This window comes from Rathayibacter festucae DSM 15932 (assembly GCF_004011135.1).
GTDB classification, from domain to species: domain Bacteria; phylum Actinomycetota; class Actinomycetes; order Actinomycetales; family Microbacteriaceae; genus Rathayibacter; species Rathayibacter festucae.
Genome location: NZ_CP028137.1, coordinates 2,312,686 through 2,428,028, shown reverse-complemented (window position 1 = coordinate 2,428,028; position 115,343 = coordinate 2,312,686). Strand labels below are relative to the sequence as shown.

The window sequence follows — 115,343 nt, the reverse complement described above, 5'->3', positions numbered from 1 at the left end:
GTCTCCTTCGAGAGCAGCAGCGCGATGAGCGTGAGCACCGCCGCGCCGCTGAGGTAGAGGCCCACCAGCAGCGTGCTGCCGCCGGCCGACTGCCAGAGCGCCACCGCGATGATCGGCGCGAGCGCCGCTCCGAGGATCGACGCCAGGTTGTACGACATCGCCGAGCCGGTGTAGCGGACGTTGGTCGGGAACAGCTCGGGCAGGACGGCGCCCATCGGGCCGAAGGTGAGACCCATCAGCGTGAAGCCGAGGATCAGCACCGCCATCACGCCGGCGAAGCCGCCGCTGAACAGCGGGACGAAGAGCAGGCCGAAGACGAGGATCGCCGAGGTGACGACGAGCAGCGTGCGGCGGCGGCCGAACTTCTCGGCCAGCGGGCCGGAGACGAGCGTGAAGATCCCGAAGAAGACGACGCCGACGATCAGCATGATCAGGAAGTCGTTGCGGCTGTAGCCGAGGCCCGGGGTCGCCGCATCGGAGGGCGTGGTGCCGTAGGTCAGCGTGAACGTGGTCATCAGGTAGAAGAGCACGTAGGTCGCCAGCATGATGAACGTGCCGAGGATGAGCGGGCGCCAGCTCGTCTTGAAGACGCGGGCGAGCGGCAGCTTGGCCACCTCGCCGTTGTCGACGACCTTCTGGAACGCGGGGGTCTCGACGAGCTTGAGGCGCACGTAGAGGCCGACGATCACCAGCACGGCGCTCGCGAGGAACGGCACCCGCCAGCCCCAGGCCGCGAAGGTCTCGTCGCTCATGGTGCTCGCCAGCACGAGGAAGAGCACGTTCGCGACGATGAAGCCGATCGGGGCGCCGAGCTGGGGGAACGTGCCGTAGATGGCGCGCTTGTTGGCGGGAGCGTTCTCGGTCGCGAGGAGCGCGGCGCCGGACCACTCGCCGCCGAGGCCGAGGCCCTGGCAGAAGCGCATCACGACGAGCAGGAACGGGGCGAGGAACTCCCAGCCGGGCGTGAGGGCGGTCGGCAGGCAGCCGATCAGGAAGGTCGCGATGCCCATCGTGAGCAGCGAGGCGACGAGGGTCCCCTTGCGGCCGACGCGGTCGCCGAAGTGGCCGAAGATGATCGACCCGATCGGGCGGGCGATGAAGGCGACGCCGAAGACCGCGAAGGAGGCGAGGAGGGCGACCGCCGGGTCCTCGTTGACGAAGAAGAGCGAGGGGAAGACCAGGACGGCGGCCGTCGCGTAGGCGTAGAAGTCGTAGAACTCGATCGAGGTGCCGATGAGGCTCGCCAGGATGACCCGGCCCCGCGAGTTCTGCGGGGCGGCGGCGGGAGCGTCGGCTGCGGTACGGGAAGAAGACATGGAAGAGGGCTGCTCCGGTGGAGGGGTCTCCCGGTGCCGGCGGGGGCGGCGTCGATCGGGCGCTGCGGGCCGCGGGGGCCGAGGGGGAGGGAGGATAGGGCCGCTCGTGACGACCCGTCCACTTTACTCCGGGTCTTCTCAGCAAGAGCGCCTCTCCGCGAAGTGCGCCGACGCCCCCGACAAGGGGGGCGTCGGCGCTCGGGGTCGCGGCTAGCCGCGCAGCTCGCGGAGGACGAGCGCGGTCGCGATCGCCGCCTCCGCCGCCTCGCGGCCCTTGTCCTCCTTCGAGCCGGGCAGGCCGGCGCGGTCGATGCCCTGCTGCTCAGTGTCGAGGGTGAGCACGCCGAAGCCGACCGGCTTGCCGGTCTGGATCGAGACGTTCGTCAGGCCCGAGGTCGCCGCGTCCGAGACGTACTCGAAGTGCGGGGTGCCGCCGCGGATGATGACGCCGAGGGCGACCACCGCGTCGGCGCCGGCCTCGAGGGCGGCCTTCGCGGCGACCGGCAGCTCGAACGAGCCGGGGACGCGCACGAGCGACCAGGAGGCGCCGGACTCGTCGAGCGCGGCCTTCGCGCCGGCGATCAGCCCGTCGCTGATCTGCTGGTGCCAGGTCCCCGCGACGACGACGACGCGGAGGCCGCTCCCGTCGACGGTGGAGGTGGTGGGGGCGCCGCTACCGGCCATGGCTTACTCCTTCGGTGTCGCGCCGGAGGGTCCGGCGTCGAGGGGGTCGAGTCCGACGAGGGGGTCGAGATCGCTGAAGTGGCCCATCCGGTCGCGCTTGGTCGCGAGGTAGCCCTGGTTGAAGGCGCCGACCCCGGCCACCAGCGGCACGCGCTCGGACACGGTGATGCCGCGGTCGGTGAGCTGGCGCACCTTCTCCGGGTTGTTGGTGAGCAGGCGGACGTCGGTGACGCCGAGGTCCTCGAGGATGCCGACGGCGGCGCCGTAGTCGCGGGCGTCGGCGGGCAGGCCGAGGGCGAGGTTGGCGTCGAGGGTGTCGAGCCCGTCCTCCTGGAGGCGGTAGGCGCGGAGCTTGTTGATCAGGCCGATGCCGCGGCCCTCGTGCCCGCGGAGGTAGATCACGACGCCGCCGTCGCGCTGGATCGTGTCGAGCGCGGCGTCGAGCTGCGGTCCGCACTCGCACTTCAGCGAGCCGAAGGCCTCGCCGGTGAGGCACTCGGAGTGCACCCGCACGAGCGTGCCGTGACCGTCGCCGATGTAGCCCGCCACGACGGCGACGTGGTCGGCGCCGGTCTGGCGGTCGCGGTAGGCGCGCAGCTGGAACGGCCCGTGCGTGGTCGGCACGGTCGTCTCGACCTCGAAGATCACCCGCGGGGTGTCCCGGGCGGGCTCCACGCTCGAGGCGTCCAGCTCGGCGTGGTGCTCCTCGAGGTAGGCGATCAGGGCGGCCACCGTGGTGACCGGCACGCCCTCGCGCTCGCCGAGCGCGATCAGGCCGGGGAGGCGCATCATCTCGCCGTCCTCCGCCACGATCTCCGAGATGGCGCCGACGGGCTCGAGCCCGGCGAGCTTCATCAGGTCGACCGCCGCCTCCGTGTGGCCGTCGCGCTCGCGCACGCCGCCCTCCACGGCGCGCAGCGGCAGGATGTGGCCGGGCCGGTGCAGTCGCGCCGGGGTCGCCTCCGGGTCGGCCAGCACGCGGAGCGTGTGCGCGCGGTCGGACGCGCTGATGCCGGTGGAGAGGCGGTCCGCGGCGTCGACCGAGATCGTGTACGCGGTGCCGCGCGGGTCCTCGTTGTCGACGACCATCAGCGGAAGCTCCAGGCGGTCGGCGATCTCGTTCGTCATCGGCGCGCAGATGAAGCCGGAGGAGTGGCGCACCATCCAGGCGATCGTCTCCTGGCTCGCGAGCTGGGCCGAGACGATGACGTCGCCCTCGTTCTCGCGGCCCTCGTCGTCGGCGACGATGATCGGGCGGCCGGCGCGGAGGGCAGCGACGGCCTCGGGGATCGTGGCGAGGCTCATGCCCGGCCTCCTTCGTCGGCGGCGGACCGCAGGGCGAGCATCCGCTCGACGTGGCGGGCGAGGATGTCGGTCTCGATGTTGACGCGGTCGCCGACGACGCGGGCGCCGAGGGTGGTGGCGGCCAGGGTCTCGGGGATGAGCGAGACCTCGAACCACTGCTCCGGCTCGGTGGCGGGACTGATCGCCGAGACGGTCAGCGAGACGCCGTCGACCGCGATCGAGCCCTTGTCGGTGACGAGCGGGGCGGCCTCGGCGGGGAGGGAGAAGCGCAGCACGCGCCAGGCGTCGCCGGGGGTGACCGCGAGCAGCGTCGCGGTTCCGTCGATGTGGCCCTGGACGATGTGGCCGCCGAGGCGGTCGCCGACCAGCGCCGCGCGCTCGAGGTTGACGGGGTCGCCGACCGCGACGCCGTCGAGCGTGGACATCCGCAGGGTCTGCGCCATCACGTCGGCGGTGAAGCCGTCCGCCGACTGGTCGACGACGGTGAGGCAGACGCCCGAGACCGCGATGGAGTCGCCGTGCCGGGCGCCCTCGACGGCCAGCGGGCCGCGCACGGTCAGGCGGATCGCGTCGCTCCCTGCCGAGACGGCCGTGACGACGCCGACCTCCTCGATGATTCCGGTGAACATCAGGACTCCTTCTGCGGGGCGAGCTGCCGGCGGGCGGGGGAGCCCGGCCGGGCGGTGACGAGGAGGTCGCCGCCGAGGACCTCCACGGAGCGGAGATCGAGGCGGTGCGCGCCGGCGATGCTCTCGACGCCCAGGTCGTCGAGCGCGAGCCGCGGGCCGCCGAGCAGCGCGGGGGCGAGGTAGACGAGGAACTCGTCGACGAGCCCGTCGGCGACGAGTGCGGAGGCCAGCGTCGGGCCGCCCTCGACGTAGACGTGGCGGATCTCGGCGTCGTAGAGGCGGTCGAGGACCGCGGCGAGGTCGTGGGTGCGCTCGAGGACCGGGGGGCGCGGGTGCTCGAGGACGCGGGCGCCGGCGGGGACGGCGCGGGTGCCGACGACGACGGGCAGCGGCTGCTCGGCGAGGAGCTCGCCGGCGTCGCCGCGGGCGGTGAGGCTCGGGTCGTCGGCGAGGACCGTGCCGGTGCCGACGAGGATCGCGTCCGCGGTGGCGCGCTGCTCGTGCACGCGCTGGCGGGCCGCGGCGCCGGTGATCCAGCGGCTGCTGCCGTCGGCGGCGGCGGTGCGGCCGTCGAGCGTGGATGCCCACTTGAGGGTCACCCAGGGGCGGCGGCGGCGGGTCGCGGCGAGCCAGACGTGCAGGAACTCCTCCGCCTCCTCGGCGAGGACGCCCTCGATCACGTCGACGCCGGCCGCGCGCAGGGTGTCGCCGCCGCCGGCCGAGCGGTCGCCGGGGTCACCGACGGCGTAGACCACGCGGGCGACGCCGGCGTCGATCAGGGCACGGCTGCAGGGGCCGGTGCGGCCGGTGTGGTTGCAGGGCTCGAGGGAGACGACGGCGGTGGCGCCGGTCGCGGCGCCGGGGGCGAGGGCGGAGAGGGCGTCGACCTCGGCGTGCGCGGTGCCGGCGCCGTGGTGCCAGCCCTCGGCGAGGACGGTGCCGTCGGGCGCGAGGAGGACGCAGCCGACACGCGGATTCACGCCGCGGGCGGGGCCGCGCTCGGCGAGGGACAGCGCCCTGCGCATCGCGTGCTCGAAGTCGATCGTCATTCCCGGTTCCGTTCGTCGCCGAACTCCGGGGTGCGAGCGGCGGTGCGCGGGCACCGCCGTTCAGCGCCGCGCTCGCGCGCGACGCTCGTGCTGCCTCCCATCCGGACTTTCACCGTCGGTCCCGGAATCCCACCAGGTCAACCGCCTCCCACCGAAGTGGTCAGCGGCTCGCGGACTGTCACCGCCGGTTCGGACTCTCACCGACCCCGGAGCACGTTGTATCCCCGCCAGCCTACTCACCGCGGCTGGGAGCGGGGTCTCGCGGCGTCATGCTCGCCGGCGGCGGGGTCTCGATACGCGCTTCGCGCTACTCGACCAGCATGGGGCGCTCATGCTGATCGAGTAGCCCTCGGAGAGGGCGTATCGAGATCGACCGTCGGTCGGTGGGCGGGTCTCGATACGCGCTTCGCGCTACTCGACCAGCATGCTGCCGCCGCGACCAGCATGCTGCCGCCGCGCGGGTCAGGACTGGTCGGCGGCGGCGACGTGCTCGGCGTGGGCGCCGTGCTCGTCGTAGTGGTCGCCGTGCAGGGCGTGGCGGTGGGTGCCGTGCGCGTAGTCGACGTGGTCGTCGTGCTGGACGGTGGTGTGGCCGCAGCCGTCGCCGTGCTGGTGGTCGGTGAGGTCGTGCTCGGCGTGGAGGTCGGTGCTGCTCATGGTGCTGCCTTTCGAGGAACGCGGCCACCGGTCGGCGGCCAGGACCAGTGGACCAGATCCATAAACACATCGCAATACATTCTGGTAATCGAGAGTGATGATCATCCGCAGCAGCGGGCTACCCTCGAGGCGATGGACGAGGACAGGTACGGGCAGGACGTGCTCGCCGGGAACTGGCGGGCGAAGAACACGGTCGAGGTCGCGGTGGTCGAGGCCGAGCGCGATCTCGTGGTCGAGGAGGTCGCCTCCGGCTTCGTCGGCGCGGTCGTCGGCGTCGAGCTGCGGATGGTGAAGCTCGAGGACCGCTTCGGCAAGGTGCGCGTCTTCCCGATCGGACCCGGCTTCCTCATCGACGGCAAGCCGGTGTCGCTCAAGGCTCCCGGCCTCAAGCGCGACGCGAACCTCGGCCGCGCGCGCTCCGCCTCCGGCTCCTTCCACGTCGCGGACGCGAAGGCGCGCGTCGCGCTGCCGAGCCGCATCTACGTCGAGGGCCGGCACGACGCGGAGCTGGTGGAGAAGGTCTGGGGCCACGATCTGCGGATCGAGGGTGTGGTCGTCGAGTACATCGAGGGCGTGGACAACCTCGACGAGCTGGTCCGAGCCTTCGCTCCCGGCCCGGGACGGCGGATCGGCGTGCTCGTCGATCACCTCGTCCGCGGGTCGAAGGAGTCGCGGATCGCCGACGCGGTCGCCGCCGGCCCGCACGGCGCGCACGTCCTCGTCGTCGGCCATCCCTTCGTCGACGTCTGGCAGGCGGTCAAGCCGGCCCGCGTCGGCCTCGAGCGCTGGCCCGACGTCCCGCGCTCGATCGAGTGGAAGAAGGGCATCTGCCAGGCGCTCGGCTGGCCGCACGACGAGCAGGCCGACATCGCGCGCGCCTGGCAGCGCATCCTCGGGCAGGTCCGGACCTTCAAGGACCTGGAGCCCGCGCTGCTGGGCCGGGTCGAGCAGCTGATCGACTTCGTGACGGAGCCGGCATGACCCGCCGCGCCGGGCTCGGCCTGGCGGTGGACGTCCTCCTCGTCGCGGTCTTCGTGCTGATCGGGCGGCGGACGCACGACGGCGACTCGGTGCTCGAGGGCTTCCTCGTGACGCTCTGGCCCTTCCTCGCGGCGCTGCTGCTCGGCTGGGTGCTCGCGCGCGCCTGGCGGACGCCGGATCGCATCCTCGTCTCCGGAATCGTGGTCTGGGTCGTGACGGTGGCCGGCGGGATGCTGCTGCGGGTGCTCTCGGGGCAGGGCGTGCAGCTGAGCTTCGTGGTCGTCACGACGATCGTGCTCGGGGTGTTCCTGCTGGGCCGCCGCGCGCTCAGCCGGCGGATCGGGCGACGGCGCGCGTAGAGCGGGCGGCGGGCTTCAGCCGAGGATCCGCACGCCGAAGTGCTCGGCGAACAGCGGCAGCATCAGGCTGAGCTGCAGCTCCGTGAGCGCGACGCCGCGGAGCCCGTCGAGACCGCCGAGCACGTGCAGCTCGGCGCCGCGCAGGTCGAGGTCCTGGATCCTCGCGCCGGGCAGCTCGAGCGAGCGGACGTCGCAGTCGGTGAAGGCCACCCGCGAACCGGTGGCCCCGCCGAGGTCGAGCTCGTCGATCGTGCAGCGCTCGAAGAGGACGTCGCGCAGGGTCGCTCCGCGCAGGTTGACGTAGCCGAGCTTGCAGTCCGTGATGCGGACCTGCTCGAAGGTGCTCTCGTAGAGCTCGGCCGAGCCCAGCCGGGAGGACGCGAGCTCGATCGAGCGCCAGCGGCTGCGGGGCGCGGACAGCCCCGGCACGTCCAGCCGCTCGAGCCGCGATTCCACGAGGGAGGCGGCGCGCAGCTGCGCCCGCTCGAGGACCACGCCGTCGAGCACGCACTCGCTGAAGGAGGCGGCCGTCAGGTCTGCTCCAGTGAGGTCGACGCCGTCGAAGCGGAGCCCCTCGGCGTGCTCGCGGGCGCCGGTGTCGCCGGCGTAGCCCTCCGCGAGGCCGTCGAGGAGGAGCGGATCGAAACGGGGAGCGGGGAGGGCGGCGCGCACCCGGCGAGCCTACGGGGCGAGCACCCGCGCATCGCCCACCGGCGAGCCTCTGCGCGCGAGCGGGGCTGTGCGGTGAGAGCATGACCGCATGCCCCGACTCCTCGCCGTCTGCCGCGTCGACCGCCTGCTCCCGGACCCGGGCCTGGTCGGCGTGACCGCCATCGACAAGCGCCCCGTCGAGGGGCCGGTCGTCATCCGCGATCTCGGCGTCTACGCCGACGTGCAGGCCGACCGCGCGCACCACGGCGGCGAGGCGAAGGCCCTCTACGCCTACGCCCGCGAGGACGCCGAGTGGTGGGCGGAGCGGCTCGGCTACGAGATGCCCCCCGGACGGTTCGGCGAGAACCTGCGCGTCGAGGGGCTCGATCTCACCGGCGCCGTGATCGGCGAGCGCTGGCGGATCGGCGAGAAGGTCGAGGTCGAGGTGACGATGCCGCGGACGCCGTGCGCGACCTTCCAGCGCGTGCTCGGCGAGCCGCACTGGGTCAAGCGCTTCGCCGACGAGGGGCGCACCGGCGCCTACCTGCGGGTCCTGCACCGCGGGAGCATCCAGGCCGGCGACGCGATCGAGCTGCTCTCGCGCCCGGAGCGCGCCGTGCCGCTGCGCCGCTGGTTCGTCGAGCGCCGCGCCGACGACGCGCAGACCCTCCTCGACGCCGAGGCCGCCGGCGAGCTGCACCTCGCCGCCGACCTGCGCCCGTACGTCGAGCGCGCGCTCGCCTGACCCGCGGTCTCGATACGCCGCTGCGCGGCTACTCGACCAGCATGGAGGGGCCGCTGCGCGGCTGCTCGACCAGCATGGAAGGGCCGCTGCGCGGCTGCTCGCGCGGCAGGGACGGCCGCTGCGCGTCCGCTCAGCGGCATCAGCATGCTGATCGAGTAGCCCTCGGAGAGGGCGTATCGAGATCCACCGTCGTCCGGTGGGTGGGTCTCGATACGCCGCTGCGCGGCTACTCGACCAGCATGGAAGGGCCGCTGCGCGGCTGCTCATCCGGCAGGGACGACCGCTGCGCGTCCGCTCAGCGGGATCAGCATGCTGATCGAGTCGCCCTCGGAGAGGGCGTATCGAGATCCACCGTCTTGCAGGACGTGGGTCTCGATACGCCGCTGCGCGGCTACTCGACCAGCGTGGAGGGGCCGCTGCGCGGCTGCTCGGCCGGCGTGGAGGGGCCGCTGCGCGGCTGCTCGACCAGCATGCAGGGGCGGCTGCGCGGCTACTCGACCGGCGTGGAAGGGCCGCTTCGCGGCTGCTCGACCAGCAGGGAGGGGACCCGGCGCAGGAAACTCCGGGAGGATGGGGGGATGAGTCTGACGCTGCTCGAACGGATGCCGACGCCCGACGCCGACGGGCGCGTCGACGACGACGCGGTGTACCTGGCGTTCACGGAGTGGGCCGAGGCGCGCGGGCTGCCGCTGTACCCGGCGCAGGACGAGTCGATGATCGAGATCTCGTCGGGGGCGAATCTGATCCTGTCGACGCCGACCGGCACCGGGAAGTCGCTGGTCGCGATCGGGGCGCACGCCGCCGCGCTGGCGAACGGCCGGCGCAGCTACTACACCGCGCCGATCAAGGCGCTCGTCTCGGAGAAGTTCTTCGCGCTGGTCGACGTCTTCGGCGCCGCGAACGTCGGCATGGTGACCGGCGACTCCTCGGTGAACCCGGACGCGCCGATCATCTGCTGCACCGCCGAGATCCTCGCCAACCTGGCGCTCCGGCACGGCGCCGAGACCGACGTCGACCAGGTCGTGATGGACGAGTTCCACTTCTACGCCGACCCGGCCCGCGGCTGGGCCTGGCAGGTGCCGCTGCTGACGCTGCCGCACGTGCAGTTCGTGCTGATGTCGGCGACGCTGGGCGACGTGACGGCGCTCGCCGCGGACCTCACCCGGCGGACGGGGCGCGAGACCGCGACGGTCACCGGGGTCGAGCGGCCGGTGCCGCTGCACTTCTTCTACGAGATCGCGCCGATCCACGACTCGATCGAGGAGCTGCTCTCGACGAACCAGGCGCCGGTCTACATCGTGCACTTCTCCCAGGCCGCCGCGCTCGAGCGCGCGCAGGCGCTGACCAGCGCGAACATCGCCACCCGCGAGCACCGCGATCGCATCGCCGAGGTGATCGGCGGCTTCCGCTTCACGACCGCGTTCGGCAAGACCCTCTCGCGCCTGCTCCGGCTCGGGATCGGCGTGCACCACGCGGGCATGCTGCCGAAGTACCGCCGCCTGGTCGAGCAGCTGGCCCAGCAGGGCATGCTGCGGGTGATCTGCGGGACGGACACCCTCGGCGTCGGCATCAACGTGCCGATCCGGACGGTGCTGCTCAGCGCACTGACCAAGTACGACGGCGTGAAGAGCCGCCAGCTCTCGGCCCGCGAGTTCCACCAGATCGCCGGGCGGGCCGGCCGCGCGGGCTACGACACCGCGGGCACCGTGGTGGTGCAGGCGCCCGAGCACGAGTCGGAGAACCGCAAGGCGCTCGACAAGATGGGCGACGACCCGAAGAAGCGGCGCAAGTGGGTGGGCAAGCGCGCGCCGCAGGGCTTCGTCAGCTGGGGCGAGCCGAGCTTCCGCAAGCTCGTCGATGCGGAGCCCGAGACGCTCACCTCGCACATGACGATCACCTCGGCGATGCTGCTCAACGTGATCGCGCGCGGAGGCGACGTCTTCGCGAACGTGCACGCGCTGATCTTCGACAACCACGAGCCGTGGAAGCGGCAGCTGCAGCTGGCCCGCCGGGCGCTGGGCATCTACCGCACGCTGCGGACCGCGGAGGTCGTCGAGCAGATCGTCGACGCCGACGGCGTGGTCCGCATCCGGCTGACCGTCGACCTGCAGCCGAACTTCGCGCTCAACCAGCCGCTCTCGCCGTTCGCGCTCGCCGTGTTCGACGTGCTCGACCCGGAGTCGCCGACCTTCGCGCTGGACGTGATCTCGGTGCTCGAGGCGACGCTCGACGACCCGCGGCAGATCCTCGGCGCCCAGCAGTTCCAGGCGCGGGGCGACGCGGTCGCCGCGATGAAGGCGGACGGCATCGAGTACGAGGAGCGGATGGAGCTGCTCGAGAGCGTCACCCACCCGAAGCCGCTCCAGGAGCTGCTCGAGGCGACCTTCGAGACCTACACCGCCGTGCAGCCGTGGGTGCGCGACTTCGAGCTCTCGCCCAAGTCGGTCGTGCGCGACATGTACGAGCGCGCGATGTCGTTCGGCGAGTACTGCGCGTTCTACAAGCTCTCCCGCTCGGAGGGCCTGGTGCTGCGCTACCTCTCCGACGCGTTCCGGGCCGCCCGGCAGACCATCCCGGACGAGATCAAGAACGAGGAGCTGCACGATCTGATCGAGTGGCTCGGCGAGCTGGTGCGCCAGGTCGACTCCTCGCTGGTCGACGAGTGGGAGGAGCTGGTCAACCCGGCGCTGCACGCCGCCGATCAGGCGATCGTGCCGCCCGCTCCGCGCCGGCTGACCGCGAACCAGCGCGCCTTCCGGGTGCTGGTGCGCAACGAGCTGTTCCGGCGGGTCACGCTCGCGGCGCTGGACGACCACGAGGCGCTCGGCGAGCTGGACGCGGCGGCCGGCTTCGACGCCGACGCCTGGGGCGAGGCGCTCGACGACTACTACGACGAGCACGACTCGATCGGGATCGGGCCGGACGCCCGCGGACCGAAGATGCTGCTCGTCACCGAGACGCCGACCGAGTGGCGGGTGCGGCAGATCCTGGACGATCCGGCCGGCGATCACGACTGGGGGATCTCCGCCACGGTCGATCTCGCGGAGTCGGACGAGGCGGGTGCGGCGGTCGTGCGGGTCACCGCGGTCGGGCGGCTCGACGGCGGGAGCTGACGGCGCGAACCGACGGCCGGCGCGCGGTCGAACGCCGCGCGCCGCCACCGCGAACCGACGCCGCGCGCCGCACGTCGCGTTTTCCGCGACGCATCGAGCCCTCATACTGGGTCGCGTGACAACGGGATCAGGGGACGCGCTCGTCGCGCGCGAGCGGCTCGCCTGGATCGACACGACCCGCGGCCTCGGCGTCCTCGCGGTCGTCCTCTTCCACGTCCTGATCTGGAGCTTCGCCACCGTCGCCGATCCGGGATCCTCTGTCGCCGCGCTCTGGGACCAGGTCGGCGGCTCGCTCGGACGCATCCGGATGCCGATCCTCTTCGCGCTGGCGGGGCTCCTCGCGCAGTCCGGTCTGCTGCGCGGCTGGCGTCGCGGCTCCGCGCGGGTGCGACTGGTGTCGAACTACTACCTCTACGCGGTGTGGGTGGTGCTCTACGCCGTGTTCTTCGCCCTGCTCGCGCGCCCCGACTTCCCGCACTCGATCGACTCGCTCGACCGCGTCCTCCTGCAGTTCGTCTTCCCGACGACCACGCTCTGGTTCCTCTTCGCGCTCGCGCTCTACCCGCTCGTGCTCGTGCTGCTGCGGGCGCTGCGGGTGCCGTGGTGGGGGATCCTGCTGCTCGGCACCGCGGCCTGGTTCCTCGCGACGAACCTGCGGGTGATCCTCTTCGGCGACGCGCTGCTGGCCAACTTCGTCTTCTTCGCGCTCGGCGTCCTCGGTGCCGAGCAGCTGCGCCGCTTCTCGCGGCCGGGCGTGCTGGTGCTGCTCGTGCCGCTCGGGGTGTTCCTGGTGGCGGTCGTGGGCGGGCGCGTCGTCGACGGGGCGGCCGGGCAGATCGCGGGCTTCGTGGTGAGTGCGAGCGCGATCCCGCTCGCCGTGGCCTGCGCGGCTCTGCTCTGCCGCTGGGCGCCGGCGGCGCGGGTCGGCTCGGCGATCGGGCGGCGGACGCTGCCGATCTACCTGCTGCAGGTGCCGCTGCTCGGGCTGTGGTCGCTCGTCGCGAACCCGGATGCCGCCTGGCTGACGGGGCTGCTCGAGAAGCCGGTGGCGGCGCTGCTCTACCCGCTGGTGCTCACGGCGGCGATCGTCGCGCTCTCGCTCGGGATCCGCCGGGCGCTGGCGCTGATCCCGGGGGATCCGCTCTTCACGGTGCCGGCGCCGCTCGTCGCGCTGACTCGTCCGGCGCGGGCCGGGCGGCACGCGGGCTGAGCGCCGGCAGCCGCGCGCTCAGGCGGCCTGTCGGTCAGGCGGCCGGGTGATCAGGCGGTCGGCTGCTCGGCCGGTCAGGCCCAGATCTGGGCCAGGTACTCGCTCGTCACCTGCGGGCTGCGCTCGTGCACGTCGTCGGCGCTCCACTCGAGGATCGACTCGTCGATGATCCACTCGCCCTCCTTCGGTGCCGCGCCGCTGGTCTCGTAGCCGGCGGTCGAGTTCGTCACCGACGCCCAGGTCGCGGCGCCCATCGGCCCGATGAAGGTGCTGTCGAGTGCCGAGCAGCCGAACTCGACGCCGGGGCCGTTGGAGGCGCCGAAGCTGCCGTCCTGGTCGGCCTCGTCCGGCACCGGGAAGACCCGCTTCACGACGTCCGCTCCGACGACCAGGCAGTGCTGGTAGCGCACGTTCTCGGCCGAGCCGATCTGGAACGCGGTGTTCGTCGAGGCGAAGTCGATGCAGTCGATGCTCGTGATGTCGCCGTAGTAGTTGCCGCCCTGGCCGGAGAACTGCACGGTGTCGGTGTGCGCGCCCGAGCCCTTCTCCTTGTACGCCGGGGCGGTGTAGCAGCCGATGCGGAAGATGTGGCGGAGGCCGCCCGCGCCGTCGGTGGGGGTGCGCATGCTCGAGACGTCCTCGTCGCGGAGCTGGGCGTCCGGGACGACCACCTCGACGAGCTCGACGTTCTCGGTGAAGTCGGTGCCGTCGACGCCGTAGACGTTGTAGGCGTTGGTGGTGATCCGCGCGAAGGCCGAGCTGCTGCAGCCGGAGGCGAGGAAGGCGCCGTTGGTGACGATGCCGACGAGCGCGACGTTGTAGACGCGGAGCAGGCGCCAGGAGTTGGCGGTGGTGACCGTGCCCCAGCCGTCGCGCGGGTAGACGAGGACGCGGGTGTCGCGATCGAGCGTGCCGATGTCCTGCATCATCGGGGACGAGCTCGAGCCGGCGCCGCCGCCGGGCAGCTCGCCGGGTGCGACGAGGATGCGGACGGTGTCGGCGGGGCCCGCGGTGTCGAGCGCCGTGGTGATGGCCTCGCTGATCGCCGACCAGGAGCACTCCACCTCGACCTCGAGGTCGACGTCGCCGGTGAACCACGGGGTCCGCGAGGGCCAGTGGGTGCCGTTCGGGCCGAAGGAGGGCGTCGGAGTCGGGACGCCGGCCAGCAGGTCGAGCTCGGCGGCCGGGGTGCCCGGCTCGCCGGAGACGCCGGGCTGGTCGGGCTGCAGGGCGCGGTAGGCGGCGTAGCCGCCGCCGCCGAGGGCGACGAGGCCGAGGCCGGCGCCGACCGCGCCGAGCACGACGGCTCGGCGGGAGGGCCGCTTCGGCGGGAGCTCGTGGAACTGCGACGCGTCGAAGGGAGGCTGCGCGGAGGAGGGCGGGGAGGAGTCGGCCAAGGGTGTCCAAACCGTCAGTGGGCGGTGCCGGAGGCGGCACGCCTCGGGTCCGGCGCGCCACGCTGTGCCGTGAGCGCAGCCGTCGGGACGTCGGCGCGCTCGACACGCACCCTAGCAGCCGGGGTCGACGGGACTCCTGGGAGGGGGGTGCCGGGTGGGGCCGGGCTGTCGGTGGGTGGGTCTCGATACGCCGCTGCGCGGCTACTCGACCAGCATGGTGCGGGCGTGAGGCCTGCGCGGAGGGGGTGGGTCTCGATAGGCCGCTGCGCGGCTGCTCGACCAGCATGGTGCGGGCGTGCGGCTGCTCGACCAGCATGCAGGCGGGCGTCTCCTCCGAGGCGACCGGCCCTCAGCGGCCGCGGAGCTCGCGCTTGCGCATCTGGGCGGCGATGTCCGCCTCGGTGATCTCCTTCTTCGCCGGGCCCCAGAGGGCGGCGGCCTGGCTGGCCACGCCGATGCCGATGCCGAGCATCGGCCAGATCGGCCAGAAGTAGCCGTCGGCGCCGGTCGCGAACCAGACGCCGGTGCTGATCGCGGAGACGGTCATCCAGCCGCCGACCGAGCCGGCGAAGTCGCGACGGCGCTTGAGGTCCTTGACGGCCTGCGCCCGCTCGATGTCCTCGGGGCGGGCGAGCTCGACCTCCGCCGGCTTCTCGGCGGCGTTCTCGGCCGGCGGCTGAGCCGCGGAGCTCCGCTCGACCCCGGTCACCGACGGCTGATCGCGCCGGGCCGACGGGTCCGGGGACCCCCAGACGTTGTCGCTCATGACACCCCTCCGCTCGTTCCGCCCAGCCTACGCAGGCGGGCGGTCGAGGGCACGGCCCGCCTCAGGGGAGCTCGGGCTGGCAGTGCGGGCACCACCAGGTGCGCCGCTGCTCCGGGTCGTCGCGGACCTCGGCCCGGACGAGGACCGTGGTGCCGCAGCGCAGGCACGGCCGGCCGGCGCGGCCCGCGACCCAGTGCCGCTCGCCGCGGCGGGTGTCGCCGGTGGTGGTCTGGAACATCCCGGGCACCGTGACGGACGCACGCAGGCCCCGGGCGGCGGTGGCGACCAGGGCGCGGACGTCGACGGTGCCGACGGGCCGCCAGGGGAAGAGCCCGCGGAGGAAGCAGACCTCGTTGGCCCAGAGGTTGCCGAGGCCCGCCATCAGTCGCTGATCGAGCAGGGCAGCGACGACCGGCCGCTCCGGCGATCGGGAGAGGCGGGCGACGGCCTCCTCCGCGCTCCAGTCGGCGCGGAGCGGATCCGGCCCGAGGTGGCCGACCGCGCGCGCCTCGTCGCGGGTCGGCAGCAGCTCGACGACGGGGAGGTCGACGCCCCAGAGGGTGACCCCGTCGTCGAGCCGGAGCCGGACGCGGACGTCCTTCTGCACGGCCCGCGGGACGGAGCGGCCGGGCGTCGTCACCGTCCAGGAGCCCTGCATCCGCAGGTGGGTGTGCAGGGTCAGTCCACCGGAGAAGCGGGTGAGCAGGTGCTTGCCGTGGGTCTCGTGCTCGAGGATCCGCAGGCCCTCGAGCGAGCTGCCGGCGGCGTCGCCCGAGCGCAGCTCGCCGTCCGCCACGGTCCGGCCGTCCGCCGCCCGCCTCAGACGGGCGGCGAGACGGTGGACGCTGTCTCCCTCGGGCATGCTCCGCACTCTAGGAGCCGGGACCGCGGGGCGTCAGGGGTGGCGCGACGAGGGCGGGCCCGCTTCTCAGCGGGCCCGCCCCGGCGGTCGGTCGTGCGCGGTGCTCTAGCGGGCGCTGTACGCCTGCTGGTAGGTGCGCTCCGTGCCGTCCTTCGCGGTGACCTCGATCGTCGCGGTGCCGGCCTTGATCGGGCGGAGCACCGTGAGGTAGGAGGTCGTGAACGACTGGCCCGGCTTCACCGAGCTCTTCGTCCGCGTGCCGTAGGGCGTCGAGATCTCGATCGCGACCGCCTCCGGGCCGTTGTTGACGGCCGTGACCGTCAGCGTACGGAGCACGGCGAGGCGCGTGGTCTTCGCGCTGGTCGCGACGTCGATCACGGTCGCCGGCGCGGTCTCGGGCAGGTCCAGGCCGACGACGACCGGGTCGTGGTCGCTCGAGCGGTAGGCCGAGGTGTCGTAGAAGATCGTCGCGTTGTAGTCGTAGCGGCTGTACTCGAGCGCCACCGACTCCCCGCTGTTGATGTTCCAGGTGTCGACACCGGTCACGGTCGCGTCGGCCGCCGGGGAGGCGAAGACGTGGTCGAGCGAGCCGACCGCGCCGTCGAAGGAGTAGGAGTACTTCCCGTCCTTCGCGCCCTGGTCGATGTAGCCCGCGTCGCGCAGGACCTGGATCGGGTCCTCCTGCGAGTAGGCGTTGAAGTCGCCGAGCAGGTAGACGAGGTCCGTCGCCTTCTCGGTCTTCAGGCGGTCGGCGAAGGCGACGAGCGCGGTGGCCTGGTTGACGCGGGAGGCGTTCGAGGCGCCCTGACCGTCGCCCTGATCCGCGTCGACTCCGGAGCCGGAGCCCTTCGACTTGAAGTGGTTCACGATCGCGACGAACTCGCTGGCGCTGTCGCCGATCAGGCGGAACTCCTGGGCGAGGGGCTTGCGGGCGTTGGAGAAGGCGACGCCGTCGTTCAGGATGACGGACTCGCCGACCGGCTCGATGACGGCCTTCTTGTAGATGAACGCGGTGCGGATGACGTCCTCGTCCGCGAGCGCGGGGAGGGCGGCGGGCGAGGGCACGTACGCCCACAGCTCCGAGCCGGCGGCGGTGTTCAGCGCGGCGGTCAGCGTGGCGAGGGCCTCGTCGCGCGGCTTGCCGAACTTGGCCGAGTTCTCGATCTCCTCGAGCGAGACGACGCCGGCGCCGAGGCTGTTGATCGCGGTGACGATCTTGGCCTGCTGGCGCTCGAGGTCGTCCGCGTTCGCGGCGCCGCGGGCGTCGCAGCCGCTGTTGACCGTGACGGGGTCGCCGTCGCGGTCGGTGTAGAAGGTGCAGCCGGCGATCGAGTCACCGGTGGTGGAGAAGTAGTTGAGCACGTTGAAGGACGCGATCGAGAGGTCGCCGCCGACGGCCTCGGGGGCCGCCTCGCGGGTGTTCGCGAAGGTCGCGGGCTGGACGGTCGCGGCGTTCTCGACGGTCAGCTGCGTCGTCGGCTGGAAGGACCAGCCGCCGTTGCGGTAGTCGAGGACGACCGGGGTCGTGAAGGTCGCCGGGGCGCCCACGCGGATCGGCTCGGTCGGGGTGAGGTAGGGCAGCGGGATCGCCTTGTTCGCGGCGGCGCCGAGGAAGTTGATCGAGGCGCCGTCGTCGAGGACGATCGCGCGGGCGGCGTTGTCGGCGACGACCGCGGCCAGCTCGGGCGTTCCGGGGCGGGCGACCTCGGTCGGGGTCAGCAGCGGCGAGTCGCCGGCGGCGAGGCCGACGGAGCCGAAGCTGTTGAGGTCGAAGGTGTCGGTCACGGTGAACGCGCCCTGCGGGGCGATCAGCATGCTCTCGAGCGTCTCGCGCTCCTCCGTGGAGCGCGGCAGGCCGACGGCGGCCGGGATCGGCGCGACGGCCGGGGTGCCGAGCTTCTCGACGGTCGCGGCCGAGGTCGGGGTGAGCTCGGTGAGGCCGTTGAACTCGCTGACGGCGCCGGTGATGCGCACGTTGTCGCCGATCGCGACCGCGCCGACCGAGGCGGAGGAGTAGACGAAGACGGCGTCGGAGGCGGTGCGGCCGCTGGTCTGCGCGCCGGTGCCGGCGGTCTGGATCACGTAGCCGCTGTAGCCGCCGGTGGCGTAGCGCGCGGTGACGACGCCGGTGGTGGTGACGGTCTGCCCGACGAGCGGGGACGCGGCTCCGGTGCCCTGGATCTCGGCGATCGAGACGGTCGGCGCGGTGGTGGGCGGCGTCGTCGGCGGAGTGGTCGGCGGGGCGGTCGGGGTCGCGGTGGGGGTCGGCGTCCCGGTCGGCGCGGGCGTCGGCTCCGGGGTGCTGCCGCCGGCGGCCTCGGGGGTCATCGCGCCGACGGTGAAGTCGGCGGCGTTGGAGTCGGTGTCGCCGGTCGCGGTGTCGGCGCGCGCGATCGACTCGGTCAGCGTCGGCGCCGTGGCGGCCGCCGACTCGAAGGTGTTGGAGGTGCCGTAGCCGAGCAGGTCGAGGACCGCGTCGGGCTGCTCGGCGGTGCCGGTCGGCGGGGCGACGAGGGTCGCGGTGCCCTCGACCAGGAAGAGCGTGCCGCCCGCGGCCGCGATGTTGAGGCCGTTCGCGGTCTGATCGGCGGCGGGGAGCGGCGCGCCGTTCGTGCCGTTGCTCGCGCCGGCGATCAGGAAGTGGCCCTCGGCGGGGACTGTGCCGGTGAGCGCGACGGTCGTCGTCGGGTTCGCCGTGCCGGTGGCCGAGCGGTACTGCAGCGAGAGGCCCGAGAGCGCGACGTCGGCGCCGGTCGGGTTGTAGAGCTCGACGAAGCGGTTGCTGTAGGTCGCGCCGGCCGAGCCGCCGCGGGCGAAGACCTCGCTGATGACCAGCTCGTCCCCGCTCGGAGCGGCGGTGGCCGGAGCGGCGACCAGCGGCGAGGCGACGAGGGCCAGTCCGGCGAGGGCCGCGAGTGCGAGGCCTCTCCGGGGGGCGCGGGCGCGGGGCCTCTGCGCGGGGAGTTCGGGGGAGTCGGGCATGGTGGTCCTCTCGATCGCCGCTCCGGGGAGCGGTGGTGCGTCACCGCACGTCGACGGCGACCCTCGCCCCTGAAAGGGGCACAGTGAGCCACGCTATGCAGTGCGGGTGCCCGGCCTGTGAACCGGACGTTTCATGAACGTAAACTCACCCACCGACATCGGGGCCGCGGTCCCGTCTTCGCGGCCTCCGTCCGGGAACGCGCGCCATGATCGGGGGATGATCTCCTTCGAACTGGCCAGGGCGCTGCGCACCGCGGGACTGCGCTGGGCACCGGTCACCGGCGACCGCTTCCGCATCGAGCGCGAGGGGTTCGACGGCGACGTCTTCACCGTGAGCGACATGACCATCGAGGCGCACGAGTACGAGACCGGCACCGTGCTCGGCTTCAACGGCACGACCGAGTGGGCGCTCGACTCCGTCGCGCTCGACGACTCGCTCTGGCTGCCGCGCGAGGACCAGCTGCGCGAGCTGCTGCGCGGCACGTTCCGCGCGCTGCGCCGCGTCGCGGACGGCGGGCCGGTGCGCTTCGCCGTGACCGTCGAGCTCGCCGGCGAGCAGCGCGACTTCGAGGACGAGATCGCCGAGAACGCCTATGCGGAGGCGCTGCTCGCGCTGGTCAGCTCGGTCGCGGTCGACCTCGACGACGTGGACGAGCTCGCCTGAGCCGGCGGGCACCTCTGCCCGTGGGGAGACGTCCCCATTCTTCGCGGCCCGCCCGCTCTCCACGATCGGTCTCGTCGGAACAGACGCTTCCGAGTCGAGGAGAACCCCATGCGAGACCTGCAGCAGCGACCGTCGTCCGGCACCACCGGGCGGACCACCGGACTGATCGCCTCGGGCGGCGTCCCCGTCCCCGGAGCCGAGGAGGCCTACCGCCGCTTCCTCGAGCTGCGGCGCGAGATCTACGTCGACGAGGCCGGCTTCCTCTCCGCCGAGCACGGGAGCGACGGCCGGGAGACCGACGAGGACGATGCTCGCTCGCTCGCCTTCGCGGTCGTCGAGGAGTGTGCGGGCGAGCTGCGGATCCGAGCCGCTCTCCGCCTGATCGTCAAGGGCCGCGCGACCCGCGCGGTGACCGACGACCGTCTCCCCGTCGAGCGGTACTGGCCGGAGGTCTTCGGCTCGAGCCCCGCGCCGGAGCCCTCCGTCGAGGTCTCGCGCCTCATCGCGCGGCACGAGGACCGGGCTGCGCAGCACGCGAGCGTGCTGGAGCTGTACGCCGCAGTGCTCGCCTTCCTCGACGAGGCCGGGATCCGCTCCGCCTACGGGCTGATCGACCCGGTGCTCGAGCGGTTGCTGCGCCTCTCGCTCACCGCCACGAGGATCGGCGAGCGGCGGTGGATCGGCGCGTACCGGAGCCACAACGTCGCGATCGTGATCGAGGTGCCGCCGATCAGGCGGCTCAGCCGCTGGCTGCCCGGCAGCTTCCTCACGGCGCGCGACATCCTGGTCGGGATCGACGACGAGCAGGAGCTGGCGGCGTGAGCACCGACGTGACGGCCCCCCGGTTCGCCAGGAACCTCGGCTTCTGGAGCGAGGCGGAGCAGAAGGCGCTGTGCTCGGCGCGGATCGCGCTCGCCGGCGTCGGCGGGGACGGGTTCCAGCTCGGGCTGAAGCTCGCGCAGATGGGCGTGCGCTCGTTCGCGGTCGCCGACCCGGAGGTCTTCGAGCCGGAGAACGCGAACCGGGTGCCCGGGGCGACGCTGGCGGCGGTGGGCCGGAACAAGGCCGAGGTGTTCCGCGAGTCGGTGCTCGCGCTCGACGCCGACGCGACGGTCGACGTCTTCCCCGCGGGAGTGCTCCCGGAGACGGCGCTCGGCTTCGCGCGCGGCGCGGACCTGGTCGTCGACGAGACGGAGGTGACGACCCCGGAGGTGGGCGTGCTGCTGGCGCGGACCGCCCGCGCGCTCGATCTGCCGGTGCTCTGGGTGATGAACGTCGGCTGGGCCGCGCAGGCGACGTCGTTCCACCCGAGGTCGCGGCACACCGTGGAGCGGATGCTCGGCTTCACGGAGGATCTGCCGCTCGAGGAGATCGCGCGGCGCCCGGCGGTGCTGGGCAGGACGCTGCCCGTGATCCCGCCCTACACCGACCTCCGGGTGCTGCGAGCCGTCACGGCGGCCGCTCCGGCGCCGCTGCCCTCGATCGCCCCGGGGGTCGACGCGGCCTCGGCGCTCGGCTCCGCGCAGGCGTTCCTGCACCTCACGGCCACCGTCGGCAACCGCCGGCCGAGCCCGACCTGGGCACCGGCGTTCGCGCACGTCGACGTCTACGGGCGCACCGCCGGCACGGTCCGCAGGCCCCGGCTGTCGGCGGTCCTCACCCTCGCGCGCGCGGCGGCCCGGGACGCGCTCGCGCTCAACCCGCGGGTGCAGTACTCGGACGAGGACCGCGAGCGGCGCGCCGTCTAGCGGACCTCGAGGTGCAGGCCCGGTTCGGTGTCGGCGACGACGGTCGCGACCGCGTCCCGGCCGGGCGGCAGCAGCCTCACGGTGACGCACCCGAAGCCGATCTGCTCGAAGGCGCGCGCGGCGGTCGCGGCCACGCGGTCGAGGGTGGGCTCGTCGAGGTCGCCGTCGGAGTCGTCGAGGAGCACCACCTGGACCCCGCGCAGCCGCGCGGCGCGGACGCTCGCGACCAGCGGGTCGCGCACGAGGCCGAAGGCGCGGAGCCCGTCGCGGATGCCGGCCTCGACGTTGGCCGCGTCTCGTGCAAGGGCGGGGGAGTAGGGCTCGCCGGCGGCCGCTCGCGCGAGGAGCGGCTCCGCGAGGTCCGCGACCAGCCGCACGCGCTTCTCCCGCTCGGCGAAGCGGCCGTCGGCCTCCGCCGTCTCGATGGCGAGGCGCTCGCGCTCGGCCCGCACCTCGCCCATCCGGCCGATGGCGTAGCGCAGGCCGAGGCGGAACAGGACGCCGCAGACGAGCAGGATCGCGTAGCGCGACATCGCCTCGAGGGCGAAGAGCGCGCTGTGGCCGCTGCCGAGGAGGCAGGCGAGCGTCACGGCTCCGACCGCGAGGTGACCCGCGACCGCCGCGAGGATCCGCCCGCGGAGGCAGAGGGCGAAGAGCGGGAACGCGGTGCCGCCGAGGAACCAGGTGGCGAAGCTCCCCTCCCAGCCGGTGGGCTCGAGGGCCCACCAGCCCAGGGCCGCGGCGACCGGCGCGCCGGCCGCGATCAGGAGGGTGCCGGGGAGCGGGAGCGGATCGCGGGGGCGCCGGACGACCAGCGCGACGAGGAGGGCGACGATCAGCACCGCCGCCGCCGTGAGCGCGGGGCGGCGGGACCAGTCGAGGTTCAGCGTCGCGAGGAGGACGTTGGCGCCGACGAAGAGGAGCCCGATCACCCGGACGTGGCCGCCGCCGAAGCCGAGCAGGTCGGAGACGTCGGCGCTCTGCTCGAGACGGCGCGGGCGGGTCACCGGCGCCACTCCAACCGCACCACGGTGCCCGCCTCGGAGGCGATCTGCGCGGTCGCCCCGGCGATCTGGGTCACCCGGCCGAGGATGCTCGTGGTCAGTCCCATCCGGTTCTGCGGCACGGCGGCGGCGACGAACCCGCCGCCGTCGTCGCCGACCTCGATCGAGAGCCCGCGCTCGTCGACGGCGAGGGACGCGCGGACGGCGGCGGGGGCGCCGTCCGTCGAGCGGGCGTGCTGAACGGCGTTCCGCGCGGCCTGCACGGTCGCGTCGATGAGCGCGTCGGCGACGGGGGAGGGGACGGCCACGGCGCCCGCCGCGATCCGGGTGCTGAGGACGGCGAGCGGCGCGGCCTCGGTGATCCGGACGGAGGCGGCGCGCACGAACTCGCCCGCGGTCAGCATCGCCCGGCTCGGGGTCGGGCCCGTCGGATCCGTCCGCCGGAGCTCCGCGAGGTGCGCGAGGGCGATCCGCGCCGCGGCCCGGGAGCGCTCGGCGGAGTGGCTGATCTGCTCCACGTTGAGCAGGAAGGAGAGGATCTCGTCGTGCACGAGCGCGCCGACCCGGATGCGCTCGCTGCGCCGCCCCGCTCGGCCGGCGGCACGGGCGGCCGCGAGCACCGACTCGCGCGTCGCGCGCTCGAGCGACCGGCCGGCGCCGAGGACCGCCTGGGCGAGCCCCGCGAAGACCGTGCCGATCATCGCCATGTCGACCGCCTCCTCGATCGCCACGACGGGCGATCCCGAGGTGGCGGCGCGGACGGCGAAGAGCAGGAGGCAGACGCCGGCCACGGCGAGCGGCACGAGGCGCGCGGGGAAGGCGACGGCCGCGGCGGTCATCGCCACGGGCACGGCGTCGATCAGCCAGGAGGTGGCGGCAGGGCCGCTCCCGGGCGGCACGGCCGGGATCAGCGCGAGAGCGAGGACGGCGAACAGGACGACGTGCGCGCGGAGCACGGTCCGCACCGCGTCGAGGCTGCCGCGCATCGCGACGAGCAGGGTGACCAGCGGGGCGGGCAGCACCAGGACGGATGCGGTGACGGCCCAGAGCGGGGAGACCCCGAGACCGGTGGCCGCGTAGCCGAGCGCCGCGACGGCGTGGAACGCGATGCCGCCGATGCTGAACGCGACCACGAAGATCCGCTCGAACCGGTCGCCGATGCCGAAGCTCGGCTCCTCCGCCGCCGCGGCTCCGGACCTCACATCGGGCCTTCGAGCAGGCCGTCCTCGATCGCGCGGATGTAGAGCTCGACCTTGGTCCCCGCATGGCGGCCGACCCGCGCGTACTTGGCGCGGATCCGCCCGACGTAGTGGGTGACGGTGTCGCGGGACAGACCGGTGAGGGAGGCGACGCGCTGCGCCTTCTCGCCCGCGGCGTAGAGTGCCAGCACCTCGCGCTCGCGGGCGCTGAGACCGGCGTCGGCGAGCTCGACGTCCGCGTCGAGGGCCGCGGCCCAGTCGGTCGAGGCGACCGCGACGCCGTGCGCCGCCGAGCGGATCGTCTCGAGGAGCACGGAGTCCTCCTCGGACTTGCGCACCATGCCGAGCGCGCCGGCCCTGGCCGCGGCACGGACGGAGTCGGGGTCGTCGCCGGCCGAGAAGATCAGGACGCGGGTGCCGCGGCGCATCAGCCGGGAGACGTTCTCGCCGGCGTCGCTGCCGTCGCCGAGTCGCAGATCGAGGATGACGAGGTCGAAGTCCGCGGCGTCCTCCTCGATCTCGGCGACGGTGGCGGCGACGGCGTCGGCGCGCAGGTCGTCGGTCCCGCGCAGCAGCTCGGCGATGCCGGACCGGACGATGGCGTGGTCGTCGATCACGCAGATCGAGCGCACGGGGTCGACGGCGAGGGGAGCGGCCGGCTCGAGGGGAGCGAGGGGCTCGGGAGAAGCGAGGGGCTCGAGGGGAGGCGCTGACTCGAGGGGTCGGGAAAGGGTGCTCACGGCGGCGGGCATCGGCGTCCTGGATCGTCAGGGGAGAGGCGAGCCGTCGGGTGGTCGGCATCGATGGCTGAAGTGTGCGATGCGCGCCGGGACGTCGCAAGGCGAAGCGACACCGCGTCCCAATCCGTGGCGCGGCGGGCCTGGAGTGCTAGGGATCGGCGCGATTCCGCGGGGCCGGGCCCGGCGGTGCCGTCGGCGGACGCTCCCCGCCGGTCTTCGGCGGGCACACGCCGTGACCCCCGGACGGGTGCCGCGACAACTGACGGCTGGTGGCCGGAGTGGCCGGCGGACACGATGAGCACGTTCCGCCGGACGGCCCGCCGCCGACCGGACGACCCCGCCCCCCCACTCCCGAGAGGAACGGTCCGAGCGTGTTCTCACGGCTGTCCCGCCGCACCCGTTCCGCCGCCTCCGTCGCGTCGGTGACCGCCGCCGCGCTCGTCGTCTCGACGATGGCCGTGCTCTACCAGGGGGTGACCACCCAGGACGTGGATCTCAACGACGCCGGGGTCTGGGTGACCAAGCCGACCGCGCTGCTCGCGGGCCGGCTCAACTACCCCTCCGAGGTCCTCGACGCGGCCCTGCGCACCCAGGGGACGAGCTTCGACGTCGCGCAGGAGGCGGGCACCGTCGTCGTCCACGACCAGAGCAACGCGACCGTCTCGCTCGTGGACACCTCGTCGGTCGCGCTCGGCGAGGCGGTCGCCGTGCCCGCCGACTCCTCGGTCGTGCTCGGCGGCGGCGTGCTGGCGATCCTCGACGCGGCCACGGGCGCGCTCTGGGTGCGGGCCGTCGACGCGCTCGCCTCGTTCAGCGTCGAGGCCGACGAGCCCACGGCCGAGCTCGGCGCGGATGCGGCGGCCACCGTCGCCGCCGACGGCACGGTCTTCGCCTACTCGCCCGGCGAGCAGGAGCTCGTCACGGTCCGCACCGGCGGCGCCCCCTCGACCTCCGCCGTCTCGGGCTTCGCCGAGGGAGCGACACCGGCGATCACCGCCGTCGGCTCCACCCCGGTCCTCCTCGACGCGGGGAGCGGCGCGGTGTCGATCGACGGGGACGACCCGGTGCAGCTCGGAGTCGCGGACGGGCTGACGCTGCAGCAGCCGAGCACGAGCGGCGAGGACGTCGCGATCTCGACCGGTGCCGCCCTGCTCCTGCAGCCGCTGGACGGCTCGGCCGCGCGGACGGTGGACTCCGGCGGGACCGGCGCCGCCGTCGCGCCGGTCCGGGTCAACGGCTGCACCTACGCCGCCTGGTCCGGCTCGGGGCGGTACCTGCGCGACTGCGGTGGAACCGCGGACGACGTCGCGAAGGAGGTGCCGGATCTGGGCGCCGACCGGCAGGCGGTCTTCCGCGTCAATCGCAGCGCGGTCGTGCTGAACGAGCTGACCGTGGGCTCCGTCTGGCTGGTGAACCAGGACATGAAGGAGGTCTCCGACTGGGAGGACGTCACGCCGCCGGAGGACGACGCCACCAAGGACGACGACAACACCAGCACCCAGCAGCAGGTGCAGGACACGATCCCGGAGCGGTCGGAGGAGAACACTCCGCCGGTCGCCGTGGACGACGAGTTCGGCGTGCGCGCCGGGCGCAGCGTCATCCTGCCGGTGCTCGACAACGACAGCGACCCGGACGGGGACGTGCTCACCGCGTCCGTGACCGGGGCGCAGCCCGGACTGGGCGCGGTGTCGCCGATCTACGGCGGCAGCGCCCTGCAGATCACCCTGCCCCCGGAGGCGAGCGGGTCTGCGACGTTCGCGTACACCGCCGACGACGGACGCGGGCAGACCGCGGACGCCGTCGTCACGCTGACCGTGACGCCGGCGGGCAGCAACGCGCCTCCCGAGCAGAAGCGCGAGGGGCGGATCCTCCTGGAGCAGGGCGCCTCGGTCTCCTACAACGTGCTGCCGGATTGGATCGACCCGGACGGCGACGAGCTCTTCCTCCGCGCTGCGATGTCGACCAGCGACGACCAGGTGCGCTCGACCGCCGACGGACTCGTCACCTTCGACGCGATCGGCGCCGAGCTCGGCCGGAAGGACGTCGACCTGCTCGTCTCGGACGGCACGGCGGAGATCCCGGGGGTGCTGCACGTGGACGTCCGCGCGCCCGGGTCGACCGTTCCCGTGACCAATCCGGACCACGTGACGACCCTCGCGGATCAGACCGCGACGGTCGCACCGCTCGGCAACGACCTCAGCCCGTCCGGCGCGCCCCTGCTGCTCGCCGAGGTCGAGCAGCCCGCCGGCGCGACCGTCACCCCCGACTACACGGCGGGGACCTTCACCTTCACATCGCCGACACCCGGCAGCTACTACCTGCAGTACCGCGCGAGCGACGGACCGGACTCGACCCCGGGACTCGTCCGTGTCGACGTCCTCCCGGCGACCAGCGAGGCGAAGAACCCGGTCGCCGTGCGCGACGTCGCGCTGCTGCCCTCGGGCGGCACCGCGCTCGTCGACGTGCTGCAGAACGACTCCGACCCCAACGGCGGGCTGCTCGTCGTCTCCTCGGTGACGGTCGACGCCGGCGTCGGTGTCGCGGTGGCGATCCTCGAGCACGAGGTGCTGCGCGTCACCGACCAGCCGGGCATCACCGAGCCGGTGACCTTCCGCTACACCGTCTCGAACGGCACCGGGACCACGACCGGCGAGGTGCTGGTGGTGCCGACACCCGCTCCGGCGACCCTCGAGCCGCCGATCGCGACCGACGACTCGGCAGCCGTGCGCGTCGGCGACACCGTCACGATCGACGTGCTCGCCAACGACGTCTCGCCCGGCGGCGGGCTGCTGACGGTGGTGCCCGACCTCGTGGCACCGCTGCCCGACGCCGCCGACGGCGTCGCGTTCGTCTCGGAGGACCGCGTGCGGTTCCGGGCGGGCGACACCGCGAAGACGGTCTACGTCACCTACGAGGCGATCGACGCCTCGGGCCAGAAGGACGCCGGTTACGTCAGCATCCAGATCCTGCCGATGAACCGCGAGGCGAACTCGCCGCCGCGGCCCGAGAACCTCGAGGCGCGCACGCTCTCGGGGACGACCGTCTCGATCCCGATCCCGCTGGACGGCATCGATCCGGACGGCGACAGCGTGACGCTGGTCGGTCAGGCCAGCGCTCCCGGCAAGGGGCGGATCGACGAGGTCGGGGCGGATCACCTCACCTACACGGCCTTCGACGACTCCGTCGGCACCGACTCCTTCCGCTACGAGGTGAGCGACGCTCTCGGCAAGCGGGGCACGGCGACGATCCAGGTCGGCATCGCGCCTGCGTCGACGGAGAACCAGGCGCCGGACGCGGTCAAGGACGTCGTGACCGCGCAGCCCACGCGCAGCATCGCCGTCGACGTGCTCGCGAACGACACCGACCCCGACGGCGACACGCTCTCGCTGGTCGCGGACGGCCTCACCGCTCCGGAGGGAGTGACGGCGCGGCTGTCGGCCGGCCGCGTGCTGGTGACGACTCCCGAGGCGGAGGGCGACTACGCCGTCCAGTACACGGTCGGCGATCCGCGCGGCGCGACCGCCGTCGGCAGCCTGCTCGTGACGGTGGCGGAGGAGGCGGCGCTGCTGCCGCCGATCGCCCGCGACGACACGGTCACGACCGCGCAGATCACGACGGCGCAGACCGTCGAGGTGCCCGTGCTGAAGAACGACGAGGATCCGGACGGCGTCGCGAGCGAGCTCCGGGTGGCGCTGCTCGGCGAGCCGGCGGGAGCCGGGGTCGGGACCGGCGGAGTCGTGACCGTGACCCCCGGCGAGGAGGCGCAGCTCCTCACGTACACGGCGACCGACGCCGACTCGCAGGTGGCGACCGCCTTCATCCGGGTGCCGGCGCTCAGCTCGACCGGCCCCTCGCTCAAGCCCGGTGTCGAGCCGCTCGAGGTGAAGGCCGGCGAGCAGGCGACGATCCCGCTGACCGACTGGGTCGTGGCTCCCGAGGGGAAGACCGCTCGTCTCACGCAGGCCGACCGGGTGTCGGCGCTGCACTCGGCCGACGGGGTGCTCGTCCGGGACGAGTCGACCCTGCTCTACACCGCGGCCCCCGACTACTTCGGCTCGGACGCCCTGACCTTCGAGGTCACCGACGGCACCGGGCCCGACGACCCCGCCGGGGTGAAGGCGACGCTGAGCATCCCGATCACGGTGCTGCCGCCGGAGAACCAGCCGCCGACGTTCGCCGGGGGAGCGATGGAGGTCGCGGCCGGCGAGGACGCGTCGACCCTGGATCTGCGGGCGCTCTCGAGTGACCCGGACAAGGGCGACCTGGCGAAGCTGAGCTACAGCGTCGCGGGCGCGCCCACCGGGATGACCGCCTCCGTGTCGGGCTCGGTGCTCTCCGTCGCGGCCGACGAGTCGGTCGCGAAGGGGACGCAGGAGACGCTGGCGATCACCGTGACCGACGGCACCACGCAGCCCGTGCAGGGCTCGGTGGTCGTGCGGGTGACCGCGTCGACCCGCCCGCTGACGGTCGCGAACGACGACGTCGTCGCGAAGGCGCCCCAGGGCCGGCCGACCACGGTCGACGTGCTCTCGAACGACGTGAATCCGTTCCCCGAGACGCCGCTGACGCTGGTCGGCGATCCGATCGTGGACTCCGGGGCCGACACCGGCACGGCGAGCGCCCAGGGCGGCTCCGTCGTCGTCACACCGAACGCGGACTTCGTGGGCACCATGACGGTGCGCTACCAGGTGGCGGACGCCACCGGCGACGCCGAGCGCCGGGTGTTCGGCACGATCCGCGTCACGGTGCAGGGCAAGCCCGCCGCGCCGGGGACGCCGTCGGTCAGCTCGGTGCAGGACCGGACCGTCGTGCTCAGCTGGTCCGACGGCGCCAGCAACGGCGCCGAGATCACCAGCCACACGGTGAAGTGGTCGGGGGGCAGCCAGGACTGCGCGGCGACCACCTGCACGATCGCGAACCTCACCAACGACCGCGAGTACACCTTCACGGTCACCGCGACCAACGAGATCGGCGAGTCCGACGCGTCGCCCGCGTCGGCCGTGGCGCGGCCGGACGCCCGCCCGGGCGCCCCGACGATCACGAGCCTGGACTACGGCGACGGCTCGCTCACGGTGACGTGGGCGGACGGCGCGAACCCGGGGTCCGCGGTGACGGGGTACGAGGTGCAGCTCAGCGGGGCCGGCAACGACACCTACCCGGTGCCGGGCGGCACGCGGACCACGCAGCTCACCGGGCTGACGAACGGCTCGAACTACACGGTCGCCGTGCGGGCGTCGAACCGCTCGCCGGAGCCCTCCGACTGGTCGGGCTCGATGTCGATGAGCCCGGCGGGCTCGCCGAGCGCGCCGGCGGCGCCGATCGTCGGTGGATCGGTAGAGCTGGGCGCGCAGACCCAGCTACCGGTGAACTGGATCCCGCCGACGACGGCGAACGCGGAGGTGCTGACCGGTTACACCCTCGTGGTGAAGAGGGGTGGGTCCGAAGAGCGTCGTCTTGAATTGGCTGCCGGAGTCACCTCTCAGAACATCACGGTCGACAACTCCGAGTCTGGCTACACGTTCTCCGTGTCCGCGAAGAACAAGTCGACGGACGCGGGGAAGACCTCCGTCGCGTTCAGCGCTGATTCCGCCGTCCGCCGTGCATTCGGCACGCCGGGCGCGCCTCAGAACGTCTCCGTGGTCCCCGATGGGAGCGAGGAGGTGCTGATCACTTGGAATCCTCCGGCAGTTCTCAACGGCGCGTCCCCATCCGAAGTCACCTACGACGTCACGATGTCGACGAATGACTACTGGGCTCACGGCGTCACCAGTGGTGTCGGTATCGGCGGGCTCGAGAACGGTGTCACCCACACGGTGTACGTGGCTGCGTTCTCGGTCATCGATGGCCGGGAGAGTCAACTGAGCGAGAAAGTCGCCGTAGACGTCATCCCGTTCGGCCCCGTGATTGCCCCGACCACATCGGCGTCCAGCGGCGCAAAGAACGTGACGCTGAATTGGGCGACGCCTCCGTCGAACGGACGCGCCGTCACTCGGGTCGAGATCCGCATCGATGGAGGCGGCTGGATGGACGGCGGGCTCAACGGAGGCAGTCGAACGGTAGGTGACGCCTACAACGAGAACCACTCGATCACAGCACGCGCTTTCGACACCGAGGGCCAAATGAGCGCAGAGAGTACGTCGCAGGCCTCCAGCGGTGCGCCGCCGGCTCCGACGAGCTGGGTCGTTTACGTGCCCGACAGCTCATGCTCCGAGGACAGAGACGACACTGCGTTCCACTTCAGCAGCGGTCCTCCGGCGAGTTGCTCGAGCCAATGGATCCGGGGTGACACGACGGTCTACTGCTACTCCGACTGGTCTCGGAAGCAGGTCGTCGGCAATTACCGCTGGTACCGCATGAGCAACGGCTGGTTCGTGTCCGCCGCCTCCACTGACACCACCGTGCCGGGAATGAAGCCGTGCTGACCCCGCGTCGGCACCGAGAAGAGGGATCGCACTGATGACCATGACACCCGACCAGGCCGCGTGGTTCGCCGCCACGTTCGAGAAGCTCGTGCAGAACGTCGGGCAGGCCGTGCTCGGCAAGTCCGAGGTGGTCTCGCTCGTGCTCACGGCGATGCTCGCCGAGGGGCACGTGCTGCTCGAGGACGCGCCGGGGACCGGCAAGACCAGCCTCGCGAAGGCGATCGCGGCGACCGTGCAGGGCACCAGCAACCGCATCCAGTTCACGCCCGACCTGCTGCCCAGCGATGTCACCGGAGTGACCATCTACGACCAGAAGTCGAGCCGCTTCGACTTCCACCGCGGCCCGATCTTCGCGTCGATCGTGCTCGCCGACGAGATCAACCGCGCCTCGCCGAAGACGCAGTCGGCGCTGCTCGAGGTGATGGAGGAGTCGCGGGTCACGGTCGACGGCGTCGGCCACGAGGTCGGGCGGCCCTTCCTCGTCATCGCCACGCAGAACCCGATCGAGCAGGCCGGCACCTACCGCCTGCCTGAGGCGCAGCTGGACCGCTTCCTGATCAAGACCTCGATCGGCTACCCCGACGCGGCGTCTGCGGAGCGGATCCTGGCGGGTGCGGGGGAGCGCAACCCCTCCGCCGGGCTCCGCGCGATCATCACGACCCAGGCCGTCGCCGACATGGCCGATCTCGCGGCGACCGTGCACGTCGACGGCGCCGTGCTGCGCTACGTCGTGCAGCTCGCCGAGGCCACCCGCTCGGCGCCGGAGACGCGGATCGGCGTCTCGGTCCGCGGCTCGATGGCGCTGATCCGCGCCTGCAAGGTCTGGGCGGCGGCGAACGGCCGGCACTACGTGCTTCCGGACGACGTCAAGCAGCTGGTCGCCTCGGTCTGGCTGCACCGCTTCGTCCTCGACCCCGAGGCGGAGTTCGCCGGTGCCACGGCCGACGGCGTTCTCGGGCGCGTGCTCGCCGAGGTCGCCGCGCCGCAGGAGCGTCAAGCGGCATGACCGGGATCGGAGTGCTCCGGAGGGAGGGGCTCGCGCGACGCGCGGGCGCCGCCGTCGAGCGGTCGCGCCACGTGGTCGAGACGGCCGTCGTGCTGCTCGCGCCCGTGCGCGCCCGCGCCGTGCCCGTGGTCGCGGTGGCGACCTCGTTCGCCTGGGTCCTCCTCGCGCTGGCCGGCCTCGCCTGGATCGTCGGCGCGGTGCAGGGCTGGAGCGAGCTGGTCCTGCTCGCGGTCCTGGCGCTGGCGGTGCTGATCGCCGCCGCTCCGTTCATGATCGGGCGCTCCGCCTACTCCGTCGACCTCGATCTCGCGGCCACCCGGGTGGTCGCGGGGGAGCGGGCGGTCGGCCGCGTCGAGGTGCGCAACGCCTCGGCCCGCTCGCTCCTGCCCGCGCGGGTCGAGCTGCCGGTCGGCGGCGGGCTGGCGGTGTTCCCGCTCCCGCGGCTGGAGGCGGCGGCCGTGCACGAGGAGCTGTTCACCATCCCGACGGCGCGGCGCGGCGTGATCCGCGTCGGACCCGTCCGCTCGGTCCGCGGCGACGGTCTCGGGCTCTTCCGCCGCGTCGTGCCGCACACCGTGCCCGGCGACCTCTTCGTGCACCCGCGCACCGTCGCCGTCGGCGGCTCGTCCTCGGGCTTCCTCAAGGACCTCGAGGGCCGGCCGGCCCCGGAGCTCTCCAACAACGACGTCTCCTTCCACGCCCTCCGCGCCTACGCGCCCGGCGACGACCGCCGCTACGTGCACTGGAAGACGACGGCGCGCACCGGCACGCTGATGGTGCGCCAGTTCGAGGAGACGCGCCGCTCGCACCTCGCGATCGGCCTCTCGCTCGATCCCGCCGACTACCGCGACGACGAGCAGTTCGAGCTCGCCGCCTCCAGCTGCGCCTCCCTCGGCCTCCAGGCGCTGCGCGACGGGCAGCAGCTCAGCGTGCTCGTGCAGGGCCGGTCGCTGCACACGGGCCTGGGCAAGCGCCTGCTCGACGACCTCTCCGGGGTGGAGCTCGGCCAGAGCAGGGGCGACCTCGTCGGCCTGTCGCGCTCGCTCGCCCGCTCGGTGCCGCAGGCGTCGGTCGTGATCCTCGTCGTCGGCTCGGAGGTGACCGCGGCACGGTTCCGCTCGGCGGCCCGGCAGCTCCCGCCCGACGCGCGCGTGATCGGCATGAGCTGCGACGAGGAGCGGCCCGCCGCCCGCCGCAGCATCGGCGAGCTCGCGCTGCTCAGCGTCCCGGCCCTTGAGGAGCTGCCGGCGGCCGTGCGGCGAGGTGCCGCGTGAGGGGCCGTGCACCGGCGGCCGTCGCCGTCGATCTGGTCGCCCTCGCGGTGCTGCTCGCCGTCGGTGTGGTCGGCTTCGGCAAGGTCTTCGCCGGCGCGGACCACCTCGTCGCGGGCGGCCTCGGGATCGTCGCCGGTCTCGCGGTCGGCGCCCTCGCGGCGCGGGCCCGCTGGGGCCTGCTGACGACGACCGGGGTGACCGCCGCCGCCTACTTCCTCGTCGGCACCGCGGCGGCGTTCCGCTCCGCGGGCCTCTTCGGCGTGGTCCCGAGCCCGGAGAGCCTCCTGGGCCTCGCGACCGCGCTGGTCACCTCGTGGAAGAGCCTGCTGACCGTCGAGCCGCCGGCGAACGGTTTCCCGGAGCTGCTCGTCGTGCCGTGCTGCGCCGCGCTGGTCTGCGCCGTCGTCGCGGCGACGATCGCCCTGCGCGCCCCGCGCCCGGTCTGGGCGCTCGCGCCGGCCGCGGCGCTGGTGCTCGTCTCGATCCTCTTCGGCACCGCGGACGCCGTCGCCCCCCTCGCCCAGGCGATCGCCTTCGGCGTCGTCGGGCTGGCCTGGGCGGCCTGGCGCCGCCAGTCGGAGCAGACCTCCGCCGCCGGCGGCGACGGGGCGGTCGACCCCTCCGCGGTCCGTCAGCTGCGGCTGCGCCGGATCGGCTCCGGCGCCCTCGTCCTGGCGCTCGCCGCCGCGGTCGTCGGCGTCTCCGCCGGCGCCGTCGCCCCGGCCGGGTCGCGCTCGACGCTCCGTGAGGACATCGTGCCGCCGTTCGACCTCGACGACTACCCGACGCCGCTCGCCTCGTTCCGCAAGACCGTCCGCGATCAGAAGGACGCGACCCTGTTCACGGTGTCGGGCCTGCAGGAGGGCGTGCGGGTGCGCCTCGCGACCATGGACGCGTACACCGGGACCGTCTTCGACGTGACCGGCGGCGGAGGCGGCTCCGGCAGCTTCGCCCGCGTCGGCAGCACCATCGCCGGCGAGCACGAGGGCACGCCGGCCGTGCTCCGCTTCACTGCGGCGGACCTCGGCGGGGTCTGGCTGCCCGACGCGGGCTACCCGTCGTCGATCGAGTTCGCCGGGCCGCGGGCCGAGGCGCTGAGCGGATCGCTGCACTACAACGACGAGACCGGCGTCGCGGTGGTGACCTCGCGGCTCGCGGCCGGCGACTCCTACACGCTGACCACGACCCTCCCCCCGGTGCCGAGCGACGAGGAGCTCGCCGACGCCGTCGCGGCGCCCGTCACCGTGCCGACGCCGGTCGACGTCCCGGAGGCGCTCACCGACGCGACGCTCGCCGCGGTGGGCGAGGCGACCACCGCGCTCAGCCAGGTGCGGGCGATCGCGACCACGCTCTCGACGCAGGGCTACTTCAGCCACGGCCTCGAGGGCGAGGCGGAGTCCCGCCCCGGTCACGGCTCGGAGCGGCTGCAGCTGCTGCTCACGGACGAGAGGGGCATGGTCGGCGACGACGAGCACTACGCGACCACGATGGCGCTGATGGTCGACGAGCTCGGTCTCCCGGCCCGCGTGGTGATGGGCTACTACCCGGCGGCCGGGTCGGATCTCTCCGGCGACGTCGCGATCACCGGCGACGACCTGCACGCGTGGGTCGAGGTGGCGTTCGCGGAGCACGGCTGGGTGGCCTTCGATCCCACGCCGCCGAAGGAGCAGATCCTGCAGGATCAGCAGCCCGAGCCGGCGGCCCAGCCGAAGGCCCAGGTGCTCCAGCCGCCGCCGCCCCCGCAGGAGCCGGCCGTCGTGCCGCCGGACGTGGTCCAGGAGGACGAGACCGAGGACGACCGGGGCCCGGACCTGGGCTGGATCGGCGTCGTGCTCGCGGTCGCCGGCGGAGTCGTCGGCCTGGCGGCGCTGCTCTTCGGCCCCGCGCTGCTCATCGCGGCCCTCAAGCGCCGACGCCGCCGGGCGCGGGTGGGCGCCGAGCATGCGGCCGACCGGATCAGCGGCGGCTGGGACGAGGTGCTCGACCGCGCCGCCGACCTGGGGACCGTCGTCCCGGCCGGGGCCACCCGCCTCGAGGACGCGGCTCTGCTGCACTCCGAGTACCCGAGCGCAGGGGTGGCGGTCCTGGCCCGGCGGGCCGATGCCGCGGTCTTCGGGCCGCTGGATCCGGTCGACGCCGAGGTCGCCGCCTTCTGGGAGCAGACCGACGCGCTCGTCGCGGAGCTGCACGCCACCGTCTCGCCCTGGCGGCGGCTCCGGGCGCGCCTGTCCCTGCGCTCCCTGCGGCCGGCCTGGCTGACCCGCGCCACCACCGCCGCCCGCGGCGCCCGGACGAACACGACGGGGCGACCCGCGAGGAACGAGGATCTCCATGACTGACACGACGACGTCCGGCTGGGTGTGCTCGCGCTGCTCGACGACGATGGACGCGAGCGCGGCGTTCTGCCGCGGCTGCGGGGCGGCTGCCCTCAGCGCCGGGACTCCGCGCCGGACAGCGGCCGTGCCGTTCGGCGTTCCGGCCGCGCTCGGCCCCCGGGTCGGGGCATACATGCTGGACAGCGTCATCGTCGGCGTCTGGTTCTTCCTCTCCTACGTGATCGTCTGGCTCCTCACCTGGGCGCTCTGGCAGACGGCCTCCACGACCGGCGCCTACAGCGCGATCGCGTACTTCGGAGCGTTCGGGCCGGCCGTTCTGATCCTCGCCTTCGGCCTCTTCTACACGAAGGCGCAGGGCGGGCGGGGCACCCCGGGGATGCGGATGCTCGGTCTGCGCCTCGTGCGCTACGACAGCGGGGAACCGCTCGGATTCTGGAAGGCGGCCGGCCGGAACGTCGTCTTCAACCTCTGCGCCGCGATCATCGTCGGCTACTTCTCGCCGCTGTTCGACACCTCGGGGGAGAACCGCGGCTGGCACGACCAGGCCACGGGCACCTGGATGATCGACACCCGCTCGGCGGGCGCCCTGCGTCCCGTCTCGTCCGTGCGGGAGGCGCCGGTGCCGACCTCGTCGGTGGCCGTGGTGGCCGACCTCGACGAGCCGGTCGTTCCGCGTGCGACAGCGGAGTCGTCCGTCGCCGCTGCCACTCCCGCCGTGTACTCCGCGCCCCTCGCCTCCGCGCCCGCGACCGCCGCGCCCGCCGTGTACTCCGCGCTGGCCGCCGCGCCGGCGAGCTTCGCGGGACCGCCCGCAGGCGGCGTGATCTCCGCCGTGCCCGGCTCCGCCGCCCCGGCTCCGTCCCGGCCGAGCGCCCCCGCGCACGAGCCGGAGGACCTCGAGCTCACCCGGATGAGCGCCGGCGCCCCCGCGCAGCCGCGCCCGCGCGCGGTCCGGCTCCGCTTCGACGACGGGACCGTCGTGGTCGTCTCCGACTCCGCGCTCGTCGGCCGCAACCCCGCGCCGCGCACCGGCGAGGCGGCGGGCGAGCTGGTGGCGCTCGCCGACACGACCCGCTCGATCTCGAAGACGCACGCGCGGCTCGAGCTCCTCGGCGACGAGCTCTCGGTGATCGACCGGCACTCGACCAACGGGACCGGGGTCGTGATCGACGGCACGGCGACCCCGGTGCCGCCCGGCGGCCGCGCCGCGGTGCCCGTCGGCGCCACGCTGACCTTCGGCGACCGCACGGCGGCGGTGGAGTGGGCATGAGCGCTGCGGGCAGCCCGATCGCCGTGCAGTGGGGCAGCGCCACCGACCGCGGGATGAAGCGGGCGATCAACGAGGACTCGCACGTCGCGGAACCCCCGGTCTTCGTCGTCGCCGACGGCATGGGCGGGCACGACGCCGGAGAGGTCGCCAGCGCGATCGCCGTCGACGAGTTCCGCAGCCTGGTCGGCCACGACACGGTCCGCGTCTCCGAGATCGAGGAGTGCTTCGCCGGCGCCCAGGTCCGCATCGCGGAGCTGGCCCTCAGCACCGAGCGCAGCGCCGGGACGACCGTCAGCGGACTGGCCATCGCCGAGATCGAGGACCTGGGCTACTGGCTCGTGTTCAACCTCGGCGACTCCCGCACCTACCGCATGGCGCACGGCGCCCTCGAGCAGGTCAGCGTCGACCACTCGGTGGTGCAGGAGCTCGTGGAGGCGGGCGAGCTCGACGCCTCCGGGATGCAGACCCACCCGCAGCGCAACGTGATCACCCGGGCGCTGGGTGCGGGCAGCGCCGGTGCGCCCGACTTCTGGCTGCTGCCCGCCGCGACGGGCGACCGGATGCTGGTCTGCTCCGACGGGCTCACCACCGAGCTCGACGACGCCCGCATCGCTCTCGTCCTGCGCGACGAGGCAGACCCGCAGGCCGCGGCCACCCGGCTGCTGCACGAGTCGCTCCTCCACGGCGGCCGCGACAACCTGACCGTGCTGGTCATCGACGCGACGGCCGTCAGCGCCGGCGACGACCTCGACCGCACCGTGCCGAGCGACCGGCTGCCGCTCGCCATCGCCGTCAGCGACGACACCGTGCCCCGCGAGATCGTCGCGCGCGAGATCGTCGCGGCACCGCCCGTCACCGGCACTCCCGACACCGAGGGGGCTCGCCCGTGACCGAGATCCGCTACCGACCCGGCCGCTGGTTCGGCGTCGTCTCCGACCGCGGGATGGCGCTGCTGCCCGACGTGCTGGGCGAGGAGGGCGTCAAGCAGGTCTCCGAGGCGTTCGCGGCGGGCCGCGGCCTTGCGGGCGTGCTCGAGTCGCTCACCGGAGTCTTCGGGGCCAGCCTGCTGGCGCTCCCGCCGTTCGCCGTCGTCTCCCTCGAGGACGACCTGTCGCGGGTCGCGGTCCGCGGCGATCTGCTCGTCGAGGTGATCGAGGAGCTCGGCGACGACGCCCCCGTCGTCGCACTCTCCGGCGAGGGGGTGACCACCTGGAACGAGCGGATGATCGCCGCTCCGGTCTCGATCAGCCTCCGTGTCAAGGCGGGCCGGCGCGGGGCGGCGCTGAGCCTGCCGATCGGCAGCGGGGTCGTGCTCTGCTCGCGGCTGACGGCGACGTTCCGTGGCGCGACCCTCGAGGCGCGGCCGGTCGGCGCGGAGGCGGGCGACGCGGCCGATCCGACCGAGGAGGAGCCGGTCGTCGAGGTCGTGCCGGTCGTCGAGGCGGCGATCGTCGAGCCGCAGGTCGTCGAGCCGCAGGTCGTCGGGGTCGCTGCCGTCGAGGCTCCCGCCGCGGCGCCGCCGGTCGAGGAGGCCGTCCCGGCGGTGATGGCGCCTGCGGTCGCGCCTCCGGTCGCCGTCGAGCCGGTGCTCGTCGAGCCGGTCGTCGTCGAGCCGGTGGTCGTCGAGCCGCCGGTCGCGGACCCGGCGCCGGTCGGGCGGATCCTCGCCGCCGAGCCCGCGGTGCCGCCCGCGGCCGTCGCTCCGCCCGAGGCACCGTCGGCGCCGCCCGCGGCCGAGACCGGCGAGCTCGACGAGTGGGGCTACTCCGCCCCGCCCGCCGCAGCGCCCCCTGCCGCGCCCGCGCCGGCCGCCGCGCCTGCGCCCGTTGCCGTCCCCCTCGGCCACGACGAGACCCGCGTGCCCGTCTCCGACACGGTCCGAGCCGCCGACGACGAGTACGACCACCTCTTCGGCGATACCGTCGCCCGGGTCGTCGAGGACGCCGCGATCCGCGAGCCGGAGGACGAGCACGGGCTGATCGACCTCGTCCCGGCCGCATCGCCGCCTCCGGAGCTCGGAGACGGCGACCACGACGGCCACACGATCTCGATCGCCGAGCTGCGCGCCCTCGCGCCCGTCCCGGCGATCCCGACGCCGACGAGCGCGATCGCCCGCCTCGAGCTCTCCACCGGCGACGTCGTCGAGCTCGACCGTCCCGTCGTGATCGGCCGGCGCCCCTCCGCAGGCCGCGTGGCCGCGCACGAGCTGCCGCGGCTGATCACCGTGCCGAGCCCGCTCCAGGACATCTCGCGCAGCCACGTCGAGGTCCGCGCGGAGGGCCGGTTCGTCGTGGTCCGCGACCTGGCGTCGGTGAACGGCACTCTCCTGCTCCGCTCGGGGCAGGTGCCCGTGCGGCTCACCGGGTCGGAGTCGATGGTGCTCGCCGGCGGCGACGTGCTCGACCTCGGCGACGGCGTCACCGTGACCATCCGGGAGCAGGCATGAGCGCGCCGCGGTCGTCCCCGCCCCCCGCGATCCAGGGCTTCGAGTTCCAGCGGCCGCTGGGCTCCGGCGGCTTCGCCGACGTCTTCCTCTACGAGCAGGCCCGCCCCCGGCGCACCGTCGCGATCAAGGTGCTCCGCGCAGGGCTGACGACGGATCGCGAGCGCGACGCCTTCGAGGCCGAGGCGAACCTGATGGCGTCCCTCTCGACGCACCCGTCGATCGTCACCATCTACCAGGCCGACATCGCCGCCGACGGCCGGCCCTACCTGGCGATGGAGTACTGCCCGAACCCCAACCTCGCCGTCCGGCTGAAGAGCGGCCGGCTGGCCGTGGCCGACGCGCTGCGCATCGGCATCCAGGTCGCCGGCGCGGTCGAGACCGTGCACCGCGCGGGCATCCTGCATCGCGACATCAAGCCCGCCAACGTGCTCGTGACCGCCTACGACCGGCCGGCCCTCACCGACTTCGGCATCGCCGGAGCGCTCCTGGACGGCTCCGCCGACCTCGCCGGACTGTCGATCCCGTGGTCGCCTCCCGAGGCGTTCGGCGCCGAGATCCCGAACGAGGTCGCCCTCGACGTCTACGCCCTCGGCGCGACCGTCTACTCACTGCTCGCCGGGCGCTCGCCGTTCGAGCTGCCGGGGCGCTCGATCAATTCGCACGAGCTGATCGAGCGGATCCGCTCGGCGCCGCTGCCGCCGCTCGGGCGCGCCGACGCCCCGGCCTCGCTCGACCGGGTGCTCGCCATCAGCATGGCGAAGGCGCCGCAGGGCCGTTTCACGACCGCCCTCGAGTTCGGCCGCGCCCTGCAGCGGATCCAGGTCGAGCTCTCCCTCGCCGTCACCACGGCCGACGTGCTCGACGACGCCCTGCCGCAGGAGCGGGTGGAGGAGGAGGACGACGGCAACACCCGCATCCGCGGCATCGTCAGCATCGACCCGGTGCCGCGACCCGTCGCTCCTCGCGCGGCCGCGCCGGCGCTCGCCGAGATCTCCGGCGTCCCGGCGTTCGACCTGGAGCGGACGATGGCGCGCGGGTCCGCCGCCTCCTTCGTCGCCCCGGCTCCGCTGTCGGAGCCCCGCGCACCGGTCCAGGAGCCGCCGCGGAGCGCACCGGCGCCCGCGCGCCGTCGCCGGCCGCTCGTGCTCACCGGGATCGCGGTGCTCGCCGCCGCCTCCGTCGCCGGCGGGGCCGCCCTGGTCGCGGCGATGCCGACCTCGACCGCGGACCCCCGCCGCACCACGGCGCCCGAGGCGCCCGCCGATCCGGTCGGCCGGGTCGACGTCCCCGCCGTCACCGGACTCACCGGCGCGGTCGGTGCCGACGGCGTCGTCTTCACCTGGACCAACCCGCAGCCGGAGGACGGCGACCGCTTCCTCTGGGCCCCCGCCGGCACCGGCTCGATCCCCGATCCCCGCACTCAGGAGGAGAGCACCGTGACGGTCCCCGCCGACGCCTCAGGACAGACCTGCCTCGAGGTGACGCTGCTCCGCCAGAGCGGCCGCGCCTCGGCCCCGACGACGGCGTGCGCGCCGTGAGCGGCACCGTGCCGATGCCGGTCGTCGCCGACGCCGAGCTGAGCGTCGAGTTCTGCGGCGAGTGGTTCCCGCTCGGCGACGAGCCCTTCGAGATCGGCCGGGAGGGCGCCCTCGATCTCGACGACAATCCGTTCCTGCACCGGCGGTTCCTGCAGATCGTCCGCGCCGAGGGTCTCTGGTGGCTCTGCAACGTGGGGAGCCGGCTGTCGGCGACCGTCACCGACGGCTCGGGCGGCATCCAGGCCTGGCTCTCGCCCGGCAGCCGCCTGCCGATCGTGTTCGGCACGACGATGGTGGTGTTCACGGCCGGCCCGACCACCTACGAGCTGACGCTGTACTCGAGCAGGCCGACCTTCGACTCCGTGCTCGCACCGCGCGCCCTCACCGGGGCGACGACGATCGGCGTGACCCCGTTCACGGCGTCGCAGCGGCTGCTGATCGTCGCCCTCTGCGAGCCCATGCTGCGCCGGGAGGGCACCGGCACGAGCGTGATCCCGAGCTCGGCCAAGGCGGCGGCGCGGCTCGGCTGGACGCAGACCCGTTTCAACCGCAAGCTCGACAACGTCTGCGAGAAGCTCGCCCGCGTCGGCGTGCAGGGCGTGCGCGGCGAGACCGGCTCGCTGGCCACCCACCGCCGCACCCGCCTGGTCGAGTACGCGGTCACCAGCCGGCTGGTCACCCGCGCCGATCTCCCGCTCCTGGACGCGCCGCAGGACGAGCCGGACGAGGACGGGACCGACTGATGCGCCTGAAGCTGACACTCCGCCGCGCCTCCGGCACGAGCACGGACGTCGTCGTCACCGTCGACGCGACCGTCTCGGTCGGCGCGGTGGCCGCGGCCCTGCTCGAGGCCGACCCGCTGCGGACCGACCGCGAGCACGCGGGATCCGGCGGCGCCGGACCGGTCACCCTCGACGTCCTCGGCGCGAGCGGCCTCGACCGCCCGCGCTCGATCCACCCCGATCTCGCGATCGTGGAGGCCGGCATCCGCTCCGGGGGGACCGTGCAGATCTCGCGCGCCGCCGCGGGCGCGGACGGCGCCGACCGGGACCGCGGCCCGGCGGTCGCCGTGCTGCGCGTGCTCTCGGGCCCCGACGCGGGCCGCGAGTTCCCGCTCCCGGCCGGCACCAGCCGTCTCGGCCGGGAGCGCGGGGTCGACGTGCGGCTCTCCGACCCGCTGATCTCGAAGCGGCACGCGAGGGTGAGCGTCGGCGAGACGGTGGAGATCATCGACACCAACTCCGCGAACGGCCTCAGCATGGGCGGGCGGCTCGTGCAGCGGGCGATGCTCACCCCGGCCGACGTCGTCGTGATCGGCGACAGCGCCATGAGCGTCGTCCCGCTCGCCCGGCTCGGCGGCGCCCCGCCCACCACTCCGGTGATCGACTTCACCCGCTCCCCGCGGGTCGTCGTGCGGTTCGAGGAGCGAGTGCTCCCCGCTCCGACGCCGCCGTCCCGGCCGACGCCCCAGCGGTTCCCGCTGCTCGCGCTCGTCGCCCCGCTGATCATGGGCGCCGTGCTCTACGTGCTCACGCAGCAGCTGCTGAGCGTGATCTTCGTCGCCCTCAGTCCACTGCTCGCCATCGGCACCTGGATCGACCACACCGTCACCGAGCGGCGGACCCGGAAGGCGCAGGTCGCCGCCTTCTCCCGCTCGCTCGAGGCCCTCGAGGAGGACGTCCGGGCCGCGCAGGCCGTCGAGCGGGCCGTCCGCCTCGCCGAGCAGCCGTCGGCGGCCGACGCGGTCACCGCGATCGCCCAGCGCGGCGAGGACCTCTGGACCCACCGCCCCGAGCACCGCGGCTTCCTCGCGGTGCGGCTCGGCGTCGGCTCGCTCCCCTCCCGCTGCCGGATCGAGCAGACCGCGGGCAACGACACCGAGCCGGAGTTCCTCCGCGAGCTGGCCGCGACCGTCGAGCGTCACCGCCTCGTGCACGGCGTTCCCGTCGTCGCCGAGCTCCGCAGCAGCGGCGCGCTCGGGATCGCAGGGCCGGCCGCCGTCCGCGCCGACGTCGCCCGCGCGATCGCCGTGCAGCTGGTCGGCACGCACTCGCCCGCCGAGCTCGCCGTCGCGGCTCTCACCTCGCCCGCTTCGCGCTCGACCTGGTCGTGGCTCGAGTGGCTGCCGCACACCGGCTCGGTGCACTCGCCCCTCGCGGGGGAGCACCTCGCCGACAACCCCGGGTCCGGCGCGTCGCTGCTGTCCCGGCTCGAGGAGCTCGTCGAGGAGCGGCACGAGGAGGGGCCCGCCCTGCGCGGCCCGGTCGGCCCCGAGGAGGCCGACCGCCTGCCCGATCCCGTGACGCCCGCGGTGATCGTGGTCGTCGAGGACGACGCTCCCGTCGACCGGGCTCGGCTGATCCGGCTGGCCGAGCGCGGGCCGGACGCGGGCGTCCACGTGCTGTGGTGCTCCGCGAGCATCGCCGAGCTCCCCGCCGCCGCCCGCAGCTTCCTGCTCGTCGCCGACCCGGGCTCGCCCGCGACGACCGGGCAGGTCCGCCTCGGCGAGCACTCGCACCCGGTGGTCTTCGAGACGGTCGACGCGAGCACGGCCCTCGCGCTCGCGCGCTCCCTCTCGCCCGTCGTCGACGGCGGGGTCCCGGTCGAGGACTCCTCCGACCTGCCGCGCGAGGTCGCCTACGCCGCACTGGCGGGTCCCGAGCTGATCGCCGCGTCCGGCGCGGTCATCGACCGCTGGCGCGAGAGCAAGTCGATCACCGTGCGCGACGGGTCCGCCCCCGTGCGGCGCCGCTCGGCCGGCTCGCTGCGGGCGCTCGTCGGCTCGGCCGGCACCGAGCCGTTCTACCTCGACCTGCGCAGCCAGGGACCGCACGCTCTCGTCGGCGGGACCACGGGAGCCGGCAAATCGGAGTTCCTGCAGTCCTGGGTGCTCGGCCTCGCGTCCGCCTACAGCCCCGACCGCGTCGCCCTCCTCTTCGTCGACTACAAGGGCGGCGCGGCCTTCGCCGACTGCGTGCAGCTGCCGCACACCGTCGGCCTGGTCACCGACCTCTCGCCGCACCTCGTCCGCCGCGCGCTGACCAGCCTCCGGGCCGAGCTGCGCTACCGGGAGCACCTGCTCAACCGCAAGAAGATGAAGGACCTCGTCTCGCTGGAGAAGACGGGCGACCCGGAGACCCCGCCGAGCCTGCTGATCATCGTCGACGAGTTCGCCGCGCTGGTGAACGAGGTGCCGGAGTTCGTGGACGGCGTGGTCGACGTCGCCCAGCGGGGCCGCTCGCTCGGTCTGCACCTGATCCTCGCCACGCAGCGGCCGGCCGGCGTCATCAAGGACAACCTCCGCGCGAACACCAACCTGCGCATCGCCCTGCGGATGGCGGACGCCGACGACTCGACCGACATCCTGGGCACGCCGATGGCGGCCTCCTTCGACCCCGGCATCCCCGGGCGCGGGGCTGCCAAGACGGGACCGGGCCGGATCGCCGGCTTCCAGACCGGCTACGCCGGCGGGCGGACCACCGGTGAGGCGCCGCCGCCCCGGATCGACATCGAGGAGATGGCCTTCGGCTCCGGCGCCGCCTGGGAGCAGGACCAGTCCGAGGCGGAGGAGACCGGCGACCCTGGCCCGACCGACATCGCCCGCATGGTGGCGACGATCGGGCGGGCGGCGGCCGAGGCGCGCGTGCCGGCGCCGCGCAAACCCTGGCTCGACGAGCTCGCGCCGGCCTACGACTTCTCCAAGCTGCCGCACCCGCGCACCGACGACCGCCTGCTGCTGGGAGTCGTCGACAGCCCCGAGACGCAGAGCCAGCCGACCGTCTTCTACGAGCCCGACCGCGACGGCAACATGGCCGTCTTCGGCACCGGCGGCTCCGGCAAGTCGACGACCCTGCGCTCGATCGCGGTCGCGGCGGCCGTGACGCCGCGCGGAGGCCCCGTGCAGGTCTACGGCCTCGACTTCGGCGCCAACGGCCTGCAGATGCTCAACGACCTGCCGCATGTCGGCGCGATCGTCCGCGGCGACGACGACGAGCGCGTCGTGCGCCTGCTCCGGATGCTCCGCGACCTCGTCGCGGACCGCGCCGAGCGCTTCGGCGCCGTCGACGCCTCGACGATCGGGGAGTACCGCCGGCTCGCGGATCGCCCCGACGAACCGCGGATCCTGCTGCTCGTCGACGGCATCGGCGCCTTCCGGGAGGCCTACGAGTACGCCGGCACCAGTGCCTGGTTCAGCGTCTTCACGCAGATCGCGACCGATGGGCGGCAGCTCGGGATCCACATCGTCGTCGCGGGCGACCGTCCCAACTCGGTGCCCACCTCCCTCAACTCGACCATCCAGCGCCGCGTCGTGCTCCGGCTCGCCGCCGAGGACGACTACCTGCTGCTCGGCGTGCCCAAGGACGTGCTCTCCGCCACCTCGCCGCCGGGACGCGGCGTCAGCGAGGGCAGCGAGGTGCAGATCGCCGTGCTCGGCGGCGAGGCGAACGTGGCGATCCAGGCCCGCAAGATCGCCAGCCTGGCCGACGCGATGCGCCGGCAGGGCGCTGTGGCTGCTTCGCCCATCGAGCGCCTCCCGGAGGTCGTGCCTCTTGCCGGCCTGCCGGCCGTCGCATCGTCCGGCGTCTGCATCGGACTCGCCGACGAGGATCTCGCCCCGATCGGAGTGGACGCCTCCGGTGCGTTCCTGGTCGCAGGGTCGCCGGGGGGAGGACGGACGACCGCGCTCGCCTCGCTCGCTGCGGCACTGCGGCGAGGTGGGCGCGGAGCGCGCGTCGTCCACCTCGCCTCCCGGCGGTCCGGTCTCGGGGCCAGGCCCGCCTGGAGTGCCAGCGTCGTCGGGGTCCCCGAGGTCGCGGCGGCGGCCGATTCGCTCACCAGCGAGATCGAGCTCGGACGCTTCGGGCCGCCGGGCAGCGCCCTCGTGATCGAGGGGCTCACCGACTTCACCGGGACCGAGGCCGAGATGGCGCTCGACCGGCTCGTGCGAGCCGGTGTCCGGGCCGGCGTCTTCGTGGTCGGCGAAGGGGAGTCGTCGACATGGAGCCAGTCCTACACGCTCGCGCAGCCCTTCAAGGCGGGCAGGCGGGGCCTCCTGATCGTTCCGGGCGAGACGGACGGCGACACACTTCTCGGCACTCCACTCGGCAGGATCCGCCGCGCGGATCTTCCGCCCGGCCGGGGGTTCCTCATCGGTCGCGGCCGGTCGGTGAAGCTGCAGATCGCCACGGACTCGGGCTGAAGCACCCGGGGGAGGCATGGGCACCCGTGCCCATCGACCCCCCGTCCAGCCCTCGATAACTTCTCCACAGGTCGACCGGGAACCCGCCAGCGGGAGCCGGACGGCCGGAGAACCAAGCCTCCGGATGCTCCGGAGCAACGACGAAAGGACGAACACCATGGCCGTTTGGGGACTCGACGTCGAGCAGGTCCGCCAGCTCTCGAGCAAGCTCAACCAGGAGGCGAGCACGATCCAGCAGGTGCTCTCGACCCTCACGAACCAGCTCGGCAACACGCAGTGGACGGGACCGGACGCGGAGCAGTTCCGCAACGACTGGTCGAGCACGCACGTCGCGGCGCTCAACCGCGTCATCAACGCCCTGCAGGACGCTTCGCAGCGCGCCTCGCAGAACGCGTCGGCGCAGGAGAGCGTCTCGAACGGATGACCCGACGGGGGCGGGTTCCGGCAGGATCCCGCCCCGTCCGGTCGTCCGAGAGTGTCGAGGAGGAGAAGTGATGAGCAGTGGGATGTACGGCGCCGATGTGGCGCAGCTGCGCGACCTGGCGCGGCGGCTCCAGTCCGCCAGCGACCAGCTGAACGGCTCGCGCCAGCGCATCGGGAGCGGCATCCGCATCGCCGCCTGGGTGGGCCCGGTGGCCGTGCGGTTCCGGATGCTGTGGGACAGCGAGTACAGCCGCCAGGTGCAGGGGGCGTCGGACGCCCTCGAGCGCATCTCGCGGGACGTCCTGAAGCAGGCCGAGCAGCAGGAGCGCGCGAGCGCTCGCGACGGCGGTGCGGCCGGGTCGCGCGGCGGGGGGAACGTCTCGGTCGCCGACCTCGTGCGTCAGGGAGGGAAGGCTCTCGAGCGCACACGGGAGGCCGTCCTCGCTCTGATCGCGGCTGGCGCCACGACCCTCGACGTGCTCCGGAATCTGCAGGACCTCGAGAAGGTGATGATCGCCGGCGACAAGGTCCTCGAGAGCAGGTTCCTCGCGTCGCCTGCGCTCGGCAAGGTGCTGCTGCCCCTCGGCGCCCTGCTCTCGGCCCGCGCGGTATCGGAGGCAGCAGGCAAGGGCGACGTGCTCGGCGCGTTCGTCGAAGGCGGTGCCGGTATCGCGAGTACCGGAGTCGGCATTGCGGGCGCATCAGCTCCGGCCGCGGCGGCGGCGGGATGGGGAGTGATCGGGCTCGGAGTCATCGCCCTGAAAGGCCTCGTCGACGTCTCCATCCCCTACACCGCGCAGGCGCAGGACGCAGCGATGGCGCAGGGCATCAGGGATCGCTTCCCGAACGCCGACCGGGCGAACCGCACGCAAGAGCAGTCGGACTACATCGCCCGCCGGTACGACTCGCCGCTCGGACCCATGGCGATGATCAGCGACACGATGCGGGCATCGGGCGAACCGCTGAGGAAGGCGCTCGTGAGCGTACTTCCGATCACCACGAACAGCGCCCTCGCGGGCAGGGAGGCGATCACTCGTGTCCTCCACCCCTGACCGGACCCGCGTCGGGTCCTCCGTTCCCGAGCTCATGGCCCTCGTCGACGCCGCAGGCGGCGGCACCGGTCTCTTCCGGTCGACTCTGCCGGGCGAGTACGTCGATATGCGCTCGCCGCTCGCGGAGGCGGCCGCGCTGCTTCTCCTCGAGCGCAGTCGAGTCGCAGCGCCCGCGTTCGCACCGGTGGTGGAGGGGCTGCTCGACGTCCTCGTCGGCGCGGTCTCGACGATCCAGGTCTGCGCTCGCGGTACACGGGAGAGCACCGTGATCTACGCCGTCGGTGCGGACTGGAGCGTCGACGTCGTCGTCGGAGCGGAAGGGGAGTGCACGATGGGTCTGCTCCCCACCGGCGCCGTCCCGACCGACCTGGTCCGGCAGCACCTGGGGCTCGACGCGGAGCTCGACCTCACCCTGCTGATCAGGGGCGCCGCGGGCCCGTTCGATCTTGTCTTCGTCGACGGAGCGCTCGTGAACGGGAACGGTGATCGAGCGATGGTGCGAGGCTCGGGCGTCCCGCCGTCGGAGTTCGCGGCTCTGCTCGAGTCGGCCGTCGCGGATCGTCTCTCCTCTTCGCGCCACGCAGGATCTGCGGTGATATGACGTGCTCGCAGGACTCCAGGGGTGGCATCTCCTCCTCCTCGCTGCTCTGATTGGCGGTGCTTGCGCACTGGGAGCGCTGCTCAGGAACCGGAGGCGGACCGGCGAGCGGTCGGCCGCACGCTCTGCTCTCGTCGTCGTCCTCGCCGCGTCCGCTGCAGTGCTGGTCGGGGCCGCAGCCTGGGCAGCCGTCACGTCGCCCTGGGGCGGGAACCTGCTGCGCTCCGCGACGGCGGGCGGAGCATCCGTGTCACCTCGCGGCCTCGAGGGAGGCGAGGTCTACCTGGCCTCCGAGCTGGACCGGCTTGTAGTGGACGGCGAGGTGGCAGGTTTCGAGTCCGGCGACCTCGGTCGTGAGTTCGTCACCGGAGTGGGACTGCAGCTTGAACCCAAGGGATGCGCACCCCTCGTCGGCGGCGAGGTCCTGCGGCCGGCCGGCTACCGGTCGAGAACCGGTCCGGGTTTCGAGAGCGAGTTGTTCCTCCTCTCTAGCGTCACGGCGGCCGAGGACCGCTTCGGCGATCTGCTGGGCTCCTCGGGCCGGTGCAGTCGCGTCGAGAGTCGTAGCGAGGACGGAAGCCTCGCCGCGACGACGATCTGGTCGGAGGCGGCCGTCGAAGGCTCGATCTCGAGCGGAGCCGACGGTACGGCCGTGCACTGGTTAGCGGGGGTAGCGGCCGACGAGATCGGCTCAGCGACGATCGTCGTTGCGGCGAGCACAGGCAACCTGCTCCAGACCTTCCGCACTGCGTCGACGACCCTGAGCGCGCCGGCCGTCGCGGTCGAGCTCGGGCACGCGATCTCTCAGCGGCTCGGGGAGTCGGCGCTCGCAGCACTGCAGGAGCGCGCGGATGACGCGATGGCGTTCGGCTACTCGTCGGGAGCCCCCGTGCCGCCCTCTCCGGCGCCCACCAGCCGCTTCGCACTGGGGCCGGTCGGCTCACCGGAGACGCTGGCGGCACCGCTCTCGGACGATTTCTTCGCCTCTGCACCGGTACCGGCTCTGTGCTGGTTCGACGCGGGCACCCTCGTCGACGGGGTCCTACCCGGCATCGCAGAAGCGGACGGCGGCGTCTACTTGCGCGACGAGGGTCCGGCAGTGGCTTCCCCCGTCGCGGTCGATCCCTCGCCGAGCCTCGCCTCGGCCGCCGGTGCCGCGGTCGTCGGCTGCAACCACGGTGGCGTGAGTTGGCCGGACTCGCTCGTCCTCTACTCGGCGGAGGGCAGCGTCCTCGACGCCATCGGGGTCGCCGACATCGTCCCCGGCGGATACCGCGACTGGATCACGGGAGTGGTCTTCGACGGCGATGCCTACCAGGTGACCTGGGCTTGGGAGGACGCCGACGGCAGCGCTGCGACACGACCGGTGAGCGCGTCACTCCGCTGGGACGGCCTGAGGACCGTCGTCAGCGACGTCGTGATCGGGGATCGGTACACATCGTGAACCTCCGGAAGCCTTCGACCGAAGAGACCGACCAGAGACGAGGAGCCGTCGCATGACCTCACGATCCACGGGCCCCCGAGCCTGGATGATCGCCACTGCTGCAGGCGCGCTCGTCGCTGTCTTGGCGGGTACCACGACGCTGATGGTCGTGGGACCCACGGTCGTCGACGCTCTGCCCGCCCTCCTCGCAGGCGCCGCGCAACCGGTGCCCTCCCTCGCAGAGACGTCGTCCGGGGTATCACCGCACGAGAGCGGTGCAGGGGCCGAACCGTCCGCCGCCGCCGTCCCCGCCGCGGCCCCGGACCCGGGCGGCGTCCCGACGATGCTCATCCTCGACGCCTCCGGCTCGATGGTCCGCGACGTCCCGACGGGCGGCACCCGCATGGACGCCGCCCGGGCCGCCGCAACGACCCTCGTCCAGGGACTCGATCCGGCGAGCGAGCTCGGGCTGACGGTCTTCGGCACCGGCACCGGCAACTCGGACGCCGAGCGGGCGGCCGGCTGCTCCGACGTGACCGTCCTCCAGCCGGTCCAGCCCGTCGACCCCTCCGGCTTCACGGCGGCGATCGCCGGCATCGTCGAGTCGGGCTTCACCCCGATCGGCCCGGCGCTGCGCTCGGCGGCCGAGCAGCTGCCCACCGACGAGCCGGCGACGATCGTCCTCGTCAGCGACGGCGTCGACACCTGCTCGCCGCCGTCCTCCTGCGAGGTCGCGGGCGAGGTGCTGAAGGCGCATCCGCTGCTCTCGATCGAGGTCATCGGCTTCGCGGTCGACGCCGACGAGCAGGCGCAGTCGCAGCTGCAGTGCATCGCGACCCTCGGCTCCGGCAGCTACGTCGACGCGGCCGACGCCGACCAGCTCGCAGCACGGCTGCGGGCGGCGACGGCGACCGGCGACCTCGTGACGGCCGAGGGCTACGGCAGGGCCCGCCTCGGGATGACCCTCGAGCAGGCGCGCTTCGCGCTCGACGGCTTCTCGGTGACGAGCGAGACCGTCGAGGTCGTCCTGGTCGAGTGCTCCTTCGCGACGCTCGAGTTCCGCGGTGGCGTGCTCACCGCCATCACCCCGAGGACCGGAGCATCGACCGCGGACGGGGTCGCGGTCGGCGCCGATGTCGCCGCCGCGCAGGCGATCTACGGCGCTCCGTCCGCGCCGGTCGCCGTCGACGACGGCTGGTCGGCCGACTTCGCCGCCGCCCCGGGCAGCGCGAGCGGCTACCGGATCGTCTACGACGGCTCCAGCGGCGGAGCGGTCGCGGGGACGATCCGCCGCATCGTCGTCTGCACCTGCGGACCCGACGCCTCGGCGGCCAGCCTCACGACGTCGCTCGTCTCGTCCTGGGAGGTGACGCTCGACGCCGTGGGGCCGATCGGGCTCGGCGAGTCGTTCGACGACGTGGAGGTCGACGTGCCGCTCGTCAGCGAGGGGCTGCCCGAGTACTGCACGTGGGTCCGGTACATCGACACCGGGAGCGACGCCGTCTCCGTGGACGTCGTGGCCCGGGCGGACAGCGACGAGCACCGGGTCCTGATGGTCGTGGTCCAGGGCTCGTCGGCCTTCGCGCCGGCCCCGCGCAGCTGGCGCGACATCGGCTTCGGCTCGTCCCTCGCGGAGCTGCTGGCCGCGCACCCCGATGCGGCGGTGATGCGCGACGAGATGTACGGCGACTACGCCGTGGTCAGCGGAGCGTCCGGCAGCTCGCTCTTCTTCCACCTCGAGCGGGACTACGTGGACGGCATCACCCTCGCCGAGGGCTCGGTCCCGCCCTACGAGTGGTGCGCGTGAGTCGCGCGGCGGTCCGTCTCAGCTGAGGTCGAGGGGGAGCGGGGGCTCAGGACGCCGCCTTCTCCTCCTCCGCTTCGGCCGTCGAGGCCGCCTTCTTCGCGGCGGGCTTCTTCTTCGGGGTGATCTTCTTCGGAGCGGCCTTCTCGTCGTCGGTCTTCGCGGCGCTCTTCTTCGCCGGCGCCTTCCTGGCGGCGGTCTTCTTCGGCGCCGAGTCCTCGTCGGCGGAGGCGTCCTCGTCCGCCTTCTTCCTCGTCGCCTGCTTCTTCGCCGGCGCCTTCTCCTCGGAGTCCGCGGACGCCCCCGCCTTCGCCCCGCGGCTGCGCTCGACCGAGCGCTTCAGCGCCTCCATCAGGTCGAGCACCTCGCCACCGCCCTCCTCCTCGGGCTTCTCGCCGAAGGTGGCGGAGGTGTCGAGCGCGTCGCCCTGCTCGATCTTCGCGTCGATGAGGGTGCGCAGCTCGGCCTGGTACGAGTCCTGGAACTTCGACGCGTCGAAGTCCTCCGAGTAGGAGTCGACCAGGTGCGAGGACATCTCCAGCTCGCGGGCCGCGATCCGGGTGGTGCCCTCGAGCGACGGGAACTCGACCTCGCGCACCTCGTCCGCCCAGAGCAGTGTCTGCAGCATCAGCAGCTTGCCGCGCACGCGGAGCGCCGCCAGCCGGGTCTTCTGCCGGAGCGCGAACTCGACGATGGCCGTGCGGTCCGTCTCCTCGAGGGTGCGGCGCAGCAGCACGTAGGCCTTGGGGGAGGAGGAGTCCGGCTCGAGGATGTAGGCGCGGTCGAACATGATCGGGTCGACCTGCTCGCTCGGCACGAACTGCACGACGTCGATCTCGCGGTCGCGCTCCTCCGGCAGCGCCTTCAGCTCGTCCTTGGTGAGCACGACTGTGCGCTCGCCGTCGTCGTAGGCCTTGTCGATGTGATCGAAGGTGACGACCTCGCCGCAGATCTCGCACTTGCGGGCGTAGCGGATCCGGCCGCCGTCCTTGTCGTGCACCTGGTGCAGGGGGACGTCGTGGTCCTCGGTCGCGCTGTAGATCTTCACCGGCACGTTGACCAGGCCGAAGGTGATCGCGCCCTTCCAGATGGCTCGCATGGCCCCAGTGAACACCGTGCGCCGCCGCGGCGGGAAGCCCCGCCCCTCCCGCGAGATGCCACTTGTGCACGCGACACGCCGAGGAATCGGGTCACAAGTGGCATCTCGCGGCAGGGGACGGAGGGCGGCACTCGACGTCCTTTCGGGCGGCGGGTGTCGAATGGACGGCGATGACTGACGAGAACCGGCCCGCCGACAGGCTCCGCGCCGCCCTGACCGCCCCCGACGCGTCGTCCCGGCTGCAGGCGGCGATGACCGCCGGCACCCGGCCCGCCGGCGAGTATGCGCCGGTGCTGGTGGAGCGCTGCGCCGTCGAGCCCGACTTCGGTGTGCGCGAGATGCTGACCTGGGCGTTCACCCGCCACGATCCGGCGGTCACCGTCGACCTGCTGCTGCCCGAGCTCGAGTCCGGGACGCCGCAGGCCCGCAGCCAGGCGCTGCACACGCTGTCCAAGGTCGGCGATCCGCGCGCGTTCCCGGCGATCACGCCCGCGCTGCTGCACGACGAGCACCCCGCGGTCGCGCACGCCGCCTGGCGCACCGCCGCCCGGCTCGCCCCGGACTCCGAGCGGCCCGCGCTGGCCCGGCAGCTCGCGGAGCACCTCGGCGAGCGGGACCGCCCGGACCAGCGCGCCCTCACCCGCGCGCTGCTGATGCTCGGCGACGCCGCGGCCCCCGTCCTCGAGGCCGCCGCGCGCTCGGAGGAGGACCCCCGCCGCTTCCACGCCCTCGCGACCCTCCGCCTCCTCGCCGACCCGGACGAGGACGTCGAGGAGGCCTTCGCCCGCGCCCGCCGCCCCTGACGCGCCCGACCGCTCGGAAGCGGACCGGCAGGACCCTGCTGATCGAGCAGCCCGCGCAGCGGGCGTATCGAGATCCACCCGCGTCAGAAGTCGGGCCTGCAGTCCCGCCCTGCCGACGACGGCGGGTCTCGATACGCCCCTGCGGGGCTACTCGACCAGCATGGTTCGCCCAGGCGGCTGCTCGACCGGCGGGCTCTGCTCAGAGGGCTGCGCGTCCGGTGTGGAGGTGGCCCACGGCTCTCCTCCATGCTGATCGAGTAGCCCGCGGAGCGGGCGTATCGAGATCCACCAGCGTCAGAAGGACGAGTCTGCAGACCCGCCCAGGCTGGGGACGTGGGTCTCGATACGCCCCTGCGGGGCTACTCGACCAGCATGTCTGCGGGCGTCTCTTCCAAGTAGACGAGAAGCGGCTTCTTCCACTCGGCCCCCCGGGAACGAGCGAGGCGTCCCGCCCCCGTCGAGGCGTCCTGCAGGAGCGGGACGCGTCGACCGGAGCGGGACGCCTCGGGTGGTGCGGTGGCTACGCGCCGATGAGCACGCCGCGGTCGGCGAGGTACTCGCGGATCAGGCGCTCAGCGCTCGCCCGGTCGGTGATGCCGTAGCGGTCGATGATCTGCTGCACGTAGGGACGCGCGATCGCCTCGGTGATGCCGAGCTCGGCCGCGATCTCGCGCGGCGAGAGGCCGGCGGCGATCAGCCCGAGGACCTGCTCCCTGGTGGGGAGCACGAACGGCGGGGTGGTGGGCTCCGGCTCCGGCGTGGTCGGGTCCTTCTCGGCGTCGATCGCGGAGGTGTCCTCGGCGAAGGAGGCGGTCACGAAGGCGATCGCCTTCGAGGTGATGCCGAGCGCCTCCTGGTTGATGTTCGCCAGGTCGTCGCCGGCCGAGTGGTAGTTCGGGTCGTGCGCGATGCCGACGGTGCCGCCGAAGAGCGCGGCCTCCTCCTCGGTCTTGATGTCGTCCGCTCCCGTGAACAGGCCCGAGGCCGGAATGCCGGCGGAGATGAAGCCGTCGTAGTCGCTCCGGCCGTCGAACGCGGTGTCGATCCAGGGCTGGTCGATCGAGTCGAAGTAGTCCGTGAACGCCTTCTCGGTGGCGATGGAGCCCGCAGGCACCTCGACCGGAGCCTCGAAGGTGGACTCGTTCGCGTCGTAGACCGAGACGACGTAGTTCGGCGAGGCGACCATGTCGAAGTTCAGGTAGGTCGCGATGTCGCCGGCCTCCTCCTCCGAGAGCGAGTCGACGTAGGTGTACGAGCCGACGAGCCCGACCTCCTCGGCGCCCCACCAGGCGAAGCGCACCGCGTTGGTGGTCTCGCCCGCGTCCGCGAGCTGGACGGCGGTCTCGAGGAGCGTGGCCGATCCCGAGCCGTTGTCGTTGATGCCGGGACCCTCGGGCACGCCGTCGAGGTGCGCGCCGAGCATGACCACGTTGTCGTGGTCGCCACCGGGCGTCTCGGTGATGATGTTGAAGGTGTCGGTGTCGGTGGTCGTCTGCTCGAGGATCAGCGTCGCCGTGCTGGGCAGCGCCGCGATCAGCGACTGGCCCTCCTCGAGCGTCACGCCGACCGACGGGATGTAGCTGTCGTCGGGCGCGCCGAGCGTGCCGTTGAGCGCCTCGCCGGGAGCGTTGTTGTAGATGATCACGGCCGAGGCCCCGGCGGCGCCGGCGGCGGCCGACTTCTCCGAGAAGCTGCAGGTGCCGCGGCTGACCAGGGCGACCTTGCCGGTCGCGTCGAGTCCGGCCCAGGCGTCCGCGTCGCAGCCCAGCGGGTCGACCGGCTGGATCAGCTCGCCGGTGACGCCGCCCTCGGGGGTGGAGGGGGTGAACGACATCGGGATGCCCTCGACCGCGGGGGTCGTGGTCAGCGAGAACTCGTCGATCGTCTGGGTGGTGGTGGTGAAGTCCTGGCGCTCGGTGGTGTAGCCGGCGGCCTTCAGCACGGCCTCGACGTACTGGCCGCTCTGCTCGTAGCCCTCGGTGCCGATCGCGCGGTTGCCGTCGTTGGCGTCCGCGATCGCCTGGAAGGCCTCGAGGTGGTTCATGATGCCGTCGACGGTCACCGCATCGGCGAAGTCGACGGGCTCGACGGCGTTCGCCGCGGGAGCGAAGGCGAAGCCGGCGACCAGCGCACCGGCGCCGATCATCGCGGCGGAGCCGAGGAGTGGACGTCGACGTCGTGCGCCGGAGGTGTCTTCAGTGGTGGTAGCCACAGGTGGTCCCTTTCGTCGAGGGCGGCGGCCGTCGGACCGACGGCCTCCGTCGCCCTCGCTGTGCTGAGAAGCGGCGGTGCCCTCTGCGAGCGTATTCACAGGTCGCGCGCGAATGACACCCCTTCGCGGCACTTGTCACCCGGTGGAAACACGGAGCGCCGTCCGCGGTCGGAGCGCTGCTCAGGCCGTCGCGTCGCTCTCGGCCCACTCGCGGAGCATCGCGATCGTCTCCGCAGGCCGGTCGCGGTGCGGGCTGTGACCGGCTCCGGCGACCACCGCGTAGCGGACGCGCGGGTTCGCGTGGAGGACCCGTGCGGCGAGGGACGGCGGGAAGAACGTGAACACCTGCGGGTCGCCCGCGAGCACGAGCGCGGGTGCGCGCAGGGCCGGGACGTCGGCGAGCAGGTCCCAGGAATCGTTGTCGTCGACGGTCGCGGCGACGGCGGACGGATCGGCGGCGTGCGCGGCGCGGAGCTTCTCGGCGCGGTCGCGCTCGTCCCAGTGCGGCTCGGCGGCGGCGAGCTCGCCGGCGGTGACGGCGAGGGCGGCGAGCTCCTCCGCGCGGACCTCCGCCCGCGACTCGGCCGGCAGCTGCAGCACCGGATCGAGCAGCACCAGCCGGGCGGCCCAGCCGGTGTCGCGCGCCGCCGCCCGGACCGCCACCGCTCCGCCGAGGGAGTGGCCGACCACGAGGTCCCAGGTGCCGGGAGCGCGCAGGGCGAGCACGTCGTCGGCGTAGTCGTCGTGCCGGGAAGACCCGCCGCGGGCGCCCGCACCGTGCCCGCGCAGATCCGGTGCCGTCACGCTCCAGCCGGCGGCGGTCAGCGCCTCGGCGACCCGCCACCAGGTGCCGGAGGCGCCGCCGAGTCCGTGCAGGAGGAGGGCGGTTCTCGTCTCCGGGGCTCGCGTCGTCATGCCGCCAGGCTAGGGCGCGTCAGTCGAGGCTCGGGTCGCGGCCGGTGCGCTCGCCGGTCGCGAGGGCACTGATTCCTGCCAGATCCTCCGCGTCGAGGGCGAAGCCGAACAGGTCGAGGTTCTCCCGGATCCGCGCGGGCGTCACCGACTTCGGGATCACGACGACTCCGAGCTGCACGTGCCAGCGCAGGACGACCTGCGCGGGCGAGACCCCGTGCTTCGCGGCGATCGCGGCGAGCGCGGGCTCGTCGAGCAGGCGGCCGCGGGCCAGCGGCGACCAGGCCTGGGTCACGATGCCGTGCGCGGTGTCGAAGGCGCGCAGCTCGTCCTGGGGGAGCCGCGGGTGCAGCTCGACCTGGTTGATCACCGGCACGACCTCGGTCTCGCCGAGCAGCCGCTCGAGGTGCTCGACCGCGAAGTTCGAGACGCCGATCGAGCGGGCGCGGCCCTCCTGGCGGATCCGCTCCAGCGCGCGGTAGGTGTCGACGTAGCGGTCGCGGGAGGGGATCGGCCAGTGCACGAGGTAGAGGTCGACGTAGTCGGTGCCGAGGAGCTCGAGGCTGCGGTCGAAGGCCTCGAGCGTCTCGTCGAAGCCGTGATCGTCGTTCCAGACCTTGGTGGTGACGAAGACCTGCTCGCGGGGGAGGCCGCTGGCGCGGATCCCCTCGCCGACGCCGCGCTCGTTGCCGTAGAGCGTCGCCGTGTCGATGTGCCGGTAGCCGGCCTCGAGCGCCGTGGCGACCGTGCGGGCCGCCTCGTCGTCGCCGATCTTGTAGACGCCGAGCCCGATCTGCGGGATCGCCCGCCCGTCGTTCAGGGGAACCAGGGGAACGCTCATCCCCCCATTCTTCCCCCTCCGCGAGATGCCACTTGTGTGCACGACACGCCGAGAGAACCGGTCACAAGTGGCATCTCGCGGCGAGCGTCAGAGGTGCCGGCGCTCAGAGGTGCCAGTGCAGCTCGCCGTGCGGGCCGACGCGGACGGTGTCCTCGATCAGGGCGGCGAGGCCGGCGACGCCGAAGAGCAGGCGGCGGTCGTCGCGCGCGGCCTGGCTGGTGTGCACGAAGCGGCGGACGGCGAAGTAGTCGTCGTGTCCGGGCTGGAGGCCGTCGACGAGGCCCTGCTCGCCGAGGGCGCGCAGTCCGCGGCCCGGTCGGCGGGCGGGCCCGAGACCGAGCCAGAGCGTGCCGGTCTCGAGCAGCACGACGGTGCTCGGCACGATTGCGCCGGCCCGCAGGCGCCGGGCCGTGATCTGCCAGCCGAAGCCGAGGTGGTGCACCCGGATCGGATGCGGACCGCGCCAGGCGTGCGAGGGGTCCTCCGCGCGGTAGTAGACGGGGCTGGGGCGGAACGAGCCCTGCCAGAGCGCCGCGGCCAGCTCGCCGGCCCACTCGGGCGTCTCGGGGTCGGCCCAGGGGTCGAGGACGTGCGCCTCCTCCGCCTCGCGCTGATGCTGGCGGACGAGTTCCTCCGCGTCGTCGCGCAGTGCCATCGGCAGCCCCTCCGTCCCGTGCGAGCCCCACCCTAGGGGGGCGCGCCTGGGAGCCTCAAGGGAGCGGGGTCCGAGCCGAGTGGGAGACGCCTCCGCGAGAGCGACGTCGGGGCCGCCGACTCAGGTCGGCAGCTCCACCGGCTCGGTGTCCGGCAGCGGGCTCGCGTCGCGGCCGCGGAGGTCCGGGTGGAAGCGGCGGCCGAGCGCCGGGACGACGAAGCCGACGAAGGCGAACACCGCGGCGACCACGATCGCGGCCGTCGGGCCGGATCGGTCGATCTGCACGCCCGCGATCGCCGAGCCGAGCGCCGCGCCGATCAGCTGCCCGGTGCCGACCCAGCCGTAGGCCTCCGCCGTGTCCGAGAACTTCACGCTCGCGGCCGTGATCGTGAAGAGCGCGGCCAGCGCCGGTGCGATGCCGACGCCGGCCAGGAACAGCGTGATCGAGAGCCACCAGAAATCGGTCGAGAACGCCGCGAGGCCCATGCCGACGGTGACGATCAGCATCCGCCGCGCGGTCGCCCAGCGGCTGATCGGGATGTGGCCGAGGGTGAGGCCGCCGAGCAGCGAGCCGGCCGCGAAGATCGCCAGGACGACGCCCGACTCCACGCCGCCCTCGCCGAAGACGGCGACGACGCCGGCCTCGACCGCGGCGCAGGCGCCGACCAGCAGGAAGCCGACGACGGTCGCGAGCAGCACCGGCGGCTTGGTCAGGACGACGCCGAGCTTACGACGCGAGCGCGGGATGCGCACCCGGCCGACCTCGGGTGACGCGATGAACCAGATGCCGCCACCGACCAGGAAGAACGCGGCGGTGAGGATGCCCGCGACGGTCGAGATCTGGATCGAGACGAACGTCGTCAGCACCGGGCCCAGCACCCAGATGATCTCCTGCGCCGACGCGTCGAGGGAGAAGAGCGGGGTCAGCTGCGAGCTGGGCACCATCTTCGGGTAGATCGTCCGGACCGCCGGCTGCACGGGCGGCATGCTGAGGCCCGAGACGAAGCCGATGACGACGAACTGCCAGATCTCCAGCGGCAGCACCGCCATCGCGATGATCGCGGCCGCGCAGACGATGAGGGTGGCGGTGAGCACCCGCCGCATCCCGAGCCGCCCCATCAGGCGGCTGGTCAGCGGGCCGGCGATCGCCTGGCCGATCGACATCGAGCCGAGCACCAGGCCGGCCGCGGCGTAGGAGTCGTGCACGCGCTCCACGTGCAGCAGGAACGCGAGCGAGAGCATCCCGAACGGGAAGCGCGCGGTGAGCTGGGCCGCGATGATGCGACCCACGCCGGGGGTTCTCAGGAGTTCGGTGTAGCTGCCCACCGGACGACACTAGCGGCCCGCGGCGGCCCGCCGGCGTCGTCCGCCGAACCGGCCGCCGGCGGCCCCGGTCAGCCCGCGAGGACCTTCCGGATCCGCTGCAGCGAGACGCTCTCGACGGTGCCCAGGCTCTGCGCGAAGAAGCTGATCCGCAGCTCCTCGATCAGCCAGCGCGCGCGCACGAGACGCTCCGGCGCGTGCGGCGGCAGCGGGATCGTGCCGCCCGCGGAGCGGTAGAGCTCCTGCGTCGCCTGCACCTCGTTCAGCCAGACCCGGTCGCGGCCGACGTTCTCGCCGATCTTGCCGAAGCGCTCGGTGATGCCGGCGAGGTAGCGCGGCAGGTGCCGGAGCCGCTCGAGTCCCGTGGCGGAGACGAAGCCGGGGTGCACGAGCCCGGTCAGCTGCTCGCGGGCGTCGGTCAGCGCCGGGAGCAGCGCCATGCTCGTGGAGGCCTTGAGCGCCTTCTCGACCCCGCGCGCCGTGGTCAGGATCGTGGTGACGGTCTTCACGGTCTCGAACATCGAGTCCATCACGCTGCCCGAGACCCGGTCGCGGACCGCGTCGAACTCGGCGCGGAGGAAGAGCATGCCGTCCGGCTTCATCCGCCAGAGCACCGCGTCGACGCAGGCGAGCAGGCAGTCGCCGAACAGCGCCGTCGTGTTCTGGTACGGGCTCTGCGCGAGCACGAGCTTCTCGTTCGCCGTCAGGTACTGCTGCACGTAGGCGACCGGGCTGGGCGTCGCGAGCAGCAGCAGCCGGCGGACGCCGCGCGGGTGCTCGCGCGCCTGGTCCTCCGCTGTCGCGAGCAGGCGGATCGAGACGGAGTCGCCGTCGTCGATCAGCGCCGGGTAGGCGCGGATCGTGTTGGCGCCCTGGCGGGTGTCGGTGACGCGGGGGAGCTCCGCCATGTCCCACGTCCTGATCCCGCGGCGCTCGAGGGCGTCCGGCACGCGCGCCTCGACGACCCGGGCGACCTCGTCGCGGACCCGGCCGCGCAGGCGCTCGGCCAGCGGCGCGAGCTCCTTGCCGACGGCGACGGTGCGGCCGCGCTCGTCGGCGATCGCGAAGGTGACCCGGAGGTGCGCGGGGATGCGCTCGAGGTCGAAGTCGGAGGCGTCGATCACCACGCCGGCCTCGCGGCGGATCGCCCCGGCGAGGGTCGCGGCGAACGACTCCGTCGGCGGATTCGGCACGTCCTGGGGGAGCGCGGCGGTGAGCTTGCGCGCCCAGTCGTTCGCCGGGACGACGTTCCGGCGCAGGTGCTTGGGCAGCGCCTTGATCATCGCGGTGACGAGCTCGGCGCGGAGCCCCGGCACCAGCCAGTCGAAGCCGAGCGGCGTGACGCGCGGCAGCAGCGCGAGCGGCACGTGCACGGTGACGCCGTCCTCCTCCGTGCCCGGCTCGAACCGGTAGGAGAGCCGGAAGCGCTGGTCGGCCTGGCGCCACTGGGTCGGGAAGGCGGTCTCGTCGATCTGCTCCGCGTCCTCGGGCAGGAGGGTCTCCTGCGTCATGGTTAGCAGGTCGGGCTCGTCGTGCTGGGCGGTGCGCCACCAGGAGTCGAAGGAGCGGACCGAGGTGATGTCGCGCGGGACCCGGCGGTCGTAGAAGTCGAAGACGGCCTCGTCGTCGACGAGCAGGTCGCGGCGGCGGGTGCGCTCCTCGAGCCGCTCGAGCTCGGCGCGCAGGGCCCGGTTCTTCCGGTCGAAGGCGTGCCGCGCGTCCCACTCGCCCTCGACGAGGGCGTGCCGGATGAAGAGCTCCCGGGCGTAGCCGGCGTCGATCCGGGAGAACTGCACCCGGCGCCGGGCGATGATCGGCACGCCGTAGAGCGTGACCTTCTCGTAGGCGACGGCCGCGCCCTGCGCCTTCTCCCAGTGCGGCTCGCTGAACTGCCGCTTCACCAGGTCGCCGGCGATCGCCTCGGCCCAGGCCGGATCGATGGCGGCGTTGGAGCGGGCGAAGAGCTTGCTGGTCTCGACCAGCTCGGCGCTCATCAGGGCGTCGGGCTGCTTCTTCGCCAGTGCGCTGCCGGGGAAGATCGAGAACTTCGCGTTGCGGGCGCCGACGTACTGGACGCTCTGGCGCTCGCGGTTCTTCGCCGCGCGCTGCGCCTGCTGCGAGGTGGTGTCCTTGATGCCGAGGTGCGAGAGCAGACCGGCGAGCAGGCTCCGGTGGATCCCGTCGGGGTCGACCTTCGGCTCGCCGAGCTCGAGCTTGAGCGGCCGGGCCAGCTGGCGCAGCTGGCGGAAGACGTCCTGCCACTCGCGCACGCGGAGGTAGTTGAGGTACTCGGCCTTGCAGAGTCGGCGGAAGGCGCTGGAGGAGAGCTCGGCCTGCTTCTCCTCGACGTAGTTCCAGAGGTTGAGCAGGGTGAGGAAGTCGCTGGTCGGGTCGACGAAGCGGGCGTGCTGCTGGTCGGCCTGCGCGCGGCGCTCGAGCGGGCGCTCCCGGACGTCCTGGATCGTCAGCCCGGCGACGATCGCCATCACCTCGCGGCTGACGTCGTGCTTGCGCGACTCGATCACCATCCGCCCGAAGCGCGGGTCGATCGGCAGCCGCGCGAGGTCCCGCCCGATCCTCGTGAGCTGGGGCGCCTTGTCGGCCCCCCGCGAGATGCCACTTGTGCTCGCCTTCTCCGGCGTGTCGCGTGCCGAAGTGGCATCTCGCGAGGGGGAGTCGGCGGGGGCAGCGGGGGAGCGGAGGGCGCCGAGCTCGGTGAGGAGGTCGAGGCCGTCCTTGATGCCGCGGGAGTCGGGCGGGGTGAGGAACGGGAAGCCGGCGATGTCGCCGAGGCCGAGCGAGATCATCTGCAGGATGACGGCGGCGAGACCCGTGCGCAGGATCTCGGGGTCGGTGAACTCCGGGCGACGGGCGAAGTCCTCCTCCGAGTAGAGCCGGATCGCGATGCCCGCACTGGTGCGGCCGGAGCGGCCGGAGCGCTGGTTCGCCGATGCCTGCGAGATCGCCTCGATCGGCAGGCGCTGCACCTTCGAGCGGGCGCTGTAGCGGGAGATGCGGGCGGTGCCGCCGTCGATCACGTAGCGGATGCCGGGGACGGTGAGGCTGGTCTCGGCGACGTTGGTCGCGAGCACCACCCGGCGCCGGACGCCCGGGGTGCGCCCGCGCTCGAAGACGCGGTGCTGGTCGGCGGCCGACAGCCGGCCGTAGAGGGGGAGGACCTCGGTGCCGGGGAGGTTCCGGCCGCGGATCGCGTCCTCGGCGTCGCGGATCTCGTTCTCGCCGGAGAGGAAGACGAGGACGTCGCCCGGGTCCTCGCGCGCCAGCTCGGCCAGCGCGTCGGCGATGCCGGTCATCAGGTCGCGGCTGCCGCTCGTGGCGTCGGGGACGTCGGTGTCGTCCTCCTCCTCGGGCTCCTCGGCGACGAGCGGGCGGTAGCGGATCTCGACGGGATAGGTGCGGCCGGAGACCTCGATGATCGGGGCCGGCTCTCCGGCGGCGTCGCGGAAGTGCTCGGCGAAGCTCTGCGGGTCGATCGTGGCGGAGGTGATGATCAGCTTGAGGTCCGGGCGGCGGGGCAGCAGCCGGTGCAGGTAGCCGAGCAGGAAGTCGATGTTGAGGCTGCGCTCGTGCGCCTCGTCGATGATGATCGTGTCGTACCGGCTGAGCATCCGGTCGTGGTTCATCTCGTTGAGCAGGATGCCGTCGGTCATCAGCTTGATCCGGGTCGACGCGCTCGCCTTGTCGGTGAAGCGGACCTGGTAGCCGACGATCCCGCCGACCTCGTCGTCGAGCTCCTCCGCGATGCGCTCGGCGATGGTGCGGGCGGCGATGCGGCGGGGCTGGGTGTGCGCGATGCTCTCGCGGCCGAGCTCGAGGCAGATCTTGGGCAGCTGCGTCGTCTTGCCGGAGCCGGTGGCGCCGGCGACGATCACGACCTGGTGGTCGCGGATGGCGGCGGCGATGTCGTCCCTGCGCGCCGAGACGGGGAGTTCGGGAGGATACCGGATGCTGAGGACGTCTGACATGAGCCCTCCATCCTACGGCGCCGTGACATGATGCCCAGGTCTCCCGGCGGAATCCCGCGGGCGGCTGCCCGCGCCGAGCGGGCCGAGCAGAGAGCCGAGTGTGAACACGCAGTCCCTCCTCGTGATCCTCAACATCGTCCTGCTGATCCTCGCGATCCGGGGCGTGCTGGCGAACGGGCGGCTGTCGAAGGTCGCGAAGGTCGGCTGGGTGGCACTGATCGTGATCCTCCCGTTCGCGGGGAGCATCGCGTACCTGGTCTTCGGCCGGCGGGCGAGCGGCGGCGGGTCGTCGTCGGGGCCGCAGCGGCCGACCGGGTGGTTCTTCGAGCGCTGACCCTTGCCGTGCTGACGGGTGGGGCGGACGTGGTGCCTCGTCGCGGCTCCTTCCCGCGCGCCTGCGGCGCGCCCGCCAGACCCGAGCCAGGAGCCGCGACGAGGCACCGCGTCCACCCCGTCGGGGTGAGACGGGGGCGAGGGGGCGTCCATCCCTTCGGGATGAGACTCGACGTCGTCAGCTCTGAGGCCGGTGCCTCCATGCCAAGGAGGTGCCCATGAAACATGTTGGTCGAGTAGCCCCGGAGGGGCGTATCGAGACCCACGGTCGTCTGGAGGCCGGGTCTGCAGACTCGGCTTCCGGCGGTGGTGGATCTCGATACGCCCGCTACGCGGGCTACTCGATCAGCATGGGCAACTCCGCGCGGAGCGTGGGCCTCATCTTGGATAGCTGTTCGCGCGGAGCGTGGGGGCGGCTGTCAACGCCCCGGACGGCGGCGGGCGGCGCGTCTAGCGTGGGAGGCATGGCCGAGAGACTTCGCAGCAGTGTCAGTCCGTACCTCCGCTCGCACGCCGACAACCCGGTGGACTGGTGGCTGTGGGGGGAGGAGGCGTTCGCCGAGGCGGTGCGCCGGGACGTGCCGGTCATGGTGTCGATCGGGTACGCGACCTGCCACTGGTGCCATGTGATGGCGCGGGAGTCGTTCTCGGACCCGGTGCTCGCGGCGCGGTTGAACGACGGGTTCGTGGCGGTCAAGGTGGACCGCGAGGAGCATCCGGACGTCGATACCGCCTATCTGACGGCGGCGAGCGCGTTCACGCGGAATCTGGGCTGGCCGCTGACGGTGTTCACGACTCCGGCCGGGGAGACGTTCTACGCGGGGACGTACTTCCCGCCGCGGGCCGTCGGCGGGGTGCCGGCGTTCTCGGACGTGCTCGACGCGGTGTCGGAGGCGTGGCGGCTGCGGCGCGACGAGGTGCAGGCGACGGCGGGGTCGCTCAGCACCGCGCTGCGGGAGGCGACCGCGGTGGTGCCGACGGGAGACGCGCTCCCGGACGACGCGGCGCTCGCGGCGGCCGTCGGGGCGCTCGCCGCGGAGGAGGACCGGGTGCACGGCGGTTTCGGCGGGGCGCCGAAGTTCCCGGTGGCGCCGGTGCTCGGCTTCCTGGCGTCGCGGGACGACGGCGCAGGGCTGGCCGAGCGGACGCTGCTGACACTTGCGGGCTCGACGCTGCGGGATCGCGACGGCGGCTTCTTCCGCTACGCCACCCGCCAGGACTGGAGCGATCCGCACTACGAGCGGATGCTCTACGACAACGCCCAGCTGCTCGACGTCGCGGCGGTGCTGCTCGGGCGCGACGGCACCGACCGGGGGGCGCTCGCCGGGGTGGCGGAGGGCGTCGCGTCGTTCCTGCTCGCGACGCTGCGGCGGCCGAGCGGCGGCTTCGCCAGCGCGCAGGACTCCGAGAGCATCGTCCACGGGCAGCGCTCGGAGGGCGGCTACTACCTGGCCGAGGACCGCACGGATCTGATTCCGCCCGCGCTCGACGAGAAGGTCGTCACCGGCTGGAACGGGCTGGCGATCGGAGCGCTCGCGCGAGCCGGGCGGGCCCTGGGCCGGGAGGACTGGATCGCTGCCGCGCGCGACGCCGCCGATCTCCTCCTGGAGCGGCACCTCGTCGACGGGCGCGTCGGCGTCCGCGCCTCGCTCGGCGACTCCGTCTCCGCCGCGCGCCCGGCGCTGGAGGACCTCGGCATGCTCGCCGGCGGACTGCTGCAGCTGGCGCTCGCCGAGGGGGCGCCGCGCTACGCGGTCGTCGCCCGAACGCTGATCGACGGCGCGCTGGACGCGGCCCCGTCCTGGCCGCCCTTCGCGCTGCCCGGCGGCGGGGACCCGGCGCTCACCGCGCGCGGGCTGCTGCTGGCGGCGGATCCGTCCGAGGGCGCCTACCCCTCGGGCCTCTCGGCGGCGGCCGACGCGGCCCATGTGCTGTACCTCCTGACGGGGGAGCGGCGCTACCGGGACGCGGCGGAGGCCGTGGTCGCGGGCATCGCACCGGGCGCGCTCGGGCAGCCGATGGGGTTCGGCGGAGTGCTCGCGCTCGCCGGGCGCCTCGCGCGGCCGGTCACGCAGCTCGTCGTCGTCGTCCCGGACGACGGCGCACGGGCACCGCTGCAGCGCGGCGCCCGGGAGACCGGGCTGGGCGTGCTCGCGGTGGTGAGCGACGACGCGGCGGCGGAGTGGGCCCGCGCCGGCTTCGAGCTCTTCGAGGGCCGGACGTCGCGCGACGGCCTGCCGACGGCCTACTCCTGCGAGGCGTTCGTCTGCGCGCTGCCGACGACGGAGCTGCCGGAGGAGCTGCTCACGCGGCCGTGACGACGAGCGGGGCGTCGGGATCGGCGGCCCACTCGTTGAGCGAGCCGTCGTAGACGACCGCGGTGTCGACGCCGAGGACGGCGAGCGCGAGCGCGTCGGCCGTCGCGGCGATCCCGCCCGCGCAGTAGAGGACGATCCGCTCGGCCTGGAGCGTCTCGCCGAAGAGCGCCCGAAGCCGCTCCGGCGGGAGGAGCGTGTTGTCCTCGCGGTCGATCAGCCGGACGGCCGGGACGCTGACCGAGCCGGGGAGGTGGCCGAGGCGCGGCCGGCGCCCCTGCTCGCCGGTGAACTCCTTCGGCGGCACGGCGCAGACCAGGGCGCCCGGCTCCTCGCCGCGGACGACGCGCTCGACGCCGGCCTTGTCGATCCAGAGCGGGCGCTCGGGGCGCACGGTAATGCCCGCGGCCGCCCGCGGCTCGACGTGACCGGTCTCGATCGGGCGCTCCTCCCGCCGCCAGGCGCTGAGGCCGCCGTCGAGCACCGCGACCGCGTCGTGCCCGGCGGCGCGCAGGAGCCACCACAGGCGCGACGCCCACTGGCCCACCGCGGAGTCGTAGACGACGACCACCGAGTCGTCGTCGATGCCGAGGGCGGCCGTCGCCGCGGCGAAGCGCTCGGGGTCGAGCCGGGTGAAGGGGAGGGCCGCCTCGGGATCCGAGAGCTGCGCGAGCAGGTCGCCGAACACCGCACCGGGCACGTGGCCCTCGAGGAGGTACTGCTCGTCGCCGCCGAGGTAGCCGGGCCGGCCGTCGAAGCCGGTCACCAGCAGGACGCTCGCGTCGACCACGACGAGGTGCTCGCGGCCGAGCTGGTCGGCCAGCCACTGGGTCGAGACGATCGGCCGGGCGAGGTAGGGGGCTGCAGGGCTGCTCACCTGCACCACGCTAGGCGCGACCCCCGACGCTCCGCAGGCCGGTGCGTCATCGTGGTTCATCCGGCGTCACAGTCCGCTCGCCGCGGCCGTCCCTCCTGCGGCACCGACCGCCGCCCTCAGCACTCGATGACGTTGACCGCGAGGCCGCCCTCGCTGGTCTCCTTGTACTTCGAGGACATGTCGATGCCGGTCTGCCGCATCGTCTCGATCACGGTGTCGAGCGAGACGCGGTGCGTGCCGTCGCCGTGCAGCGCCAGCCGCGCCGCGCTGACCGCGGTCGAGGCCGCGATCGCGTTGCGCTCGATGCACGGGATCTGCACCAGCCCGCCGACCGGGTCGCAGGTGAGCCCGAGGTGGTGCTCCATCGCGATCTCGGCCGCGTTCTCCACCTGCCGCGGGGTCCCGCCGAGCACCGCGCACAGCGCGCCCGCCGCCATCGCGCAGGCCGAGCCGACCTCGCCCTGGCAGCCGGCCTCCGCGCCCGAGATCGACGCGTTGGTCTTGCAGAGCGAGCCGATCGCCGTCGCGGTGAGCAGGAACCGCCGGATGCCCGCGCGATCGGCGCCCGGCACGAAGCGGAGGTAGTGGTGCGCGACGGCCGGGATGATGCCCGCCGCCCCGTTCGTCGGCGCGGTGACGACGCGTCCGCCCGCCGCGTTCTCCTCGTTGACGGCGAGCGCGAACGCGTGCAGCCACTCCACCGAGGTCGCCCGCGCGCGGTCCAGCGGATCGTCCTCGAACGCCTCGAGCCGCCCGCGCAGGACGGAGGCGCGGCGCTGCACGCCCAGGCCGCCGGGCAGGACGCCCTCGGTCGCCAGGCCGTGCTCGACGCAGGCGGCCATCGCGTCCCAGATCGCATCCAGCCGCGCGTCGACGTCGAGGCCGGGGTGCAGCGCCCGCTCGTTCGCGGCGGCGATCTCGTCGATGCTCGAGCGGGTCCGATCGCAGGTCGCGAGCAGGTCGAGCGCGGAGACGAAGGGGTAGGGGTGCGGAGCGAGCGAGGCCAGCTCGGCGCGCTCGCCGGCCCGGCGGATGAAGCCGCCGCCGATCGAGTAGTAGGTCTCCTCCCACTCGGGCAGCGCCGCGTCGCCGAGCCAGACGCTGAACGTCAGGGCGTTGGGGTGCTCGGGGAGCCGGGTGCGCGGCTCGAAGGCGATGTCGTCGCGCGTCATCGGCAGGTGCGCCTCGCCCGCGAGCGCGATCGCACCGTCCTCGTCGAGCCGCCGCCACGCTCCGCGGACCTCCTCCGGGTCGCAGGTCTCCGGGTGCAGCCCGGACAGCCCGGCGACGATCGCGTCCGGCGTCCCGTGGCCGATGCCCGTGGAGCCGAGCGAGCCGTAGAGCGTGCAGACCACGCGGCTCACCCGGTCGAGCAGCCCGGCGTCGCGCAGCCGCTCGGCGAGGGCCAGGGCCGCTCGCATCGGTCCGACCGTGTGCGAGCTGGAGGGGCCGATCCCCACGCTGAACAGGTCGAAGGCGGAGACGTATGCACTCATCTCCCGAGACTACGCCTCGCGCACGGAAGGGGGCGGGCGCCCGATCGAGCGCCCGCCCCTGTCGTTCCGAGTACCGGGACCGAGGTCCCGAGCGTCAGAACTCGCAGTGCACGTGGTCCGAGTGGCCCGCGTCGCCGGGGCCGAGCGTGAGCGTCGCGCCCATCTCGGCGCAGGCGTTCTGGATCGCCTGGTGGTCGGCGCCCTCGTAGACCCGCACGCCGTCGATCAGGTCGATGTCGACCGCGTCGCCGGTGTAGTGGCCGGAGCCGGTGGAGTGGTCCTCACCCGCGATGGAGGTGACCCGCAGGGTGTGGCCGTACTGCGTGTTCAGCTTCAGCAGCGCGTCGAGCATGGCCGGGTTCAGCGCGACCGAGGTCACACCGGCGTCGCCCTCGGGGCTCGTCTTCGCCGGCTGGCCGGCGGCCGTGTCGCGGATGTTGGCGAGCGAGGTGGAGGCGGCGTCCGAGCCGAGCTCGTAGAGCTCGATCCCCGGGTTGTCGAGGATCGCCTGCGCGGTCGCAGCGGCGTCGCCCGACGGGGGAGGCGTGGTGCCGCCGCCCGTCCCGGCGATCAGGGCCTTCCAGGTGGCCGGTCCGACGATGCCGTCGGCGGTCAGTCCCGCAGTGCCCTGGAAGCTCTGCACCGCGGCGGTCGTCGCCGCGCCGAACGCGCCGTCGACCGCGACGGACGCGCCGTTCGCGTTCAGCTGCGTCTGCACCGCGCTGACCGCGTCACCGGAGGCGCCGCTCTGCACGGTCACCGTCAGCGCACCCCAGGTGGCCGCGCCGATCACGCCGTCGGCCGCGAGGCCCGCGCCGGACTGGAAGGAGGTGACCGCCGACTGCGTGCCGGCGCCGAACGCGCCGTCGACCGCGAGCGACTGGCCCGACGAGCGGAGCAGGTACTGCGCGGTGGTCACGTCCTCCCCGGTCGAGCCGGAGGAGAGGACGGGCCAGTCGGCCGCCTGAGCGCTGGTCGCGGTCCCGACGCTGACGCCGAGGGCGAGCAGCAGGGCGGTGACGACGGCGACGACGCGGGCGCCGATGCTCCGCCGGTGCCGGGCCCCGGGGGCCGTCGTGGTGGTGCCGGTCGTGCTGATCTCTGTCGTGCTGATCTCCGTGGTGCTCATGATCCTCATCCCTCGCTCTCGACGGCCTCGCGCGCCAGGGTCTCCCACTGCGCGTAGGCGTCCGGGTAGGCGGAGACCTGCACGGCCTGCGCCGCCTCGGTCACCGACATCGACTCCCAGCCGGCGATGTCCGTCAGGCCGGTGTTCGTGGTGGGGCTGTTCGCCGCCCCGTAGAACGCCCTCGAGGCGTAGACCGGGTCGACGAGGTCGGCCGGGTCGCCCCAGCCCGCCGACGGGCGCTGCTGGAAGAGGCCGACCGAGTCGCGGTCGCCGCCGGAGAGGTTCCGCAGTCGCGACTCCTGCATCGCCGTGGCGATGGCGACGACCCAGCCGTACTCGGGGACGCCCGCCGTCTTGCCCTCCGCGATGATCGTGCGGACGTTCGCGAGCTGCTCCTCGCTGAGGGTCGCGAAGGTCTCGCCCGGCTGGCCCGGGTCGGGCGTGGTGCCCGAGCCGGCGCCGACGAGCGACTGCCAGGTCTGCGGACCGACGACGCCGTCGACCGTGAGCCCGGCCGCCGACTGGACGCTCTTCACGGCGGCGAGGGTCGCGGCGCCGAACGCGCCGTCGACCGTGAGGCTCGCGCCGACCTTGTTCAGCTGCACCTGGAGCGCGCTGACCGCCTCGCCGGAGTCGCCGGAGGACACCGTCGTGATCAGGGCGGCCCAGGTCTGCGCGCCGACGATGCCGTCGGCGGAGAGGCCGCGCGCGCTCTGGAAGGAGGTCACCGCGGCGGCGGTGGCGGGGCCGAAGACGCCGTCGGCGTCCACGGAGGCGCCGGCGGCGTTCAGCAGGTGCTGCACGGTCCGGGCGTTGGCGCTGTTCTCGCCCTCGGCGACGACGGGCCAGGCGGCGGCCGACGCGGCAGCGGCGCTGACCGGCGCCTCGGCCGCGAAGACGGCCGGGGCTGTGGCGACCGACCCGAAGGCGAGGGCGCCGCAGGCGATCCCTGCGATCAGGAGGCGCCTCGGGCGCTGGGCGATTGGAGTGGGACGGGTGGTTCTCATCGTTTCGTACACCTCTTCGTGGCCGCCGGGCGGCCGGATTCGTTGTCACGATCGGCGGAGTTCGCTTCTCCCTTGCCCGTCCTGCCTACTCCTGTCGCTGTCACGGATCCGGGGACACGGAGGGGTCGCCCAGAGAGCGCCCACGCGATGCGGAGGAGACTCCGCCGAGAGGGGGAGGTGCTCAGCGGACGGCAGGAGGATCCTTCGCCGCTGGGCTCCGACGTCCCGCGCCGCGCGACACGCCCGGGTTGCACGGCTCCAGCGGCACTGCTAGCTTCGGCGGGCGCGCCACCGGAGTGCGCACCCCCGACGCCCGGAAGGAGCAGCCCGTGACCGCGTCTCGATGGACCCGCGACGAGCTGCTCGTCGCCGATCGCCCCCGCGCCCTCGTCGGCGCGGTCGAGCTCGAACGCTCGAAGCGCGATCTCGCGAACCTCCAGCCCGGCGTCGTCCGGCACCCCTAGGCATCCGCCGCGGGCTCCCGGACGACATCGTCTCGGGGCCCTCGTACGTCGGCACTCCTCTGCAGGGGAGGGGCCTCGCGGTCGGCTCGCGGCATCCCGCCGCCCCGAGCGCGTCCCACCCCGATCCCGGCGACCGCCGGGCCTTCACGAGAGGAAGGACCATGCAGAGAATCACCGAGCGGCTCGTCTCCTGGGCGAGCATCCTGGACGACAACGCGCGGCAGCAGGCGCTCGCCGCGTCCGAGATGCCGTTCATCCACCCCCACCTGGCGCTGATGCCCGACGCCCACCTCGGACTCGGCGCGACGGTCGGCTCGGTCATCCCGACCCTCGGCGCGCTCATCCCGGCGGCCGTGGGCGTCGACATCGGCTGCGGCATGATCGCCGTCCGCACGCAGTTCTCCCGGAGCGACCTCGCCGGCCGCGACCTGGGCGAGCTGCGGCGGCAGATCGAGCGGGCGGTGCCGCTGTCGGCGGGCGCGGCGAACCGGAAGATCGTCGCGACCGCCGAGCCACGGGTGGCCGAGCTGGAGGCGCTCGCCGTCGAGGCGGGCTTCGACCCGGCGCGCTCGGCGAAGCACTGGCGGCTGCAGGTCGGCTCGCTCGGCAGCGGCAACCACTTCATCGAGGTGAGCGTCGACGAGACCGACGCGGTCTGGCTGTTCCTGCACTCCGGCTCGCGGGGCGTGGGCAACCGGATCGCGACGGCGCACATCCGGGTCGCCCGCGAGTACTGCGAGCGGCACTGGATCGCGCTGCCGCACCCCGACCTCGCCTACCTGGTCGAGGGGACGGAGCAGTTCGACCGCTACGTCGCCGAGCTGCGCTGGGCGCAGCGGTTCGCCCTGCTCAACCGCGAGGAGATGATGATGGACCGGGTGATCCGCCAGCTCGCCGAGTGGAGCGGTGTCGCGGTCCAGGAGCGGGAGCGGATCAACTGCCACCACAACTTCACCGAGAAGGAGCGCCACTTCGGCCGCGACGTCTGGGTGAGCCGGAAGGGCGCGATCCAGGCCGACGCCGGACGGCCGGGGCTCATCCCCGGCTCCATGGGGACCGCTTCGTACGTGGTGGTGGGGCGCGGTGACGCGATGTCGCTGAACTCGTCGCCGCACGGCGCCGGCCGCGAGTACTCGCGGTCGGCGGCGCGGAAGGCCTTCAGTCGCGAGCAGCTGCGGGAGGCGATGGCCGGCATCGAGTACCGCGACACCGACGCCTTCCTCGACGAGATCCCGGCGGCCTACAAGCCGATCGACCGGGTGATGGCCGACGCGGCCGACCTCGTCGAGATCCGGCACACCCTCCGCCAGCTCGTCAACGTGAAGGGCGACTGACCCCCTCCGCGAGATGCCACTTGTGCACGCGACACGCCGTGGAAAGCGTGCACAAGTGGCATCTCGCGGGGGCGTCTGACGGTGTCAGCGCAGGGTCTTGCGGGAGGTGATCTGGCCGGTGTCGAAGCCGAGGAGGTGCAGGCCGCCGTGGAAGCGGGCGTGCTCGACCTTGAGGCAGCGGTCCATCACCACGGTGAGGCCCTTCGACTCGCCGTACTCGGCGGCCTCCTGATTCCAGATGCCGAGCTGCACCCAGACCGTCGGCGCGCCGATGGCGACGACGTCGTCGATGACCGAGGGGATGTCGCTCGCCTTGCGGAAGACGTCGACGATGTCCGGCACGACGGGGAGATCGGCGAGGCTCTTGTAGACCGGCTGCCCCAGGATCTCCTTCGCGTTCGGGTTCACGAAGTACAGCTCGTAGTCGCTCGACTGCTGCAGATAGGTCGACACGAAGTAGGAGGAGCGCGCCGGGTTCGGCGAGGCGCCGACGATCGCGACGGTCTTCGCGCGGCGAAGGATGTCGAGTCGCTTCTTCGCGTCCGGCCCGACCCAGGTGCGCTGCGACTTGAGCAGCTTCGCCAGGGGCGAGTTCGTCGGCACGGAGCAGCTGAGCCCGTTGGACAGGTGCGCGACGACGGTGTCGTCGGCCTCGGTGGTCGCGGCGGTGCCGGCAGCGATGGCGGTGCCGGTGGCGGTGTCGCTCATGGTCAGACCTCCACGGTCGGGGAGTCGATGGTCACCGAGACGTCGTCGGGCAGCTCGGTCGGTGCGTCCGGCGTGCCGTGCTCCTCGACCGCGCGGGTGAGCGCCTGGTCGAGGTCGTAGATGATGTCGTCCGCGTCCTCGATGCCGACCGAGAGCCGGACGAGGCCCGGCAGCACCCCGGCGTGCAGCAGCTGCTGCTCGGTGAGCTGGGCGTGCGTCGTCGAGGCGGGGTGGATCACCAGCGTCTTCGCGTCGCCGATGTTGGCGAGGTGGCTGGCGAGGTCGACCGACTCGATGAAGGTCTGGCCGACGGCGCGGCCGCCCTTGACCACGAAGCTGAAGACCGAGCCGGGGCCCTTGGGCAGGTACTTCTGCGCGCGCTCGTGGTGCGGGTGCGCGGGAAGGCCGGCCCAGTAGACCTCCTCGATCCGCGGGTCGGCGTCGAGCCACTCCGCGACGCGGCGGGCGTTGTCGACGTGCGCCTGGATCCGGTAGGGCAGCGTCTCGACGCCCTGCGCGAGCAGGAAGGCCGAGTGCGGGGCGAGGACCGGGCCGATGTCGCGCAGCTGCTCGGCGCGCAGGCGGGTGAGGAAGCCGTACTCGCCGAAGTTGCCGTCCCAGGAGAGACCGCCGTAGGACGCGACCGCGTCGTGCAGCAGCGGGAACTTCTCGTGCGAGTAGTGGAAGCGGCCCGATTCGACGACGACGCCGCCGAGCGTGGTGCCGTGCCCGCCGAGGAACTTGGTGGCCGAGTGGATGACGATGTCGGCGCCCCACTCGATCGGGCGGACGAGGTACGGCGTCGCGACGGTCGAGTCGATGATCAGCGGGATGCCGGCGGCGTGCGCGACGGCGGCGAGGCCCTCGATGTCGGCGATCTCGCCGGAGGGGTTCGCGATCGTCTCGGCGTAGAGCACCTTGGTCTTGTCGGTGATCGCGGCGGCGTAATCGGCCGGGTCGCTCGACTGCACGAAGGTGGTCTCGACGCCGAAGCGCCGCAGTGTCACGTCGAGCTGGGTGATCGAGCCGCCGTAGAGGTTGGCGGAGGAGACGACGTGGTCGCCCGCGCCGACCAGTGCCGCGAAGGTGATGAACTGCGCCGACAGGCCGGAGGCGGTCGCGACGGCGCCGAGGCCGCCCTCGAGGCTCGCGACCCGCTCCTCGAACGAGGCGACGGTGGGGTTGGAGAGCCGGGAGTAGATGTTCCCGTACTTCTGCAGCGCGAACCGGGCCGCCGCATCGGAGGTGTCGTCGAAGACGAACGCGCTCGTCTGGTAGATCGGCAGCGCTCGCGCGCCCGTCACCGGGTCGGGGATGTTGCCGGCGTGGATTGCCCGCGTCTTGAAGCCGTACTCGCGATCTGCCATGCGATCGACGCTAGCGGGCGCCGCCGACACCGGACCGCCGGAGCGACGCATCCCGTAACAGTCCCAGGCTCCGAGCACTCGAAGCGTCGCGCCTCGACGAGCGTCACACCGTCACAGTGTGGCGTGCACCGCCGCCAGCGACATCACCGCGATCGCGAACCACGAGGCGAGCGCGACGACCAGCGCCCGCCAGCCGGTCGTCAGCAGCGCCCGCAGCCGCACCCCGCTCCCGAGCGCGAAGAGCGCCGCCGCCAGCAGCCAGGTCTGCGCCGTGTCCGCCGCGACCAGCACGCCCTCGGGCAGCGGTAGCAGCGTCCGCAGCAGCACCGCCGCGAGGAAGCCGACCACGAACAGCGGCACGATCGCGGGGCGCGGTCCGCCCGCGTCTCCGCCGCGTCGCGTCACGGCAGCGGCGACCGCCACCATCGGCGCGAGCATCACCACGCGGGTCAGCTTCACGACCACCGCGATCGCGAGGGCCGACGCCCCCGCGACCTGCGCCGTCGCCACCACCTGGCCGACGTCGTGCACCGACGCGCCGACCCAGTGCCCGAACTGCACGTCCGTGAGGCCGAGCGGATAGCGCAGTGCCGGCAGCACCGCGATCGCGAGCGTCCCGCAGAGCGTGACCAGCGCGACCGGCACGGCCTGCTCCTCCTCCTTCGCCCGGGTGGCTCCCGCCATCGCGCCGATGGCCGAGGCCCCGCAGATCGAGAAGCCCGCGGCGAGCAGCAGCGGCTCGCGGCCGGGCAGGCGCAGTGCGCGCCCGAGGCCGTAGGTCAGCCCGAAGGTCGCGAGCACGATCGCGACGACGATCAGGATCGCGCCCCAGCCGAGCGCGGCGATGTCGACGAGCGAGAGCTTGAGCCCCAGCAGGACGATGCCCGTGCGCATCAGCGTGCGCGAGGAGAACTTCAGGCCCGGAGCCAGCCGACCGCTGAGCAGCGGGCGGGCGGCCGGCAGCTGGGCGACCAGGATCCCGAGCGCCACGGCGGCCGTCAGCATCGGCACGGCGGGGATCGCCAGGTGCACCGCGAACGCCAGGACCGCCGCGGCCGCGCAGGCCGCGAGTCCGGGCCCGATCCGGGCGATCAGACCCATGAGGGCAGCCACATGTGCGCCTGCCAGAACGAGAAGGACGTCTGCTGCCCGGTCCAGAGCGGGTAGAAGTAGGCGGTCAGGGCCGCCGCGAGCACCACGAAGATCAGCACGATCACGATGCCGCGGGTCCGCCTGCCGCGCTCGTCACCCCGCTTGCCGATCACCACCCCGGCCGTCAGGGCGAGCGCCAGCATCATGTAGGGCTCGAAGACCACGCAGTAGAACTGGAAGACGGTGCGGTCCAGGTACAGCATCCAGGGCAGGTACCCGGCGACGATGCCCATCAGCACGAAGCCGGCGCGCCACTCCCGGTAACGCGCGAGCCGGTAGAGCAGGTAGACCAGCGCGAGCACGCCGGCGTACCAGATCAGCGGGTTCGCGACCGAGGTGATCGCCTCGTCGCAGCGCACCGCCGCGCAGCCGTCGACCCCGGTCGCCTGGTCGACGAAGTACATGCTCGTCGGCCGCAGCATCAGCAGCCAGGTCAGCGGGTTCGCCTCGTAGGGGTGCGTGGCGCGCAGATTGATCGAGTAGTCGTACATCTGCACGTGGTAGTGCCAGAGGCTCTGCGCCCAGTCCGGCACCCAGGCGAGCGCGCCGGTCCAGGCGTTGCCCGGGGCCTCCGTCGCCCACTGCCGCGCCCAGCCGCCCGAGGTGCGCAGCCAGCCGAGCCAGGTGCCGAGGTAGGCGATCAGCGCGATCGGCACGACCAGGAGGAAGGTGACCGGCCCCTGCTTGAGGATCGCGCCGCTGACCCAGAACGGCACGCCCGCGCGCCGCCGCAGCAGCGCATCGACGACCACCGCGTAGACGCCGTAGGCGGCGAGGAAGTAGATGCCCGTCCACTTCACGCCCGCCGCGAGGCCGAAGATCAGACCGGCGGTCAGCAGCCAGGGCCGCCACCAGAGCACCGGTCCCCAGCTCGGCAGATCGCCCGCGGCGACCTTCACGGCCATCCGCTCCTCGGCCCAGCGCCGGTCGAGCAGGATCGCGGCGACGCCGCAGAGGGCGACGAACATCAGGATGCCGTCGAGCAGCGACACCCGCGACATCACGATCGCGTGGCCGTCGATCGCGAGCAGCAGGCCGGCGAGCGAGGCGAGGAAGGTGGAGCGGAAGAGCAGCTTCCCGATCACGATCACGAGGGCGACCGCGAGGATGCCGACGATCGCGGTGGCGAGGCGCCAGCCGACGCTGTCGTCCGCGCCGAGCAGGCCCATGCCGAGCCCGATGATCCACTTGCCCAGCGGCGGGTGCACCACGAAGGACGGCGCTCCGGTGAAGACGTCGACGGCGCCGGTGGCGAAGCCCGGGTCGGGGTTCTCGGGCCAGGCGCCCTCGAAGCCGAGGTTCCAGAGGGTCCAGGCGTCCTTCACGTAGAAGGTCTCGTCGAAGACCAGCGAGCGCGGGTGCCCGAGGTTCCAGAGGCGGAGCACGGCGGCGACCACGACGACGAGGACCGGCAGCCCGAGCTCCCAGAGCCGGCGGCGCGCGGTGGTCGCGACGAGGCGGTCGTGCACGTCGTCGAACCAGGAGCCGCGGGGCAGGTCCGGCGCGCTCTCGCGCACGTGCGTCGTCGGGGCGCTCTCGGTGGCCGCGGCAGTGACGCGGGCGGTGCTCCCGTCCGCGGGCCCGACCGGCACGGCGCGCGAGGCCCCCGCGGAGTCGAGGAGCAGGTCGTCGAAGTCGCGCTGCGGTCGGTCCGTCACCCGGCCATGCTAACGGCGCGCGGATCCGCCGTCGGGCCGGGTTCGGCCGTCGTCGCGCGCCGACTGGGAGGATGGACGGATGATCATCCTGGCCGGCACGCCCATCGGCAATCTCGGCGACGCGACGCGGAGGCTCGTCGAGGCTCTCGAGAGCACCCGGCACATCGCCGCCGAGGACACCCGCGTCACCATCCAGCTGCTCCGCGCCCTCGGGATCGAGAACCGCCCGCAGCTCTACGCCCTGCACGACCACAACGAGCGCGAGCGCTCCGCCGAGCTGGTCGAACTCGCCCGCGAGGAGGACCTCCTCGTCCTCAGCGACGCCGGAATGCCGACCGTCTCGGACCCGGGCTACCACCTCGTCGAGACCGCGGTCGCCGCCGGCGTCCGCGTGACCGCTCTGCCCGGCCCGTCGGCCGTGCTGATGGCGCTCGCCGTCTCCGGTCTGCCGACCGACCGCTTCAGCTTCGAGGGCTTCCTGCCGCGCAAGCACGGCGAGCGGGTCACGCTGTTCCGCTCGCTCGTCGACGAGCGCCGGACGATGGTCTTCTTCGAGTCGCCGCACCGCATCGGCGACTCCCTCGCCGATCTCGTCGAGGCGATGGGCCCCGAGCGGCGGGTCGTGGTCTGCCGCGAACTGACCAAGATGTTCGAGGAGGTGCGTCGCGGCACCGCGGCCGAGCTCGCCGAGTGGGCGGCCGACGGCCTCCGCGGCGAGATCTGCCTCGTCGTCGAGGGCGCGCCCGAGCGGGAGGCCTCCCTCGAGGACGGGCTCGCCGACGTGCTCGAGCGTGTCGCGGCGGGCGCGCGGCTCAAGGAGGCGTCGGCCGAGGTCGCGGAGATCACCGGCCTGTCCAAGCGCGCGCTCTACGAGGCGGCCCTCGCCTCCCGTCGCGGCTGAGCTCGGGCCCGGGTCGCGTCCGGCACCGCTCCGTCACACAGCGGGAGGCCCCGGCGGCGAACCCTAGGATGGTCGCCATGTCCGACGGCGCCTCCTTCTATCTCACGACCCCGATCTTCTACGTGAACGACGTCCCCCACATCGGGCACGCGTACACCGAGGTCGCCGCCGACGTCCTCACCCGCTGGCACCGCCAGGCGGGCGACGACACCTGGCTGCTGACCGGGACCGACGAGCACGGCCAGAAGATCCTGCGCACCGCCACCGCGAACGGGACGACCCCGCAGGAGTGGGCCGACCGGCTCGTGCAGAACTCGTGGAAGCCGCTGCTGTCGACGATCGACATCGCCAACGACGACTTCATCCGGACCACGGAGCAGCGCCACGAGGTCAACGTGCAGAAGTTCCTGCAGAAGCTCTACGACGAGGACGCGATCTACACCGGCGAGTACGAGGGCTACTACTGCGTGGGCTGCGAGGAGTACAAGCAGCTCTCCGACCTCGACGAGGGCACCGGCGAGTACGAGGGCCAGTACGTCTGCAAGATCCACTCGAAGCCGGTCGAGCTGCTCAAGGAGAAGAACTACTTCTTCAAGATGAGCGAGTACACCGAGCGCCTGCTCGCGCTCTACGAGGAGCGCCCCGACTTCGTGCAGCCCGAGTCGGCGCGCAACGAGGTCGTCAGCTTCGTGCGCCAGGGCCTCGCCGACCTGTCGATCTCGCGCTCGAGCTTCGACTGGGGCGTCAAGGTGCCCTGGGACGACTCGCACGTCGTCTACGTCTGGTTCGACGCGCTGCTCAACTACATCACCGCCGTGGGCTACGGCCAGGACGAGGCGGAGTTCGAGCGCCGCTGGCCGGCGACCCACATCGTCGGCAAGGACATCCTCCGCTTCCACGCGGTGATCTGGCCCGCGATGCTGATGGCCGCCGGGCTCGACGTCCCCAAGCAGGTCTTCGGCCACGGCTGGCTGCTGGTCGGCGGCGAGAAGATGTCGAAGTCGAAGCTCACCGGCATCGCGCCGGAGCAGATCACCGACACCTTCGGCTCGGACGCGTTCCGCTACTACTTCATGAGGGCGATCACCTTCGGCCAGGACGGCTCCTTCTCCTGGGAGGACCTCGCGGCCCGGTACCAGGCCGAGCTCGCGAACGGCTTCGGCAACCTCGCCTCGCGGGTCATCGCGATGCTGCACCGCTACTACGACGGCGTCGTGCCCGAGGCGTCGGCACTGACCGAGGCGGAGGAGCGCGTGCAGGCGACGGTCGCGGAGGCGGCGGCCGCGGCCGACCGCTCGATCGAGACCCTCGCGATCCACGACGCGATCACCGCCGTCTGGACGATCGTCGACGAGCTGAACGGCTACATCACCGAGCAGGAGCCGTGGGCCCTGGCCAAGAAGGACGAGCGCGAGCGCCTCGGCACCGTGCTCTACACGGCGTCGGAGGGGCTGCGCGCCCTGGCGGTGCTGCTCTCGCCGGTCGTGCCCCGCGCGACCACGGCGCTCTGGGAGGCGCTCGGCGTGCAGGACGCGCTCGGCGCCCTCACCGCCCAGCCGCTGCGCGCGGCGGGGGAGTGGGGGCAGCTGCCCGTCGGCACCACCGTCGGCACCCTCGCCCCGCTCTTCCCCCGCATCGAGGTCCCGGAGTCCTGAGCCGCCCGGGCGGCTGATCGAGGAGACCGCTCCGCGGGCGCGCACTTGCCGATCACGGAGCCCGCTTCGCGGGCGCCCTCCAAGATGATCGAGCCCGCCTCTCGGGCGCCCTCCAAGATGATCGAGCCCGCTTTGCGGGCGCCGTCATGTTGATCGAGTAGCCCGCTGCGCGGGCGTATCGAGATCCACCGTCTGCAAGCGCGGGGTCTCGATACGCCGCCTGCGGCGGCTACTCGACCAGCATGGTGCTGCGGCTGCGGCTGCGGCTGCGGCTGCGGCTGCGGCCGCCGTCGCCTGCGGCTGCGGCCGCCGTCGCCTGCGCCTGCGGCCGCCGTCGCCTGCGCCTGCGGCCGCCGTCGCCTGCGGCCGCCGTCGCCTGCGGCTGCGTCGCCCCCTCCTGCTGATCGAGTAGCCCGCGCAGCGGGCGTATCGAGATCCAGCTTCTGCAGGCGCGGGTTCTCCGGATCCACCCGCCGGGGCCCCGCCGCCCGGCCCCGGTAGCCTGGAGCCATGACCGACAGCCAGCACGTCCGCGCCCGCGAGAACACGTCCGGCCGCGACCTGACGTACCCGCCGCTGCCCGAGGCGCTCGTCGTCCCCGTCTACGACAACCACACGCACCTCGAGATCAGCGACGGCCTCGAGCCGTTGGACTACCGCGAGCAGCTCGACCGCGCCTCCACGGTCGGCGTCCGCGGCGTCGTGCAGGTCGGCACCGACGTCGAGACCAGCCGCTGGTCGGCCGAGCGCGCCGCCTCCGAGCCGCGCATGCTCGCCGCCGTCGCGATCCACCCCAACGAGGCGCCGGCGCTCGAGGAGCGCGGCGAGCTCGACGACGCCCTCGCCGTCATCGCCGAGCTGGCCACCCAGCCGCGCGTCCGCGCCGTCGGCGAGACCGGTCTCGACTTCTTCCGCACCGGCGAGAGCGGCCGCGCCGCCCAGTTCCGCTCCTTCGAGGAGCACATCCGCATCGCGAAGGAGACCGGCACCGCGCTGCAGATCCACGATCGCGACGCGCACCGCGAGGTGATGGAGACCCTCCGCCGGGTCGGCGCCCCCGAGCGCACCGTCTTCCACTGCTTCTCCGGCGACGCCGAGATGGCGCGGATGTGCGCGGAGGAGGGCTGGTACCTCTCCTTCGCCGGCACCGTCTCGTTCAAGAACGCCGAGTCGCTGCGCGAGGCGCTGGTCGCCACTCCGCGGCACCTGATCCTCGTCGAGACCGACGCGCCCTACCTCACTCCGGAGCCGTTCCGCGGCCGCCCGAACGCGCCCTACCTGATCCCGCACACCCTCCGCTCGATGGCCGCGACGCTGGAGACCGACGTCGGCCACCTGGCCGCCACGATCGCGTCGAACACCGAGCAGGTCTACGGCGAGTGGGGCGGCGAGGTCGGCTCGGAGCCGTCGGAGCCGGTCGGGCAGCTGGCATGACCGGCTGGCACGCGGCGGAGGCGGCGGCCGAGGAGGTCGCCGTCCCGAAGCTGCTCGGACCCGCCGAGATCCGCGATCTCGCCCAGCTGCTCGACGTCACGCCGACCAAGAAGCTCGGCCAGAACTTCGTGCACGACGCCAACACCGTCCGCCGCATCGTCAAGCTCGCCCGCGTGGAGCGGGGCGAGAGCGTCGTCGAGATCGGCCCGGGCCTCGGCTCGCTCACCCTCGGCCTGCTCGAGGCGGGCGCCGGGGTCGTCGCCGTCGAGATCGACGGCCGGCTCGCGGAGCAGCTGCCCCGCACGGTCCAGCTGATGGCGCCCGCCGCCGACCTCACCGTGATCCGCGCGGACGCGATGAAGGTGCTCGAGCTGCCGGGCGAGCCCGTGCGGCTCGTCGCGAACCTCCCGTACAACATCTCGGTGCCGGTGCTGCTGCACTTCCTCGAGCACTTCCCGAGCATCCGCTCCGGCGTGGTGATGGTGCAGTCCGAGGTCGGCCTCCGCCTCGCGGCCGGCCCGGGCTCCAAGATCTACGGCGGCCCGAGCGTCAAGGCGTCCTGGTTCGGCTCGTTCACGACCGGCGGCACCGTGTCCCGGCAGATCTTCTGGCCGGTGCCCAACGTCGACAGCGTCCTCGTCTCGTTCGAGCGCGGCGAGGAGCCGGGCGACGAGACCCTGCGCCGCGCCGTCTTCGCGGTGGTCGACGCGGCGTTCGCGCAGCGTCGGAAGATGCTCCGCCAGTCGCTCGCCGCGCTCTTCGGCGACAGCACGGCCGCGATCGCCGCGCTCGCATCGGCCGGCGTGCCGCAGACGGCCCGCGGCGAGGAGCTCGACGTCGCGGCGTTCACCGCCCTCGGCCGGGCGCTCGACCCGGCGCTGGTGCCCGTGCGCGGCGGCGCGGTGCGGACCGCGACGGGGGCCGAGGACGACGGCGAGAGCATCGACGAGGATGCCGGCGAGGCCGTCGACGAGAGCGCTCCCGCCGCGGACGAGCGCGGCTCCGCCACCCTGTAGCGTGGTCGCATGGCCCATCGCGCGACGACGTCGAACCGGGTCCACGCGCGAGCGCCAGGCAAGATCAACGTCTACCTGAAGGTCGGTGCCGTCCGCGAGGACGGCTACCACGAGCTCGCGACGGCGTTCCAGTCGCTGTCGCTCTACGAGGACGTCCGCGCGAGCGACGCCCCCGACTTCTCGGTCGAGTTCTCCGGCTCGATCGACACCCGCGGCCTCGCCGTCGACGGGTCGAACCTCGCGATCAAGGCGGCGCGGGCCCTCGCCCGGGCGACCGGCTACCGCGGCGGCGTGCACCTCGAGATCGAGAAGAACGTGCCGATCGCCGGCGGGATGGGCGGCGGCTCGGCCGATGCCGCCGCGACGCTGCTGGCCTGCGACGCGCTCTGGGGCACCGCGTGCACCCGCGAGCAGCTGCTCGGGATCGCCGCCGGGCTCGGCGCGGACGTCCCGTTCTCCTTCACCGGCGGCACCGCGATCGGCGTCGGCCGCGGCGACGAGCTGAGCCCCGCGCTCGCCAAGGGCCGCTTCGAGTGGGTGCTCGTGCTCTCGGAGCAGGGGCTGTCGACCCCCGAGGTCTACCGCGAGCTGGACCGCCACCGCGAGCGGCACCTGCACGACTTCCGGCCGATCTCCGCGACGCCGAGCATCGAGCCGAACGTGCTGCAGGCTCTCCGGGCGGGCGATGCCGCGATGCTCGCCGATGCGATGCACAACGACCTGCAGGCGCCCGCCCTGCACCTGCAGCCCGGCCTCGCGCGGATCCTCGAGCGCGGCGAGGAGAGCGGCGCCCTCGGCGGCCTCGTCTCCGGCTCCGGCCCGACGGTCGCCTTCCTCCTGCCCGACGCCGACGCCGCGCTCGACCTGCAGCTCGAGCTGACGTCCGCCCGCCTGCGCGCCGTCCGCGTCTCCGGCCCGGTCCACGGCGCCCGCCTCCTCTCCACCTGAGGCGTGCCGTCGGGGCATGCTGGTCGAGTAGCCATGCTGGTCGAGTAGCCGCGCAGCGGCGTATCGAGACCCGCCCTGCTGGACACGGTGGATCTCGAGACGCCCTCTGCGAGGGCTACTCGATCAGCAGGGGTGGGCCGCCGCGCCGTCCGCAGAGAACGCTCGATCTCGTGGCCTAGAGTGCCGCTCATGGCCCCCAGACGAGTAGCACTGTTCGCGATCCTCACCGGACTCGTCTCGGCCGCCGTCACCCTCGCCACCGCCGAGCTCGTCGCCGTCTTCACGGGCGCCGGCGGCAGTCCGCTCGTCGCGGTCGGCGGCTTCGTGATCGACATCGTCCCGCCGGGCGTCAAGGACACGGTCATCGCCCTGTTCGGCACCGGCGACAAGCTCGTCCTCCTCGTCTCCCTCGGGATCGCGGTCGCCCTGCTCGCGATCGCCGCCGGGCTGCTCGAGTACCGCAAGACACCGCTCGGCGTCCTGGTCCTCGCCGCCGTCGCGGGCCTCGGCGCGCTCGCGGCCGTCAGCCGGGAGGGCGCCTCCGGCATCGACGCCGCGCCGAGCGTGGTCGGCATGGTCGCCGGCGCCATGGTGCTGCGCGCCGCCTCCGCCCGCTTGCGCGCCTGGGACGAGGAGCCCGCCCAGGGCTCGACCGACCGCCGCTCCTTCCTCCGCCTGGTCGGCATCGCCGGTGCCGCGGCCGTCGTCGCGGGCGTGGGCGCGCGGGTCGTCACCGCCGCCGCCTCCGCCGTCACCGCGGTCCGCGAGGCCGTCGTGCTGCCGACCCCCGCCGCCACCGCCGCGCCGATCCCCGCGACCGGTGTCCTCGACGACATCGAGGGCATCAGCTCCTACGTCACCTCCAACGACGACTTCTACCGGATCGACACCGCGCTCTCCGTACCCAGCGTCGACCCGGCGGACTGGTCGCTGAGGATCACCGGGATGGTCGAGGAGGAGATCACCCTCACCTGGGACGAGCTCCTCGCCCTCCCGCTCGAGGAGCACCTGGTCACCCTCTCCTGCGTCTCGAACGAGGTCGGCGGCGACCTGATCGGCACCGCGCTCTGGCTCGGCTACCCGATCCGCGAGCTGCTCGCCCGCGCCCGCCCGACCGCCGGCGCCGACATGGTGCTCTCCCGCAGCATCGACGGCTTCACCGCGTCCAGCCCGCTCGAGGTGCTGACCGACGAGGGCCGCGCCAGCCTCCTCGCGGTCGGCATGAACGGCCAGCCGCTCCCGGTCGAGCACGGCTTCCCGGTGCGGATGGTCGTCCCGGGCCTCTACGGCTACGTCTCGGCGACGAAGTGGGTCACCGAGCTCAAGGTCACCACCTTCGAGGACGACGTCGCCTACTGGTCGACCCGCGGCTGGACCGAGCGCGGCCCGATCAAGGTCGAGTCGCGGATCGACGTCCCGCGCCAGGGTCAGGCCGTGCCGGCCGGCACGGTCGCGGTCGCGGGCGTCGCGTGGGCGCCGCACACCGGCATCTCGAAGGTCGAGGTCCAGATCGACGGCGGCGCCTGGCAGTCCGCGCGCCTGGCCGAGGCCGTCACCGCCGACACCTGGATCCAGTGGGTCTACGAGTGGGACGCGATCGCCGGCGACCACGTCGTCCTGGTCCGCGCCACCGACTCCGAGGGCCTGGTGCAGACCCAGGACGAGGCGCCGCCCGCCCCCGACGGTGCGACCGGCTGGCACATGCGCACCGTGACGGTCGCCTGAGCGCACCGCGTCCGCCCGTGGGGATCCGCGGAGGCGGCCCCCGGTAAACTCGGCCCCTATGGCACATCTCCTGGGCGCTGAGTCGCTCCGCCTCGAGTACCCCACGCGGGTCATCTTCGACGACGTCTCCCTCGGCATCGAGGAGGGCGACCGCATCGGCATCGTCGGCCGGAACGGCGACGGCAAGTCCACCCTCCTCCGCCTGCTCGCCCAGCGCATCGAGCCGGACGGCGGCCGGGTGACCCACCGCCGCGGCGTCACGCTCGGCATGCTCGACCAGGCCGATACCGTCGACGAGGAGCTCACCGTCGCCCAGGCCGTGGTCGGCGGGCTCGAGGAGCACGAGTGGGCCGGGGACGCGCGGACTCGCGACGTCATGGCCGGGCTGCTGCGCGACGTCCCCTGGGACGGCGTCGTCGGCGCGCTCTCGGGCGGCCAGCGCCGCCGCGTCGCCCTGGCCAAGCTGCTCGTCGGCGACTGGGACGTCGTCTTCCTCGACGAGCCCACCAACCACCTCGACGTCGAGGGCATCGCCTGGCTCGCCGAGCACCTCAAGCGCCGCTGGGCCGCGACCTCGGGCGGCCTCGCGGTCGTCACCCACGACCGGTGGTTCCTCGACGAGATCTGCACCGCGACCTGGGAGGTGCACGACCGCCTGGTCGAGCCCTTCGAGGGCGGCTACGCGGCGTACATCCTGCAGCGCGTCGAGCGCGACCGGATGGCCTCGACCATGGAGTCGAAGCGGCAGAACCTGATGAAGAAGGAGCTGGCCTGGCTCCGCCGCGGCGCTCCGGCCCGCACCGCCAAGCCGAAGTTCCGCATCGACGCGGCGAACCAGCTGATCGAGAACGAGCCGCCCGTCCGCGACTCCGTCTCGCTGTCGCAGCTCGCCGTCTCGCGGCTCGGCAAGGACGTCGTCGACCTGCTCGACGTCACCGTCCGCTACGGCGAGCGGACCGTGCTCAACCGGATCGAGTGGCGGATCGCTCCGGGCGAGCGCACCGGCGTCCTCGGCGTGAACGGCGCCGGCAAGTCGACCCTGCTCGGCCTCGTGGCCGGCAGCGTGCAGCCGACCAGCGGCAAGGTCAAGCGCGGCACGACCGTCCGAGTCGCGATCCTCGACCAGCAGCTGCGCGAGCTGACCGAGGTGCAGCACCAGCCGGTCCGCGAGATCATCGCCGAGCAGCGCACCAGCTACTCGATCGGCGGCAAGGAGATGACGCCCGGGCAGCTGCTCGAGCGCCTCGGCTTCTCCAGCGCGCAGCTCTCGACGCCGGTGAAGGACCTCTCCGGTGGCCAGCGCCGTCGGCTGCAGCTGCTGCTGATCCTGCTCAGCGAGCCGAACGTGCTGATCCTCGACGAGCCCACCAACGACCTCGACACCGACATGCTCGCCGCGATCGAGGACCTGCTCGACTCCTGGCCCGGCACGCTGCTCGTCGTCTCGCACGACCGCTACCTGCTCGAGCGGGTCACTGACCAGCAGTACGCCGTCATGGACGGCGCGTTCCGCCACCTGCCCGGCGGGGTGGAGCAGTACCTCGACCTGCGCCGCGCGCTGGAGAAGGGCGCGCCCGCGGGCGGCTCGACCGGCGCGTCCGCTCCGGCGCCGTCCGGCCTCGGCGGCGCCGAGCGGCGCACCGCCGAGAAGGAGGTGTCGGCGATCGACCGGCGCCTGCACAAGCTCACGCAGCTCTCCGCCGCGGTGCACGAGAAGATGGCGACCCACGACCCGGACGACTACGACGGCATCCTGGGCCTGAACGCGAAGCTGCGCGAGCACCAGGACGAGGCGGCCGGGCTCGAGCTGCGCTGGCTGGAGCTGTCGGAGCTGCTCGAGGGCTGAGCGGCGCAGAACATCAGCTGAGAAGGGGGTGCCTCCGCTGTCGGGGGAGGGACCCCCGTCTCAGCTGATGTTCTGCAGTGGAGTCAGCCGAAGTCGAGCGAGAGCTTGCGGAGCAGCTGCGCGAGCCGCTCCTGCTGCGCGTGCGTGAGGGCTCCGAGCAGCTCCTGCTCGGCGTCGACGAGGCGGGTGATCGCCGCGTCCACCCGGGACAGGCCGGACGGCGTCATCTGCACCAGCACGCCGCGGCCGTCGTTCGGATCGTCGAGGCGCTCGACGAGGTCGCGCTCGACCAGGCGGTCGATCCGATTGGTCATCGTGCCGCTGGTGACCATCGTCGCCTGGAGCAGCTGCTTCGGGCTCATCCGGTAGGGCGCCCCCGCGCGGCGGAGGGCGGAGAGGACGTCGAACTCCCAGGTCTCGAGCTCCGAGCGGCCGAAGGCACTGCCGCGCGCCCGCTCTAGCTGCTTGGCGAGCCGGCGCATCCGGGAGAACACCTGCAGGGGAGTGAAGTCGAGGTCGGGCCGCTCGCGCACCCAGGCGTCGACGATGCCGTCCACCTCGTCATTCGCGCTCACCCGTCCATTCTGGCGGGTGCGCGCCCCGGGAGTCGCCGGGAGCCGCCCGGCGGGGACGCCACGGCGACGGCGGGTGCGGGCGGATGGCAGGATGGACGGCGCGCGAGAGCGCGGTCCGCCATGGTGTAACGGCAGCACGGCAGCCTTTGGAGCTGTCCGGTCCAGGTTCGAATCCTGGTGGCGGAGCTCGAGCACCGAGCACCGGTGCCGGACGGAGGAGCACGCGCACCATGGTCGACAGCACGCTCGCGGTGGTGATCCTGGCCGCCGGTCAGGGCACCCGGATGAAGTCCCGCACCCCCAAGGTCCTGCACCGCCTCGCCGGGCGCCCGCTGCTGGGGCACGTCCTCGACACGGCCGCCTCGCTCGACGCCGGCCACGTCGTCACGGTCGTGCGGCACGAGCGCGAGCGGGTCGCCGCCGCGGTCCTGGACCACTCGCCGGCGGCCCTCGTCGTCGATCAGGACGAGGTGCCCGGCACCGGCCGCGCCGTGGAGCTCGGCCTCGCCGCGCTGCCGGACGACTTCGACGGGACCGTCGTGGTGCTCAGCGCCGACGTCCCGCTGCTGGACGCCCCGACGCTGCGCCGCCTGGTCGACGAGCACCTCGCCGCGGCGAACGCCTTGACGATGCTGTCCTGCGTGCTCGAGGACCCGACCGGCTTCGGCCGGATCGTGCGCGGCGTCGACGGCGGCTTCGCCTCGATCGTGGAGCAGAAGGACGCGAGCGACGTCGAGCTCGCGCTCACCGAGACCAACGCCGGCGTGTACGCCTTCGAGGCCGCCGCCCTGCGCGCGGTGATCGGCGCCATCGGCACCGACAACGCCCAGCAGGAGAAGTACCTCACCGACGCCGCCGCCGCGCTGAAGGCCGCCGGCCGCGCCATCGAGGCCGTCCCCGTGCAGGACCGCTGGCTCGTCGCCGGCATCAACGACCGCGCCCAGCTCGCCGACGCCGCGCTCGAGCTGAACGCCCGCATCGTCCGCCGCTGGCAGCTCGAGGGCGTCACGATCCAGGACCCGGCCACCACCTGGATCGACGTCGACGCGGTGCTCTCGCCCGACGTCGAGATCCTCCCCGGCACGCAGATCAAGGGGCCGACTGTCATCGCCTCCGGGGCGATCATCGGACCGGACACGACGCTCGACTCCTGCGAGGTCGGCGAGGACGCGGTGATCAAGCGCTCGGACGCGACTCTCGCGGTGATCGGCGCGCAGGCGCAGGTCGGCCCGTTCTCGTTCCTGCGCCCGGGCACGGTGCTCGGCGAGCGCGGCAAGATCGGCGCCTACGTCGAGACCAAGAACGCGACGATCGGCGCCGGCTCGAAGGTGCCGCACCTCTCCTACGTCGGCGACGCGACGATCGGCGAGGAGTCGAACATCGGCGCCGGCTCGATCTTCGCCAACTACGACGGGGTGAACAAGGCGTCCTCCGTCGTGGGGTCGCACGTGCGCGCCGGGTCGCACAACGTCTTCGTCGCCCCCGTTAGAATCGGTGACGGAGCGTACACGGGCGCCGGCACGGTCATCCGCAAGGACATCCCCGCCGGAGCCCTCGGCATCACCGTCGCTCCGCAGCGCAACATGGCCGGATGGGTGCAGACCCATCGTCCGGGAACCGCGTCGGCCACCGCCGCCGAGGCCGCCCAGGCGTCGGAGCCCGAGGGCACCGACCGCGCGACCGGAGGAAGCGGAGCACAGTGACGGGCATCACCGCCAGCAACAAGAAGAGCCTGGTCCTGGTCTCGGGGAGGGCGCATCCGGCACTGGCGGAAGCGGTCGCCGACGAGCTGGGCACCGAGCTGGTCACCACCGAGGGGCGCACCTTCGCGAACGGCGAGCTCTACGTCCGCTACGGCGAGTCGGTCCGCGGCGGGGACGTCTTCGTCCTGCAGTCGCACACCTCGCCGATCAACGAGTGGCTCATGGAGCAGCTGATCATGGTCGATGCGCTCAAGCGCGCCTCGGCCAAGCGGATCACCGTGGTCGCGCCGTTCTACCCCTACGCGCGCCAGGACAAGAAGGGCCGCGGCCGCGAGCCGATCTCGGCCCGCCTCGTCGCCGACCTGTTCAAGGCCGCCGGCGCCGACCGCATCATGTCGGTCGACCTGCACGCCGCGCAGATCCAGGGCTTCTTCGACGGCCCCGTCGATCACCTCTTCGCGATGCCGGTGCTGCTCGAGCACTTCCGCGAGAAGCTCGACCCCTCGACCCTCACCGTCGTCTCGCCGGACATGGGCCGCGTGCGCGTCGCCGACATCTGGAGCGACAAGCTCGGCGTCCCGCTCGCGATCATCCACAAGCGCCGCGACCCCAAGGTCGCCAACCAGGTCTCCGTGCACGAGATCGTCGGAGAGGTCAGCGGCCGCGTCTGCCTCCTCGTCGACGACCTGATCGACACCGGCCGCACCATCGCCAAGGCCGCCGAGGCGCTCAAGGCCGCCGGCGCGATCGGCGTCGTCGTCGCCGCGACCCACGCCGTCTTCTCCGACCCGGCCCGCGAGCTGCTCAGCTCCGAGTTCATCGACTCGGTCGTCGTCACCGACACCCTGCCGCTGCCCGAGGAGAAGAAGTGGGACCGCCTGACGATCCTGCCGATCGCCCCGCTGCTCGCCCGCGCGATCCACGAGGTCTTCGACGACGGCTCCGTCACCTCCATGTTCGACGGCGACGCGTAGGCCGCAACCGGAGATGTCCGCGCTCCGCGCGCCACATGCTGGTCGAGTAGTCGCGGAGCGGCGTATCGAGACCCGGCGTCGTCCGCGGGGTTGTCTGCAGACCCGCGTCTGACGGTGGTGGATCTCGATACGCCCGCTGCGCGGGCTACTCGATCAGCATGAGGCGGCGCCCTCTCCAGAGAGCTGCTCGACGCAATCTGCATGCTGGTCGAGCAGCCGCGGAACGGCGATTCATGCTGGTCGAGTAGCCGCGGAGCGGCGGAGTCATGCTGGTCGAGTAGCCGCGGAGCGGCGTATCGAGACCCGCCGTACTCAGCAGGGCGGTCTGCAGACCTCGACGGCTGACGGTGGTGGATCTCGATACGCCCGCTGCGCGGGCTACTCGATCGGCATGACGGAGCCCCTCGTCCTCGGGTCCGCTGCGGTCGGCGGCCTTCGGCTCGCTCGGGGGAGCGCCCGACGCCTTAGCATGAGTGAATGCGCATGCATGGTGATCAGACCCGGACGGGGGGTCTGCTGCGCGCCTCCGAGCTGTCGCGGGCGTCGATCGCCGTGGCCGCGCTCTTCCTGGTCTGGTCGCCCGCGGCCCTCGAGGCCGGCTGGTGGCTGCTGCTCGGCCTCGGGCTCGCGGCGGCGATGGCCGTCGTCGGCGCAGTCGCCGACTCCGGCCGCGAGGTGCACGACGGACCGACGGGGGAGTGGCTCGGGCTCGCCGGCCGCGCCCTCGCGGCGTCCGCCCTCGCACTGACCGCCGCCGACTCGATCGTCGGCGCGAGCGCGCGCCCGGTCGCCGTGCTCCTGATCGTCGGCACCACCCTCTTCGTGCTCCGCGGCGGTGCCGTCCCGCCCGGGCTCGCGCGCCTGCTCCTGGGCCTCGTGCTGCTCCTCCTGCTGGCCTCCGCCGTGATCGTCGCCCTCGCGGACCCCGTCGCGACCCCGTCCGAGACGGTGATCGGCGGTGCGGAGGGTGCCGGAACGGCGGCCGCCCTGCTCCTCTTCCTCTTCGCGCCCGCCTCGCCCGGCGAGACGCCGACGCTCGGCCGATCGCTGCTCGGGATCGGCGTCACGACCCTCGTGGCGGCCCTGATCGGCGCCGGGCTGCTCCTGCTCGTCGGTGCGCAGGAGCTCGCCGACGTCCCGGCCTCGCTCTCCGCGGTCGCCGCTGGGACCCCCGCCGCCGCCCTCGTCGGCATCGCGGCCGTGCTCGCCGCCCTCCTCGCGCTCGTCGCCCTGACCCGGCTGGACGCCTCGGCGCTGGTCCGGCTCGCGGACGCGGGCGAGATCCCCGGCCCCTTCGCCCACCGCAACCGCCGCACGGGCGTGCCCGCGGCCGGTCAGCTCGCCGTCTGCCTCGTGTCGGTGCTCGCCGTGGTCGTCCTCGACGCCGACGCCCTGCTCGCCTTCGCGGTCGCCGCCTCGCTGATCGCGCTGATCCTGCGCCGGCTGGACCGCGGAGTCGCCGGTGCGCGCTGGCCCGCGATCGTCTCCGCGGCGGGCGCGCTCGTCCTCCTGCTCGCGCTGCCCTCGGCGACGGCCGCCGCGGTCGCCGTCCTGCTCGCACTGCTGCTCATCGTCCGCGCCTTCCGGCGCTAGCGGCCCCTAGGCGAGCGCGGCGGCCTCGACCGGCCGGCTCGGCAAGTGCAGCGCGAGTGGGTCCGCCCGCACCCGCCCGAGCCCCGAGCGGACCGCGCCGAGCGCGACCGCCTGATCGCCGAGCGTCGACGGCAGGATCCGCGGCGCCGGGGCGTGCACCTCGCCCACCAGGCGCTCGGAGACCGCCGCGAGCAGCGGACCGGCCGAGGCGGCCAGCGCTCCGCCGACGACGATCAGCGAGACGTCGAGCAGATTCGCGACGGTCGCGGTGATGGCGGTGAGGCGGTCGGTCAGCCGCGCGACGACGGCGGAGGCCAGCGGATCGCCCGCGTCGGCCGCGGCCAGCACCTCGGCGGCCCCGGGTTGTGCCACGGCGTCGAGGAGCGACGCCGGCCGGCCCGCCACGGCCAGCGCCTCGCGGGCCCAGGTGCGCGCGAGGGCGGCGATGCCCTCCGCCGAGCCGACGCCCTCGACCAGGTCGAGGTAGCGCATCTCGCCGGTGAGCCCGCGGGCGCCGCGCAGCAGCGAGCCGCCGAGCACGATCCCGCCGCCGAGCCGCTCGCCGGAGAGCAGCGCCAGGTAGTCGTCGCAGCCGATCGCCGCGCCGCGCCAGCCCTCGGCCAGCGCGGCGAGGTTCGCGTCGTTGTCGACCACCGGCGACCAGCCGCGGCCGGAGTAGTGGTCCACGAGCCCGGGGTTCATCGCGCCCCAGAAGCCGTTGTCGCTCGCGGGGGAGTGGCCGAGCGCATCGACGGGGGCCGGGACGCCGAGGGTCAGCGCGAGGACCTCGTCGTCGGTCACGCCGGTGAGGAGGAGGGCGCGGTCGAGGACCCGGTCGATGTCGGCGACGCGGCGCTCGTGCGGGAGGTCCTCGACGCGCTCGTGATCGACGTGCTCGACGTGCCGGACGAGGGTCTCGCCGAGCAGGTCGGCGACGAAGACACCGACGCTGTGCTGGCCGGCGTCGACACCCACGACGACGCCCGCGCGGCGGCGGAGGGCGTACCGGCGCGCGGGCCGGCCCTTGACGTAGTCGCCGGCGGCGCGCTGGTTCTCCAGCTCCTCCAGCCAGCCGAGCTCGATCAGGTCGTCGCAGACGGCGATGACGGTCGAGCGGGTGAGACCGGTGCGCTCGATCAGGGCGGAGGCGGTCATCGCCTCGCCGGTCCAGGCGCGCTCGAGCACGTCGAGCGCGCTGCGCCGGCGCTGGAACGAGCCGGTGCTCACGGAGAGCCTGCTCTCGAACATCGCGTCCCCCTTCCCCTTGACCTCGGCCGGATCGGCTGCAACAGTACATCGCGTACTAGATCTACTACCTAGATTTAGTCACCGAAGCAACTCATCCGCAACCCGGGAGACGACGACGTGCCCCTCACCACCACCGCCCTCAGCCGGCGCACCCTGCTCACCGCGGCGGGTGCCGGCGCCGCCGCGCTCGGCCTCGCCGCCTGCGCCTCCCCCTCCGGTTCGGGCGGGGTCACCGAGATCACCTTCTTCCAGTCCAAGCCCGAGGTGATCGGCTACTTCGACGAGGTCATCGAGCGCTTCCACGCCGCTCAGTCGCGGGTGCGGGTCGTGCACGACTTCTCCTCGAACCTCTCGGCCGGCTTCGTCCGCACCAACCCGCCGGACCTCGGCTGCCTCAACTACAACTTCGAGGTCGCGCGGTTCGTCGAGCGGGGCGCCCTGAGCGACCTGTCCGACATGGCCGAGGCGAAGCGGATCAACCCCGACCTGCAGCCGCTGATCGAGCAGACCGCGACCTACCCGGGCCGCACCAGCGTGCTGCCCTACTCGCTGATGATGTCGGCGGTGCTCTACAACCGCGAGATCTTCGCCGCGCAGAACCTCGAGGTGCCGACCACCTGGACCGAGTTCCTCGCGGTCTGCGACGCGCTGACCGCGGCGGGCATCACTCCGATCTACGGGACGTACAAGGACCCGTGGACGGTCGCGCAGGGGCTGTTCGACTACTCCGTCGGCGGGACCGTCGACCTCGAGGCCTTCTTCTCGCAGCTGAAGGAGCAGGGCGCCGACGTCGGCCCCTCCTCGCCGGTCTCGTTCGAGAAGGACTTCGCCGCTCCCGTCGACCAGATGGTGCAGCTCGCCGGCTATGCGCAGCCGAACGCGGCCAGCCGCGCCTACGGCGACGGCAACCTCGCCTTCTCGAACGGCGAGGCGGCGATGTACTTCCAGGGCCCGTGGGCGCTGAGCGAGATCGCGAAGACCGCCCCGGACCTCTCGATCGGCGCCTTCCCGCTGCCGATGACGGACGATCCGGACGAGCGCCGCGTGCGGGTGAACGTCGACCTCGCGCTGTGGATCCCGGAGGCGTCGACCAAGAAGGCGGCGGCGCGCGAGTTCCTCTCCTTCCTGATGCAACCGGAGATCATCGACGCCTACAACGCCGACAACAACGCGTTCGGCGTCACCACCGACGCCCCTGCCGTCACCCAGCCCACCCTCGTCGAGCTCCAGGAGTTCTACGACCGGGCGGCGTTCAGCCTCGGCGCCTCGCAGCTCGTGCCGCAGAACATCCCACTGCAGAACTACGTCCAGGGCGTCGCCCTCGGCTCCGACCCCGCCGCGACGCTCCGCACGATCGACGCCGACTGGGCGCGCATCGCGTTCCGCTCCTAGACCTCCCCGACCACCTCTCAGAGACGAGACACCATGGCCCTCTCCGCCCCCGCCCGCCCGGAGGAGCGCACCGTCGCGACTCCCCGCGCGGCCGTCGCCCCGCGCCGGAAGCCGCGCACCGACCGCACCTTCCTGCTCTACCTGCTCCCCGCGCTCGTGCTCTTCACGCTCGCGATCACCCTGCCCGCGCTGATGGGGATCTTCTTCAGCTTCACCGACTCGATCGGCTTCGGCGAGTGGAGCTTCATCGGCCTGACCAACTACGTCGCGCTGTTCTCCGACCCGGCGATCCTCGCCTCCTACGGCTTCACCGTGGGGCTCGCGCTGGTCACGGTGCTCGCGGTGAACGTGATCGCGTTCCTCCTGGCGATCGCGCTCACCTCGCAGATCCGCGGCAAGGTCGCGCTGCGGGCCGTGTTCGTGCTGCCGATGGTCGTCTCGGGCATCATCATCGCGTTCGTCTTCAACTTCCTCTTCTCCAACTCGCTGCCCGCCTTCGCGCAGTCGGTCGGAGCGACGCCGCTGGCCAGCAGCATCCTCGCGGACCCGAATCTGGCCTGGCTCGCGATCGTGATCGTGACCGCCTGGCAGGCCGTGCCCTCCGCGCTGCTGATCTACATCGCCGGCGTGCTCTCGATCCCCGGCGACGTCTACGAGGCCGCCGCGCTCGACGGCGCCTCGAGCTGGGGACAGCTGCGCTCGATCACGCTGCCGCTGGTCGCGGGCTACGTCGTGATCAACCTCGTGATCGGCTTCAAGAACTTCCTCAACTCCTACGACATCATCGTCGGCCTGACCGACGGCGGCCCCGGGACGTCGACCCGCAGCGTCGCGATGACGATCTTCTCCGGCTTCACCAGCGGCGACTACGCCTACCAGATGGCCAACGCCACGATCTTCTTCCTCATCGCGCTCGTGATCGCGCTCGTACAGCTGCGCGTCTCGCGCGGAAAGGCGGCCTTCTGATGACCAGCCAGGTCCCCCTCGCCCCGTCCCTCCCCGGCACCCGCGCCGCCGTCGACGCCGACGCCCGTCGCGGGGGGAAGCGGCGGCGCTCGAGCCTCCTGCTCACCCTCGTCCTCGTGGTCTGCGCCCTCTCGGTGATCGGCCCGCTGTGGGTGACGCTGACGATGGCCTTCAAGACCGGCGCCCAGGCGGTGGACGGGAACGCCTTCTCGATCCCGCTGCCGTTCTCGGTCGACGGCTTCGTCCAGGCCTGGAACCTGACCGACTTCCCCCGCGGGTTCGCCGTCTCGGTCTTCGTCTCGGCGATCACGGTCGGCGGCACCATCGTCCTCTCGGCCCTCGCCGCGTTCGCGATCTCGCGGAACTGGAGCAAGCGCTTCTACCGCTGGTCGTTCTTCTACCTGCTCGCGGCGATGTTCCTGCCGTTCCCGGTGCTCGCGCTCTCTCAGGTCTCGCTCACCGGACTCGTCGGGCTCGACAACCCGCTCGGCGTCGCGATCCTGCACGTGATGTTCCAGCTCAGCTTCAGCGTGATGCTCTTCACCGCGTTCCTCCGCTCGCTGCCCGAGGAGCTCGAGGAGAGCGCCCGGCTCGACGGCGCGACGACCAACCAGGTCTTCTGGCGGCTCGTCTTCCCGCTGCTCGCCCCGATGAGCGCGACGGTCGGCATCTTCGCCTTCCTCGCCTCCTGGAACGACTTCATGATGCCGTCGCTGATCACCTCCGACCCGTCGCTCCAGACGCTCCCGGTGCTGCAGAAGATCTTCCAGACCCAGTTCAGCAACGACTACAACGTCGCCTTCGCCTCCTACCTGATGGCGATGGCCCCGGCGATCATCGTCTACCTGTTCACCCAGCGCTGGGTCATGTCCGGAGTCACTCAAGGTGCTATCAAGTAGGGCTCGCGGGCCTCGGGGCGGTCGTCTGCGGCGTTGTCGTCGGTCGCCGTAGCTCCGCTACGCCTCCCTCCTCCGCCTTGCAGCCGACCACCCCGAGACCCGCGGGCTCGACTTCGGGAGGCGAGGGTGCCGTGCTGTGCACGAGCCCGCCCCAACATGCTGGTCGAGTAGCCCCGGAGGGGCGTATCGAGACCCGCCGTCACCGAGCGCCCGGCCCCGGCCGACGACGAACCACGACACCAGACCATGCACCACGACGAACGGAAGGACACCCGTGACGGACACGGTACTCAGCAGGAGCGGCACGACCGAGGACGCCCAGTGGTGGCGGCAGGCGGCCGTCTACCAGATCTACCCGCGGAGCTTCGCGGACGCGAACGGCGACGGGATCGGTGACCTCGCCGGCATCCTCGAGCGGATCCCGTACCTGCGGGAGCTCGGGATCGACGCAGTCTGGCTCAGCCCCTTCTACCCGTCGGCGCTGGCCGACGGCGGCTACGACGTGGCCGACTACCGCGACGTCGACCCGCGGATCGGCACTCTCGCCGAGTTCGATGAGCTGACCGCCCGCCTGCACGAGAGCGGCCTCCGCGTGATCGTCGACATCGTGCCCAACCACTCCTCCGACCTGCACCCGTGGTTCCAGGAGGCGCTCGCCGCCCCGAAGGGCTCGCCCGCCCGGGAGCGCTACGTCTTCCGCGACGGCCTTGGCGAGGACGGCGCCCTGCCGCCGAGCGACTGGGAGTCCGTCTTCGGCGGCCCCGCCTGGGAGCCGGTCGGCGACGGCCAGTGGTACCTGCACCTCTTCGCGAAGGAGCAGCCCGACTGGAACTGGGCGAACCGCGAGATCCGCGACGACTTCCTCGAGACCCTCCGCTTCTGGTCCGACCGCGGCGTCGACGGCTTCCGGATCGACGTGGCGCACTCGCTGGTGAAGGACCTCGCCGAGCCGCTCCCCGCCGCGGCGGAGATCGACGGCCAGCGGATCGACGGCAGCCACCCGTTCTGGGACCGCGACGAGGTGCACGAGGTCTACGCCGAGTGGCGCGCCCTCTTCGACTCCTACGACCCGCCGCGCACCGCCGTCGCGGAGGCCTGGGTCGACGCCTCCCGCCGCGCCCGCTACGCGAGTCCCGAGGGGCTCGGCCAGGCCTTCAACTTCGACCTGCTCGAGGCCGACCTCGACGCGGAGGAGTTCCGCCGGCTGATCACCTTCAACCTCGAGCTGGCGGCCGAGTCCGGTTCCTCGACGACCTGGGTGCTCTCCAACCACGACGTCGTCCGGCACGCGACCCGCTACGGGCTCCCGCAGAAGGGCGCGGCCGAGACCGCCCCCGCGAAGCAGTGGCTGCTCAGCGGGGGAGCGGAGCCGGTCCTTGACCGCGCGCTGGGCCTCCGCCGCGCCCGTGCTGCGACCCTCCTGCTGCTGGCGCTGCCCGGCTCGGCCTACCTGTACCAGGGCGAGGAGCTCGGTCTGCACGAGGTGGCCGGCATCCCGGACACCGACCGCCAGGACCCGACGTTCTTCCGCAGCGGCGGCACCGACGTCGGCCGCGACGGCTGCCGCGTCCCGCTGCCCTGGGAGGCGACCGGCGACTCCTTCGGCTTCGGCCCCGGCGGCGCGCACCTGCCCCAGCCCTCCTGGTTCGCCGACTCCTCCGTCGAGGCGGAGGAGCTCGCCGAGGACTCGACGCTCGCGCTCTACCGCAGCGCCCTCGCGCTCCGGTACGAGCTGCAGACCGACGAGAGCCTGGAGTGGCGGGACGCGCGGCCCGGCGTGCTGCACTTCGCGCGCCCGAACGGCTGGCGGTCGGTGACGAACCTCGGCGAGGAGCCGGTCGAGCTCCCCGAGGGCGAGGTGCTCCTCTCGAGCGCGCCGCTCGACGGCGGCCTGCTGCCGCCGGCCACGACGGCCTGGCTGCGCTGATCCGGCGCTGAGTCGCTCCGCACGACGAAGGCGCCCCCGCCCGCGGGATCCGAGGATCCGACGGGCGGGGGCGCCTTCTGCGTGTGCACCCGTGGGCGCGTCCGCGGGTCAGTGCGTGGACGGGTCCTGCTCGACCTCGGAGCGGTCGCCCGACCACAGCGTGTGGAAGGTGCCCTCCTTGTCGACGCGCTGGTAGGTGTGCGCGCCGAAGAAGTCGCGCTGGCCCTGCACGAGGGCGGCGGGCAGGCGCTCGGAGGCGAGCGAGTCGTAGTACGACAGCGCGGCGCCGAAGCCGGGGATCGGCACGCCCGAGAGCGCGGCGGTGGAGACGATGCGGCGCCAGGCGGCCTCGCCGTTGGCGACGGCCTCGGCGAAGTACGGGTCCTCGAGCAGCGTCGTGATCTCCGCGTTCTCGGCGTAGGCGTCGACGATGCGGTTGAGGAACTGGGCGCGGATGATGCATCCCGCGCGCCAGATCTTCGCGACGGCTCCCTTGTCGATCTCCCAGCCGTACTTCTCGGCGCCGGCGATGATCGCGTCGAAGCCCTGCGAGTAGGCGACGACCTTGGAGGCGTAGAGGGCGGCGCGGACGTCGTCCTCGAAGCCGTCGTAGAGGGCGACGGGCGTGGGGCGCGTGGTGACGCGCTTCTGCACGGCGGCGCGCTGCGCGGGCTTGGAGGAGACGGCGCGGGCGAAGACGGCCTCGGCGATGCCGCCGACGGGCACGCCCAGGTCGAGCGCGTTCTGCACGGTCCAGACTCCGGTGCCCTTCGAGCCGGCCTGGTCGAGCACGATGTCGAGGAAGGGCTTGCCGGTGTCGGCGTCGACCTGGCGGAGCACCTCGGCGGTGATCTCGATGAGGTACGACTCGAGGTCGCCCTTGTTCCAGGCGTCGAAGACGTCGGCGATGGCGGCGGGCTCGTGGCCGCCGACCGTGCGGAGCAGGTCGTAGGCCTCGGCGATGAGCTGCATGTCGGCGTACTCGATGCCGTTGTGGATCATCTTGACGAAGTGGCCGGCGCCGTCGGTGCCGATGTGGGTGACGCAGGGCTCGCCCTCGGCGACCGCCGCGATCGAGGCGAGGATCGGGCCGAGAGTCTTGTACGACTCGACCGAGCCGCCGGGCATGATCGACGGGCCCTTGAGCGCGCCCTCCTCGCCGCCGGAGATGCCGGTGCCGACGAAGTGGATGCCGGTCTCGCGGACGGTCTTCTCGCGGCGGATGGTGTCGGTGAACAGCGCGTTGCCGCCGTCGACGATGATGTCGCCCGGCTCGAACGCGGCGGTCAGCTGCTCGATCACGGCGTCGGTGCCGCGGCCGGCCTGGACCATGATGATCGCCGTGCGCGGGGTCTTCAGCGAGGCGGCGAAGGCCTCGATGGTCTCCGAGGCGACCAAGCCGGCCTCGGGGTGCTCGGTGATCAGCGTCTCGGTGCGCCCGTAGGAGCGGTTGTAGACGGCGACGGTGTTGCCCTCGCGGCTGGCGAGGTTGCGGGCCAGGTTCGAGCCCATCACCGCCAGACCGACGACTCCGATGTTGGCTGTGGCGGTGGGCTGGTCAGACACGGTTCTCCTCGACGTACACGTTCAGGGTTGACGGATCCAGGCTAGCGCCGGGGTCGGACGCGCAGCCGGGAGCGGCCGTGCACGGAGGGGGAACTCAGCGCGCACGGCCGTTCAGGAGGTCAGGCGCCGTGGCCCTCGGGGACGACCTCGGCGGGGATCGGCGGGCCGGGCGGGGTGCCGTCGCCGAACGGGCGGCCGCCGAGCTCCTCGCGGTGCGAGGGGACGAGCCAGCCGGACAGGTCCGGGCCCTTCGGCACGACGCCGGTCGGATTGATGTCGCGCTGCACCTCGTAGTAGTGCGATTTGATGTGCTGGAAGTCGATCGTGTCGCCGAAGCCCGGGGTCGCGAACAGGTCGCGGGCGTAGCCCCAGAGGGCCGGCATCGCCGAGAGCAGGTTCCGGTTGGCCTTGAAGTGGCTGTAGTAGACGGCGTCGAAGCGGGCGACCGTCGTGAAGAGGCGGACGTCCGCCTCGGTGATCGTGTCGCCGACGAGGTAGCGCTGCGTGCTGAGGCGCTCCTCCAGCCAGTCGAGCCGGGCCCAGAGCGCGTCGTAGGCCCGCTCGTAGGACTTCTGCGAGCCCGCGAAGCCGCACTTGTAGACGCCGTTGTTGACGTCCTGGAAGACCAGCTCCGCGACCTCGTCGATCTCGTCGCGGTGCTCCTCCGGATACAGGTCGGGGGCGCCGTCGCGGTGGAACTCGGTCCACTCCCGCGAGAAGTCGAGCGTCATCACCGGGTAGTCGTTGGTGACGACCTGGCCGGTGGGGACGTCGACGATCGCCGGCACGGTGATGCCGCGCGGGTAGTCGGGGAAGCGCGCGAGGAACGCGTCCTGCAGGCGCGGGATGCCGAGCACCGGGTCGACGCCGCCGGGGTCGAGGTCGAAGGTCCAGCTGCGCTTGTCGTGCGTCGGGCCGCAGATGCCCATCGACAGCGCGTCCTCGAGGCCGAGCAGGCGGCGGACGATCACGGCGCGGTTCGCCCACGGGCAGGCGCGCGAGACGACGAGCCTGTAGCGGCCCGCCTCGACCGGGTAGCCGTCGCGGCCGTCCGCGGTGATGCGGGTCGGGATGTAGTTGGTGTCGCGGTGGAAGCCGTTCTTCTCGACGTAGGAGCCGAAGTCGTCAGAAGTCATGCCCGCACGCTAGCCAGCCCGGCTGGGGGCGCGGTAGGGGCGCCCGCGGGTGGCGGCTCGGCCGCGCGGCCGGTAGGGTGGGCAGCTGAACTTCGGCGAGGGATGCCCCGTGCATCCGTGATCGACGCGGTGGAACCAGGTGGGGCTCCGGAAGGAGCGCCGCGGACCTTTCCTCACGCAGACACGCGTTCGAGTCGAAACCCCGTCCGCGGCCCCAGGCCGGGACCCGAGCAGGCGGCGCACGGCGCCGTCCAGGAGAACACCATGGCAGAACTCACCAACAAGGTCGTCGCCGAGGTCCGCACCTCGTTCGGCAAGGGAGCGGCCCGCAAGATCCGCGCCCAGAACAAGATCCCCGCGGTCCTCTACGGCCACGGCACCGAGCCCGTGCACGTCACGCTGCCCGGCCACCAGATCCTCCTGCTGACCCGCAAGGCGAACGCGATCCTCGAGCTCGACATCGAGGGCGTCGCCCAGACGTCGCTGGTCAAGGACATCCAGCGCGACCCGGTCCGCCAGATCATCGAGCACATCGACCTCGCGGTCATCCGTCTCGGCGAGAAGGTCTCGGTCGACATCCCCGTGCACGTCGAGGGCGAGGCCGCTCCCGGCACGCTCGTCTCCACCGAGGCGAACACGCTCTCGCTCGAGGTCGACGCCACGAAGATCCCGCAGAACGTCGTCGTCTCGGTCGAGGGACTCGAGGCCGGCACGCAGATCACCGCCGCCGACGTCACCCTCCCCGAGGGCGCGACGCTGCTCACCGACCCCGAGGCGCTCATCGTGAACGTCACCGAGGAGGTCGAGCAGGACCTGGGCGAGGAGGGCGAGCCCACCACGCCGGCCGAGCCCACCGAGGCCGCCGAGTAGTCGGAGCACCACCCGCACGAACGGGCCCGCCGCGATCGCGAGCGGGCCCGTTCCGCGTCCGGGGGCTGCGCCCCGCGGAGGACGTCGCTGCTGAGCGCATCGAGAAGAGGGAACGAGATGGGCGAGACCTGGCTGGTCGTCGGACTGGGCAACCCGGGCGCGCAGTACGCGCGCAACCGGCACAACGTGGGGCAGATGGTGCTCGACGAGCTCGCGACCCGGATCGGCGGCTCGTTCCGCCGGCACAACCGGGCGAACGCCGTGGTCGCCGAGGGCTTCCTCCGCCCCGGCGGGCCGAAGCTGATCCTCGGCAAGCCGAACAGCTTCATGAACCTCTCGGGCGGCCCGACCGCGCAGCTGCTCGACTTCTACTCCCTCGCGCCCGAGCGCCTGATCGTCGTGCACGACGAGCTCGACATCCCCTTCGACACCCTGCGCCTCAAGAACGGCGGCGGCCACGGCGGCCACAACGGCATCCGCGACATCCTCGCCGCGACCGACGGCGCCGACTTCCTCCGCGTGCGCGTCGGCATCGGCCGCCCCCCGGGCCGCCAGCCCGCCGCCGACTTCGTCCTCAAGGACTTCGCCGGCCCCGAGCGCGAGAACCTGCCGATCCTGATCGCCGACGCCGCCGACGCCGTCGAGCTGATCGCCGACGCCGGCCTCCAGGCCGCCCAGCTGAAGGTCCACACGACCCCGTAGCGCCGCCCTGCGCGAATCCCGATACGGGCCCGCTGGGCGGCTCATGCTGGTCGAGTAGCCCCGGAGGGGCGTATCGAGACCCACCGTCTGCAGCCCGATGGATCTCGATACGGCCGCTGCGCGCCCTACTCGATCAGCATGCAGCGGACGCCCGTCAGACGGCGACGTCCCCCCCCATGCTGGTCGAGTAGCCCCGGAGGGGCGTATCGAGATCCACCGTCCCCAGCGCGGCGGCCTCGCCTGCGCTTCCGTGCGCCGCCCGTCGCAACCGGCTGCTCCAGCCCCTCCCGAGCGACCACTCCTGACGACTCGACGTCGCCCCTGTCCCGAACGCGGACCCCATCCGTCAAGAACGCTCCCCTCAACCGCTCCCGGACAACCACCCCTGACGGATCGAGATGCAGCACCCGGCAGACCAGCCGACCGCCCCGGAGGCGAATTCGAAATCGCGTGCCAAGCGATTTCGAAGAGCCGAACGCAGGACGCTCTGCGGAACGCGCGCCGTCGCACAGCCGACTGCGCTGCGCCGGCGAAGACCGGCGCAGAGAGACGGCACCTCGACCGCGCCGCGCCGGGCAGGGACCGGCGTGGACCGACGTCCGACACCGGCCGAGGCCGGTGTCGGAGGTCGGCAGTAAACTCCTCCGGTGCCTCTCAACCGGATCATCTCGGCGCTCTCGCGCGCCTCCACGTTCGACGACGCTCTCGCGTTCGCGATCCGCGACGCCGATTTCTCCGTGGCCGACGGCCTCCGCGTCCCCCTGCTGGCGGGCCTGCTGGAGCGCCGCGCTGAGGCCGACCGTCCGCAGGCCGCGCTCGTCGTCACCGCGACCGGCCGCGACTCCGAGAACATCCGCGCGTCGCTCAGCTGCGTGCTGCCGGACGCCGAGGTCGTCGAGTTCCCGGCCTGGGAGACGCTGCCGCACGAGCGCCTCAGCCCGAGCGCCGAGATCGTCGGCCGCCGCCTCGACGCTCTGCGCCGGATGAAGACCTGGTCCGGTGAGAAGCCGCTCGTCGTCGTCGCCTCGGTGCGCGCGGCGCTGCAGCCCGTCGCCGACAACCTCGCTGACATCGCGCCGATCCGCCTGGTCAAGGGCGGCCGCGGCTACGACCTCGGCCGCATCTCGTCCGAGCTGGTCGACCTCGCCTACTCGCGGGTCGACATGGTCACCCGGCGCGGCGAGTTCGCGGTCCGCGGCGGGATCCTCGACGTCTTCCCGGCCGTGGCCGAGCACCCGAGCCGCATCGACTTCTTCGGCGACGAGGTCGACTCCATCCGCGGCTTCTCCGTTGCCGACCAGCGCTCGCTGCCGGGGGAGGCCGACTCCGTCGTGCTGCCGCCGAGCCGCGAGCTGCTGCTCGTGCCGGCCGTCCGCCAGCGCGCCCGGGAGATGCTGCACGAGTTCCCGAGCCTCTCCGCGATGCTCGCGAAGATCGCCGAGGGCATCCCCGTCGAGGGGATGGAGTCGCTCGCGCCCGCGCTGCTGGAGCGGCTCGTCCCCATCTCGCACTACCTCCCGGCCGGCGCCGCGGTGGCCGTGCTCGCTCCGGAGCGGGTCGCCACCCGCGCGATCAGCCTCGCGGAGACGAACCGCGAGTTCCTCCAGGCCGCGTGGAGCGCCGCGACCGCCGGCGCCGAAGCTCCGATCGACCTCGCGTCCGGTGAGTTCATCTCCCTCGGCGCCCTCCGCGGCGCCGTGAAGTTCAGCGCCCCCGGCGCCGAGACCCCCGACCACCCGTGGTGGACGATGAGCACCTTCCGCCAGGGTCCCGCCGCAGGCGAGGCCGAGGTGCTGCCGGAGGACCTCGGGATCGACGAGATCCTCGCCGTCCGCGTCGACGGCGAGCCCGTGCCCGGCTTCGGCGGCGCGGTCGAGGGCGCGCTCGCGCACGTGCGCGCCCGCCTGGCGGACGGCTGGAGCGTGGTGCTGACCGCCCCCGGCAACGGCACCGTCGAGCGCACCGACCAGGTGCTCGCCGAGCACGAGGTCGCCGCGCGCATCGTCCCCGATCTGCCCGCCGAGCTCGAGCCCGGCCTCGCCTACGTGCTCCAGGCCAACGTCGACCACGGCTTCGAGGTCGACGGCGCCAAGGTCGCTCTGCTCACCGACACCGAGTTCTACGGCCGCACCGTCGGCTACGACTCGCGCGCCGTGAAGAAGCTCGCCTCGCGCCGGAAGAACGTCGTCGACCCGCTGCAGCTCAGCCCCGGCGACTTCGTCGTGCACGCCACCCACGGCATCGGCCGCTTCGTCGAGCTCTCGCAGCGCGAGGTCTCCAGCGGCGGGCGCAACGCCGTGAAGACCCGGCGCGAGTACCTCGTCCTCGAGTACGCGCCCAGCAAGCGCGGCTTCCCGGGCGACAAGCTGCTCGTCCCGACCGATCAGCTCGACCTCCTCTCCCGGTACGTCGGCGGCGAGGCCCCTGCGCTGAGCAAGATGGGCGGCAGCGACTGGGCGCAGGCGAAGAGCAAGGCGCGCCGCGCGGTCCGCGACATCGCGGTCGAGCTGGTGAAGCTCTACTCCGCCCGGATGGCCTCGCGCGGGCACTCGTTCCCGCCGGACACCCCGTGGCAGCGCGAGCTGGAGGAGGCGTTCCCGTTCGCGGAGACGCCCGACCAGCTGACCGTGATCGACGAGGTCAAGGCCGACATGGAGCGGCCGATCCCGATGGACCGCCTGCTCTCCGGCGACGTCGGCTTCGGCAAGACCGAGGTCGCCGTGCGCGCCGCGTTCAAGGCGATCCAGGACGGCAAGCAGGTCGCGATGCTCGTGCCGACCACCCTGCTCGTGCGCCAGCACCTCGAGACCTTCCAGGAGCGCTTCGCCGGCTTCCCGGTGCACCTGCGCGCCCTCAGCCGCTTCCAGAGCGCGAAGGAGTCGAAGGAGACGATCGAGGGTCTCGCCGACGGCACGGTCGACATGGTCATCGCGACGCACCGCCTCCTCAGCGACAACATCGTCTTCAAGGACCTCGGCCTCCTCGTGATCGACGAGGAGCAGCGCTTCGGCGTCGAGCACAAGGAGAAGCTGAAGGCGCTGAAGAAGAACGTCGACATCCTCTCGATGAGCGCGACGCCGATCCCGCGCACGCTCGAGATGGCGGTCACCGGCATCCGCGAGATGTCGACGCTCGCCACGCCGCCGGAGGAGCGCCACCCGATCCTCACCTTCGTCGGCCCGTACTCGGAGAAGCAGGTCTCGGCCGCGATCCGCCGCGAGCTGCTGCGCGAGGGCCAGGTGTTCTTCGTGCACAACCGCGTCTCGACGATCAACCGGGTCGCCGCGCAGCTCGCCGAGCTGGTGCCGGAGGCGCGCATCGCCGTCGCGCACGGCAAGCTCAGCGAGTCGCAGCTCGAGCGGATCATCGTCGACTTCTGGGAGCGCAAGTTCGACGTGCTCGTCTCGACGACCATCGTCGAGACCGGCCTGGACATCCCGAACGCGAACACGCTGATCGTCGACCGCGCCGACAAGTACGGCCTCTCGCAGCTGCACCAGCTGCGCGGCCGCGTCGGCCGTGGCCGCGAGCGCGCCTACGCCTACCTCCTCTACGACGAGATGAAGCCGCTGTCGGAGACCGCGCACGACCGCCTGCAGACCCTCGCCGCGAACTCCGACCTCGGCGGCGGCATGCAGATCGCGCTGAAGGACCTCGAGATCCGCGGCGCGGGCAACCTGCTCGGCGGCGAGCAGTCCGGCCACATCCAGGGCGTCGGCTTCGACCTCTACCTGCGGATGATCGGCGAGGCCGTCGACGGCTTCCGCGGCGAGGTCGCGGAGGGTCAGACCGAGCTGCGGCTCGAGCTGCCGGTCGACGCGCGGATCCCGGAGGAGTACGTCGACAGCGAGCGGCTGCGCCTGGAGGCGTACCAGAAGCTGTCCGCGGCGACCTCGCCGACCGCGAAGGAGGGCAGCGTCGACCTCGTCGTCGAGGAGCTGACCGACCGCTACGGCGAGCTGCCCGAGGCGGTGGAGAACCTCGTCCTGGTCTCGCGGCTGCGGATGCGCGCCCAGCGCGCCGGCCTCAGCGACGTGGTCGCGATGGGCTCGAACGTCCGCGTCGCGCCCGCGCACCTCGCCGACTCGATCCAGGTGCGCCTGCGCCGGATGTACCCGACCGCGAAGTACCTGCAGCAGGCGAACGCCGTGGTCGTGCCGATGCCGGTGCTCGACGGCGTCCCGCTCGGCGACCGCGCGCTGATCGACTGGGTCGCGAACCTGCTCGACGCGCTCTTCCCCGAGCCCGCCGCCGTCGCGAGCTGACCGCCGGCACCCTCTCGGTCGGGCGGCGCCACCGTTCCGGACGCCGCCCGACGACACCGATCTCGACGACACCGATCTCGACGACATCGATCCCGACGACACCGACCCCGACGACACCGACCCCGAACGAAGGACGATCATGACCGCCTCCGACGAGCACTCCGTCCCGCCGCGCATCCCCGCTCCCGACGAGCCGAGCATCCCCGAGCTCGAGGAGGACGAGACGATCGCCCCCCGCCCCGAGGAGGAGGCCGCCGACCTCGATCGCGCGACCCCCGACCTCGCCCCGCACCCCGAGGGCTAGCCCTCCCCGCGAGATGCCACTTGTGCGCGCCTTTCACGGCGTGTCGCGTGCACAAGTGGCATCTCGCGGCGGGGATCAGGACGCGAAGTGGGCGCGGACCTCGGCCTGCCAGCGGGTGCGGTCCTCGTCGGAGATGAAGGCGGCGTCGAAGGAGTTGAGGGCGAGGCGCTCGAGCTGGGCGTCGTCCATCCCGAGCTCCTCGACCAGAACGCGGTAGTTCGCGTCGACGTAGCCGCCGAAGTAGGGCGGGTCGTCGCTCGAGACGGTGACGATCAGCCCCGCGTCGAGCATCGCCGGCAGCGGGTGGTCCTTCATCGTGTCGACCGCCCGCAGAGCCACGTTCGACAGCGGGCAGACCGTGATCGGCACGCCCTGCACGCGGAGCATCGCGACGACCGCCGGGTCCTCCATCGCGCGGATGCCGTGGTCGATCCGCTCCACCTTCAGCAGCTCGAGCGTCTCGGCGACCGTCTCCGGACCGCCCTCCTCGCCCGCGTGCGCGACCAGGTGCAGGCCCTCCGCCGCGGCCCGCGCATAGACGTCGATGAAGAGCTCCGGCCCGAAGCCGACCTCGTTCGAGTCGAGCCCGACCCCGATGATGTGCTCGCGGTAGGGGAGGATCGCGGTCAGCATCTCGTCCGCCGCGTCGGCGCCGAGGTCGCGCAGGAAGCACATGATCAGGTCGGTCGAGATGCCGTGCGTCTCCTCGCTCCGCCCGAGCGCGCGGGTGAGCCCGGCCATCACGACGTCGAGCGGCACGCCGTTGCCGAGGTGCGTCTGCGGATCGAAGAAGATCTCGGCGCGGCGGACGTTGGCGAGCTTCGCGCGGTCGAGGTAGCCGGTGGCCAGCTCGAAGAAGTCGCGCTCCGTCTTCAGGACCGTGAGGTTCGAGTAGTGCAGCTCCAGGAAGGACGCGAGGTCCTGGAAGGCGTAGCGCGCCCGCAGGGCGTCCAGATCCTCGGTCGGCAGCGCGATGCCGTTGCGGCGCGCCATCTCGACGATGTGCTCGGGCTCGATCGTGCCCTCGATGTGGATGTGCAGCTCGGCGCTCGGCGGCGCTCCGCGATCGAGGGCGGTGCCGGTGGCGGGAGGCGTGAGGGTCACGGTGGCGTTCCTGTTCCGGGCCGCGGTCGCGCCCCGCGGTCACCGTAGTCGGCGCGTGTTACGCGCCGATGACCAGCGGATGTGCGGCCCGCGACGGCGCCCGCCCGACCGGCTCCGCGGGCCACGCCGCAGACCCGGATGCGAGGATGGCCGGGTGACCGCGCATCCCCGGCTCGACGAGCTCATCCGCACCGTCCACGTCCTCCGCGCCCCGGGCGGCTGCCCGTGGGACGCCGAGCAGACCCACGAGTCGCTCGTGCGCTACCTGATCGAGGAGTCGCACGAGCTGGTCGACGCGATCGAGGCGGGCGACCGGGCCGACCTGATCGAGGAGCTCGGTGACGTGCTCTACCAGGTGCTCTTCCACTCCGACCTGGCCGCCGACGGACCGGAGCCGTTCACCATCGAGGACGTCGCGGCGCACATGAACGCCAAGATGATCGGCCGCCACCCGCACGTCTTCGGCGACGCGACCGCGGAGACCGCCGACGACGTCATCGCCGTCTGGGACGAGCTGAAGAAGACCGAGAAGCCGCACCGGACGAGCGTCCTCGACGGGATCCCGCAGGGCATGCCGGCTCTCGCGCTGGCCGACAAGGTGATCGGCAAGGCCACCACGCTCGGCATCGTCGACGCGGGGGAGGGGCCGCTGCCGATCGAGTCGGAGGAGGACCTCGGCCCGCTGCTGCTGGCGATCGTCGCCTCGGCGCGGGCGCAGGGGCTCGACGCCGAGCGCGCGCTGCGGACTGCGACGCGCGACCTGCAGGAGGAGATCCGCGCAGTGGAGCAGGAGCGCCGGGAGGGGTAGCTGTCGCCTCGAGTGCTGATCACGGGGATCTCGATACGCCCGCTCCGCGGGCTACTCGATCAGCAGAGGTGGTGGGCTCTGCGCGGTGTGGCGAGATTCATGCTGGTCGAGTAGCCGCGGAGCGGCGTATCGAGACCCCACGTCTCCAGAGCGGTGGATCTCGATACGCCCGCTGCGCGGGCTACTCGATCAGCATGGTCGGCCCGCTGCGCGGGCTGCTCGATCAGCATGAGGCGCGGGCCGCCCGATCAGCAGGAAGGCCGCCGGTCAGGCGACGCGGCGCCCGCGGGGCAGGCGCGCCGCGGGCGTCGCCGTGCGGCGTATCGCGCCGAGCAGCAGGCCGACCGCGAGCACCAGCTGCAGCGTCAGACCGACGAACCAGGACGGGACGGTCGCGTCGAAGACCTCCTCCGTAGTGCTCGGCCGCGTCGAGCCGGTGTAGCCGGAGCAGGACAGCTCGACGACCGGCTCCGGCGCGATCTGAGCCTGCCGCACCAGCAGCGAGAGCCCGGTGAACAGGTCCTCCGGCGAGCCGTACTCGTCGAGCTGCGGCGGGACGGCGTCGGCCAGCACCACGAACGGGTTGAGCGCGAGCAGCCCCCAGTAGTAGTCGGCCCGCGCCACCTGCGTCTCGTAGTCCGGTCCGCAGATCCCCTCGTCGTCGTCGACGAAGACGGTCTGCTGCTCCGTGGTCGTGACGGCCGTCAGCAGCCCGAACGCGATCAGCGACCCGACGCTCATCGCCGCGACCACCAGGTAGGTGGTGACGACCGACATCAGCGGCCGGTCGAGGATCCCGCTGAGACCCACTCCGATCGCCGCGACGACGCCCAGCTGCACCGCGAGCACGAGCACCGAGACCGACGCGGAGGCGAGCGACACCCCGCCGACCCCGACGGCGACGAGCAGGAACGGCACGGTGCTCGCGAGGAACGCCAGCGCCACCAGCCAGGCCGAGACGAACTTGCCGAGCACGAGCTGCGCCGTGGTCACGAGGGTGACCTGCGTGGTCGCGAGGGTCCCCGCGTCGCGGTCGCCGTTCACGGCCGTGCCGGAGAGCGCGGGCGTCACCAGGCTGCCCAGCAACAGCACGAAGTAGACGAGGGTCGAGTAGAGGAAGCCGCCCACCACGGCGCCGCTGCCCGAGAAGACGCCGGTCGCGACGACCAGCAGTCCGGTGACCGCGCCGACCAGCAGGAAGAACAGCCCGAGCAGGACGAAGGACGAGGTCCCGCGCACCCGCTGCGCGAGCTCGAGCCGGAGGACGATGCCGACGCCCTGCAGGAAGGGCAGCGGCCGGGCGGTGGTCTCGGTGCTCATCGGGCGTCCTCCTCGTTCTCGGTGCGCGGTTCCGCGGCACTCCCCGGCCGCGCGGCACTCCCCGGCTCCCCGGCCGAGCGGGTCAGATCCGAGAAGGTGTGCTCCAGCTCGCCCACCGCCGGCGCGAAGCGGCTGACCGCGACCCCGGCCGACACCAGCCGCGAGAGCAGCTCGGCCGCCGCCGCATCGTTGACGACCGGCACGAGGGCCGCGTCGCGCTCCACCCGGACAGGCACGCCCGTCAGCCGCTCGACGACCTCGGCGAGCTCCGCCCCGCGCGGCCGCACCGCGTCGATCCGCCAGGCCCGCAGCGCCCGCGACGCGCGCGCGACCGCCTCCTGCGAGGCCGTCACCCCGCCGTCGAGGTAGACCGCCGCGGTCGCCATCTCGTCGAGCTCGGAGAGCACGTGACTCGAGACCAGCACCGTGCGCCCCTCGCCGGCGAGCCGCAGCACGAGGTCGCGCAGCGCGATCCGCGCCCCGGGATCGAGCCCCGAGGCCGGCTCGTCGAGCACCAGCACCGAAGGGTCGTGCACGAGCGCGCGCGCCAGGCTCAGCCGCTGCTTCTGCCCGCGCGAGAGCACCCGGGTGGGCCGGTCGCCGAACTCGACCAGGTCGACGAGCCCGAGGAGCTCGTCCGCCCGGGCCTCGGCGTCCGGGCGCGGCCGCCCGTACAGCTGCCCGGTCGTCCGGAGGGTCTCCCGGCAGGTCAGGCTCGCCCAGGAGCCGAGGACGTCGGGCATCCAGCCGAGCGCGGCCCGCACCGCGGCGGGCTCCTCGACCGGATCGTGCCCGGCGACGCGGAGCCGCCCGGCGTCGGGGCGCAGCAGCGTCGCGAGCAGCAGCATCAGCGTCGTCTTGCCCGCGCCGTTGGGCCCGATCAGCGCGGTGACCTCCCCGGGCCGGGCCTCGAAGCTGGCGTCGCGGACGGCGTGCACCGGCCCGAACGCCCGCGACACCCCCTCCGCGACGATGCCGGCATCAGCGTGCGTGTCCATCGAGTCCCCCTCGTCGGTCCGCGGCGATCCCCCTGACCGCGCGAGCGCCGCGAGCCTAGCCGACACCCCCGACCGGCCGGATGCCCGCGGCGCGGAGGGCCGGAGAACACCGGTCGACGGTCTGGGAGAATCGCCGCATGGCTTCTGCGATCACCCCGCCCCGCGGCATGCGCGACTTCCTCCCGGCCGACAAGGCGAAGCGCGAGCACGCGCTCGGAGTGATCCGCCGGGTCTACGCGGCGCACGGCTTCGACGAGATCGAGACCCCGGTCGTCGAGGACTTCGAGCGCCTGCACTCCGGCCTCGGCGGCGACAACGAGAAGCTCGCCTTCAGCGTGCTGCGCCGCGGGCTCTCGCACGACGACCTCGCGGCGGCGGCCGCGGCGGACGACGCCTCGGGCCTCGCCGACCTCGGCCTCCGCTTCGACCTCACCGTCCCGCTCGCCCGCTTCTACGCCAGCCACCGCGCCGAGCTGCCGACCGTCTTCCGCTCCGTCCAGATCGCGCCGGTGTGGCGCGCGGAGCGCCCGCAGAAGGGCCGCTACCGCCAGTTCGTCCAGTGCGACATCGACATCATCGGCGAGCAGGGGCAGCTCGCCGAGGTCGAGCTGATCACCGCGACGGCCGCCGCCCTCGACACCCTGGGCCTGCGCGACTGCACGATCCGGATCAACGACCGCCGGATCCTCACCGGCATCCTCGAGCACTGCGGCTTCGCTCCCGAGCGCTTCGGCCCGGCCCTGATCTCGATCGACAAGCTCGACAAGATCGGCGCGAGCGGCGTCGTCGCCGAGCTCGAGGCCGACGGACCGGACGCCGCGGCCGTGCTCGGCGGCTACCTCGCCCGCATCGAGGCGGCCGTCGCCGCCGGGGGAGTGGCGCTCGCGCAGTCCGCGATCCTCGGCGTGCTGCCCGAGGGCATCGACCCGGAGGCGGTGCTCGCGCTCGAGACGCTCGCCCGGTCGCTGCGCTCGCTGCCGACCGGCGTCTCGCTCCGCTTCGACCCCACGCTCGTGCGCGGGATGGGCTACTACACCGGCACCATCTTCGAGATCGCGCACCCCTCCTCCGGCTCGTCCGTCGGCGGCGGCGGACGCTACGACGGCATGATCGGGCGCTTCCTCGGCCAGGACGTGCCGGCCTGCGGCTTCTCCATCGGCTTCGAGCGGATCGTCGAGCTGATCGACGTGCCGCTGGACGAGCGGCCGGACGCGGTCGTCCTCGTGCACGAGCGCGACGCGGCACCGGAGGTGCTGCTCGCGCTCAAGCAGGAGCTGATCGCCGGCGGCTCCCGTGTGCGCCTCGAGCGCCGCGCGAAGAACCTCACGCCGCTGCTCGACCGGGCCGCCGCCGCCGGATTCACGCGCTTCGCACTCGTGCCCCGCGACGCCGCAGCGGCCGCGGATCTCGCCTTCAAGCCGCTCGGCTGAGCTGAGAGGGGCCTCAGCCGATCCGCCGGGAGGGGCGGGCGGAGCGGTCAAGTAGTTGTCGGATCCGTGAGACCCTTAATACCCGCGAAATCTGCGGACACACCGGAGAAATCTCCCGAGGATAGCGTCGAGGCACCCCGATCGGCGCGGCTTGGCGCGCCCCCTGGGGCACCCGTCGCGAACCGCGCACCACAGCAGCTTCCACCGCCTTACCCGAGGAGTCCCCCTTGCCCCTGTCGCCCTTCCGCACCTCGCAGACCTTCGACCGCCGCAGCGTCCTGCGCATGGCCGGCGTCGCCGGTCTCGCCCTCGGCGGCGTCTCCGTCCTCGCCTCCTGCGCCTCCGACTCCTCCGGTGCCTCGGCCGAGGACGGCGGCGACCTCGGCACCCTGAAGGTCCAGCTCTCCTGGATCAAGAACGAGGAGTTCGCGGGCGAGTTCTTCGCCGACTCCAAGGGCTACTACACCGAGGCCGGCCTCTCCGGCGTCACGCTGACCGCGGGCCCCTCGACCGGCACCGCCGAGCTGCTCTCCGGCTCGGCCGACGTCGCGCTCAGCGACGCCGTCTCGGTCGGCACCGTCGTCGCCAACGAGCAGGCGCCGCTCAAGATCATCGGCGCGACCTACCAGAAGAACCCGTTCACGGTCCTCTCGATCGCGACCGCCGGCAACATCGCCACCCCCGCCGACCTCGCCGGCAAGAAGATCGGCGTCCAGGCGTCGAACACCTCGCTCTTCCAGGCGCTGCTGAAGGCGAACGGCCTCGCCGAGTCCGACGTCACCGTCGTCCCGGTCGAGTACGACCCCTCGGTCCTGATCAACGGCACCGTCGACGGCTTCATCGCCTACCTGACCAACGAGGCGATCACCGTCGCCGCCGAGGGCTACGAGGTCGTCAACCTGCCCTTCGCCGACAACGGCCTCCCCTTCGTCGCCGAGACCTTCACCGTCACCGACATGGCCATCGCCGACAAGCGCGAGGCGCTCAAGGCCTTCCTCGTCGCCGAGATCAAGGGCTGGACCGACGCGGTCAACGACCCGGAGGCCGGCGCGATGCTCGCCCTCGAGACCTACGGCAAGGACCTCGGCCTCGACGAGGAGTCCTCCAAGAAGGGCTCCACCATCCAGTCCGAGGAGCTCGTCGTCTCGGACGAGACCGTCGCGAACGGCCTCTTCACGATCTCCGACAGCCTGCAGGAGGAGACGCTCGCGTCGCTCTCGGGCGCCGGCATCGACGTCGACGCCGCCGACCTCTTCGACATGAGCCTCCTCGCCGAGGTCTACGAGGAGAACCCCGACCTCGTCAAGTACGCCGCCTGACCGCGGCGACCGGAACAGCTCCACCACACATGCAGCACCACGGAGGGCACCACTCGTGACCGACACGACCGACGCCGGCACTCTGCGCGAGCAGGGTGCCGGCGGCACCGGCATCCAGATCCACGGCCTGTCGAAGACGTTCCGGATGGGCTCTCGCAGCGTCACCGCGCTGCAGGACACCGATCTGCACACCGACCAGGGCAGCTTCCTCGCGCTCCTCGGCCCCTCGGGCTGCGGCAAGTCCACCATCCTGCGCATCCTCGCGGGGCTGGAGGAGCCCACCTCGGGCTCCATCCGGGTGGACGGCCGCACGCCGAAGGAGCTGCGCCGCGACAACAAGCTCGGCATCGCCTTCCAGGACCACGCGCTCCTGCCCTGGCGCAGCGTGATGTCGAACATCCGCCTCCCGTTCGAGATCGCGGGCAAGTCGGTGGACCAGTCCTACATCGACGAGCTGATCGACCTGGTGGGCCTGCGCGGCTTCGAGAAGGCCAAGCCGGCGCAGCTCTCCGGCGGCATGCGCCAGCGCGTCTCGATCGCCCGGTGTCTCATCCTCAAGCCCGAGGTGCTGCTGCTGGACGAGCCGTTCGGCGCGCTCGACGACATGACGCGGCAGAAGCTCAACCTCGAGCTGCTGCGGATCTGGACCGAGAAGCCGGCCACGACCCTCCTCGTCACCCACGGCATCTCGGAGGCGATCTTCCTCTCCGACCAGGTCGCGGTGATGAGCCCGCGGCCCGGCCGGGTCAAGGAGATCATCGAGATCGACCTGCCCCGCCCGCGCACGCCGGAGATGCAGCGCACCCCCGAGTTCCACGCCTATGTCGACCAGGCGTCCGAGCTGCTGTTCGGCGACGGCGGCGCGGCCGCCGACGACCACTGAGGCGCCCCGTGGCCACCCTGCTCCCCGCTCCCGCCCCGACGACCGAGCGCCGCTCGCGCTCCCTCCCGCCCTGGGCCTCCGGGCTGATCGGCATCGTCGGCATCGTCGCCGTCTGGTGGCTGATCGCCCTGGTCACGGCCCCGACCGGCGGCACGACCTACGCCCCGGTCCCCACGCCGATCCAGGTCGCGCAGACCATCGCGGAGGACGGACCCGCCTTCTACTGGGCCAACTTCTCGGTGACGATCGGCGAGGCCGCGGTCGGCTACTTCTGGGGCAACCTCATCGCCCTGGTGCTCTCCGCGCTCGTCCTGATCGTGCCGTGGCTGGAGGGGATCGTCTCCCAGCTCGCGGTCGTCACCTACTGCGTGCCGATCGTCGCGATCGGGACGCTCGTGCTCCTCATCCTCGGCGGCTCCGACGCGCCGGGGCGGCCGAGCGACACCGCGATCTTCCTCGCCGGGCTCTCGGTCTTCTTCACCACCGTCGTCGGCAGCCTGCTCGGCCTCAAGGCGGCCGACAAGGCCTCGCTCGACGTCGTGACCGTCTACGGCGGCACGAAGTTCACTCAGCTGCGGAAGGTCCGCGCCATCGCGGCGCTGCCGAACATCCTCTCCGCGCTGCAGATCGCCGTTCCCGCGGCGTTCCTCGGCGCGATCCTGGGGGAGTACTTCGGCAAGATCGAGACCGGGGTCGGGCCGATCCTGGTCGCGGCGCAGGTCTCGCTGAACTCGCCGCGCGTGTGGGCGCTCTTCCTCCTCTGCGCGGCCGTGGCGCTGATCGGCTACGGCCTCGTCGGCCTGATCGGGCGCCTCGTCGCCCCGTGGTCCTCCGGAAAGCGGGCATGACATGACCTCCACGATCCCCGACCGCACCGAGCAGTCGAGCCCGACGCAGATCATCGCGGTCGACGAGCTCCGTCGTCAGCTGCGCAGCGCCGCCCTCGGCGCCACGCTGAAGAGCCTGCGCAAGAGCCTCCTGATCGCACTGTCGACCGTCGCGATCGTCCTCGCGATCTGGATCGGCGTGATCCTCTTCAGCGGCGTCTCGCCGTATGTCATCAAGGGGCCGTGGGACGTCTGGGCGCACCTGGTCACCGACGAGTCGGCGGCTGAGAACCGCGCCGAGCTCGGCGGGCTGTTCGCCGTCACCATGGTCGACTCGTTCATCGGCTTCGCGGCCGGCCTGATCGTCGCGATCCTGGTCGCGATCCTCTTCCGGCTGTCCAAGGGCGTCGAGCACGCACTGATGCCGTTCGCGCTGCTGCTGCGCTCGGTCCCGCTGATCGCGATGACGCCGCTGATCATCCTGG

Annotated in this window: 87 protein-coding genes, 1 tRNA gene, 1 pseudogene and 1 riboswitch (2 of these 90 only partly in view); of the genes and pseudogenes, 53 read left to right on the top strand and 36 right to left on the bottom strand. The window is 72.9% G+C overall.

From position 1 onward, the window contains the following. The 6 genes from C1I64_RS11265 to C1I64_RS11240 form a co-directional block, all read right to left on the bottom strand. On the bottom strand, positions 1–1,316 hold the 5' portion of the coding sequence (locus C1I64_RS11265) for an MFS transporter (RefSeq protein WP_123705187.1). Its footprint begins 34 nt before the window's first position; only the first 1,316 of its 1,350 coding nucleotides appear in the window; the start codon lies at positions 1,314–1,316; its stop codon lies beyond the left edge, outside the window. Between the two features lie 210 nt (positions 1,317–1,526). Further along, complete coding sequence (gene ribH, locus C1I64_RS11260; protein ID WP_123705186.1) at positions 1,527–2,000, bottom strand: 6,7-dimethyl-8-ribityllumazine synthase; 474 nt, start codon at positions 1,998–2,000, stop codon at positions 1,527–1,529. Positions 2,001–2,003: 3 nt separating this feature from the next. Beyond that, positions 2,004–3,305 carry a GTP cyclohydrolase II gene (gene ribA, locus C1I64_RS11255; protein ID WP_127887262.1) on the bottom strand — a complete coding sequence of 434 codons (1,302 nt, stop codon included), beginning with the start codon at positions 3,303–3,305 and terminating at the stop codon, positions 2,004–2,006. Further along, complete coding sequence (locus C1I64_RS11250; RefSeq protein ID WP_127887261.1) at positions 3,302–3,934, bottom strand: riboflavin synthase; 633 nt, start codon at positions 3,932–3,934, stop codon at positions 3,302–3,304. Before C1I64_RS11250 ends, ribA begins: the two co-directional genes overlap by 4 nt. After that, positions 3,934–4,983, bottom strand: a complete 1,050-nt coding sequence (gene ribD / locus C1I64_RS11245; protein ID WP_244209454.1) for a bifunctional diaminohydroxyphosphoribosylaminopyrimidine deaminase/5-amino-6-(5-phosphoribosylamino)uracil reductase RibD — start codon at positions 4,981–4,983, stop codon at positions 3,934–3,936. The genes C1I64_RS11250 and ribD overlap by 1 nt, the downstream gene beginning before the upstream one ends. Positions 4,984–5,067: 84 nt before the next feature. Beyond that, a riboswitch (FMN riboswitch) is annotated at positions 5,068–5,201 on the bottom strand. A gap of 244 nt (positions 5,202–5,445) precedes the next feature. Next, positions 5,446–5,640 (bottom strand): zinc transporter permease, encoded by a 195-nt coding sequence (locus tag C1I64_RS11240; protein ID WP_127887260.1) that lies wholly within the window; start codon positions 5,638–5,640, stop codon positions 5,446–5,448. Between the two features lie 132 nt (positions 5,641–5,772). Here C1I64_RS11240 and C1I64_RS11235 point away from each other — a divergent pair, with 132 nt between their 5' ends. After that, on the top strand, positions 5,773–6,621 hold the full coding sequence (locus C1I64_RS11235) for a DUF3097 domain-containing protein (protein ID WP_123447666.1): 849 nt from the start codon (positions 5,773–5,775) through the stop codon (positions 6,619–6,621). Then, positions 6,618–6,980, top strand: a complete 363-nt coding sequence (locus C1I64_RS11230) for a DUF3054 domain-containing protein (RefSeq protein ID WP_127887259.1) — start codon at positions 6,618–6,620, stop codon at positions 6,978–6,980. Before C1I64_RS11235 ends, C1I64_RS11230 begins: the two co-directional genes overlap by 4 nt. 15 nt (positions 6,981–6,995) lie before the next feature. Here C1I64_RS11230 and C1I64_RS11225 read toward each other — a convergent pair whose 3' ends face one another. Then, entirely contained in the window at positions 6,996–7,652 is a 657-nt protein-coding gene (locus C1I64_RS11225; protein WP_127887258.1) for a pentapeptide repeat-containing protein, read from the bottom strand. 88 nt (positions 7,653–7,740) lie between these two features. On the opposite strand from C1I64_RS11225, the gene C1I64_RS11220 reads away from it, so the two are divergent. The 3 genes from C1I64_RS11220 to C1I64_RS11210 all read left to right on the top strand — a co-directional run bounded on the left by C1I64_RS11220 (position 7,741) and on the right by C1I64_RS11210 (position 12,699). Next, positions 7,741–8,376: an MOSC domain-containing protein gene (locus C1I64_RS11220; RefSeq protein ID WP_127887257.1), complete on the top strand. Its 636-nt coding sequence runs from the start codon at positions 7,741–7,743 to the stop codon at positions 8,374–8,376. Positions 8,377–8,954: 578 nt separating this feature from the next. Then, positions 8,955–11,489, top strand: coding sequence for a DEAD/DEAH box helicase (locus C1I64_RS11215; RefSeq protein ID WP_127887256.1), 2,535 nt, complete (start codon positions 8,955–8,957; stop codon positions 11,487–11,489). A 115-nt stretch (positions 11,490–11,604) separates the two neighbouring features. Next, the gene (locus tag C1I64_RS11210; RefSeq protein ID WP_164874521.1) at positions 11,605–12,699 is read left to right on the top strand and encodes an acyltransferase family protein; all 1,095 of its coding nucleotides are present in this window, start codon (positions 11,605–11,607) and stop codon (positions 12,697–12,699) included. Positions 12,700–12,773: 74 nt separating this feature from the next. Here C1I64_RS11210 and C1I64_RS20090 read toward each other — a convergent pair whose 3' ends face one another. From C1I64_RS20090 to C1I64_RS11195, 4 genes are all read right to left on the bottom strand, one after another. Further along, positions 12,774–14,096 carry a hypothetical protein gene (locus tag C1I64_RS20090; RefSeq protein WP_164874520.1) on the bottom strand — a complete coding sequence of 441 codons (1,323 nt, stop codon included), beginning with the start codon at positions 14,094–14,096 and terminating at the stop codon, positions 12,774–12,776. A 349-nt stretch (positions 14,097–14,445) separates the two neighbouring features. After that, positions 14,446–14,862 carry a 2TM domain-containing protein gene (locus C1I64_RS20085; RefSeq protein WP_164874519.1) on the bottom strand — a complete coding sequence of 139 codons (417 nt, stop codon included), beginning with the start codon at positions 14,860–14,862 and terminating at the stop codon, positions 14,446–14,448. 61 nt (positions 14,863–14,923) lie between these two features. After that, positions 14,924–15,724 carry an Fpg/Nei family DNA glycosylase gene (locus C1I64_RS20080; RefSeq protein ID WP_164874518.1) on the bottom strand — a complete coding sequence of 267 codons (801 nt, stop codon included), beginning with the start codon at positions 15,722–15,724 and terminating at the stop codon, positions 14,924–14,926. A gap of 105 nt (positions 15,725–15,829) precedes the next feature. Continuing rightward, a complete protein-coding gene (locus C1I64_RS11195) occupies positions 15,830–18,706 on the bottom strand; it encodes an ExeM/NucH family extracellular endonuclease (RefSeq protein WP_127887254.1) in 2,877 nt (958 codons plus the stop codon). Positions 18,707–18,923: 217 nt separating this feature from the next. Here C1I64_RS11195 and C1I64_RS11190 point away from each other — a divergent pair, with 217 nt between their 5' ends. From C1I64_RS11190 to C1I64_RS11180, 3 genes are all read left to right on the top strand, one after another. Beyond that, positions 18,924–19,370, top strand: coding sequence for a hypothetical protein (locus C1I64_RS11190; protein WP_123447657.1), 447 nt, complete (start codon positions 18,924–18,926; stop codon positions 19,368–19,370). Between the two features lie 108 nt (positions 19,371–19,478). After that, positions 19,479–20,192: a hypothetical protein gene (locus C1I64_RS11185; RefSeq protein WP_127887253.1), complete on the top strand. Its 714-nt coding sequence runs from the start codon at positions 19,479–19,481 to the stop codon at positions 20,190–20,192. Continuing rightward, complete coding sequence (locus tag C1I64_RS11180) at positions 20,189–21,118, top strand: ThiF family adenylyltransferase (protein ID WP_127887252.1); 930 nt, start codon at positions 20,189–20,191, stop codon at positions 21,116–21,118. Before C1I64_RS11185 ends, C1I64_RS11180 begins: the two co-directional genes overlap by 4 nt. Here C1I64_RS11180 and C1I64_RS20075 read toward each other — a convergent pair. Genes C1I64_RS20075 through C1I64_RS11165 form a run of 3 tightly spaced genes read right to left on the bottom strand, consistent with a single transcriptional unit; the run spans position 21,115 to position 24,061 of the window. Continuing rightward, positions 21,115–22,125 (bottom strand): hypothetical protein, encoded by a 1,011-nt coding sequence (locus tag C1I64_RS20075; protein ID WP_164874517.1) that lies wholly within the window; start codon positions 22,123–22,125, stop codon positions 21,115–21,117. The genes C1I64_RS11180 and C1I64_RS20075 overlap by 4 nt on opposite strands. Further along, entirely contained in the window at positions 22,122–23,324 is a 1,203-nt protein-coding gene (locus tag C1I64_RS11170) for a sensor histidine kinase (RefSeq protein ID WP_127887251.1), read from the bottom strand. Before C1I64_RS11170 ends, C1I64_RS20075 begins: the two co-directional genes overlap by 4 nt. Beyond that, positions 23,321–24,061: a response regulator gene (locus C1I64_RS11165; protein WP_104317710.1), complete on the bottom strand. Its 741-nt coding sequence runs from the start codon at positions 24,059–24,061 to the stop codon at positions 23,321–23,323. Before C1I64_RS11165 ends, C1I64_RS11170 begins: the two co-directional genes overlap by 4 nt. A 371-nt stretch (positions 24,062–24,432) precedes the next feature. Here C1I64_RS11165 and C1I64_RS11160 point away from each other — a divergent pair, with 371 nt between their 5' ends. The 15 genes from C1I64_RS11160 (at position 24,433) to C1I64_RS11090 (ending at position 50,856) form a co-directional block, all read left to right on the top strand. Beyond that, a complete protein-coding gene (locus C1I64_RS11160) occupies positions 24,433–30,483 on the top strand; it encodes an Ig-like domain-containing protein (RefSeq protein ID WP_127887250.1) in 6,051 nt (2,016 codons plus the stop codon). A gap of 34 nt (positions 30,484–30,517) precedes the next feature. Next, entirely contained in the window at positions 30,518–31,489 is a 972-nt protein-coding gene (locus C1I64_RS11155) for an AAA family ATPase (RefSeq protein ID WP_164874516.1), read from the top strand. Continuing rightward, on the top strand, positions 31,486–32,763 hold the full coding sequence (locus C1I64_RS11150) for a DUF58 domain-containing protein (protein ID WP_127887249.1): 1,278 nt from the start codon (positions 31,486–31,488) through the stop codon (positions 32,761–32,763). The genes C1I64_RS11155 and C1I64_RS11150 overlap by 4 nt, the downstream gene beginning before the upstream one ends. Beyond that, positions 32,760–35,102, top strand: a complete 2,343-nt coding sequence (locus C1I64_RS11145; RefSeq protein WP_127887248.1) for a transglutaminase-like domain-containing protein — start codon at positions 32,760–32,762, stop codon at positions 35,100–35,102. Before C1I64_RS11150 ends, C1I64_RS11145 begins: the two co-directional genes overlap by 4 nt. Further along, positions 35,095–36,369 (top strand): RDD family protein, encoded by a 1,275-nt coding sequence (locus tag C1I64_RS11140; protein WP_127887247.1) that lies wholly within the window; start codon positions 35,095–35,097, stop codon positions 36,367–36,369. The genes C1I64_RS11145 and C1I64_RS11140 overlap by 8 nt, the downstream gene beginning before the upstream one ends. Then, positions 36,366–37,259 carry a PP2C family protein-serine/threonine phosphatase gene (locus tag C1I64_RS11135; protein ID WP_127887246.1) on the top strand — a complete coding sequence of 298 codons (894 nt, stop codon included), beginning with the start codon at positions 36,366–36,368 and terminating at the stop codon, positions 37,257–37,259. Before C1I64_RS11140 ends, C1I64_RS11135 begins: the two co-directional genes overlap by 4 nt. After that, complete coding sequence (locus C1I64_RS20765) at positions 37,256–38,815, top strand: FHA domain-containing protein (protein WP_127887245.1); 1,560 nt, start codon at positions 37,256–37,258, stop codon at positions 38,813–38,815. Before C1I64_RS11135 ends, C1I64_RS20765 begins: the two co-directional genes overlap by 4 nt. Next, on the top strand, positions 38,812–40,353 hold the full coding sequence (locus tag C1I64_RS11125; RefSeq protein WP_127887244.1) for a serine/threonine-protein kinase: 1,542 nt from the start codon (positions 38,812–38,814) through the stop codon (positions 40,351–40,353). Before C1I64_RS20765 ends, C1I64_RS11125 begins: the two co-directional genes overlap by 4 nt. 14 nt (positions 40,354–40,367) lie before the next feature. After that, a complete protein-coding gene (locus C1I64_RS11120) occupies positions 40,368–41,096 on the top strand; it encodes an FHA domain-containing protein (protein WP_104308122.1) in 729 nt (242 codons plus the stop codon). Further along, on the top strand, positions 41,096–45,553 hold the full coding sequence (locus C1I64_RS11115; RefSeq protein WP_127887243.1) for an FtsK/SpoIIIE domain-containing protein: 4,458 nt from the start codon (positions 41,096–41,098) through the stop codon (positions 45,551–45,553). Before C1I64_RS11120 ends, C1I64_RS11115 begins: the two co-directional genes overlap by 1 nt. Positions 45,554–45,710: 157 nt before the next feature. Beyond that, complete coding sequence (locus C1I64_RS11110) at positions 45,711–45,977, top strand: WXG100 family type VII secretion target (RefSeq protein ID WP_104222293.1); 267 nt, start codon at positions 45,711–45,713, stop codon at positions 45,975–45,977. Positions 45,978–46,047: 70 nt separating this feature from the next. Further along, entirely contained in the window at positions 46,048–47,028 is a 981-nt protein-coding gene (locus tag C1I64_RS11105) for a WXG100 family type VII secretion target (RefSeq protein ID WP_127887242.1), read from the top strand. After that, entirely contained in the window at positions 47,012–47,629 is a 618-nt protein-coding gene (locus C1I64_RS11100) for a hypothetical protein (protein ID WP_127887241.1), read from the top strand. Before C1I64_RS11105 ends, C1I64_RS11100 begins: the two co-directional genes overlap by 17 nt. Before the next feature lie 244 nt (positions 47,630–47,873). After that, positions 47,874–49,070 (top strand): hypothetical protein, encoded by a 1,197-nt coding sequence (locus tag C1I64_RS11095; protein WP_127887240.1) that lies wholly within the window; start codon positions 47,874–47,876, stop codon positions 49,068–49,070. 142 nt (positions 49,071–49,212) lie between these two features. After that, a complete protein-coding gene (locus tag C1I64_RS11090; RefSeq protein ID WP_164874515.1) occupies positions 49,213–50,856 on the top strand; it encodes a VWA domain-containing protein in 1,644 nt (547 codons plus the stop codon). Positions 50,857–50,902: 46 nt separating this feature from the next. Here C1I64_RS11090 and ku read toward each other — a convergent pair whose 3' ends face one another. Continuing rightward, the gene (ku, locus tag C1I64_RS11085) at positions 50,903–51,952 is read right to left on the bottom strand and encodes a non-homologous end joining protein Ku (RefSeq protein ID WP_127887238.1); all 1,050 of its coding nucleotides are present in this window, start codon (positions 51,950–51,952) and stop codon (positions 50,903–50,905) included. A gap of 170 nt (positions 51,953–52,122) precedes the next feature. Between ku and C1I64_RS11080 the strand changes: the two genes are divergently transcribed. Continuing rightward, positions 52,123–52,755, top strand: coding sequence for a HEAT repeat domain-containing protein (locus C1I64_RS11080; protein ID WP_127887237.1), 633 nt, complete (start codon positions 52,123–52,125; stop codon positions 52,753–52,755). Between the two features lie 520 nt (positions 52,756–53,275). Here the strand turns inward: C1I64_RS11080 and C1I64_RS11075 are convergent. The 6 genes from C1I64_RS11075 to hrpA form a co-directional block, all read right to left on the bottom strand. Beyond that, on the bottom strand, positions 53,276–54,967 hold the full coding sequence (locus tag C1I64_RS11075) for a M28 family peptidase (protein ID WP_244209453.1): 1,692 nt from the start codon (positions 54,965–54,967) through the stop codon (positions 53,276–53,278). Between the two features lie 180 nt (positions 54,968–55,147). Continuing rightward, on the bottom strand, positions 55,148–55,882 hold the full coding sequence (locus C1I64_RS11070) for an alpha/beta fold hydrolase (RefSeq protein WP_127887236.1): 735 nt from the start codon (positions 55,880–55,882) through the stop codon (positions 55,148–55,150). Positions 55,883–55,901: 19 nt separating this feature from the next. Further along, on the bottom strand, positions 55,902–56,720 hold the full coding sequence (locus C1I64_RS11065) for an aldo/keto reductase (RefSeq protein ID WP_127887235.1): 819 nt from the start codon (positions 56,718–56,720) through the stop codon (positions 55,902–55,904). A gap of 103 nt (positions 56,721–56,823) precedes the next feature. Beyond that, positions 56,824–57,375, bottom strand: coding sequence for a hypothetical protein (locus C1I64_RS11060; protein WP_123447651.1), 552 nt, complete (start codon positions 57,373–57,375; stop codon positions 56,824–56,826). 120 nt (positions 57,376–57,495) lie between these two features. Beyond that, positions 57,496–58,701 (bottom strand): MFS transporter, encoded by a 1,206-nt coding sequence (locus tag C1I64_RS11055; protein WP_123705163.1) that lies wholly within the window; start codon positions 58,699–58,701, stop codon positions 57,496–57,498. Between the two features lie 68 nt (positions 58,702–58,769). Continuing rightward, the gene (gene hrpA, locus C1I64_RS11050; RefSeq protein ID WP_127887234.1) at positions 58,770–62,684 is read right to left on the bottom strand and encodes an ATP-dependent RNA helicase HrpA; all 3,915 of its coding nucleotides are present in this window, start codon (positions 62,682–62,684) and stop codon (positions 58,770–58,772) included. A 100-nt stretch (positions 62,685–62,784) separates the two neighbouring features. Here hrpA and C1I64_RS11045 point away from each other — a divergent pair, with 100 nt between their 5' ends. Then, a complete protein-coding gene (locus C1I64_RS11045; protein WP_123705161.1) occupies positions 62,785–63,018 on the top strand; it encodes a PLD nuclease N-terminal domain-containing protein in 234 nt (77 codons plus the stop codon). Between the two features lie 463 nt (positions 63,019–63,481). After that, a complete protein-coding gene (locus C1I64_RS11040; RefSeq protein WP_127887232.1) occupies positions 63,482–65,335 on the top strand; it encodes a thioredoxin domain-containing protein in 1,854 nt (617 codons plus the stop codon). Here the strand turns inward: C1I64_RS11040 and C1I64_RS11035 are convergent. The 4 genes from C1I64_RS11035 to C1I64_RS20760 all read right to left on the bottom strand — a co-directional run bounded on the left by C1I64_RS11035 (position 65,322) and on the right by C1I64_RS20760 (position 69,841). After that, a complete protein-coding gene (locus C1I64_RS11035; RefSeq protein WP_164874514.1) occupies positions 65,322–66,209 on the bottom strand; it encodes a sulfurtransferase in 888 nt (295 codons plus the stop codon). The two genes, C1I64_RS11040 and C1I64_RS11035, sit on opposite strands and share 14 nt — an antisense overlap. Positions 66,210–66,325: 116 nt before the next feature. Then, positions 66,326–67,705, bottom strand: a complete 1,380-nt coding sequence (locus C1I64_RS11030; RefSeq protein WP_127887230.1) for an L-serine ammonia-lyase — start codon at positions 67,703–67,705, stop codon at positions 66,326–66,328. A gap of 94 nt (positions 67,706–67,799) precedes the next feature. Continuing rightward, a complete protein-coding gene (locus C1I64_RS11025; RefSeq protein ID WP_164874513.1) occupies positions 67,800–68,834 on the bottom strand; it encodes a peptidoglycan-binding domain-containing protein in 1,035 nt (344 codons plus the stop codon). Between the two features lie 5 nt (positions 68,835–68,839). Then, positions 68,840–69,841, bottom strand: coding sequence for a peptidoglycan-binding domain-containing protein (locus tag C1I64_RS20760; protein ID WP_127887228.1), 1,002 nt, complete (start codon positions 69,839–69,841; stop codon positions 68,840–68,842). A gap of 329 nt (positions 69,842–70,170) precedes the next feature. Here C1I64_RS20760 and C1I64_RS20755 point away from each other — a divergent pair, with 329 nt between their 5' ends. Continuing rightward, positions 70,171–70,305, top strand: coding sequence for a hypothetical protein (locus C1I64_RS20755; RefSeq protein ID WP_260321745.1), 135 nt, complete (start codon positions 70,171–70,173; stop codon positions 70,303–70,305). A gap of 161 nt (positions 70,306–70,466) precedes the next feature. Beyond that, the gene (locus C1I64_RS11015; protein ID WP_127887227.1) at positions 70,467–71,639 is read left to right on the top strand and encodes an RtcB family protein; all 1,173 of its coding nucleotides are present in this window, start codon (positions 70,467–70,469) and stop codon (positions 71,637–71,639) included. Between the two features lie 84 nt (positions 71,640–71,723). On the opposite strand, the gene C1I64_RS11010 is transcribed toward C1I64_RS11015, so the two are convergent. The 4 genes from C1I64_RS11010 to C1I64_RS10995 form a co-directional block, all read right to left on the bottom strand. Beyond that, positions 71,724–72,347, bottom strand: a complete 624-nt coding sequence (locus tag C1I64_RS11010; RefSeq protein ID WP_127887226.1) for a CoA-binding protein — start codon at positions 72,345–72,347, stop codon at positions 71,724–71,726. Between the two features lie 2 nt (positions 72,348–72,349). Next, the gene (locus C1I64_RS11005; protein WP_127887225.1) at positions 72,350–73,714 is read right to left on the bottom strand and encodes an O-acetylhomoserine aminocarboxypropyltransferase/cysteine synthase family protein; all 1,365 of its coding nucleotides are present in this window, start codon (positions 73,712–73,714) and stop codon (positions 72,350–72,352) included. Positions 73,715–73,825: 111 nt separating this feature from the next. Continuing rightward, complete coding sequence (locus tag C1I64_RS11000) at positions 73,826–74,815, bottom strand: YeiH family protein (protein ID WP_127887224.1); 990 nt, start codon at positions 74,813–74,815, stop codon at positions 73,826–73,828. Then, the gene (locus C1I64_RS10995) at positions 74,806–76,524 is read right to left on the bottom strand and encodes a dolichyl-phosphate-mannose--protein mannosyltransferase (RefSeq protein WP_244209452.1); all 1,719 of its coding nucleotides are present in this window, start codon (positions 76,522–76,524) and stop codon (positions 74,806–74,808) included. The genes C1I64_RS11000 and C1I64_RS10995 overlap by 10 nt, the downstream gene beginning before the upstream one ends. 79 nt (positions 76,525–76,603) lie before the next feature. On the opposite strand from C1I64_RS10995, the gene rsmI reads away from it, so the two are divergent. The 7 genes and pseudogenes from rsmI to C1I64_RS10960 all read left to right on the top strand — a co-directional run bounded on the left by rsmI (position 76,604) and on the right by C1I64_RS10960 (position 86,049). Next, positions 76,604–77,425 carry a 16S rRNA (cytidine(1402)-2'-O)-methyltransferase gene (gene rsmI / locus C1I64_RS10990; protein ID WP_123447639.1) on the top strand — a complete coding sequence of 274 codons (822 nt, stop codon included), beginning with the start codon at positions 76,604–76,606 and terminating at the stop codon, positions 77,423–77,425. A 77-nt stretch (positions 77,426–77,502) separates the two neighbouring features. After that, positions 77,503–79,080, top strand: coding sequence for a methionine--tRNA ligase (metG, locus tag C1I64_RS10985; protein ID WP_127887223.1), 1,578 nt, complete (start codon positions 77,503–77,505; stop codon positions 79,078–79,080). Between the two features lie 510 nt (positions 79,081–79,590). Then, entirely contained in the window at positions 79,591–80,514 is a 924-nt protein-coding gene (locus tag C1I64_RS10980; protein WP_127887222.1) for a TatD family hydrolase, read from the top strand. Beyond that, positions 80,511–81,380 (top strand): annotated as a pseudogene (rsmA, locus tag C1I64_RS10975) (16S rRNA (adenine(1518)-N(6)/adenine(1519)-N(6))-dimethyltransferase RsmA); the annotation flags it as partial. The gene C1I64_RS10980 and the pseudogene rsmA, both read left to right, overlap by 4 nt. Before the next feature lie 159 nt (positions 81,381–81,539). After that, complete coding sequence (locus C1I64_RS10970) at positions 81,540–82,478, top strand: 4-(cytidine 5'-diphospho)-2-C-methyl-D-erythritol kinase (RefSeq protein WP_123705149.1); 939 nt, start codon at positions 81,540–81,542, stop codon at positions 82,476–82,478. A 189-nt stretch (positions 82,479–82,667) separates the two neighbouring features. Continuing rightward, positions 82,668–84,203 carry a molybdopterin-dependent oxidoreductase gene (locus C1I64_RS10965; RefSeq protein ID WP_127887220.1) on the top strand — a complete coding sequence of 512 codons (1,536 nt, stop codon included), beginning with the start codon at positions 82,668–82,670 and terminating at the stop codon, positions 84,201–84,203. A 58-nt stretch (positions 84,204–84,261) separates the two neighbouring features. Continuing rightward, the gene (locus tag C1I64_RS10960; protein WP_127887219.1) at positions 84,262–86,049 is read left to right on the top strand and encodes an ABC-F family ATP-binding cassette domain-containing protein; all 1,788 of its coding nucleotides are present in this window, start codon (positions 84,262–84,264) and stop codon (positions 86,047–86,049) included. 83 nt (positions 86,050–86,132) lie between these two features. Here C1I64_RS10960 and C1I64_RS10955 read toward each other — a convergent pair whose 3' ends face one another. Next, complete coding sequence (locus C1I64_RS10955; RefSeq protein ID WP_123447633.1) at positions 86,133–86,624, bottom strand: MarR family winged helix-turn-helix transcriptional regulator; 492 nt, start codon at positions 86,622–86,624, stop codon at positions 86,133–86,135. A gap of 114 nt (positions 86,625–86,738) precedes the next feature. Between C1I64_RS10955 and C1I64_RS10950 the strand changes: the two genes are divergently transcribed. The 4 genes from C1I64_RS10950 to C1I64_RS10935 all read left to right on the top strand — a co-directional run bounded on the left by C1I64_RS10950 (position 86,739) and on the right by C1I64_RS10935 (position 90,894). After that, positions 86,739–86,810, top strand: a tRNA-Gln gene (locus C1I64_RS10950). 44 nt (positions 86,811–86,854) lie between these two features. Then, complete coding sequence (glmU, locus tag C1I64_RS10945; RefSeq protein ID WP_127887218.1) at positions 86,855–88,327, top strand: bifunctional UDP-N-acetylglucosamine diphosphorylase/glucosamine-1-phosphate N-acetyltransferase GlmU; 1,473 nt, start codon at positions 86,855–86,857, stop codon at positions 88,325–88,327. Further along, positions 88,324–89,301 carry a ribose-phosphate diphosphokinase gene (locus C1I64_RS10940; protein ID WP_123447631.1) on the top strand — a complete coding sequence of 326 codons (978 nt, stop codon included), beginning with the start codon at positions 88,324–88,326 and terminating at the stop codon, positions 89,299–89,301. The genes glmU and C1I64_RS10940 overlap by 4 nt, the downstream gene beginning before the upstream one ends. A gap of 477 nt (positions 89,302–89,778) precedes the next feature. Next, a complete protein-coding gene (locus tag C1I64_RS10935) occupies positions 89,779–90,894 on the top strand; it encodes a hypothetical protein (protein ID WP_127887217.1) in 1,116 nt (371 codons plus the stop codon). A gap of 6 nt (positions 90,895–90,900) precedes the next feature. Here the strand turns inward: C1I64_RS10935 and C1I64_RS10930 are convergent, their stop codons facing one another. Continuing rightward, the gene (locus C1I64_RS10930; protein WP_127887216.1) at positions 90,901–92,142 is read right to left on the bottom strand and encodes an ROK family protein; all 1,242 of its coding nucleotides are present in this window, start codon (positions 92,140–92,142) and stop codon (positions 90,901–90,903) included. A gap of 117 nt (positions 92,143–92,259) precedes the next feature. Between C1I64_RS10930 and C1I64_RS10925 the strand changes: the two genes are divergently transcribed. The 4 genes from C1I64_RS10925 (at position 92,260) to C1I64_RS10910 (ending at position 97,326) form a co-directional block, all read left to right on the top strand. Next, positions 92,260–93,534 (top strand): ABC transporter substrate-binding protein, encoded by a 1,275-nt coding sequence (locus C1I64_RS10925; protein WP_127887215.1) that lies wholly within the window; start codon positions 92,260–92,262, stop codon positions 93,532–93,534. A gap of 33 nt (positions 93,535–93,567) precedes the next feature. Continuing rightward, positions 93,568–94,500, top strand: a complete 933-nt coding sequence (locus C1I64_RS10920; RefSeq protein WP_127887214.1) for a carbohydrate ABC transporter permease — start codon at positions 93,568–93,570, stop codon at positions 94,498–94,500. Continuing rightward, positions 94,500–95,399 carry a carbohydrate ABC transporter permease gene (locus tag C1I64_RS10915; RefSeq protein ID WP_123705141.1) on the top strand — a complete coding sequence of 300 codons (900 nt, stop codon included), beginning with the start codon at positions 94,500–94,502 and terminating at the stop codon, positions 95,397–95,399. Before C1I64_RS10920 ends, C1I64_RS10915 begins: the two co-directional genes overlap by 1 nt. Before the next feature lie 274 nt (positions 95,400–95,673). Then, complete coding sequence (locus C1I64_RS10910) at positions 95,674–97,326, top strand: glycoside hydrolase family 13 protein (RefSeq protein ID WP_127887213.1); 1,653 nt, start codon at positions 95,674–95,676, stop codon at positions 97,324–97,326. Between the two features lie 108 nt (positions 97,327–97,434). Here the strand turns inward: C1I64_RS10910 and gndA are convergent, their stop codons facing one another. Further along, positions 97,435–98,892 carry an NADP-dependent phosphogluconate dehydrogenase gene (gene gndA / locus C1I64_RS10905; RefSeq protein WP_127887212.1) on the bottom strand — a complete coding sequence of 486 codons (1,458 nt, stop codon included), beginning with the start codon at positions 98,890–98,892 and terminating at the stop codon, positions 97,435–97,437. Between the two features lie 119 nt (positions 98,893–99,011). Further along, positions 99,012–100,028 (bottom strand): glutathione S-transferase family protein, encoded by a 1,017-nt coding sequence (locus tag C1I64_RS10900; protein WP_127887211.1) that lies wholly within the window; start codon positions 100,026–100,028, stop codon positions 99,012–99,014. Positions 100,029–100,292: 264 nt separating this feature from the next. Between C1I64_RS10900 and C1I64_RS10895 the strand changes: the two genes are divergently transcribed. The 4 genes from C1I64_RS10895 to C1I64_RS20070 all read left to right on the top strand — a co-directional run bounded on the left by C1I64_RS10895 (position 100,293) and on the right by C1I64_RS20070 (position 106,169). After that, positions 100,293–100,898, top strand: coding sequence for a 50S ribosomal protein L25/general stress protein Ctc (locus tag C1I64_RS10895; protein ID WP_123447622.1), 606 nt, complete (start codon positions 100,293–100,295; stop codon positions 100,896–100,898). Between the two features lie 117 nt (positions 100,899–101,015). Next, the gene (pth, locus tag C1I64_RS10890; protein WP_123737724.1) at positions 101,016–101,600 is read left to right on the top strand and encodes an aminoacyl-tRNA hydrolase; all 585 of its coding nucleotides are present in this window, start codon (positions 101,016–101,018) and stop codon (positions 101,598–101,600) included. Between the two features lie 647 nt (positions 101,601–102,247). Continuing rightward, positions 102,248–105,865: a transcription-repair coupling factor gene (mfd, locus tag C1I64_RS10885; RefSeq protein WP_127887210.1), complete on the top strand. Its 3,618-nt coding sequence runs from the start codon at positions 102,248–102,250 to the stop codon at positions 105,863–105,865. Positions 105,866–106,004: 139 nt separating this feature from the next. Next, a complete protein-coding gene (locus C1I64_RS20070; protein ID WP_160090439.1) occupies positions 106,005–106,169 on the top strand; it encodes a hypothetical protein in 165 nt (54 codons plus the stop codon). Between the two features lie 75 nt (positions 106,170–106,244). On the opposite strand, the gene C1I64_RS10880 is transcribed toward C1I64_RS20070, so the two are convergent. Continuing rightward, positions 106,245–107,273: an adenosine deaminase gene (locus C1I64_RS10880; RefSeq protein ID WP_127887209.1), complete on the bottom strand. Its 1,029-nt coding sequence runs from the start codon at positions 107,271–107,273 to the stop codon at positions 106,245–106,247. A gap of 154 nt (positions 107,274–107,427) precedes the next feature. Here C1I64_RS10880 and C1I64_RS10875 point away from each other — a divergent pair, with 154 nt between their 5' ends. Continuing rightward, positions 107,428–108,081, top strand: coding sequence for a nucleoside triphosphate pyrophosphohydrolase (locus tag C1I64_RS10875; RefSeq protein WP_243732930.1), 654 nt, complete (start codon positions 107,428–107,430; stop codon positions 108,079–108,081). 267 nt (positions 108,082–108,348) lie between these two features. On the opposite strand, the gene C1I64_RS10870 is transcribed toward C1I64_RS10875, so the two are convergent. Then, positions 108,349–109,401, bottom strand: coding sequence for an ABC transporter permease (locus tag C1I64_RS10870; protein ID WP_127887208.1), 1,053 nt, complete (start codon positions 109,399–109,401; stop codon positions 108,349–108,351). Beyond that, the gene (locus C1I64_RS10865; RefSeq protein WP_127887207.1) at positions 109,398–110,399 is read right to left on the bottom strand and encodes an ABC transporter ATP-binding protein; all 1,002 of its coding nucleotides are present in this window, start codon (positions 110,397–110,399) and stop codon (positions 109,398–109,400) included. Before C1I64_RS10865 ends, C1I64_RS10870 begins: the two co-directional genes overlap by 4 nt. Before the next feature lie 137 nt (positions 110,400–110,536). Here C1I64_RS10865 and hisS point away from each other — a divergent pair, with 137 nt between their 5' ends. From hisS to C1I64_RS10840, 5 genes are all read left to right on the top strand, one after another. After that, positions 110,537–111,829 carry a histidine--tRNA ligase gene (gene hisS / locus C1I64_RS10860; RefSeq protein WP_127887206.1) on the top strand — a complete coding sequence of 431 codons (1,293 nt, stop codon included), beginning with the start codon at positions 110,537–110,539 and terminating at the stop codon, positions 111,827–111,829. A gap of 227 nt (positions 111,830–112,056) precedes the next feature. Continuing rightward, positions 112,057–113,148 (top strand): ABC transporter substrate-binding protein, encoded by a 1,092-nt coding sequence (locus C1I64_RS10855; protein WP_244209451.1) that lies wholly within the window; start codon positions 112,057–112,059, stop codon positions 113,146–113,148. A gap of 145 nt (positions 113,149–113,293) precedes the next feature. Beyond that, the gene (locus C1I64_RS10850; protein WP_123705595.1) at positions 113,294–114,031 is read left to right on the top strand and encodes an ABC transporter ATP-binding protein; all 738 of its coding nucleotides are present in this window, start codon (positions 113,294–113,296) and stop codon (positions 114,029–114,031) included. An 8-nt stretch (positions 114,032–114,039) separates the two neighbouring features. Continuing rightward, positions 114,040–114,879, top strand: a complete 840-nt coding sequence (locus C1I64_RS10845; RefSeq protein WP_244209450.1) for an ABC transporter permease — start codon at positions 114,040–114,042, stop codon at positions 114,877–114,879. A 1-nt stretch (position 114,880) separates the two neighbouring features. Beyond that, positions 114,881–115,343, top strand: the 5' portion of a protein-coding gene (locus C1I64_RS10840) for an ABC transporter permease (protein ID WP_208110631.1). It continues 425 nt past the right edge of the window; only the first 463 of its 888 coding nucleotides appear in the window; its start codon is at positions 114,881–114,883; the stop codon falls past the right edge of the window.

Excerpts from the sequence above, each read along its gene's own strand:
- C1I64_RS11070 (WP_127887236.1), bottom strand. The coding sequence starts at position 55,882 with ATGACGACGCGAGCCCCGGAGACGAGAACCGCCCTCCTCCTGCACGGA.
- hisS (WP_127887206.1), top strand. The coding sequence starts at position 110,537 with ATGGCTTCTGCGATCACCCCGCCCCGCGGCATGCGCGACTTCCTCCCG.
- C1I64_RS11000 (WP_127887224.1), bottom strand. The coding sequence starts at position 74,815 with ATGGGTCTGATCGCCCGGATCGGGCCCGGACTCGCGGCCTGCGCGGCC.
- C1I64_RS11040 (WP_127887232.1), top strand. The coding sequence starts at position 63,482 with ATGGCCGAGAGACTTCGCAGCAGTGTCAGTCCGTACCTCCGCTCGCAC.
- metG (WP_127887223.1), top strand. The coding sequence starts at position 77,503 with ATGTCCGACGGCGCCTCCTTCTATCTCACGACCCCGATCTTCTACGTG.
- ribA (WP_127887262.1), bottom strand. The coding sequence starts at position 3,305 with ATGAGCCTCGCCACGATCCCCGAGGCCGTCGCTGCCCTCCGCGCCGGC.
- C1I64_RS10920 (WP_127887214.1), top strand. The coding sequence starts at position 93,568 with ATGGCCCTCTCCGCCCCCGCCCGCCCGGAGGAGCGCACCGTCGCGACT.
- C1I64_RS10970 (WP_123705149.1), top strand. The coding sequence starts at position 81,540 with ATGGCCCATCGCGCGACGACGTCGAACCGGGTCCACGCGCGAGCGCCA.
- C1I64_RS10895 (WP_123447622.1), top strand. The coding sequence starts at position 100,293 with ATGGCAGAACTCACCAACAAGGTCGTCGCCGAGGTCCGCACCTCGTTC.
- C1I64_RS11240 (WP_127887260.1), bottom strand. The coding sequence starts at position 5,640 with ATGAGCAGCACCGACCTCCACGCCGAGCACGACCTCACCGACCACCAG.
- C1I64_RS11135 (WP_127887246.1), top strand. The coding sequence starts at position 36,366 with ATGAGCGCTGCGGGCAGCCCGATCGCCGTGCAGTGGGGCAGCGCCACC.
- C1I64_RS10850 (WP_123705595.1), top strand. The coding sequence starts at position 113,294 with ATGGGCTCTCGCAGCGTCACCGCGCTGCAGGACACCGATCTGCACACC.
- C1I64_RS11190 (WP_123447657.1), top strand. The coding sequence starts at position 18,924 with ATGATCTCCTTCGAACTGGCCAGGGCGCTGCGCACCGCGGGACTGCGC.
- C1I64_RS11120 (WP_104308122.1), top strand. The coding sequence starts at position 40,368 with ATGCCGGTCGTCGCCGACGCCGAGCTGAGCGTCGAGTTCTGCGGCGAG.
- ribH (WP_123705186.1), bottom strand. The coding sequence starts at position 2,000 with ATGGCCGGTAGCGGCGCCCCCACCACCTCCACCGTCGACGGGAGCGGC.
- C1I64_RS11140 (WP_127887247.1), top strand. The coding sequence starts at position 35,095 with ATGACTGACACGACGACGTCCGGCTGGGTGTGCTCGCGCTGCTCGACG.
- C1I64_RS10900 (WP_127887211.1), bottom strand. The coding sequence starts at position 100,028 with ATGACTTCTGACGACTTCGGCTCCTACGTCGAGAAGAACGGCTTCCAC.
- C1I64_RS11005 (WP_127887225.1), bottom strand. The coding sequence starts at position 73,714 with ATGGCAGATCGCGAGTACGGCTTCAAGACGCGGGCAATCCACGCCGGC.
- C1I64_RS11115 (WP_127887243.1), top strand. The coding sequence starts at position 41,096 with ATGCGCCTGAAGCTGACACTCCGCCGCGCCTCCGGCACGAGCACGGAC.
- C1I64_RS10960 (WP_127887219.1), top strand. The coding sequence starts at position 84,262 with ATGGCACATCTCCTGGGCGCTGAGTCGCTCCGCCTCGAGTACCCCACG.
- C1I64_RS11195 (WP_127887254.1), bottom strand. The coding sequence starts at position 18,706 with ATGCCCGACTCCCCCGAACTCCCCGCGCAGAGGCCCCGCGCCCGCGCC.
- rsmI (WP_123447639.1), top strand. The coding sequence starts at position 76,604 with ATGATCATCCTGGCCGGCACGCCCATCGGCAATCTCGGCGACGCGACG.
- C1I64_RS11015 (WP_127887227.1), top strand. The coding sequence starts at position 70,467 with ATGCAGAGAATCACCGAGCGGCTCGTCTCCTGGGCGAGCATCCTGGAC.
- C1I64_RS11155 (WP_164874516.1), top strand. The coding sequence starts at position 30,518 with ATGACCATGACACCCGACCAGGCCGCGTGGTTCGCCGCCACGTTCGAG.
- C1I64_RS10915 (WP_123705141.1), top strand. The coding sequence starts at position 94,500 with ATGACCAGCCAGGTCCCCCTCGCCCCGTCCCTCCCCGGCACCCGCGCC.
- C1I64_RS11090 (WP_164874515.1), top strand. The coding sequence starts at position 49,213 with ATGGTCGTGGGACCCACGGTCGTCGACGCTCTGCCCGCCCTCCTCGCA.
- C1I64_RS20080 (WP_164874518.1), bottom strand. The coding sequence starts at position 15,724 with ATGCCCGAGGGAGACAGCGTCCACCGTCTCGCCGCCCGTCTGAGGCGG.
- C1I64_RS10865 (WP_127887207.1), bottom strand. The coding sequence starts at position 110,399 with ATGGACACGCACGCTGATGCCGGCATCGTCGCGGAGGGGGTGTCGCGG.
- C1I64_RS11235 (WP_123447666.1), top strand. The coding sequence starts at position 5,773 with ATGGACGAGGACAGGTACGGGCAGGACGTGCTCGCCGGGAACTGGCGG.
- ku (WP_127887238.1), bottom strand. The coding sequence starts at position 51,952 with ATGCGAGCCATCTGGAAGGGCGCGATCACCTTCGGCCTGGTCAACGTG.
- C1I64_RS20085 (WP_164874519.1), bottom strand. The coding sequence starts at position 14,862 with ATGAGCGACAACGTCTGGGGGTCCCCGGACCCGTCGGCCCGGCGCGAT.
- C1I64_RS11230 (WP_127887259.1), top strand. The coding sequence starts at position 6,618 with ATGACCCGCCGCGCCGGGCTCGGCCTGGCGGTGGACGTCCTCCTCGTC.
- C1I64_RS11030 (WP_127887230.1), bottom strand. The coding sequence starts at position 67,705 with ATGAGTGCATACGTCTCCGCCTTCGACCTGTTCAGCGTGGGGATCGGC.
- C1I64_RS11105 (WP_127887242.1), top strand. The coding sequence starts at position 46,048 with ATGAGCAGTGGGATGTACGGCGCCGATGTGGCGCAGCTGCGCGACCTG.
- C1I64_RS10935 (WP_127887217.1), top strand. The coding sequence starts at position 89,779 with ATGCGCATGCATGGTGATCAGACCCGGACGGGGGGTCTGCTGCGCGCC.
- C1I64_RS10965 (WP_127887220.1), top strand. The coding sequence starts at position 82,668 with ATGGCCCCCAGACGAGTAGCACTGTTCGCGATCCTCACCGGACTCGTC.
- C1I64_RS11060 (WP_123447651.1), bottom strand. The coding sequence starts at position 57,375 with ATGGCACTGCGCGACGACGCGGAGGAACTCGTCCGCCAGCATCAGCGC.
- C1I64_RS11250 (WP_127887261.1), bottom strand. The coding sequence starts at position 3,934 with ATGTTCACCGGAATCATCGAGGAGGTCGGCGTCGTCACGGCCGTCTCG.
- C1I64_RS11110 (WP_104222293.1), top strand. The coding sequence starts at position 45,711 with ATGGCCGTTTGGGGACTCGACGTCGAGCAGGTCCGCCAGCTCTCGAGC.
- glmU (WP_127887218.1), top strand. The coding sequence starts at position 86,855 with ATGGTCGACAGCACGCTCGCGGTGGTGATCCTGGCCGCCGGTCAGGGC.
- C1I64_RS10980 (WP_127887222.1), top strand. The coding sequence starts at position 79,591 with ATGACCGACAGCCAGCACGTCCGCGCCCGCGAGAACACGTCCGGCCGC.
- C1I64_RS10870 (WP_127887208.1), bottom strand. The coding sequence starts at position 109,401 with ATGAGCACCGAGACCACCGCCCGGCCGCTGCCCTTCCTGCAGGGCGTC.
- C1I64_RS11215 (WP_127887256.1), top strand. The coding sequence starts at position 8,955 with ATGAGTCTGACGCTGCTCGAACGGATGCCGACGCCCGACGCCGACGGG.
- C1I64_RS11125 (WP_127887244.1), top strand. The coding sequence starts at position 38,812 with ATGAGCGCGCCGCGGTCGTCCCCGCCCCCCGCGATCCAGGGCTTCGAG.
- pth (WP_123737724.1), top strand. The coding sequence starts at position 101,016 with ATGGGCGAGACCTGGCTGGTCGTCGGACTGGGCAACCCGGGCGCGCAG.
- C1I64_RS11065 (WP_127887235.1), bottom strand. The coding sequence starts at position 56,720 with ATGAGCGTTCCCCTGGTTCCCCTGAACGACGGGCGGGCGATCCCGCAG.
- ribD (WP_244209454.1), bottom strand. The coding sequence starts at position 4,983 with ATGACGATCGACTTCGAGCACGCGATGCGCAGGGCGCTGTCCCTCGCC.
- C1I64_RS11080 (WP_127887237.1), top strand. The coding sequence starts at position 52,123 with ATGACTGACGAGAACCGGCCCGCCGACAGGCTCCGCGCCGCCCTGACC.
- C1I64_RS10930 (WP_127887216.1), bottom strand. The coding sequence starts at position 92,142 with ATGTTCGAGAGCAGGCTCTCCGTGAGCACCGGCTCGTTCCAGCGCCGG.
- C1I64_RS20760 (WP_127887228.1), bottom strand. The coding sequence starts at position 69,841 with ATGAGAACCACCCGTCCCACTCCAATCGCCCAGCGCCCGAGGCGCCTC.
- C1I64_RS11025 (WP_164874513.1), bottom strand. The coding sequence starts at position 68,834 with ATGAGCACCACGGAGATCAGCACGACAGAGATCAGCACGACCGGCACC.
- C1I64_RS11150 (WP_127887249.1), top strand. The coding sequence starts at position 31,486 with ATGACCGGGATCGGAGTGCTCCGGAGGGAGGGGCTCGCGCGACGCGCG.
- C1I64_RS11010 (WP_127887226.1), bottom strand. The coding sequence starts at position 72,347 with ATGAGCGACACCGCCACCGGCACCGCCATCGCTGCCGGCACCGCCGCG.
- hrpA (WP_127887234.1), bottom strand. The coding sequence starts at position 62,684 with ATGTCAGACGTCCTCAGCATCCGGTATCCTCCCGAACTCCCCGTCTCG.
- C1I64_RS20070 (WP_160090439.1), top strand. The coding sequence starts at position 106,005 with ATGACCGCCTCCGACGAGCACTCCGTCCCGCCGCGCATCCCCGCTCCC.
- C1I64_RS11220 (WP_127887257.1), top strand. The coding sequence starts at position 7,741 with ATGCCCCGACTCCTCGCCGTCTGCCGCGTCGACCGCCTGCTCCCGGAC.
- C1I64_RS11185 (WP_127887253.1), top strand. The coding sequence starts at position 19,479 with ATGCGAGACCTGCAGCAGCGACCGTCGTCCGGCACCACCGGGCGGACC.